Source organism: Arthrobacter sp. MMS24-S77 (genome assembly GCF_054888235.1).
Genome location: NZ_JBTZRN010000001.1, coordinates 338,739 through 452,258 on the forward strand (window position 1 = coordinate 338,739; position 113,520 = coordinate 452,258).

Below are 113,520 nucleotides of genomic sequence, written 5' to 3' on the forward strand. Positions count from 1 at the left end.
CCGGTGAGCCAGTCGCCGCGTCCGTTGCCTCGACCCGGCATCGCGGCGCTTCCGAGCTACTCCCGGGCCTCAGGTCTGGGCAGCGTCACCTGGGTGGCGTCTTCCAACGAGTCTTCCGTGCCGCCGTCGTCCGCTGTCCAGGACGCCATCGCGGCCGCCGCCGCCGGGGCTGAACCGCTACCCGAGCCTCTTTGGCGACGAGCTGGTGGCAGCGATCGCACGGCGCTTGGGGCTCGCGGATGATCAGGTGGTGGTGGGGGCAGGCTCGTTGTCCTTGCTCCAGCAGTTGCTTACGGCATACACCGGGCCCGGCACCGAGGTGGTTCATGCCTGGCGCAGCTACGAGGCATATCCCATTCTGGTGACCGTGGCAGGGGCGTCAAGCGTTCGGGTGGCGCTCGACGCCGGGTTCCGGCATGGGCTGGACGCCATGGCGGACGCGATCACGGAGCGCACGAAAGCTGTGATTGTCTGCAACCCGAACAACCCCACGGGGACCGTGATCCAGCATGATGAACTGGTTCGTTTCCTCAGCCAGGTGCCCGGAAACGTGCTGGTGGTGCTCGATGAGGCCTACCGCGAATTCACCCAGCCGGAAGAGGACGAAGTAGCCCTGCTGGCGATGTTCCCCAATGTGGTGGTCCTTCGGACCTTCTCCAAGGCCTACGGGCTCGCCGGAGCGCGGGTTGGATACCTGGCCGCCGCTCCGGACATTGTTGGCAACCTGCGGAGGTCGGCGCCGCCGTTCGGCCTGAGCAGGGTGGCCGAGGCAGGAGCTGTTGCAGCTTGGGCCGAAGAAGCGCTCCTGCACGCGACCGTCTCGGCAATCGTGGCGGAGCGGGAGTTCCTTGCCGGGAAACTGCGGAACCGCGGCTTTCAGGTGCCGGAAAGTGGCGCGAACTTCCTGTGGATTCCGGTGGAGCGGGCAGGGGAGCTGGAGCAAGCCTGTGTGCGCCACGGCGTTTCGGTCCGGGCGTTCGACGGCGAGGGGGTGCGTGTGACCATCGGCGGACGTGATGCGTCGCGGGCCGTGCTGGCAGCGGTGGACTCGCTCGGAGGGGGCGCGTGAGTAATTTTCCAACATTCCGTCCGTAAGTTACCCTGCGTTAGCCTTTTGTCTGGTTGGATTGGGTTTATTGGGGCAGACACTGGAGGCGCCGTCTCCTACCGACCCGAAGGTAGTAATGGAGCTCATCGAGGCCGAATATCCTCGGCCAGGACACGTCCTTCTGCACCTGAGCGACTCCCATCTGGTGGGAGGGTCGGAACCCCTGTACGGCGCGGTTGATAGCGAAGCCCATCTCAGGCAACTCTTTTCGGAAGTCCATGCGTCCAAGGTCCGCCCCGACGCCGTGATCTTCACCGGTGACCTGGCCGATCAAGGCGAACCGGACGCTTACGCCAAACTCCGGGCGATCGTCGAGCCCGCCTGCCACGAGATGGGCGCACGCGTGATCTGGGCGATGGGAAACCATGATGACCGTGCCAATTTCCGGGCGGGGCTGTTCGACCAGAGCGGCAATGACGCCCCGGTGGATCACAGCTACTTCGTCAACGGGCTGCGGATCATCACGCTGGATACTTCCGTGCCGGGCTTCCATCACGGCGAACTGAGCCAGAGCCAGCTCGACTGGTTGTCGTCGGAGCTCGCCACCCCTGCCCCCGACGGCACCATCCTTGCCCTTCACCACCCGCCGGTTCCGAGCGTCCTTGACCTAGCCATCCTCGTGGAGTTGCGCGGGCAAGCTGCGCTGGCCGAGGTAGTACGCAATTCCGATGTCCGTTCCATCCTGGGCGGCCACTTGCACTACTCCACCACAGCCACGTTCGCTGGCGTCCCCGTGTCAGTGGCTTCCGCGAGCTGCTACACGCAGGACCTCAACGTTCCGCAGGGCGGCACCCGGGGACGGGATGGCGCCCAAGCCTTCAACCTGGTGCACGTCTACGAGCAGACCATTGTGCATTCGGTGGTGCCGTTGGGGAAGTCACCAACCGTCGGCGAGTACGTCAGCCCGGAAGCCACCAGGCGCCGGCTCGCCGAAGCAGGTGTCCGGATTCCCCAGCGGCCTACCCACGAACGCGCTGTCAGGGTGGACGCGAAGCGCCCGGAGATGACGCGGCGCTAGCGGACTACTTCTCCCACGGAGCTTTGACCGGGAAGTACTTCTCCATGAAGTCCGTCACGAGCCCGGCCCGTTCGTCCGCGGCCACCTCGGGGAAGCTGCCGTCGTTGAGGCAGAAAAAGTCCACATTGCGTTTCGCCAGAAGCGTGGGCAGGTAGTGCAGCCCTGACCACAGGGTGGTGTCCACGTACCGGACTTTGGCGGCAGTTTGCGTCACTGCACGCCCGGTGAGCAGCGAGTAGTAGTGGTAGAACGAGTTGGTCACGGAGATGTTGTCCGCCGCGCGGAACCTGCTGCCTGCCGTCTTGGCGAACTCGGCCGGAAACTCGCGCTCCATCTCGGCGATCACGCTGCGGCGCAACGGAGCGGCGGTGTGCTCCAAGTGGCGCGTGGTGATGCGGCCGAACCGCTCCCAGAGGAGCTTCCTGTTGACACGGGCGGCGTTCTCGAACCCGCTGCGTTCGGCGTCGTTCGCTCCCAGTCCAATCCGGGTGGAGGCTTCGATGAACTTGGTTATTCCGCCGGGGGTGAAGAACATGTCCGGCGCTACGGGGCGGCCGAAGAACATGTCGTCGTTGGAGTAAAGGAAGTGCTCGGAGAGATCCCCAATGTGGTGCAGCTGGGATTCCACGGCCTGCGAGTTGTGGGTGGGCAGCACCGAGGAGTCCTTGAAGAACTCTTCGCTGCGCACGATCCTGACGTCAGGGTGTTCGGCCAGCCACTCCGGCGCGGGTGAGTCCGTGGCGATGTAGATCCGGCGGATCCACGGCGCGTACATGTACACGGAGCGCAGGGCGTATTTGAGCTCGTTGATCTGCCGGAAACGGGCCTCGTGGGCGTCACCCTCGCCGAGGACGACGTCCTTCATCTGCTCGCGGCGGGCCGCGATGTAGGCGGGGTCGTTGCCGTCCACCCATGAAAAGACGATGTCGACGTCGAAGTCGATGTCGCTCGCGTGGTCCGCGAACATGTTCTCGATGGTTGGCCAGCTCAGCCCGTGGCGATTCACCGTGCCCCGAACGGCGTCCTGGCGCAGCATGGTTCGCCGGGTCAGCGAGTTCTCCACGGGCAGCACGAGTTGCTCGCCGTCGAACTCCCACAATTCCAGCTGCACGCCGAGGGAAGGACCGTAGGTCAACCCGCCTCCGGGTTCCACGCGTGGACGGAACAGCCTGAAGATCCGGGCCTTCCGGTTGCTGGAGAGCTCACCGTCCGCCACCAGCAGGGTGGATTTCTTCCGGGCATCCACGGTCATGGAGTAGAACGGTTCGTTCCGGAAAGCGGACACCAACGCCTGGCGCAGCTTCTTCCGGAGGTTCCAATCAACGGCGATCACCGGCCGGTGATCGTTTCCGCGGACCAGGATGAAATCCAGCCCTGCCGCGTCCAACGCCGCGCGAATGAAGAGGAGATCTTCGACCATGACCTGCTGCGGCGTGCGGTTCCGGTTCAGCAAGCTGTATCGGCCACGATGGCGGACGACGTCGGCGCGGTGCTTGAGGCGCGCCTCGACGGCGGGCGACGTCGGTTCTGGAACGACCGCGTCGTCGTCGGAGGCGGGGCTACCGAAGTAAATCGCTTGCTGGTCCATGACTGTGATGGCTTTTCTCCGAAAGGTTGTGGGAAACGCGGGTTTAGCGACTCAGCCCGCCAAGGCTTCACGCCAGCTGCGCAGGAATGCGCCGCCGGCGTCGTCGTGAATGACGTCCTCGCCCAGGCCGAGGTCTGTGGCTGTAAGAACATCGTAGGGCTTGTTGGGCACACCGTCCGCGGGACGGACGTCGATGTGCTTGACGCTGTGGTCATTGTGGTGGAGCCAATCGGCCATCGCGTAGTCCGTGCGCGAATCACCCACTGTCCGCCAAGCCTGCGGGGTGATTCCTTGCGCGGCGAGGAGTTCCACCGCGCGGCTGGCTCCGAGATCCTTGCCGAGCCGGATGGATTCGATGTCCGTGGAGATGATGGTGGGATCCAGGCGGTAGTCGGCAGCGTCGTCGGACCCTGGTGCGTGGTGGTCCAGGAGCGCGGCAGAGAGCCCATGCCGGCCCATGAGCTCCAAGGCATCGGCGTCGAAGAGCTTCTGCTCGGCCAGGTAGTCGTCGCTCGGGACGTCCAGATGCTGCTCCACGGACACCATGGCCCGCTTGGTCTCATCGAAGAACATGTGCGTTGCGTAGTCCTCCGCCACCATCCGGCGGACGTCGTCGCCATACGCTTTCGGAACGGCGAGTTCATGGTCCACATGGATGGGGCCGGGGCCGCCCGAGGTGTAGCTGAACCACACGGCGCCCTTCTCGCAGATCGCGTGGACCACGGTTCCTGCGGGCATTCCGGCGGCGATCATGGGCGCCATGACCTGCTCGCGGATGAAGGCGTCTGAGCGGCCGGTGTTGAAAATGACAGGGATGCCTGCGGACGCCAAACTCACAAGATCGGCGATGATTTCCGGCTTCACGTCGCGCGTCACGGGACTCGCGACGGGGCCGTCGACGTCGAGGAGGAGTGCGAGGGCGGGAGCAGCCGGGTGCGCGGTGCCTGGCATTGGAGCAGTCATGATCCCATTCTGTCAGTCCTGCTTCACGGCGGCTGCGGTGTGACGGCCGACGGCGGCAGGGGGCTCCGCTTGCGGGGGTACCGGCCGCCTACGGTTACCATTTGGCCACAACCTTGGTGGGAGTGTTCCCGTAAGTTCCCTTGGACGTCTTACTTCTTTAGGCTTGCACAGTGATCTTCAAAGCTGTGGGCGAGGGACGCCCGTACCCCGACCATGGTTTTTCCACGCCCAAGGACTGGGCCTCGCTGCCGCCGCGTCCGGTCAGGCTCGATGAACTTGTCACCACCAAGCGCACCCTCGACCTGGAAGCACTGTTGGCCGAGGACTCAACCTTTTTCGGGGACCTTTTCCCGCACGTGGTTCAGTACCAAGGCGTGTTGTACCTCGAAGACGGACTTCACCGTGCCGTCCGTACAGCCCTCCACCAACGCACTGCCATCCACGCCCGGGTGCTGGTGATAGATGGTTAATGAGACACTCCCGGAAGAGCAGGTGGACGTGCCCCAGAATGGTGCTCCGAAGAAGTCCCGGAGACGTCCAAAGGATGCGACACGCCTGCACGGGCATCGCATTGTCAGCGGGCCGGAACTACGAGCCACTTTTGCCGATACTCCCGGGCCTGAAAACCATCCCGGGTGGTTCAGCCGCCGTCTCTTGCACGGCATCGTCCTCGCACTGCTCGTCGGAGTGATCCTTGCCGGGGTGGTGGGCGCCTGGGCAGTCATGAACGGCGTGATCCGCTTTCCCTCGGCCGTCGCCAGCAAGGCTCCGGCGACCCTGTGTCCAACCACCGTCTTCGACTACATGCCCAACAACAAGGTCAAAGTCAATGTCTACAATGCCGCCGGCCGGGCTGGCTTGGCGAAGAGCGTGGCTGACCAGCTGAAAGCCCGGGGATACGACGTTGGCGGCGTCGACAACACCACCACGAGCTACACCGGATCGGCGGTAGTTGTTTCGGGATCCGGAGGCCAAGCGGCAGCGTTCAACATCCAACGGAACATTGCGGGCACCGACTACTTCCAGGACCAGCGCACGGATGCCACAGTGGACCTCATCCTCGCGCCCGGCTTCTCGGCACTGGTGCCGCCCGAGCTCGTAGACAATACGCCGGGCAAACTCAGTTGCCCGCGCGAAGACCAACGGATTGCGGACAATTCGAAGTTGCCGGTGATACCGAAGTCTTGACGTCGGCGCCAGCCCCGGCGGGAGTGTCACGCCAGGCGCGCGGGCCGGCCGTCGTCGTCGAACCTTGCTCCGGCGCCCAACTGGATGAAACGCACGGTCTGGACCAGCCGCCCCTCAAGCTCGTCCGGTTCCGACCCGTTTGCCGCGTTGCCGCGGGCCGCGCTGGACGAGAGGGTTCCGTGGATGAGCCTGGCGAGCTGCTCGACGTCGGTGGGCGGAAGGTAGCCTGCTGCGATTCCGTCGCGCAGGATGTCCTGGAGCAGTAAGTTGAGTTCGCCCACGTGATCCGCCAATTTCGCAAAGGAAGCGGGGGAGAGGACGGCCGCCATCGCGGGGCCCGGCGGGAGGTGCCGGCGGCTCAGGTCTTCCACTTGGGCGCGTACGTACAGGGCCAGCCGGTCCACGGGGTTCGGCAACGCATCGAGGGAATCGCGCAGGTCGCCCAGGAATCGTTCGGTCTCGTGCAAGGCGTACGCGATCAGGAGCTGTTCCATGTCGGCGTAGTAGTTGTACACCGCGGTCCGCCCGACGCCCGCGTGCCGCGCAACGTCGGTCATGGTCAAGCCGGGCAGGCCGTGGGTAAACAGCAGCTCGCCGAAGGCAGTCAGGATCCGGCGTCGGGTTTCAGCGCGTTGCGCCGCATTGTTGGCGGCCGTAATCCTGGGCATACAGACACTTTACAGTGATCTGTCAGCAAAGCTGTGTGTGTGCGAAGCTCGCGCGGATCCTTGAGCGGCGGAGAAGCTAGATCGCGCAGCCGTCCGGACCGCAGGCTTCGGCGTCCGGGCTTCCGACGGCGACCAGCGGATTGGCTTCCTGCCATGCCTGGGTGAGGGCCTGGGTGAAAACCTCGGCGGGCTGTGCGCCGGAGAGGCCATACTTGCGGTCGATGACGAAGAAGGGCACCCCCGTGACGCCGAGCATCCGGGCTTCGGCGATGTCGCCGCGGACGTCCTCGGCGTACTTGTCGGTGCTGAACAACTCCGCGACCTCGGCTTCCGGCAGCCCCAACTGGCTGCCAAGCCGGGTCAGGTATTCCTGGCTTCCGATGTCTTTGCCGTGTTCAAAGTGGCCGCTCAGGAGGAGTTCCTTGGCTTTGTCCTGCTTGCCATGGGCTGCCGCGAGGTGGATCAGGCGGTGCGCAGTGAAGCTGTTTGCCACCACGACGTCGTCGAAGCGATAGTTGAGTCCCTCGCCTTTGCCCTGCAAAGCGACGTGATCGAACATCTGGCTGACCTGCGAAGGATCCATGCCCTTGCGCTTGCTCAGGTAATCGAGCTCGGTGCCGTCGTAGTGCTCGGGGATGCTCGGGTCCAGCTGGTAGCTGCGCCACTGGATCTCAACCGAGTCGCGGTGCGGGAATTCGGCGAGGGCCGTTTCGAACCGGCGCTTTCCGATGTAGCACCACGGGCAAGCGACGTCTGACCAGATCTCAATCTTCATGCCGGCGACAACAGGAAGGCCCGGCCTGTCATTCCCGGATCGGTCTGTTGGACTGGTCACAGCCCGGCGTTCACGATGCGCAAAATGATGTGCGAGGCGGAAACGGGATGGCGCTACGGGAATTCACGCGTCGCTGGGAATTCCGCGCGTCACAGGTTCCTAGACCGCCCGTTCCATGACGAAATCGTGTTCTACGGCATCACCAAGGCGGAACGACTTGGTCCCGACCTTCCTGAATCCGCTCTTCTCGTAGAAACGGACCGCCTTGGCATTCTGGCTGTTGACGCCAAGCCACACCCCCGCCGCGCCAGTGCCAGCAGCGTGGTCCAAGGTGGCCTTCATGAGCTCCGCGGCGGCACCCAGGCCGTGGTGTCCAGGATGGACGTAGCATTTGCTCAGTTCCACGCAAGGCGTCAGGGTCAGGGCCGATGCGACGTCGGCATCGCTCGCTGGGCGGGCGACGAGCATGCTGTAGCCGCGGAGTTCACCGGCGGCATCGATGGCCAGGATGGTGATGTCCGGATCGGCGAGGTACTCCGTGAACTTTTCCGCGCTGAGGGTTTTGCGTAGGTGCGCGGCGATGTCTTCGGGCGAGGATTCCGGCGGGCAGGCGAGCGGAAAGGTGACGGCTGCAAGCTCCGCCAGCCGTCCGGCGTCGTCCGCTGTTGCTTCACGGATTGTCTGGCTCATGCGGTTCCTCTCAGGAATGTGGCGCGGAGATGCCCCTCAAGACTGATCTTAAGGGGCATCCAAGCAGGAATCACGACGGCGATGGCCGCCGAACCATTCCGCCTTCCGTAGCGCTGTGGTGCTTATGCCTGGGCTTCCTGGAGCAGGCGAAGGTCCTCTTCCGGCTGCGGATCCCTGCCCAAGGCGAGGCCGACAATGGTCACGACTGCCGTGGCCAGCAAATACCCGGCGATCAGGAGCCAGTTGCCGGAAGCGGCGTAAAGGGCTGTGAAGATCAACGGGGCCACAGCTCCGCCGACCACTCCCGCTACGGTATAGGCCAGCGAACTGCCGGCGTAGCGGAGCCTGGCCGGGAACTGCTCGGTGATGAAGGCTGCCTGCGGGCCGTACATGAACGCGTGCAGTCCCAGGCCGATCACGACGCCCACGGTCAAGACCAGCACGGAACGCGACTGGATCATGAGGAAGAACAGCGGGATGTACACCGCAGTGGCCGCAGCGGTGATGCCGTAAACAAGCCGGCGGTTGAACCGGTCCGTGACGGCTCCGGCCGCCGGAATCAGGATCAGTTGGAACGCCGAGCCAACCAGCACCGCACCCAGCACGTTGCCGGTGGTCATCCCCAGTTCCTTGGTGGCGTAGACCGCGACGAAGACGGTGAACAGGGAGTACAGAACGTCAGGGCAGATCCGGCACAGGGCCGCAGCAAGCAGGGGGCGGACCTGGGTGCTGAGGACCTCCTTGATGGGAGCCTTGGGCCGTTCGCCCGTGGCCTCGATTGCCTTGAATACCGGGGTTTCCTCAAGCTTGAGCCGGATGACGAGGCCGAAGGCAACAAGGATGGCAGAGCTGAGGAATGCCACGCGCCAGCCCCATGCGATGAAGGCTTCGTTGCTCATCGCCGCCGCCAGGACCGCCAGGGCGCCGTTGGCGAGCAAGTTGCCGGCGGGCGGGCCGATCTGGGCGGCGGAGGACCAGAACCCGCGCTTGTTGGGATTGGCGTATTCGCTGGACAGCAGCACGGCGCCGCCCCATTCGCCGCCGACGCCGATGCCCTGGAGCAGGCGAAGGAGGACCAGGATGATCGTGGCTCCAATGCCGATGGTGTGGTAGTCCGGCAAGGCGCCGATCAGGACCGTGGCCGCGCCGATGAGTACGAGGGTGATGACCAGGACATTCTTGCGTCCGATCTTGTCCCCGAGCCGGCCAAAGACGACGCCGCCGATGGGCCGGGCAAGGTAGCCCACTGCGAAGGCGGAGAAGGAGAGCAGGAGGCCGGTGTATTCATCGTTGCCCGGGAAGAAGATCTTGGGGAAGACGAGCGCTGAGGCAACGGAGTAGATGGCGAAGTCGTAGTACTCCAGGGAGGTGCCTGTGACGCTGGCGATGAAGGCTTTGATGGCGCCTGCCGAGGGTTTGCTGCGCCGTGTTGGGCTTGGCGAAGTGGTCGCGGACATGGTTCCTCCATGGAACGTTGGGCGGGCTTTGTGATCCCGATCTCAATCGGGGCCTACACCCAATGATGCATCACATGTGGGAATTGTTCAACAATTTTTTGCCTCGATGTCTGTCATGAGCCCCCTTCTGGGAGATTGCTTGGATAGGCGACAAACGCGAAGCGGGTGGAGTCGGGTGACCAGCTGTTGACGTTGAGCGTCCCCTGGCCTCCGAAAAGGGGCCACGTGTGGAGCGGCGTCGCCCAGTCGTTGGTGGAAACAATGACGACGTCGACCGGCAAGTCCGCGGGGTGGCCTACCGTGCCGCCGGGGAAGCGGATGTAACTGGCCAGCCGCCCGTCGGGCGAGAGGTGCGGGAACCAGTCGACGCTGTCGCTGTCGAGCAAGCGCTCAAAGCCCGTACCGTCAACCCGTGCGCGCGCAATTTGCGCATGCCCGGCCTGCGTGGTGAATGACTCCGTATTGAAGTAGAGCCACTTCCCGTCCGGAGAGTACTCGGGTCCGTCGCAGTGGCCAGGGCCGGTGTCCACGAGCGCCGCTGGGCCGCCGGCCGCGGGCATCGTCATGAGTTGGCCCGGCTTGCTGAAATCGCCGCCGTCGATGCCGACGTAGGCGAGTTCAAGCCCGTCAGGACTGACGCCGTGCAGGAAATGGAAGGACCCGTCGTCGGCGGTGAGACGGTCCGCCTCGCCGCCCCGAAGATCTGCGCGGTAGATGTGGCCGTCATTCGCCGAGAGGTAGATGGTGGCGCCGTCGGGCGCGAGGACGTGGTCGTTATTGAGGTCCGGGACGCCGGTGATGGCAATCTTTTCGAGTCCTCCGGACAGATCTAGCCGCCAAAGTGCCCCGTCCCCGTTGAGGATGAGGGCCTGGCCATCGAGCGTCCAGTTCGGTGCCTCAAGCAGCAGATCGTCCGTGGCAAAAACGAGCTCGGAAGTGCCGGTGGTAGAGGCGATCCATACCTCGCAGCGCTGGCCCGGTTGGAGGGTTCGTATCACAGTGCTTCCTTGGGGTATTTCGGGGCGCGAGTTGGCAGCAGATGCCCGCAAAATCGGATTTTGGGGTCATCTGCTGCCCGTTCGCGCTAACCGGAGGGTCAGTCCTGGTTGAAGGCGGCGTCGAAGCTGGTTTGCGAGGGCGGGAAGTCGAACTTCTTGAGGGCGGCGAGGGCTTCGGGGGCGCCGTGGAGGCGGTCCATGCCGGCGTCTTCCCATTCCACGGAAATTGGCCCGTTGTAGCCGATCGCGGTGAGAGCCCGGAAGGAGGATTCCCAGGGCACGTCGCCGCGTCCGGCGGAGACGAAGTCCCAGCCGCGGCGGGGATCGCCCCAGGGCAGGTGGGAGCCCAGGACGGTGTTGCGGCCGGTGGGGCGGAGCTTGGTGTCCTTGCAGTCCACGTGGTAGATCCGGTCCTTGAAGTCCCAGATGAAGGAGACGGGATCGATGCCTTGCCACATGAAGTGGGAGGGGTCCCAGTTCAGCCCGAACGCTTCCCGATGCCCGATGGCTTCGAGGGTCCGGACGGTGGTCCAGTAGTCGTAGGCGATTTCGCTCGGGTGGACTTCGTGGGCGAAGCGGACACCGCATTCGTCGAAGACGTCCAGGATGGGGTTCCAGCGGTCGGCGAAGTCCTGGTAGCCGGCCTCGATGACTTTCTCGGGGACGGGCGGGAACATGGCGACGTATTGCCAGATGGAGGAGCCGGTGAATCCGACCACGGTGTCCACCCCGAGCGCGCGGGCGAGGCGGGCGGTGTGCTTCATTTCCTCGGCGGCGCGTTGACGGACGCCTTCGGGGTCCCCGTCGCCCCAGACCTTGGCGCCGACGATTCCCTGGTGGCGGAAGTCGATGGGGTCATCGCACACGGCCTGGCCTTTGAGGTGGTTGGAGATGGCCCAGACCTTGAGGTTGTACTTGTCCAGGATGGCGAGCTTGTTCTCGACGTAGCCGGGTTCGTCCCAGCGCCAGGCGTCCAGGTGGTCCCCGGAGACAGCGATTTCCAGGCCGTCGTAGCCCCAACCGGAGGCCAGGCGCGCGACTTCCTCGAAGGGCAGGTCGGCCCACTGGCCGGTGAACAGGGTATACGGGCGGGGCATTGGTTCTCCTTGCAAAAGGGTTTTCGGGGCTGCTTCGGGCCGTGGCGGTCAGTGGCCGGCGACCTGGATGATGGCGGACTTGGCGTCGGCGGATTCCTCGATGGCGGCCAGCACCCGCTGGACGGCGAGACCGTCGTCGAACGACGGCGACGGCGGGGTCCCGGCGTCGATGGCGGTGAGGAAGTCGCGGATCTCGTGGGTGAAGGTGTGTTCCCAGCCGATGACGTGGCCCTGCGGCCACCAGGCGTCCATGTAGGGGTGCTCCGGTTCGTTGACCAGGATCCGGCGGAAGCCCTGTTCCCGGACAGGGAGTGTGGCGTCGAGGAAGCCGAGCTCATTGATGGCTTCCAAGTCGAACAGGATGGACCCCTTGTCGCCGTAGACCTCGAGCTTGAGCGAGTTCTTCTGGCCCGTGGCCATGCGGGAGACTTCCACGGAGGCGAGGGCCCCGGAGGCGAGGGTCAACGTGGCCCAGGCGGCGTCGTCGACCGTTACTTGTTCCGGACCGTCCGCACCGGGGCGGCTGTTCACGAAGGTGTGCAGCCGGCCGGAGACCTCGGTGACGGTGTCCCCGAGCAGGAACAGGACCTGGTCGATGGCGTGGGAAGCGATGTCGCCCAGCGCCCCGGAGCCGGCGGTTTCCTTATTGAGCCGCCAGGTCATGGGGGAGTCCGCGTCCACGAGCCAGTCCTGCAAGTAGCTGGCCCGGACGTGCCGGACGGCGCCCAGCCTGCCCTCGGCGATGAGCTCCTTCGCCAGGGCCAGGGCGGGCACCCGGCGGTAGTTGAAACCGATCATGGACTGGATGCCGCGCGCACGGGCGGCACGCGCGGCATCCGTCATGGCTTCGGCCTCGGCCAGGGTGTTCGCGAGGGGCTTTTCCACGAGCACGTGCTTGCCCGCTTCCAGCGCCGCGATGGCGATTTCGGCGTGCATCCAGCCCGGGGCGCAGATGTCCACGATGTGGATGTCGTCGCGTTCCAGGACCGAACGCCAGTCCGTGGCGGACTCGCTCCACCCGTACTTCGCCGCGGCCTCTGCAACCTGTTCCGGGTCCCGGCCCACGAGCACTTTCTGCTCGAAGGCCGGAACGTCGAAGAAGCTAGCCACATTCCGCCACGCGTTGGAATGGGCTTTGCCCATGAACGCGTAGCCGATGGCGGCAACACCGAGGGTTGTTTTCTCCGGGTGGGTGCCGGCTGGCGCCGGCGTTGGCGTTTGCGCCGTCGTCATAGTGGTGCTCCTCAAAAGGGGATGGGACATGGTCCGGTTGGTGATGCTGGCCGCTACTTCACGGCGCCGGCCGACAGGCCCGCCACCAAGTGTTTCTGGACCAGGATGAAGCCGATGAGCACCGGAAGGCTGACCACCACGGAGGCTGCCATCAGCTGGTTCCAGAACACGTCGGATTCACTCGCGTAGGATTTGAGGCCCAGCGACAGGGTTTTAGTGGCCTCGTTCGTGAGAACGGAGGCAAAGAGGACTTCTCCCCAGGCGGATATGAACGAGTACACTGCCACCGCGATGATGCCCGGCTTGGCAACGGGCAGAATGACGCGGAAGAGTGCGCCCATCCGGCCTGTGCCGTCGATCATCGAGGCTTCTTCGAGTTCCTTCGGGATGGACGCGAAGTAGCCGGTGAGCATCCAGATGGCGAAGGGTAGGGTGAAGGTCATGTAGGTGATGATCAGTCCCAGGTAGGAGCCCTGAAGCTGGAGCCCGGTGATGTTGCGGATCTGCGTGAAGATTAGGTAAAGCGGCAGCAGGAACAGGATCCCGGGAAACATCTGGGTGGACAGCACTGTCAGGCTGAAGGCACGGCGGCCTTTGAACTGCAGCCGGGCGACGGCGTAGGCGGCCAGCACGGCGACCGTCACGGAGCAGGCGGTGGCGGACACCGTGATGATCAGGCTGTTCTGGAAGTACTTCGACAGCGGAACCGTTCTCCAGATATCGAAGTAGGGCGACGCAGTGATCTGGTCCGGGATCCACTGGAACAACCCGGAAACATCCTTGAGCGGCTTGAGCGAGGTGGACACCACGACATAGAGCGGGATGGCCACCCACAGGGAGAGGGCGGTCAGGACGATGTTCCTCAGGATGCGGAAGTTGCGGGTCTCAATCATTGTCGGCTCCCTTGGGCAGCACCATGCGGATGTAGAAGAAGGAGGCGATGAACAGGGCGATCAGGAGCAGGACACTCATGGCGCCGCCCAGGCCGAAGTTCCAGCTGCCGAAGGAGTTCTGGTAGATCAGCGGTGACACAAGCGTGGCTTCCTTGGGCGATGCTGCGCCGAAGAGCACAAACGGGATATTGAACTGGTTGAAGGTCCAGAGCGACATCACCAGTAGCAGCACACCGTTCGCGGGGCGCACCATGGGGAGCGTAATGGTGCGGAACTGCTGCCAGAGTGAGGCGCCGTCGATAGCTGCCGCTTCGTAGACGTCGTTGGGTACGTTTTGCAGCGCCGCCATCAGCATCAGGAATGCGAAGGGCCACAGTTGCCAGATGTTCACGATAATCATCGCCCCGAAGGAGTTCTGGCCCAGCAGCCAGAAAGGGCGTTCGTCGCCGAACAGGTGAAGCGTGTCCACGAGGATCTGGTTCACGGCACCGTCGCGTTGGTTGAACATGAACGCCCAGGCGATGGTACCCACGTAGGCCGGAAGCGCGTATGGAACAAGGAAGAACGTGCGGAGGATGGCCCTTCCCTTGAAATTGGAGGACAGGAACACGGCCCCGGCCATGCCCAGTATCCACGCGAAGCCAACCACCGTGACGGTGTAGAGCAGGGTCCGGCCCACGGTGCCGAAGAACGCCTGGCCGATAGTGCTTTCGGGGTTCAGCCCATTGATGAAGTTCTGCAGGCCCACAAACGGGGCGTTGAGCCAGTTGGTGAGATTTAGTTGCGTGAGGGAGATGAAGGCAATCCAAACGCCCAGCAGCATGGGGCCGATGTGGATCAGCAGTTCGAGCAGGGCTGCAGGAAGGACCAGGCCATACGGGAGGAAGGAGTGTTTCTTCTTCCGGGCCGGCGGGGCCTTGATGTCGCTTGGCGGGACGTTTAGGTGTTTCGGGGCGGACTCGCCGCCGGGAGCGGCGGTGCCGCTGTCCAGTGCTGGTTGGGTCATGATACTCCTTGGCCAAGGGTGCGGGGGATGCCCCCGCACCCTCATGGCACTGTTACTGGGCCGCAGCCATCTGGTTGTTGGCGTCCTTCAGGGCCGACTGGATGTCTGCCTCTGAGACGGTTCCGGTGGCAGCCTTGGCAAAGAGGTTCTTGATGGCAGTACCCGTAAGTGTTTCCATCTGGCCCTCCTTGGCGATCAGCGGCATCGGCAGCGCGTGGTTGGCCAGCGCGTCGTTCTTCAGCTTGACTTCTTCAGTCTGGAAGGCAGCGTCCGACGAAGCCCCGGTAACCACCGGCAGGGAACGGAATGCCTTGTTCAGCGCGACCTGCTCGGCGTCGCTGGTAAGCCAGCCCGCCAGTTTGATGGCGTTTTCCTTGTTCTTGCTGTTTTTGAAGACGCTCAGGTTGATACCGGCCACGTGGCTCTGGGTGCCCTCAGATCCGCTGGCTCCGGCCGTCAGCATGGGCATGGGGGCAACAGCCCAATTCTTGTAGCCACGGGCTTCGAAGTTCTTGACCGGGCTCTGGTCGAACATCATGGCGGCCTTGCCGTTGATCAGGTTGTCCACCTTTTGGGCGCCGTCCGATATTTCGGCGTCCGACGGCGACATCACCTTGTCGACGGCCATCAGGTCGATGAACTGCTTAACGCCCTCCACCTGCTGTGAGCTGTCGAAGGTGGGCTTTCCGTCCTTGTCGAAAAGGGTGCCGCCGTTCTGGAGGCCCCGGATGAATGCCTGGTGGGAGTTGGCGGACACTGAAGCGCCGGCGGCCGTGAAGCCCCACTGGTCAGGTTTGCCGTCACCGTTGGTGTCCTTGGTGAGCTTCTTCGCGTCCGCGACGAACTCGTCCCAAGTGACCGGCGGCTTTTCAATCCCGGCCTCCTTGAACATAGTGGGGTTGTAGTACATGTTGTAGGCGAGCCCGTACAGGGGAACCGAGGTGGGGGTCTTGCCGCCAGCGCCGCCGGTGGACCAGCTGGTCTTGAGGAAGCGGTCCTTGCCGCCGACGGCGTCCAGCATGGCGCCTTCCACCGGCTCGAATGCACCGGTTTCCTGCAGCGTCACGGCCCAGGTGTTGCCGATGTTAAGGACGTCGGGGCCGTCGCCGCTTGTGACGGCGGTCAGGATGCGGTTGTAGAGGTCGTTCCACCCGATTACTTCGAGTTTGACCTTGACGCCGGTTTTCTCCGTGAAACGGTCCAGCGAGGGCTTTAGCTTGGCTGCGGTGTCGTCGAGGCTGTTGCCCTGGTTGGATGCCCAGTAGGTGATGGTATCGCTGGAGGCCGCTGTGCTGCCGCCGCCGCATGCGCTCATGCTCAGGGCCAGTGCCGCCGTGGCCGCCAAGGCAGAGAGGACTTTCAGGGGTTTCTTCATGATTGCTCCGGTTTTTCTCGTCGTCGAGCTGGTGCTTGGGTGAAATGAAGTCGTGCTTGAAACAAGGGCCCTGACCGGCCGAAGTCACGCACAGTGACGCGCGCCGGTACACGCGCATGTCGCTGCTGCGGGGCTACGCGGACAGCGTTGCTGCGGTGGGATCCCAGTCCTCCGGCAGTGCCGGTACGGCGGCGGCGGAACTTTCGACGTCCACAAAGGCCCGGTTGTCGATGGACTCCGAAATCGAGGCCATGGTGTCGAGGATGTGGAAAGCCAGCTCACCCTGGGCGCGGTGCGGACGCCCTTCGCGGATGGCACGGGCCATTTCCAGTACTCCGGCGCCGCGGCTGGCAGTGGAGCCGACGGACGGAACGGTTGTCCAGTCATCGGAGCCGATCGCGCAGATCCGGATGTCGCCGTCGAAGTTGTTCGGATCCGGCAACGCAATCGTCGCGTCCGAGCCCGTAATCTCGACAAATCCGGCGCGCTTGAACGGGGAATCGAAGCTGAAGATGCTCTGGGCCGATTCGCCGCCCTCAAACTCCAGGATCGAGCTGACGTGGGTGGGGACCGTGACGTCGAATTCCTCGCCGGCCTTGGGGCCGGAGCCGATCACGCGCGTTTCACGGGACTTCGAACCAAACGCTGCCACGCGGCGGACACTGCCAAAGGTCTGCACCAGGGTGGTCAGGTAGTACGGGCCGATATCGAAGAGCGGACCGGCGCCGTCCTGGAACAGGAATGCGGGATTGGGGTGCCAGGACTCGGGGCCGGGGGACTGCATCAGGGTCAGGGCGGTCAGCGGCGTGCCGATGTCGCCGCGTTCGATCATCCGTCGTGCCGTCTGCAGGCCGGCACCAAGGAAAGTGTCCGGGGCACAGCCCAGCCGGACGCCGGCCGCGTCAGCGACTTTGAGCAGGCCCAGACCGCTTTCCCGGTCCAGGGAGAACGGCTTTTCGCTCCAGACATGCTTGCCGGCATTCACCGCCTGGGTGGCCACCTCGACGTGCGCCGCCGGGATGGTCAGGTTGATGACAATCTCGACGTCGGGATTGCCGAGGACGGCGTCGATGCCACCATGGTTGGCAATTCCGTACTCTGCGGCGCGCGCTGCCGCGGCCTCTTCGAAGAGGTCTCCGATGGCGATGACCCGGACGTCCGGGAAGCTGGTGAGGTTGTCCAGGTATTGCTTGCTGATGACGCCCGCGCCGATGATGCCGACGCCGACCGGGCCGGAACCCAGCGGGCTAAAGGCGGTTCCTGCGTGTTTCATGCGGAGACCTTCCCGGCGCTGAGGTAGTTGTAGCTGTCCTGAACGGCGTCGAACATGTCGCCCTGGAAGTCGTCGAGTTCCACGACGGCGGCTTCGAGCGAGCGGGCGGCGTCCAGCACGTCCCAGATCGGCATCTTGCCGTCGCCGACGGCGAGCTGGCTGGACGGATCGGAGGTGACGGGGCCGTCCTTGATGTGAATGAACTTGACCCGGTCGCCGAGCCGAGCGAGCAGCTCGGCCGGGTTCTGGCCTCCCACGGCCGCCCAGTACGTGTCGAGTTCCAGGACGACCTCCGGGTTGAGGTGGTCGGCGAGGTGTTCAATTGCCGTCTTGCCGTCGATCACCGACTCCACTTCCCACCAGTGGTTGTGGTATCCAACGCGTACGCCGTAGCCGGCGCCCTTGGCCGCGGCCGCATTCAATTCTTCAGCGGTGGCCTTGATGTCTTCAAGGGTGTTCCAGCGCTCAATGGGAACGTGCGGGTCAATAACGGTGCCAATCCCCAACTGCTGTGCGGCGGAGAAGATGGCGTCCTGGTCGTCGCTGAGCAAGGGCGCGTGGCCGGACGGCGCGGTGAGGTTGTTTTCTGTCAGGGCCTGCTTGAGCTCAGCGGCTTTGGCGACAAATCGGTACGGCTCAACCATGGTGAAGCCGATTTCAGCCAGGTGCTGGATGGTTCCTGCGAGATCCTCTTCAAGGGCCTTGCGGACCGTGTAGAGCTGGATCGAGTACGACACTGTCTCTCCTCGTCATTGTTTGGTGGAGGCGGATCGACGACGGTGATGTTCGGAATCACTCATCGGAATGTGCTGCTCATCACAACCTATGGGGACTTTTGTTGATCGTCAAGCAAAAGTTGAAAATCAATCGACAATCTTTTGCTGCGTGACACCCATAAGCAATCGTGCTATCACTGATGCATGAGCTCAGCACCCGAAAAAGCGCCCGGCAAGGATGGCTCCATTCAGGACGCCGGGAGCCTTTCGCGTGCGGGAGATCTGTTTCAACTTCTTCGTGACGGCCAGGCACGGACCCGGGCCGAACTCGCCATCACCACCGGGCTGGCCCGCTCCACCGTGGCCTCGCGCATCGACGCCCTCATGCACTCCGGACTGGTAGGCCCGGCCGGTGAGGCGAGTTCCAGCGGCGGCAGGCCGCCGTCGCGCTTTGCCTTCAACCCTGCGGCCCGCGTTGTCCTGGCGGTCGACGTCGGAGCGACGCACGTGATCGTCGCCGTCACCGATCTTGGCGGCACAGTCCTCGCCGAGCGTCGGCTCGCGCAGGAAGTCGCCGACGGTCCCGATGTGGTTCTTGGCAGGATTGTGGCGGAAGGGCGGGAGCTCCTCAGGGAAGCAAACCGCGGCCCCGAAGACCTCGCCGGAATCGGCATCGGACTCCCCGGCCCCGTGGAACATGACACCGGCCGGCCGGTCAAGCCACCCATCATGCCCGGCTGGGACGGATTCGACGTGGTCCGTTACATGCAGCGCTCGCTGCCGGTTCCCGTCCTGGTGGACAACGACGTCAACATCATGGCCTTGGGCGAACGCACTGCGTATTGGCCGGACCACGACAACTTGCTCTTCATCAAAATTGCCACGGGCATCGGCGCGGGCATCGTCAGTAGCGGCGAGCTGCAACGCGGCGCCAACGGCACCGCCGGGGACCTCGGCCACGTCAGGGTTCCCCGCGGCGACGACGTCCTCTGCCGTTGCGGCAACTATGGTTGCCTTGAAGCGCTCGCCTCCGGCCCGGCCGTGGCCCGCCAGCTCAAAGCCCAAGGGCTGGAGGCCACCAACGGCGGCGACGTGCTGCGGCTCGTGGCTGACGGGAACCTCCTGGCCATCCAGGCACTTCGGCAGGCCGGTCGCGACGTCGGCGATGTCCTGGCAACCGTGGTGAACCTCCTCAACCCCTCGATGATCGTCATCGGCGGCAGCGTGGGCGAGGCGGGCGAGCACCTCGTTGCGGGCATCCGTGAAGTGGTCTACCGGCGCTCCCTGCCATTGGCTACGTCGCACCTGCGTATCGGCATCTCGATGGCCGGGGACCAGGCCGCGATCCTCGGTGCGAGCCAAATGGTGACACAGCACGTCCTGTCCCCGGCCGTGATTGAAGCCACGCTCCAAGCGACGGGCTGACGAGGGTCTTATGGCGTTCCGCGGCGGCGCGCCGTGATAGCAATGAAAGTGATGCCTACTTTCCCCTCCCTTCCGTGCACCCCATGACCGGTCAATTCCTTGCCAAGGTGCCACGAGGTTGGCTGATCCTCGCATGCATCGGCCTCATAGCCCTCAATATGCGCGGCCCTTTCGTCGCTGTGGCGCCGGTGGTGGATTCCCTGAAGCGGGACCTCGGATTCTCGCCGGTGGAACTGGGGCTGCTGACCGGCATTCCCGTGCTGTGCTTCTCGCTCGCCGCACCGCTGGCTTCGCTGGCCGGGCGTAGGTTCGGCGCCGAATTCGCCGTGATGCTCACGCTTCTGGGCGTGCTGGCCGGCGTCGTGATCCGCTCCAGCGGCGGCGGGGTTCCGGTCATGGTGGGCACCGTCCTCATCGGCCTTGCCATCACTATCGGGAACATCGCAGTGCCGCTCATCATCCGCCGCGACTTCGCGCCGCGGCGCCAAGCAACCGCGATGGGCGTGTACACGGCGGCGCTGAACATCGGTTCCTTCCTGACCTCGGTGGCCACGGCCCCGCTTGCGGAACTTGTGGGCTGGCGTCTTGCCCTCGCGGCGAGTGCGCTCCTCGCGCTGGCCGCCATTCTGTTCTGGATCCCCACGGTCGGTGCCCGGCAAGCTTTCGTTCCGGCTCCCGTTCCGGCCGCCGACCGGTCGCGGGCCGGCAGAGCCTCCGGCGTTGGCTGGCTGACTCTGGGCCTGACCCTGGGATTCGCCGGCCAGGCCTTCTCCTACTACGGAGTGACCGCATGGCTTCCGAGCTTCCTGTCCGATGAACTCGGCATGGGCACCGCACAAGCCGGCGCGGGGTCATCGCTCTTCCAGATCTTCGCGATTGTGGGCGGGCTCGGCGTGCCGCTCATCGCCCGTTTCGCCAGTACGACGGCGGTTGCGGTCACCTTGAGTGCCTTGTGGCTCACGGTGCCTTTGGGCTTGTTGCTGGCTCCGGGTTGGTGGTGGCTGTGGTCATCCCTGGGCGGAGTCGCCCAGGGTGGTGGTATCACAGTCATCTTCATCGCCATCATCAAATTCGCCCGAGACCAAGCCTCGGCAGGCAAGATGTCCGCCGTCGTGCAGGGGGTCGGTTACTGCTTCGCGGCCTTGGCTCCCACCATCGTCGGCTACGTGCACGGCATCTCCGACGGCTGGACCGCGCCGCTCCTGGTGATCCTTGGTTCGGTCGCCGCGTTCTGCGTCTGCACCACCCTCTCCGTGCGCTGGGTGGCAAGGCAACGCTAGGCGGGTTCACATCGCTAGGCGGGTTCGATTGCGGCAGGAGAGTCCCGCCGTCGTACACCCAAGTAGCTCGCAGTTGTTGTCGTTATGAGGCTTCAAAACGACAACAACTGCGAGCTAGTTGGGTGGTGAGGGGTTCCGTCGCTGGGCTGCCTCCCCGGCCATCGGGGTCACTTGTTGCGAAGAGTGCAGGCAGCCCAGCGGGCGGAGGGCCCACGCCGGCGAGGGACCCGAGCCGAGCGGAGCGAGGTTCGGGAGCCGGTGGGGACTAGGCGGCTACGAGTTCTTCCTTGGTCGCTTCTTCGCGGGCTTCGGTGAGGTAGCGGGCGTATGCCGGGATGGTCAGGAAGGTGGGGAACTCCTCGGCGAGCGTGACTTCTTCGAAGATGCTGCGGGCGTCGTTGAAGCGGTCGTCGTCGAAGCGTTCGAGGCGTGCGAACTCTTCGTCCAGGAGGTCGTTGATCCACTCGCGGGTGATGACTTCACCGGTGTCGGTGATGGCGTGGGAGTAGATCCATTGCCACAGCTGTGAACGGGAGATCTCCGCGGTGGCCGCGTCTTCCATGAGGTTGTGGATGGCCACGGCGCCGTTGCCGCGCAGCCAGGACTCGATGTAGCGGATGCCCACCTCGATGTTGTTCCGGATGCCGGTCTCAGTGATGGTGCCCTCGGTGGAGGCGATGTCGATCAGGGCACGGTCGTCGGGGGTCACGTCCTCGCGTGAGCGGTCCAGTTGGTTCGGACGGTCCCCGAGTACGCCGTCGAACACTTCCCGGCAGACCGGAACGAGGTCCGGGTGGGCAACCCAGGAACCGTCGAAACCGTCGCCGGCCTCGCGGGTTTTGTCCGCGCGGACCTTTTCGAACGCTGCCGTGTTGGCGGCCTCGTCCTTCCGGTTGGGAACGGCTGCAGCCATGCCGCCGATAGCCATGGCGCCACGGCGGTGGCAGGCCCGGACCAGCTGCTCGGTGTAGGAGCGCATGAAAGGCTGCGTCATGGACACCTGGCCGCGGTCCGGCAACACGAAGCGGGGACCACGGGTGCGGAAGTTCTTGATCACCGAAAAGATGTAGTCCCAGCGGCCGGCGTTCAGGCCGGAGGCATGATCGCGCAGCTCGTACAGGATCTCCTCCATCTCGAACGCCGCGGTGATGGTCTCGATCAGCACCGTGGCGCGGATGGTGCCCTGCGGGATGCCGAGCAGGTCCTGGGCCAGGATGAAGATGTCGTTCCAGAGGCGGGCCTCAAGGTGGTTCTCGATCTTCGGCAGGTAGAAGTACGGGCCCTTGCCCTGTGCGAGCAGGCGGCGGGCGTTGTGGAAGAAGAACAGGCCGAAGTCGACCACTCCACCGGCAACGGGCTTCCCGTCGATGAGCATGTGCTTCTCCGGCAGGTGCCAGCCACGCGGACGGACCACGATGGTCGGCAGCTCCTCGGCGGCGCGGAGCTTGTATTCCTTGCCCTCCGGGGAGGTGAAGTCGATCCGGCGCTCCAGGGCATCGGTGAGGTTCAACTGGCCCTGGATGACGTTCCGCCACGTGGGCGTGGACGAGTCTTCCATGTCTGCCAGCCACACCTTGGCGCCCGAGTTCAGCGCGTTGATGGTCATTTTCCGGTCAACGGGCCCGGTGATTTCCACGCGGCGGTCTTCTAGGCCAGGGGCCGGGGGAGCGACGCGCCAGTTCGGATCGTTGCGGATTTCCGCCGTCTCCGGGAGGAACCGCGGATCCTGGCCCCCGGAAATCTGCCCGCGGCGGGTGTGCCGCGCCTGCATCAGCTCCTGACGGCGCTCCGCCGTAGCCCGGTGCAGCTTTGCCACGAACTCCAAGGCATCCGGAGTGAGAACCTCGTTCTGCCGGTGAATGGGCTGGGCGGTCAGCGTGATGCCGTTGATCGTGTAATTGTCAGTGAAGCTGTTCATTTCAATCTCCTTAGAGAAGAAGCAAGTTCGACGGCGGGTGGTGACGTGCATGCGAGGCCGGAGGGCCGGTATTGCGGCAGCCTGCGTAAAAGGGGCCCTGTGTCCGGGGCCGTCCTCGCTCAGCGAGGTCGGACCCGGACGTGGGGAATAGCAGGCAGAGCATTGCCGGTCCGTAGGCCGTAGGCGAGTGCCGCCGTGGGAAAGTTTTTAGTGGAACTGGCCTTCTTCGGTGGATCCCACCAGGGCCAGGGTTGATGCGTTCGGGTTGAGCGCAGTTGCGATGTCGTCGAAGTAGCCGGTGCCGACTTCGCGCTGGTGCTTGGTTGCGGTGTAGCCGCGGGACTCGGAGGCGAATTCCTTTTCCTGGAGTTCGACGTAGGCGCTCATGCCTTCGCGGGCGTAGCCGTGGGCGAGGTCGAACATCGAGTAGTTCAGGGCGTGGAAGCCGGCCAGGGTGATGAACTGGAACGTGAAGCCCATGGCGCCGAGTTCGCGCTGGAACTTGGCGATGGTGGCGTCGTCCAGGTGCTTGCGCCAGTTGAACGACGGGGAGCAGTTGTAGGAGAGCATCTGGTCCGGGAACTCGGACTTGACGGACTCGGCGAACTTGCGGGCGAGCTCGAGGTCCGGGGTGCCCGTTTCCATCCAGATAAGGTCCGAGTACGGGGCGTAGGCCTTGGCGCGGGCGATGCAGGGTTCGATGCCGTTGCGGACCTTGTAGAAGCCCTCCGCGGTACGTTCACCGGTGATGAATTCCTGGTCGCGCTCGTCGACGTCGGAGGTGATCAGGGTGGCTGCCTCGGCGTCGGTGCGGGCGATGATCACCGACGGGGTGCCCGCGACGTCGGCCGCGAGGCGGGCGGCGTTGAGGGTCCGGACGTGCTGTTGGGTGGGGATGAGCACCTTGCCGCCGAGGTGGCCGCACTTCTTTTCGGACGCGAGCTGGTCTTCCCAGTGCACGCCGGCGGCGCCGGCCTGGATCATGGATTTCATGAGTTCGTAGGCGTTCAGCGGGCCGCCGAAACCGGCTTCGGCGTCGGCCACGATCGGGACCAGCCAGTCTTCAACGGTCTGGATGCCCTCGGAGAATTCGATCTGGTCGGCGCGGAGCAGGGCGTTGTTGATGCGGCGGACCACGGTGGGGACCGAGTTGGCCGGATACAGCGACTGGTCCGGGTACGTGTGGCCCGAGTTGTTGGCGTCGGCGGCGACCTGCCAGCCGGAAAGGTAGATGGCACGCAGCCCGGCCTTGACCTGCTGCACGGCCTGGTTGCCGGTCAGCGCGCCGAGGGCGTTGGTGTACTTGCCTTCCTTGTGCTCCTCCGTGAGCTGCTTCCACAGCTTCTCGGAGCCGCGCTTGGCCAGGGTGTGTTCTTCGGAGACGCGGCCGCGGAGGCGGACGACGTCGGTGGCCGAGTAATCGCGGGTGACGCCTTCCCAACGCGGGTTGGCAGCCCATTCGAGCTCCAGTGCGGCGGCCTGCTGCTGAGCGGAGGTGGGCTGCTCTGGTTCAAATGCTGCGGTCATTGTTCTGTCTCCTTTGACGCTACTTTGGCGTGTTGCTGTGTATGTCACCCCGGCCGATCTTTGCTGCGCCGTTGCAGTTCAGGTCGACCGGGGTTTCCGTAGTTCTTACTTTTCAGCACTTCCAAGGGACTTGCCAGAGAAAAACCATGGAAAGAAATGCACTTCTTCGCGTATCCTCAAGAAATGTCACCTGTGAGCTGGAACCGCGAAGTAGCGCCGCCGTCGTCGTCCGCCTCTGACGCCGAACTGGACGTCATCAGCCTGGGCCGCCGCATGCGGTATCTGCGCAAGCAGGCCGGACTGACCCTCGACGACGTGAGCGCCGCCGTCGGGACCGCCCCTAGCCAGCTGAGCCTCATTGAGAACGGCAAGCGGGAACCGAAACTGGGCTTGCTGAAGCAGCTCGCGGGTGCATTGAACGTGGGCATCGACCAGTTGCTCGGGGCAGAACCGCCCAGCCGCCGGGCCGCCCTGGAAATCGAGTTGGAGCGGTACCAGCGCGGGCCCCTCTATGAGTCCCTGAACTTGCCGAAAATCCGCGTCAGTGCGCGGCTTCCGCTCGATGTGCTGGAGTCACAGATAGGTCTCCTGCAGGAGCTTGAGCGCAGGCTCAACGAGCAAATTGCGACGCCGGAAGAAGCCCGCCGCGCGAACGGTGAGCTACGTGCCATGATGCGTGAGCGCGGCAACTATTTTCCGGAGTACGAGGCCGAGGCGCAGAAGGTGCTCAAAGGCGTGGGATACACCTCCGGGCCGCTGAGCCAGCACGTCATCGCGGACATCGCCGACCACCTCGGATTCACGCTCCACCACGTAAGTGATTTGCCGCATTCCACCCGCTCAGTGACAGATCTAAAGAATCACCGAATTTATCTCACGCAGAGCCAGCGGCAGGACCATGATCCCCGTTCGGTCCTCCTGCAGGCCTTGGGCCACTACGTTCTTGGCCACGAGACACCCAAGAACTACGGAGACTTCCTGGCGCAGCGCGTCGCCACCAACTACTTCGCCGCGGCGCTCCTCCTGCCCGAACATGCCACCCTGGAGTTCCTCCAAAAGGCGAAAGCCGCCAAGGAGATCGCCGTCGAAGACATCCGCGACGCCTTCGCCGTCTCCTACGAAACCGCTGCACACCGCTTCACCAACCTCGCAACGAAACATCTGGGCATCACGACGCATTTCCAGAAGACCCACCAAAGCGGGATCATCTACAAGGCCTACGAGAACGACGGCGTGGCCTTTCCCCAGGACCACACGGGCGCTATCGAGGGCCAACCGGCGTGCAAGGCGTGGACTTCGCGGGCCGTGTTCGATGTTCCGGACAAGTTCAGCGCCTACAGCCAGTACACCGACACCGTCTCCGGCACGTATTGGTGCACGGCGCGCACCGAGCGTTCGGCGGCCGGGGAGTTCTCACTCAGCATCGGCGTGCCGTACCAGCACGTGAAGTGGTTCCGCGGGAGGGAGACCACGGCGCGGGCTACTTCGACGTGTCCGGACCCGAACTGCTGCAAGCGCCCGCCGGCGTCGTTGGCGTCTTCCTGGGCAGGCAACGCCTGGCCGTCCGCCCGGGCCCACTCGCACTTGCTGGCCGCCATGCCGCCGGGCGCGTTCCCGGGCGTCGACGAGACCGAGGTGTACGCGTTCCTGGAGGCGCACTCGGGGTAGCTGCCCTACTTGAGGACCGGGTAGTTCAGGTGGGTGACGCCGACCCCCTCGACGACGGTCGGGTTGCCCAAAGTGACCGGCGCGTTCTCAACGCGATCGAACAACCGGATACCCGATCCGAGCAGCAGCGGAACCAGGTCGACGCGGATTTCGTCGAGCAGGCCGGCGTCGAGGCACTGCCGAATGGTGTCCGGCCCGTGCATGCCGACGATCTTGTCCCCCGCCGCTGCTTTTGCCTGCGCGACGGCGCTTTCCAGCCCGTCGGTGACGAAATGCACCGTCGAGTCGGATCGGGGCCACCCTTCGGGCATCTGATGTGTCACGACGAACGCAGGCACGCCGAACGGGTGCTGCCCGCCCCAGGCATCGGCGCGATCGGACGTGCGTCGCCCGGTGAGCATCGCGCCTACTTCGCCCATGAGGGCACGCACGTGTTCGGCGCTCGCGGCGGAAACGTGGAAGGTGAACTCCGGCTTGACGGTCGGAACGTCAACGTCACCTGAGAAGTACCAGTCGAAGACCTCGTCGACGCCGTCCTCGAGATCCGCTACGTAGCCGTCGAGGGACATCGACATGAGCGCTACTACCTTGGTCATTTATCTCGCTCCTTCGGGTCAAACCGACATGGCCCAGGACAAAGCCGCGTCGCGGCGAGGCTCGGAGGGGTCTATTAGCCTGATTCTGTCCACGAGTGGGACGCGGTCGATGAGGGACGCTTCGATAAGCGCCAGAACGAACGCGTGATCCTTGGGCCGTGCTGCAATGAGTTTGGCCGCGCAGAGATCGTAGGGATCCAGGCAAAGCCCGGTGCTGTTCCGGGTCGCCTCGTTGCGCACACCAACAAGGCGGTACTCCCAGTCTGCCGGGAGCACCGCGGTCTCCCTTTCGACCGCCTGGACGTAGAACCCGAATTCGTTATGGAAAGGCGACCACTCACCGAGGACGGAGTCGATGCTATCCGCAAGAGTGCCGGCGTCGTCATCGGAAAACGGGGCGATGTCGACCGCGTCGGACATGGTGATCGCCGCAGGTAGTTGGTCCTCGCTGAAGGATCCCAGAATTGACTGACTGCCGATCACGATCACCCGGTCGCCGTGAATGATATCGGTAGCAGCCCGGATGGCATGCTCAAGCTCATCGCGGCGCAACGGCGGAAGCTTTCTTGATGCCCTGCATGGCCGCATGCTACCCCTGTGAGGGTCAATTGTCAGTGCCTCCTGCTGCCCCGCGGTTTCCCGCTCAAAGTCCTCGTCGCCGTCGGGCACTGGATAGACGGAAATGTGGTGCTTCCAGGCATGACCAATATGACCAAAACGCGGGCCCGTAAGTTACCCGGCGGTAAGGTGGCGGCGGCGTGGCCGGTGGCTGCGTCATCCCCAGGAAGGTTCATTGATGAGCACCCAGCAAGCAGCGCCCCAGAGCGAGGCCGCCCGGACACGCAAGGCCGTCGGCAACATACTCAAAGGCTCCGCAGGCAACCTTGTGGAGTGGTACGACGTGTACATCTACACCGCGTTCTCCGCCTATTTCGCATCCCATTTCTTCAGTTCCAAGGACCCGCTGCAGAGCAATCTGGAGGCCATGGCTGTTTTCGCCGTGACGTTCCTGATGCGGCCGATCGGCAGTTGGTTCTTCGGCCGCTACGCGGACCGCAAAGGCCGCAAGGCCGCCCTGACCCTCAGCGTGACCATGATGTCCGCGGGGTCGTTCGCCATCGCCATCCTGCCCACCAAGGATGTGATCGGAGTGTGGGCCCTAGTGCTCCTGATCCTGATCCGGCTGATCCAAGGGTTCTCCGTGGGCGGCGAATACGGCACCAGCGCCACCTACATGTCCGAGGCTGCGACATCCAAGCGTCGCGGATTCTTTTCCTCCTTCCAGTACGTCACGCTGATCGGCGGCCAGATGCTGGCCCTGCTGGTCCTCGTGGTCCTGGAACAGGCTCTCGGCAAGGAGGCCTTGGGCGGATGGGGCTGGCGCATTCCGTTTGTCATTGGCGGTGTTGCCGCGTTGGTTGTCCTCTGGCTCCGACGCTCCATGGAAGAGACCATTTCCGCCGAGCAGGCCGCCGCTGCCACTGCCAGGCCAGCCGATGGCGAAGCCCAACCCGGCACCCTGAAGTTGCTTCTCACCAAGCACTGGCGTGCATTGTTGATCTGCATCGGCGTGACCCTCGGCGGCACGGTGGCCTTCTACACGTACACCAACTTCATCCTGTCCTTCATGCAGAACACCAGCGGCATCGCCAAGGAAACCAGTAGCCAGATCAACTTCTGGGCGCTCCTGATCTTCATGTGCTTGCAGCCGGTTTACGGCATGATCTCGGACAAGGTGGGCCGCAAGCCGCTTCTTTTGTGGTTCGGCATCCTCGGTGTGCTGTGCACATGGCCGCTGTTGTCTGCGCTGAGCGGAACGAAGGACCCGTTCCTGGCGTTCCTTCTCATGATGGGCGGCCTGTTGATTGTGGGAGGCTACACCTCCATCAATGCCTTGGTGAAGGCCGAGCTCTTCCCCTCGTCCATCCGAGCGCTCGGCGTGGGCCTTGGGTATGCCATCGCCAACTCCCTGTTCGGCGGGACGGTTCCGCTGGTGGGCGCTGCCTTCCAAAAGGCCGGCCAGGTGGAGGTCTTCTTCACGTACGTCACCGCGGCGATCGGCATTTCGCTGTTGGTCTACATCTTCGCCCTGAAGAACAAGAAGCCCACCCATCTGGACAAGGAGCAAGGAAGCGCCTTCAGCTCGCCACACGCTGACGACTCGCACACTGACGACTCGCGGGCTGACGGCTCGCGGGCTGACGACCAGGACGCCGTCAACGCCTAAACCCCGAGCCCGCCGAGCCCGACGGCGGGTGGCTGGCCTTCGAAAGCCGGCCGCCCGCCGTCGTCGTTCCTTTCCGGTTGCGACGCTCGCTCACTTATGTCGGGTTTTGGCGCGACGCTCGCTCACTTATGTCGGGTTTTGGCGCGACGCTCGCTCAGGCCCAGTAACTAGGCTCGCGCTTCTTGATCCAGCCGATGACCAAAGACGTCACAGGGACGAGGATGTATTGGACGGCAACCTTGTAGACGAAGCCAACCAGCACGTAATTGACGAAGCTTCCGAAATCCGTGATGCCGATGACGGAGGCCGCGATGCTGCAGAAGATCAGCGTGTCCACGAATTCCCCCACGCCGGATGAACCCATGAGCCGGGCCCAGAGGGTCCTCTCACCGGTACGGGCTTTCATCTTGACCAGGATCAGGGAGTTGATGGTCTGGCCGGCGAGGAAGGCCAGAAGCGAAGCCAGGACGATCTGCGGGACCGGTCCAAGTGCGCCCTCGATGGCAGACTGCTTGGCAACGCCGTAGTCGTCATTGAAACCGGGCAGGGCGATGATGATCCAGTAGCAGAGCGATGCGAACGCCGACAGGGCGAACGATGTGATGATTGCTTTGCGGGCCACCCTGAACCCGTAGATCTCGCTCATCACGTCGCCAAGAATGTAGGCGAGTGGGAAGAGGAAGAACCCGCCATCAGTGATGATCGGACCGAAGGCCACGCCTTTGGCAGCGCCGATGTTGGACAGAATCAGCACCACGGCCATGCATGCCAGCATGATGCCAAAGTATGGGGAGCCTATCGATGCGAATCGCGGCGCGGGTTTGCTCAGTGTCTGGGGTTCTGAAGCTGACGTCATCGTTTGTCCGTTCGTAGTGGTTCGCGCAGGCGGCCGGAGTGAGCACGGCGCCCCGCTGTATTAGCACTGGTGGTGGACCCGCCTGTAAACCGCGGAGCCTCCCCATTCTCGCATCGAGGATTCCGCCCTGCACTCGGCACAGTCCACAACGCTCCTGCAGATAATCGCTCCAATCCGCAAACGATCCCTCACAACTTGTGAGCGAGCGTTGGGCCGGAAGGCGATATAGGTGAGCGAGCGTTGGGGCTCAGGGGAGCCGCAGAAAAGTCCGGTGGGTTCAGAGGATGAAGCCCGGGAACGCCGTGTTGACGGCAGCGAATCTTGTTGCAGGCTATGGCGACCATCCAGTGTGCGGGCCGCTCGACGTCGAGCTTTTCTCTGCGCCGGAGCTTTTGGTGACACCCGCCGTCGTACTCAACGCGGTGCTCTTGGTGATCGGCGTGACGACAGCGGACCGCCCCTGAGCGGCTCCGCGGTGCGGGCCCGGCGGGGAGCCGAGAAGCGGCCGAGAGCCTACGAGTAGTACTGCCCCAGGGTCTCGGCCTTGAACTCGAAGAAGTCGCCGGATTCGATGGCTAGCCGGGCGTCGTCCACCATCTTCACCACGAAGCGCTCGTTGTGGATGGAGATGAGCGTCGCCGAAACCATCTCGTGGGCCTTGTACAAGTGGTGGATGTACGCCCGGGAATAGTTCGCGCAGGTGTAGCAGTCGCAACCATCCTGCAGCGGCCCGAAATCCGCCTTGTAGCGTGCCCCGGAGAGGTTGAACCGGCCGGTCGGAGTGTAAAAGGCCGAGTTGCGGGCCACCCGGGTGGGTGAGACGCAATCGAAGGTGTCGGCGCCGTTTTCGATGGCCGTGAAGATGTCGTCCGGCTCGGAGATCCCCAGGAGGTGCCGGGGCTTGTTCTCGGGAAGTTCCTCGTTGCACCAACGCACAATGGTGCCCAGGTTCTCCTTCTCAAGCGCGCCACCGATGCCGAAACCATCAAAGGGCATGCCGCCAAGGTCCCGGCAGGCCTTGCGGCGGAGGTCCTCATATTGAGCGCCCTGGATGACGCCGAACAGGGCTTGGTAAGGTTTGTCCACGCGGGAAGCAGTCAGGCGCTCATGCTCGACGACGCAGCGTTCGGCCCAGCGACGCGTCCGCTCCAGGGATTCCTCCTGATAGGCGCGGGAGTTCTGCAGGGTGGTCAGCTCATCGAAGGCGAACATGATGTCGGCGCCGATCTGGTGCTGCACCCGCATGGAGATCTCGGGGGAGAAGCGGTGCCGGTCCCCGTTCAGGTGCGACTTGAACCAGACACCGTCCTCGTCCACATGCGCCAGCCGCTCCTTGCCCGGCGCCACGGCATCGTCAGGCCCGGACGTGTCCACCGAGGTCATGTCGATGACCTTCTTGAACCCCGAGCCGAGGCTCATCACCTGGAAGCCGCCCGAGTCCGTGAACGTGGGTCCATCCCAGTTCATGAACGCGCCGAGCCCGCCCGCCGCGTCCAGGATCTCCGGTCCCGGCTGCAGATACAGGTGGTAGGCGTTCGCCAGCAAAGCCTGCGCGCCGAGCTCCTTCATGGATTCGGGCAGCACGGCTTTGACTGTGGCTTTGGTCCCGACGGCGATGAACGCGGGCGTCTGGATCTGGCCGTGCGGTGTGGTGATGGTTCCGGTGCGGCCCAGGAAATCGCCGTGGCTACCGTCGCCGCGGCTACCGTCGCCGCGCGTGCCGTCGCCGTGACGCAGGGCCGACGACGGCGGGCGCGTTTCGCTGAGCCGCGCGCCCACCTCGAAGGAAAATGCGGACTGCTGGGCAGCCCCGAGCGCGGAAGGATCGGGCTCGGAGCTAGACCCGGGGCTAGGCAGGGAAGAATCGGCTGGCACCGTTACAGTCTGCCAGCCTGCGAGCGTGAACCGTCAGTGTGAGTGCACTTCTGTGGGGTAGTTCTCAGCCTTCCAACTGTCCCAGCGGGAGCGGATCGAGTCCAGGCTGGCCGCACCCAAGTCGTAGGTCGAAGCGATCACGATCGTGCCGCCGTCGGGCCTTTTCTCCGGAATCACCGGTTGGTCAGCCACAATCAGCAGCCCGTCCCCGTGCTCCGCATAGCTGTGCACGGTGAGGCCCACTTGGTGGTTGCTCCTGAACCAGACCTTGCCGGAGAGGGCCTCGCCCGTGGGCAACGTCAGCGAGTATTCCTCACCAGGAGCCGGAACGTCGGCCAGGCCCAGTTTCTGGATCCCGGAGCCGCTGCCGCCCGGCAGGGAAACAAAGTGCGTGCGCCGGTGCCCGTGGGGGTGGTGTTCCAGGGCGAAGCGAAGTTGGTGCAGGAAGGTCAGCCAACCCTGGGTGATGTCCTCGTCCCACGCGGCCCATTCGGAATCATGGTCCAAGGCGGCCCGCGTGACCCGAACCTGGGTGCCGCCGCTGACCGGAGTGAGTTCGAAGACGTCCCCGCCGTTCACCGTCAGGCTTGTGTGGTCGGAATTTTCAACCACGTTGGGAGTGAAATAGATCTGGTCGATTTCGTCGCCAAGCTCGTCGGCCTCCCAGCCGTGCCATTGAGCCACGAGCGACGGTTCGCGCAGCGAAGTCCAAACTTGCTGCGCGTCGGCATTAACCACAACGCTCAGATTGTTCGTCATGGCCCGAATCTACCGCCGATGGAGCGAACGCGACAGGTCTTGCGGAATCCTCCGACAGCGCCTAGGCGCGCACGGCCTCGAGTTCGTTCGCGATCCGGTGATCGAGCTCGCCTACGCCGATAGTGTTGGAGCCGCCGTGCGAGCGCAGGAACAGCAGGGTTTCGAGGCGGAGCAGGCGCCATTCGCGCTCGGCATCGCGGTTGCCGTTGTCGATGGAGCGGAAGATTTCCTTGTCGTACAAGTTCGGTTCGTTGAGCCCGCGCTGCCGGACTTTGGCGGCGATCCGGGCCTTGAACGGGTCTGTCTCCACGGTGTCCGGAGCTTGCAGGAGTTGGTCGTAGGCTTCCGCGCGTTCCGTCTGGCCGAGCTCGCGGCAAATGAAGCTGGAAAGTGCGAGCGAACGCTCCACGGACATCCACCGGTCGCGGTTTCCGTCGTAGGGAAGCACGTTGAGGATGTCGGCCACCGCGAGGGCGTGGTCGGGATCCCGCAGTTCGATGAAGAGATCGTGGGCAAGGTCGCTCAGATCCCGCAGGCAGCTTCCCGACTTCGTATTGATGCCCTTCACGAGGCGTTCGCTCAGCACCGCGACGCCGTTCCTGCCCGGGTGCGCCTCGGCAGCGGCCGCCACGACGTCCTCGGGGGAGTCCGTCGGTTCCGGGATCAGCGACAGTTGGGGACCCGGCCCGCTGACAGTCGGTGCCACCGCGGGCAAAGGCGGTACGACGGCGGCGGGAACCGCCTCCGCGGGGGCATCACCGCCGTCGGGGGTACTGCCGTCGGAGGTAACGCCGTCGGGCGCGTCGTCCGGGATCGGATCCGTCAGCGGAGTGACAGGGACCGGCTCCGCCAGCGCGTCGCCGTCGTCGGGAGTGGCAGCCGCCTCGCCCACCGGCACGCTGGACCCGAAAGCGATCCGCGCGTTTCCGCCGTCGAGGGTGGTGACGAGGACGAGGGCGGGCACGCCAAAATCGTCGTGCTCGAGTTCGATGTGCGTGATTTCCTCCGCGGGACCATCCCCGGGGAGGAACAGGTAGTCCCCGATTTGCAGGGCCCCAGCCTGCTTTTCACGGTACTGCTGGTCGGCCGGGCTGTGAGTCATCGGAAGTCCTTTGGTTCTCTCGGGGTCCGCCCAACAGTCTATAAAACCCCAGCGAACAAATCGGGGAGGTGGCTACTACCCGCAGCTGCTGCTACTGTCCGACGCCGGCAAAGGCCAAAGCCTGGCGCACCAGATTACCGCGGCCGCCGCTGAATTCCTGCTGCACGTCGTCGCTGAGGATCTCCTGGGGGGTCATCCACGTCAGCTCAAGGGCGTCCTGGCGCGGTTCGCATTCGCCCGTCACTGGGATGACGTAGACGAGGGACACGGCGTGTTGGCGGTCGTCCGTGAAACCGGTCTGCGACGGGGCCGGGAAGTACTCGGCCACCGTGAACGGCACGGGACTGACGGGCAGCTGCGGGAAGGCCAGCGGCCCGAGGTCCTTTTCCATGTGCCGCAACAGCGCGGCCCGGATGGTTTCACGGTAGAGCACGCGGCCGGAAACGAAGGAACGGACCATGGTGCCGTCGGCATCGCCCTGGAGCAGGGTACCCACCTCGTTGACGAATCCGAGTGGATCCAGACGCACGGGAACCGCCTCCACGTAAACCATGGGGAGGCGGCCGCGGGCTTCGAAGAGGTCTTCATCGGAAAGCCAGCCGGAGTAGGGATCAGGGGTACGAACACTCATGGTTAAGTTCTACCCCATCCCGTGCCGTTCCACGCCGTACGAATCAGACAGCCAGGATTGCGTCGAGAGACTCGCCGGAGGCGATGCGTGCCAGGATTGCTGGTTCTGCAGCATCCGAGGTCAGCCTGTTGCTGGACTTGCGCAGTGCCGATGAATCCGTCCTCGCCCAGGCCGATGCCCTGCTGCACAAGCGCATCGCGGAAATCGAGGCGCTGGCCAACGTTTCGGTGGAGAAACACCACTCGCACTCATGGCCGGTCACTCCGTACCAGCCCGAGGGCGTGGAACTCGCCGCCAAGGTTGCCGCTGACCTGGGGCTGTCCAACAAGGAAGTCATGACCCTGGCCGGACACGATTCCACCAACATGAAGGACATCGTTCCCACCGTGATGCTCTTTGTTCCCAGCGTGGACGGCATCTCCCACAACGAGCACGAATACACCAAGGACGAGGACATCGTCGCTGGCCTGGCCATGCTCACCGAAGTGGTCAACCGGCTCTGCAACGGGGCGCTGGAGGACTAGCCCAAACGCTCGCTCACCTATGTCGGATAATCGGGCGACGCTCGCTCACGTATGTGGCCAAATCGGGCAACCCTCCTGCAGATGATCTGAGCGAGCGTTGGGGAAAAGACCGATATAGGTGAGCGAGCGTCGGGGAAAAGACCGATATAGGTGAGCGAGGGTTTGGCTATGCAGGCCCGGCTACACTGATCGTCCCGCCGCGCGGGGTGGCGATCGTGAGGACAGAGCCGGCCCGGGCTGCCTCGATACCGGCGGCGGTGAGCCGGGCCAGCAGTGCTGTGAGGTCGCCGTCGTACTCGAAAGCGAGGTCTCCCGAGGCAGTTTCGGGAGACTCCCGGACCAAAAGGATGCCGCCGTTCTTCGTGCTGAAATCCGCGAAGTCCGGAGACGCCCGCCGCGGCCGCGCGCCGATGTTGCGCACCTCCTGTGCGGCCCCCTGCACGTCCGGCGTGAGCCAGGTCCCGACGACGGCGAGCCCCGGGTCCGCTTCCGGGCTGGTGGTGCGGCTGGCCGCCTTGTCCGCGAGGAAGGTGAAGCCGTCCCGGGCGGTGACGCGGACGGCCTGCCCGTGATCGGCGTCGAAGAGTTCGGCGCGGGTTCCGTCCGCGGCGGTGCGTCGGGCGAACTCGGCCAGGTCCCCGACCTCGACGCCGAAAACGGTAGCGCCGCCGTCTGCGGAAGCCCGGTGCAAGGCAACGCGACCTGAACCGGCGTCGAACTCCACCCAATCGCCGTGATCCTCGACGCACACGAGGCCCAGCGCCACAAGAAGGTGCTTCCAAGCGGCGACGTCGGACGTGAACTGGACGGGTCGGACACGCAGCATGGATCCTCCGGGAAGTGAGTCGGGACGTGAGCGGTGGGCTTTCGTCTCAGCCTAGCTGGCACCAGAATGGGGCCATGGCTGTTGAACTTGAAGAACTGATCGTCAAAGACGCTGCCGAATGGCGGTCCTGGCTCGAAAAGAACGGCGCCGATAGCCCGGGCGTGTGGCTCGTGCTGCACAAGAAGGGCGGCAATGTCACAGAACTTGATTACGCCGCTGCCTTGGATGAGTGCCTCTGTTTCGGTTGGATCGACGGCCAAGGCAGAAGGCGCGACAGCGAAAGCGTCTTCCAGCGCATGACCCGTCGCGGCCCCAAGAGTCCATGGTCCAAACGGAACGTTGGGCACATTGCCCGCTTGGAAGCCGAAGGGAAAATGACCCCCGCCGGATGGGCCGCGGTCGACAGCGCCAAGGCGGACGGGCGCTGGGAGGCTGCCTACGTGGGCCAAGCGGACGCGGAAGTCCCGGGAGACCTCGCTGCCGCCATCGCCGCCGTTCCAGAAGCCCAGGCGATGTTCGATGTGCTGACGTCGGTCAATCGCTTCGCCCTGATCTACCGCACCAATGCGGTGAAGAAGGCGGAGACGCGGGCCAGGAAGATCGCGGGTTTCGTGGAGATGTTGGCGCGGCAGGAGACCCCGTATCCGCAGAAGAAAAAGCCTGCCGTGGCAGAGTAGCGAGGACTTACGCGGGTTTCTCGGGATTCTCGGCGGACAGCGCAACGATCCACCCAGGGGTGTCCTCACCGAGCCGCCGGTCCAACGTGACCCTGGCCTTGGCGGCGGCGATCTGGACCTTGCGGTCCTCGGGGCTCACCGAGGCGGGACGCTGCGAAGGGGCGACGGCGCGGGTTTGGGATGCTGTGGCGGCTGCCAGGAGCGCGTCTTCAGTGCCGACCTTAAGGAGCGCGAGTTCCTCCCGCGACGCGAGGTCGCTTTGGCCCAGAATCTCGATGGCCTTCTGGCCCATTTCGGCCTCGGAGCGACTGCGGGACAGGGACGCATCCAGCGCCCATTGAGCCCGGCGCCACCACTCCGACCTGTTATCCGCCCGCGCCTTCTGCCGGAGGGACACGAGCCCCACGATCGCGGCGACGATCGCCGCCACAAGGACAGCGAGCGGGCTGAGTGCTCCAAGGATCTGCCACCATTCCGCAGGCGGAGCGACCACGGCGACAGGGAACGGACTCGGGATCGGGTTCACAGCTCCAGACTAGGCCCCGGCACTGACAATCACCGGACACGCGCGGCGGCTTCCAGCACCATCCACGCCTGCAGTTGGGTGGAGAGTTCGACGGCGGTGCCCGCCGGATACGTCTCGGCGGCCGGACGCTGTGGTTCCGTCGAGAAGATGAGCCAGCCGTCGTCGTCGTACTTTCCGGAATTTCCGTTGGCGGCGTCGGCGCGGGTAGTCCGCCCTGCCCACAGCGCTTCCGCCGTGTCGAGCACCATCTGGCGGGCCGTGGCCCGGGTGGCGGCAGGCAAACGTGCGTCCCCGACGGCGAGCGCCAGGTAGCGGACGAGGATCCCTGTGAAGAGTCCGCGGTCGCCGGCTCCTTCGCCGCGCAGGACCAATTTTCCCGTGCCCTCAGGCCCGGGGACGGTCAGGTGTTCGGCCACGGAGCCCACCAGCGCGGCCGCGCGGGCCAGGTTCGCATCCCCACCCAGTTCCAGCAAGGAGCCGAGTACGGGGCCTTGGTTGTAGGTGTAGATCTCCTCCGCCAGGACCAACGTGCCTTCCTGGATCCGGGCACCGTCACGGTACAGGCCCCGGGCGGGTTCGAAGAGCGTGGCGTCGAGCCAGTCCAGGAGCCCTTGGGCCCGCTCCGGCTTGCCGGTCCGAGCGAAATGCAGGGCCACCGGCGCCGTGGCGGGAGTGTTCTTGAAATCGCGTTTGGTGCTCCAGAAGGTGCCGCCGCCCATGTCGTCCGTGGAGGCTGACTCGAACTGCCGGGACAGGCTCTTCTGTAGCCGGGCGTTACGTCGTTGGCCCGGCTGGTGCGCTTTCTCGGCCAGGCCATCCAAGCGCAGGGTGGCGAGGGCCAGCCATGCCATGTCGTCGTAGTAGTCGTTCACGTAGCGCAGGAAATTGCGCAGCCGGATGGTGGTGACCAGACGTGAAGCCAGCCGGCCAGCGCTGGGCCGGTCACCGCCGTCGAACCTTGATCCCGAGGCCAGTTCGCGCAACCCGGTGTCCACGAGGCAATCGACGTAGTGCGCCTGCCACCAGTAGTTCCACGGCTGACCCGGAAAACGGCTGGACGGCCGGATCGACGCAGCGAGATGCGTTCCGGGAAGAAAGAGGAGGCGCCGTCCGAAATGCCGGGTGACCAAACGCGCAGCGTGGTCGGCCCGGGCGGCCCAGTCCGGAGTTCCGGCCGTCCCATCCGGAGTTCCGGAGGCGCCGGGCGGGTCATCGGAGGCGAACATGGTGACAGCCTAACGCGGGCCCGCTTGGCCGTCAGGGCCTCCGCAGTGCACAATCAAGGTGATTCAGTTAACATTCATTAACGGATTTTGGTTCTGCATCGAGGAGGATGGATGGACATCAAAGGCGCGGTTGCGTTGATAACCGGCGGGGCTTCGGGACTCGGAGCCGCCACCGCCAGGCGATTGCTCGCCGCCGGAGCATCGGTAGTGCTGCTTGACCTCCACTCCTCTCCTGGTGAGGCGTTCGCAGCCGAACTCAACGCCTCAGGCGCCGACGGCAGGGCACTGTTCGTCCCTGCTGACGTCACCAATGAAGGGCAAGTGCAGGCCGCCGTCGACGCTGCCGTCGCCCTGGGCCCGCTCCGGATCCTGGTGAACTGTGCTGGTGTGGCGACCCCGGGCAAGGTGCTCGGCAAGGACGGCGTGCTGCCGTTGGAGAACTTCAACAGGGTCATCCAGATCAACCTCGTGGGCACCTTCAACGTCATCCGGCTTGCCGCTGCCGCGATGGCCCAGAACGAGCCTGCCTCTACTGAGCTCGGCGGTGAGGAACGCGGCGTCATCGTCAACACGGCCTCCGTGGCGGCATTCGACGGCCAGATCGGGCAGCCAGCGTATGCCGCGTCCAAGGGAGCCGTGGCCGCGATGACGCTTCCCCTGGCCCGTGAATTTGCGCGTTCGCTGGTCCGGGTGGTGGCCATTGCGCCGGGAATTTTCGAAACCCCCATGCTGGCCGGCCTGCCCCAAGACGCGCAACTCTCCCTGGGCCAGCAGGTGCCGCACCCTGCCCGTCTTGGCCGCCCTGCTGAGTACGCCAACCTTGTGGCGCACATCGTGGAAAACGCCATGCTCAACGGCGAAACCATCCGTCTCGACGGCGCTATCCGGATGGCACCGAAGTGAGCCAGACGCACAAGCTGGCGGCCGCCGTCGGGCCTTCAGCCGGGTCCCTGCCTGTTTCCCTGCCTGCGGCGGACTTTTTCGATTTCGAATCGCTCCTCAGCGTCCAGGAACAGCGCAAACTCAACGAGCTCCGGGAATTCCTGGCCACGGAAATCGCACCGTATGCCAAGGACTGGTGGGACAAAGCCGAGTTCCCGGCGCACATCCTGCCCAAGCTCGCCGCCCTTCGCCTGAGCACTCCGACGCACCGCGGCTACAGCAACCTGTTCGCCGGGCTGGTGATCGCGGAAATGACCCGCGTGGACACCTCCATTGCCACGTTCTTCATGGTCCACCACGACCTCTTCATCGAGGCTCTCTACGAGTTCGGTTCCAAGGACCAGCAGGACCGCTACCTCGACGATGCTTCAAACCTCCGGACCACCGGGGCTTTCGCGCTTACCGAGCCGGACCACGGATCCGATGTGGCCGGCGGCATGCAGACGGTGGCCCGTCGGGTCGCCGGGGGAGCCGACGACGGCGGTGACTACTGGGTGCTGAACGGCGCCAAGCGCTGGATCGGTAACGGGACGTTCTGCGATCACATGCTGGTCTGGGCCCGGGATGAGGCCGACGGCGCCGTTCGAGGCTTCATCGTGGACGCCACCCTTCCTGGCGTAACGCGCACCAAGATCGAGAACAAGATCGCCCTGCGCACCGTGCAAAACGCCGACATTGTCCTCAAGGACGTCCGGATTGCCGAGGCGGACCGCTTCGCGGGGATCAACAGTTTCGCCGACACCAACCACCTTCTGCGCGGATCCAGGCTCATGGTGGCCTGGCAGGCCGTGGGGCAGCAGTTGGCGGCGTTCGACGTCGCCCGGCAGTACGCACTTGAACGCCAGCAGTTCGGACGTCCGCTGGCAAAGTTCCAGCTCATCCAGCAGCAACTGGTGGACATGCTCGGCAATGCCGTGGCCAGCATGGGCATGATGGTGCGGATCGCCCAGCTGCAGGAGGACATCTACACGGACAGCAAGGGCGTGCGGCACGGGGGCGCCCACATGGCTCAAGTGGCGCTGGCAAAGTCGTACTGCAGCGCCCGCATGCGTGAAACCGTGGCGATGGGCCGGTCCATTCTGGGCGGAAACGGCATAGTGACCGATTACCGGATGGCCAAGATCTTCGCCGACGCCGAAGCGATCTACACCTACGAGGGCTCGTTCGAGATCAACTCGCTTATTGTGGGCCGTGCTGTCACTGGGGTTTCTGCGATCGTTTGACGGTCTCGGTTTTCGGGGCTTCGGTGGTCGGTTTTCGATCCGCGGGCCTGGACTCGCAATTCCGGGGCTTGTTTTCCAGACCGAGGATTGTAGCGCGGCGACGGGAAACAAGCCCCGGTCTGTGCCGAGGCCTAACCCGTGGACAACTGGTGCTCCAGCGCGGACAACTGGTCCTCGAGATTGAAGATTTCCGTGAGTTGGAGGAAGCCTTGGTCTGGCGCCCGTGCGTCGTCTTCGAACAGGAGAGCCATTTCCGCTTGCCAGCGGGCATTCACATCGGTCAGGGCCATGCGAGCACGTGCCGCGTCGAAATCGTCGCATTCCACGTATCCCACCAGCAGCCCGTCGTCGGCGAGGAACAGGGAGTAGTTGTTCCAGCCTGCCGCCTTGAGTTCACGGAGCATCTCCGGCCACACGGCCGCATGACGGCGCCGGTATTCGGGAATCTGGCTGGGTTTGACCGAAGAGCGGAAGCAGACGCGCATGTGGATTCTTCAACTTTCCTGAATCGTTTCATTCAATGGACGCAAACATCGTTGGTTTGGGCGCCCAGGCTACCGGGTGCCACTCCGGAGCCGGCGGTACTCCTCGCGGGGAACCGGCGTCGCGTTCGGCGTGCCCAGTTGGTTGAGGGGGATACGGTACGTTTCCCGGGCGGACCAGGCGGCGACCGCTCCGATGATCGTGATTCCGAAGCAGATGGAACCGATGACGAACGGTACATTCGCGGACCCTGGTGGGGCGATCGCCGTGAAGATGCTCGGAAGGAATGCGGTGATGACAAGGCCGATGTTCTGCGAGATAGCGAATCCCGTGACGCGGGTGCGGGCGGGGAAGAGCTCCTGGAAGAAGCTGGCGAATGTTGCATTCCAGACCTGGTAGAGGGTTCCCCACATGAGGATCGAGAGGACGATGGTGAGCAGTACATTGTTCTGGCTGACCGCGTACAGGTAGGCGTAGGCCAGCACGCCGGAGCTCAGTGAGCCGAAGATCATCAACGGCCGGCGGCCGAAGCGGTCCGACAGGTCTCCAAACAGGGGGATAAGGGCCAGTGCGACGACGTTGGCGAGGACCGGGATCCAGAGATAGACGCTCGTGCTCATGCCGACGCCGTAACCGGGCTGGGTGGCGTACGCCGCCCCGAAGACTGCCACGGTAACGCCGACGACGTTGACCAGGGTCATGCAGACTGCCCGCACAACGTTGAGACCGCTTTCCCGCAATACGCGGACGATTGGTGCCTTCGCGATCTCTTGGTGAGCCTTTTCCTCGACGAAGACGGGGGTTTCTTCGACCCGGCGGCGGATCATATACCCGGCGAACACCACGAGTGCGCTGAGGAGGAACGGAATGCGCCAGCCCCAGGATTTGAACGATTCATCAGAGAGCATGGCAGAGAGTGGAAGGAAGACCGCGGCCGCGATAATCTGGCCGGCCTGGGTGCCCTGGAGCGCGAAGCTCGCGTAGAAGCCCCGGCGACCGAAGGGTGCGTGCTCCACGATCATGGCGCTGGCGCCGCTCAGTTCGCCCGCCACGGCAAAGCCCTGGATGAGCCGGACAGCAACCAATAGGACGGGTGCAAGGAGGCCGACCTGGCCATACGTGGGTAGCAGTGCAACGGCGAAGGTCGACGCGCCCATCATCAACATGGCGAGGACCAGAACATTCTTGCGGCCGTGCTTGTCGCCCCACTGCCCAAGGACGAATGCGCCAATCGGGCGGGCAACGTAGCCCACGGCATAGGTGCCCAGGGAGGCGATCAGGGCAACGGTCGGATTTCCCGCGGGGAAGAAAACACCGGGAAACACCAATGCAGCGGCCTGCGCATAAATGAACCAGTCGTAGTACTCGAGGGCGCTCCCGATCCAGCCGCTGGCCGCGGCTTTCTTCGAGGTGCTGGACTGGCGAGGTCCGGCTGAACTTCGCTGTGTACTCGCGTCGATCTTCATATTGTCCTCCTTTGGACAAGTCGTTTGGGCCACTGGATGCCCTTCCCGTCTTTGGGTTTGGCTTCAAGCAGGAGGGCGGCGCCATCGCCAGAGTCGGCCTGAGCTGCCGCTTGGTATGCGCTTTCCCATCTGGTAAGCGCTTTCCATGAGACACCCGCGCGGCTCCGCTGTCAAGGCTGAATTGTTGCGCCGGTCACAATCGTGGGGGCTCTCAGCCTGGTGTGGACCCATCCAGCGCCGGGATGGCCGCGAACCCGGGGAACTAGGGCGAACTCGTGCTCCGGCGGAGGGTGACGCTGCCCGCGACGGCGGCTGGACCGCCGTCGTCGTCGGAAAGGGTGGCAACGGTGGCCAGACGTCCGATTTCCTCCAGTGGCAGGCTCACGGTGGAGAGCGCCGGCCGGAAGTCCCGGAGCCATTCGATGTCGTCGAATCCTGCGAGGCTGGCGTCATGGGGGATTCTGAGTCCCTGATCCCTCAATGCGGCTGCCACCCCGATGGCCATGACATCGTTCGTCGCGAAAATGCACAAGCGCTGTTCCGGTGCCGACTGGCCGGAGGCCTTGATCCGCCAGGCAAGCTCAATGCCGGCGTCGAAGCCACCGTTCCGGTTGAACGGGACGTGCACAACATCCGCGGCGGGCTGGCCTGCGTCGGACAAGCCACGTTGGAATCCCATGACGCGCTCATCCGAAGTTGTCAGGCCCTCTGGACCGGCCACAATCACGAACGGCCCTTTGTGGGTCCGAGCCAATTCCCGCGCGAGATCCTGCGCAAGTTGTTCGTTCGGGACGGCGATCGTGCGGTAGCTGTCCGTTTCGGCGACACCCAGAATCGCTTGCCCGACGACGCCCACCCGCCCGCCGTTGCGGCAGTAGCGGTCCAGTTCGGCGGCTAGCTCGCTGTTCGCACGGGCGTCTTCGGAGCGTGTTGAACGCGATCCTGCGATGACGATCGACTCGGCCCGCCGTGCAGCGAAAGCGGCGACGGCTTCCTTCTCTTCAGCGGGTGTGCCGTTGGTGGTGGCGAGCAGCACCATGCGGCGCTCCTGCCGTGCTGCGGCCTGGACGCCTTGCGCTATGGCGGAAAAATAGGGATCCGCGATGTCGTGCACAATCAGGCCAATGAGCCCCGTGCTGGACTTCGCCAGCGCCTGGGCCTGGGCGTTCGCGATGTAGCCCAGGGTGTCGGCCGCCTGCCGGACGCGCTCGGCGATTTCCGGGGCGGGCGTCCTCGCGGAACCATTGAGCACCCGGGAGGCGGTGGCGGGGGAGACGCCGGCCAGTTTGGCCACTTCGGACAGCGTGCTTGCAGTCACGGACAACTCCTCTTCAAAGCCTCAGTCTCGGGCACTTCCAGCGACATCCGATTATTGCAGTCCTCACTGGCCTTGGGAAAGCGATTGCCAGACCCGTGGTGGCGTGTCATCATGAATGCATTGGGAATGCGCTTTCCCATCTCATCACTTTCCATTGAAGAGGACTCATGGGCTACGAAACAAAGACGATCCGCATCGCCATGAACGGCATCACCGGCCGGATGGGCTACCGCCAGCATTTGCTGCGTTCCATCCTCCCCATCCGCGACGCCGGGGGCTTCACCTTGGCGGACGGCACCCGCGTCCAGGTCGAACCGATCCTGGTGGGCCGCAACGAGGCCAAGATCCGCGAACTAGCCGAACTCCACAAGGTGTCGGAGTGGTCCACCGACCTGGACGCCGTCATCAACGACCCCACGGTCGACGTCGTTTTCGATGCCTCGATGACGAGCCTCCGCGCCGCGACGCTGAAGAAGGCCATGCGCGCCGGAAAGCACATCTTCACCGAGAAGCCGACGGCGGAGACGCTGGAGGAAGCCATCGAACTGGCCCGCATCGGCAAGGAATCCGGCGTCACAGCGGGCGTGGTGCACGACAAGCTGTACCTGCCGGGCCTGGTCAAGCTGCGCCGCCTCGTTGACGAAGGCTTCTTCGGCCGCATCCTCTCGATCCGCGGCGAATTCGGCTACTGGGTGTTCGAAGGCGACATCCAGGCAGCGCAGCGCCCGTCCTGGAACTACCGCAAGGAAGACGGCGGCGGAATGACCACGGACATGTTCTGCCACTGGAACTACGTCCTGGAAGGGATCATCGGCAAGGTCAAGAGCGTCAACGCCAAGACCGCCACCCACATCCCCACCCGCTGGGACGAGGCCGGCAAGGAATACAAGGCCACGGCCGACGACGCCTCCTACGGCATCTTCGAGCTCGAGACCCCGGGCGGAGACGAAGTCATCGGCCAGATCAACTCCTCCTGGGCCGTCCGGGTCTACCGGGACGAACTCGTGGAATTCCAGATCGACGGCACCCACGGCTCCGCCGTCGCCGGCTTGAACAAGTGCGTCGCGCAGCAGCGCGCCCACACGCCCAAGCCCGTGTGGAACCCGGACCTGCCCGTCACAGAATCGTTCCGCAGCCAGTGGCAGGAAGTCCCGGCGAACGCCGATCTGGACAACGGCTTCAAGCTGCAGTGGGAAGAATTCCTGCGTGACGTCGTCGCCGGCCGCGAGCACCGCTTCGGCCTGCTCTCCGCCGCCCGCGGCGTGCAGCTCGCCGAACTCGGGCTGCAGTCCAACGACGAGCGCCGCACCATCGACATCCCGGAGATCGTGCTCTGATGGCCTCCCTTCTCCTCCCAAACCACGACGGCGGGACCCGCCACTACACGCTCCAGCCGGCCGCGTCCTGGGCCAAGCCGACCGCCCCGCTGACGTCCCGGCGCGCCTACGCCGCGGCGCACGTCATCCCCGAAGCGACCGCCGACAACACTCCCGGCGCACCTGCCCGGCTGGACTGGGATGCCACCATGGCGTACCGGCACGAGCTGTGGTCCTACGGATTGGGTGTTGCCGATGCCATGGACACCGCCCAGCGCGGCATGGGACTGGACTGGGCAGCCACGCAGCAGCTCATCAAGCGAACCGGCGTCGAAGCGGCTTCCGTGGTGGCGTCCGGCAACGCGGCCACCGCAGGCAAGACCGTCCGGGACCTCGTCTCCTGCGGCGCCGGAACAGACCAGCTTGACCTGGGCTCTCTTCCCGAGGGGCCGGCCGGAATAAAGGCGGTACTGGACGCATACCGCGAGCAGATCGCCGTCGTGAGCGAAGCCGGCCCGAAGGTCATCATCATGGCGTCCAGGGCGCTGGCAAAAGTGGCAACGAGCCCGGATGACTACCTGCACGTCTACTCCACCCTGCTGCAGGAAGTGGACCAGCCCGTCATCCTGCATTGGCTTGGGACCATGTTCGACCCCGCACTGGCCGGCTATTGGGGCTCGGACAACGTCGCCGAAGCAACAGAAACCTTCCTTGGCCTGATCCGGGATCACGCCGACAAAGTGGACGGAGTGAAGGTCTCGCTGCTCGACGCTTCCCATGAAGTTGCCCTACGCGCAGCCCTGCCGGAGGGCGTTCGGCTCTACACGGGCGACGATTTCAACTACCCGGAACTGATCGACGGCGACGGTGCCCACCACTCGGACGCGCTGCTGGGGATCTTTGCCGCGATCTACCCTGCCGCCTCGGTGGCGCTGCAGAAGTACGACGCCGGAAACGCCGCGGACGGGCGCGCCATCCTCGACTCCACCCGCGAACTCGGCAAGCACATCTTCAGCGCCCCCACGTTCTACTACAAGACCGGCATCGCGTTCATGTCCTGGCTCAACGGCAAGCAGCCGGGGTTCCAGATGGTCGGAGGGCTGCATTCCGGCCGCTCCGTGGTTCACCTGGCACGCACCTTCGAACTCGCCGACCAGGCCGGGCTCCTGCGGGACCCCGCGCTGGCCGCCTTCCGGATGTCCGACTACCTCCGCATCAATGGAGTGGGAGCATGAGCGATCTTTCACGGCTGTCGCTGAACAGTGCCACCACCAAGAGATGGACCCTCGCCGAAGCCGTGGACGGTTGCGTCCGTGCCGGGATCCCGGCGATCGGGCCATGGCGAGACATCGTCGCCGACACCGGCCTGGACAAGGCCGCCAAGCTGATGAAGGATGCCGGGCTCCGCGTCTCATCCCTTTGCCGGGGCGGTTTCCTCACAGCGGCTGACGCCGAGGGGCAGGCGGCCGCGCTGGCGGACAACAGGGCGGCCATCCTGGAAGCCGTGGCGCTCGATACGCAGGAGCTCTTCCTGGTGGTCGGGGGCCTCGCGCCGGGCGAGAAGGACGTCGTCGCGGCCCGTCAGCGCGTGACCGATCGCCTGGAGGACCTGGTGCCCTTCGCCGTCGAGCACGGGGTCCGGCTGGTGCTTGAGCCGCTGCACCCGATGTACGCGGCGGACCGGGCCCTCATCTCGACGCTGGGTCAAGCGCTCGACCTCGCGGCACCCTACGACGCCAGGACCGTCGGCGTCGCCGTCGACACCTTCCATGTTTGGTGGGATCCGGAACTGAAGCAGCAGATCCAGCGGGCCGGCCGGGAGAACCGGATCGCTTCCTACCAGGTGTGCGATTTCAACCTCCCCATCGCCGCCGACGCCCTGCTTTCCCGCGGCATGATGGGCGACGGTGTGATCGACTTCGCGACGATCGGCACCTGGGTGAGGGACGCCGGCTACACGGGCGACATCGAAGTGGAAATCTTCAACCAGGACATCTGGGATGCCGACGGCGACGCGGTCCTGGAAACCATGAAGCAGCGCTACACGGAGCTCGTGCTCCCACACGCATAACGGCGCGGGTCTGGGAAAGGCGGGGCACATTGGGTGCCCCGCCTTTCTGCGTCCTTATCCTGCGGCGGAAGCCCGGGCGGCTGTCAGCTCGGCAACCTCGGCCCGAGACAGCTTGGCATCGACGATCCAAACGGTCCAGGAGCGGCCCAGGGATTCGCCGGCTGCAAGCTCAACCGGCCGGTCCCAGGCCAGGGCCGAACCCACTGCTGGGTAATCCGCCATCCGGACGAACCAGGGATCCTGCGCCTCAGCCGGGGCGGCGAACACCAGAGTGGCGGGGCCTTCAGGGAAGTCCGCTGTCCATGCCAGCCACGGCGACGCGGAGCCGTGGACTTCCGGTTCGCCGGCCCTCTCCGCTGTGAAGACTTCTGCCCCGGAGCAGGCAGGCAATCGCCAGAAGAAGCCGCCGTAGCCGCTTCCGAGGGCGCCGTTTGAGCCCGGGCCGCCCAGCGAGGAGTCGACGACGGCGGTCAGTTCTGTTCTTAGCTCCAGTTGCCACGTGCGGCGGTCAACCCGCCGCGACCGGGTGGTGCGGCGTTCCCGGAGCACTTCGCTGCCGTCGGGTGCTTGCCAGCTGAGTTCCTGGTCCACCAGCCCCGGACCGGACGTTGCTGACAGTTCGATGATGCGGCCATGGTCCTGCCGCTCTTCGTATCGGCCCGCAGCGCGGGTGTACGTCTTGCCGCCCCAGAAATTGGTGCCGTTCACATCCTGCAGGGCGATTCCCGCGCCAAGATGCCAAGGGTGGTCCGCCGGCAGATGGTCGGTGACCTTGACTCCGGCGAGTGAGCGGACCGGGTGCAGATAGGGCCGCGGGGAGAGCCGCACGGCAAGGCCGGCGCCGCTCTGTACCGTTGCCAACACGACGGCGGCGCCCGGCGCGCCGCCGCCGGGCAGGCTCAAAACCGGCCGCTCGGCGTCGATGGCTGGTCGCGCCCAAGGCAAGCCAAGCTCGCTGAAGGTGGCGTGCGCCGCCGTCGCGCATTCCAGCGCATCTTCGATACCGACGATCACCGCTCGGGCGGCATCACCCTCGCCTTCCCAAGTCACGTACTGCTCCGGGATCATTGCGGGAGATTCCGCGGTGCGGATGGCTTCCAGCACTTGCATGAAGGCGCCGCTGTCCGCGAGCGGGCTGATCAGCGGCGCGCCGGTTGCGGGGCCCGGCGTCGAGCGCTGCTGGCGACGATGCTCCAGCAGGTCCTCCGTGAGGTCCACCCGGCTGTATACGGTTTCGCGCTCTCCGGCGGCCGAGCTGACGCTGAGGCGGTCTTCGGTGTAGTGGAACACCGCCGTGCCCTCGCTGCCTTGTAGGGTGATGTACGGTTCCACGGATTCGGCGGCGCACAGGGTGAGCGCGCACGTGATGGGCAGGCCCGCGGCGGTGCGGATCCGGATCGCGGAGGTGTCGTCGGATTCGATGTCGTTGGCGCGGTACAGGTCCGTCTCCACGGAGGCAAGATCGTCCACGGTGCGCGCCCCGGCGATCCTCAGTGCGGTGGCGATGGCGTGTGCCAGCGGGTTTGTTGCTACCCCGTCCACGACGTCGACGCCGTCCAGGCTGCGTTTGCCCGCCCAGCGTGAGCGCTTGTAGTAGGAGCGGTCCCGTACCCAGCGCCCAGTGGCCGAGATGCCGAGGAGGGTGCCGATCTCTCCCGCCGCGAGCAGCTCCTCGATCGCCTGGAGGCCGCGGGATCCGAGGCTTTGGAAGCCCACCTGGACACTTCTGCCGGCCGCGGTGGCGGCTTCCTGCAGGCGATCGAAGTCGGCGAGGGAAGCGACTGGAGGCTTCTCCAGGTACAAGTCGGCGTGGGGGAGTGTTGTGAGGGCGAGCTGTGCGTGCGTCTGGATGGGGGTGGCCACAATGACCAGGTCCAGCGCGGGTGTTCCCGCCAGGAGTTCGTCCAAGGCGCTGAACACAGCAGTTCCAGGCGGGAGGGCGCCGGGCGTAGGCGGATTCGGGTCGGCTACGGCAACGAGGCGCACGACGCCGTTGGCCTGGAGCCTTTCGAGGTTCTGCAGGTGGTGCGCGCCGAAGCCGTGGACCCCCACAAGGGCCACCCTGCTGGGCTCATGGCGGGGCTGTTCGTGTTCTGCCGGGACGGGCGTGGACAGGGTGCCCATGGCTCTCCTCATCTGTCCCCGGGAGCGGGGTTGCTGACGTCGGTGTCGTTTCGGGAGCGCTTGGTAAGCGCTTTCCAAGAAGAGTGTACCGTGCCTTTAGGGGAGATGTAACGCCCTCGATTTGGACGATCGGTTTAGACGACTGCCTTTAGACGATCCGCCCCGCCGGCAGTTTCTCCCCGGCCTCGACCTCCACGTCGATTGAGTTTCCAGCCACCGGCATGGGGCATGTTCCGTACGGCGTAAAGGCGCTGGGGTAGTTGATGGCGCGGTTGAAGTCCAGCACCACGGAACCATCGTGCCGGGGGCGTGAGACGGCCAGCTTGCGCCATTCGTCCGTGGTGTTGCCGTTCGTCTCGTCGTGGAACGTCACGTTGAGGGCGCCGAGCTTCTCGGCTTCCGCGTGTAGGCGGATCTCGTGGGGAAGGCTCGGCACCCGGAAAACGACCTCGCCCACGGATCGGTGCACCCCGTCCACCAAAGGGTTGGCGGTCCCGATCGGAACATCCACCGGCTCCGGGTAGGCCTCGAAACGGCCCTCAAGCACCCAGTCCGGGTTGTAGTCGTAGGCGGGAACGGCGTCGAACTCTGTCAGCACGGGTGAGGAGTCGTCCCTGGTGCGGATAGCGTACTTGTCCGCGCGCATGGCGAGTTCCACCACCACCTGGGTGCCGTCCGAGCCGCCAAACTGCACCCACATGAGTGATTCTTCGTCCTGGAGGGTGGCCGAAATCGTGCCGTCCACCGGAGCTCCCGTTTCCACGAGCGTGAGTCCATCGGCCGCGCTCGCGGTAAGGGTCGCCGTCGTACCGTCCGTTGACCAGAGTCCCGGGACGAGTTCGACGGCGGCGGGTGCGGATTCGAGCCACTGGAAGGACGTGAGCGTCAGCCAGCCGTGTTCCGCCGCGAGGGCAGCATTGCGGCCGTTGCGGAAACGCTGCCAGCGTTCCAGCTGGGCATCGGTTGCGGGGGCTGTTGTGCTCATGGTTCCTCCAGCGATTCAGGCGGTGTGTCGTTGGCTTAACCATGCACCTGCCGACGCCATTCCCGGAACCCAACTACCCCGCATTAGATGTCGTTTACAGCCCTGAAAACGACAACAACTGCTGGTCAGTTGGGCGCGGGCGGGGGACGCGGGCGATCGCAAGCGCAGGATCAGTGGACCCGACGCTTCGCTGATCTCCTCATCCCAAGCAAGGCAAGCACCGTTCCGGCCGCCAGGAGCAGGACCGCCAGCGGGATGACGGCTGTGCCGCCAGCGCCGGTGTATGCCAGGGGCGCGGCCGTTGGCTGCGGCTGGGCTGGTGTTTCGGGCGGCAGGCCAGCCGCCGGAGCCGTGCTCGGAACAGTAGCTCCGGTAGCCGGTGTGCTGGTGGCCAGGGGAGTCGCGGGCCCGGTGGAACCGTCGGGGGTGGGTGTGGGGCTTGGAACGGTGGGCGTCGGCGAGGGCAAGGCAGATCCATTTCCCGTTCCACTGCCGCTGGTTCGGCGGACTTCAACCATCACGGGCGTGTCCTTCCCCGCGACGGTGACGTGGCCCGAGTTTGTGTAAGTATCAAGGGTTCCGTCGGTGACCTTTGTGACGACAAAGAGTTGCACCAGTTCACCCTTCGGCAGGCCCGTCCAGGTGGCGGTCAACAGCGAGGGCGTGCACGCGATCACGGCAGGATAGGTGCCCTCATCGCTCGGAGTTGCAATGTTGCCGTCCTGGTCCAAGGACGTGCCCACACGCGGAACGATCTGGCTGCAATCGATCTGGGTGCCCGGCCCAGGCGTGTCGGTGATGGTGACGTCGCTCGTTGGCAAGGTAGTCGCTGGCAAGTGGAAGACGGACTTCAATTCCGTCTGGGCCGTATCCGACCACCACATGCCCTTTTCCGGGGTGGCGGGCGGTTTGGGAGCGCAATCTTGTTGACACGGTTGGTCGATGGTCACGGGAACGCGGATCACCGTGGAGCCAACCTGGAAATCAAGCTGCGTTGTCCCTCCCGAAGTCGGCTGCTCCGCGTAGAGGGTGCTGAAGCTACACGTGCCCCCGATTCCCTGGTGCGAAGCGACGAAGCTGCCCAGGGTGAAGACAACCAGCCCGGAGTCGGATGCATGGGCCGTGGCTACGGTCTCCCCTGATGGGTTCGTCAGGGCAAAATCGGCTGGCCCGAACCAACGCAGTTGGGGTGGAAGCTGCAGGGTGAAGGTGTCGCCCGGCTGGGACCCATCGGGGACCGCCCACTGGCACGTGAAATCCACTTGCGACCATTGGCCGTCAACGGTCGAAGTGGTGCTGACGGACGTTATCGCGTTCGGAACGACGGCGGCTTCGGCCGCTTGGACCGGCCAAAAGAGCCCGACGGCGGTGAGCAAGGCTCCGAGCAAAGCCGCCAACGTCGCCGCCGGCAAAGTCCAAGGCAGCTCCGTCGTCTTGGCTGGGTTCTTGTGGTGGATATGCTTCCTCATGCGAGTCCTTTCGATTCCCCCTGGATTGGGTCGCTGAAAGTTCAGTGCAGGGGCTTACCCTTTCGTGACGCCGGCGAGGAGTCCTTTCGCGTCTTCCGGGGAGGTGGGCAGGGGAAAGTACTCCAGGCGCGTGGGCATGAGCGCGCCATCTGCCAGCACATCAAGGTGGACCTTGCATTCCACCAGCCGGGCAAGGTTTGCCTCGGAACGACGAAACGCCAGATGGACAGCGCTGTTGCGGTACATGGCGACCGCTCCGGTACCCCGGAGGTCCCTTGAAACGGTCTCGCCCACCATGGCCAGCACCGGCCATGGGTGGCATCTGAGTTCGTGCGGCTGCCGGAGCGCGATGACGGCCAGGACGTGCGCCTGGACATGTTCCGGACCCGAGGCGAACAACTCATGGATGAAGCCCTGAAAATGGGCTGGCGTGGCCAAACCGGTATAGACATCGGTGCAGGAAATGACGGACTCGGGGTCCGCCCCTTCCGCCCAACCTTCGGCCAAGGACTGCAGGGCATCAAGATCGAGACGGCGGTCCGCGGCTGCGAAAAGTGCACGGAAGTCCGTCATTGTTTCGCTGATGCCCACTCCGCTTCTGGCTCGGGCCGCGCCCAGTGACCTGGCGGTCCCGGCAGGCACGACGGAGCCGGTCTCCAGCGATGTAACGGTCAACTCGACCTCTGGCTGGAGCCAGTCGGTCCTGACGCGCCAGCCTCGTTTGAAGCTGACCGCTTGCCATTTGTTCAAGAGCCGATACATATCGGACTGACGCTCAGAGCAGATTTTTGGCGGGAACGGATTCATAATCAAGCAGTGTTTCCGGGTCTGGAATCATGACGGATCCCGCGTGGACCGGAAATCTCCCGGAAGAATAGATTCCGAATCCGCGTCATGACTGGCGGACTCCGGCCACTGTGTGTATATGGTCAGGAATTTCTACGCTTTCGGGGAAGCCGTTGATGGCTCCTAGTACTACCTCTTCAACAGCCGACGCTGTCAGCGACGGCCAACTCATCGCCATGGTCCGTAGTGGGGACCTGAGTGCCTATGACGGGCTGTACGCTCGGCACGTCTCCATCGCCTCCACTGTGGCTCGCAAAAACGTTGACAACCTCAGTGACGCCGACGACGTTGTTGCTGAAGCATTCCAGTCCGTTCTGCAGAGCCTGGTGTCAGGCAAGGGGCCCGAACACTTCTTCCGTGCCTACTTGTTGTCGGCGGTGACCCGGCTTTCCCACCACAAGAACCGGAAAGCCGGCCGCACGTTGCCGACCAGCGATGAGACTGTCCTTGACCACAAAATCACGCCGGACGATCCCGCCATCCGGGCCTTCGAATCACAAACGGTGGCCCGCGCCTTCCGCTCGTTACCGGAACGTTGGCAGTCGGCATTGTGGTACTTGGACGTGGAACGGATGAAACCCGCCGCGGTCGCTCCGATCCTGGGGCTCTCGCCCAACGCCGTCTCCGCGCTCGGCGTGCGGGCGCGGGAAGGGCTGCGGAGGCAGTATCTGCAGATGCACGTCAGCGAGACTCCGCAGGGCGCCTGCACAGAGTTCGTCTCCCAATTGGGATCCTATGTCCGCGGTGGCCTGTCCAAATCGGCCGAGGCGAAAGTGCGGGACCACCTTGATGGCTGCGCCAAATGCACGGCCATGCTACTGGACCTCAAGGACGTCCAGGGAGCCATGCGGGCCGTGCTCCTGCCCCTGATCACAGGTGTCCCCTTGGCCGCCTGGGGAGGGAAGGCCTCAGGACTGGGCGTCGTGGGACAGCTACCTGGGGTATCGGCCGCTTCCGGGGTGGCCGGCATCTCGCAGCCCTTGTTGATGTCGATTTTGGCCGCGCTCGCGGTGGGGCTGGTGGTGGGCGCAGTCGGCATCGTCGAGGTCCTGACGGGCCAGCCCGCACCAAAGGCGTACCAGGATGCCGAGATACGGACCACCCCGCCGCCCCAGCCGACGTCGACGCCGGCACAGCCCCAGGCGCCCGCGCCCGTCGTCTCTGCATCGCCAGCGCCGCCATCGCTTCCCGCGTCGCCGAGCGAGCCGGAGCCACCGCTGATAGCTGAGCCCCTCTTTGCGATACCGATACCGGCCCCAGCGCCGGCGCCTACTGTGACTCGCGTGCCGACGTCGACGTCGACGTCGACCCCGACCCCGACGACGTCGCCGACTCCCACGCCGTCGCGAACCCCCACCCCAACCCCGACGCCAACCCCGACGCCGTCGCCGACTCCCACGCCCTCGCCTAACCGTGCGAAAGTCAGCGGTACCGCGAGTCGGACGGATTCGGGTGCGGATCCCACGACGGCAACGCTGGAACCAGTCTTTACCCTGTCGCCAGGGAGTGGACTCGGGAGGGCCACTGCCGACTTCTCGGTCAATAAGCGTGGCTCGATTTCGGGCAGTTCCATTACGCCGCCCGCGGGCTGGAGTTGCTCGCCGAAGCCGCTCGATCCTTCCAGCATCAGCTGCGCCACGAATTCGGTGCAGCCCGGCGAATTGAAGTTCACGCTCAAGGTCACCATCCCGCATTACTGGCATGGACACACCCTGACGTATGGCTTGAGTGGAACAGGGATTGAGACGAACACCTTCTACTACGACTTCTGAAGAACGTACCGGTCGGGAAATTCCCCACACCCGCGGCGTCACGAAGTACCGATCCGGCTCACTCATTCATCGGCAGTGCCCGGAGGCGGGTAATAGGCACTAAGCATGTTTTAGGGGAGAAATGAAGGCAACGATGTTCGCCGTTGCTGGCTTTGTCGGCGCGGCCGCGGTGTATTGGGCAATGGTCCCGGCGGGCCAGCAGTGGTTCATCCGCAAGTTCAGGACACCTCACCGTTTGAGGAGAACGACGGCGGCTCTCGGCGTCGGGATGATCGCGGCCTTGGCGTCGTGCTCTCTTTTCCCGGACCAGCAGACGTGGCTGCAGGTGGTGGTTGTCCTGGCCGGAACCGGGGTGGTCATTGGAGCGCTGGTTGCCCCGACCCTGCGGATCGACCACACCTTGGCAACGCAGCGCAGGAAGGTCCTTGCGATCGGTGCACATCCGGATGACCTGGAATTGGCATGCGGAGCCACCTTGGCGAAGCTGGTGGACGCGGGCCATGAAGTGCGGACCGTGGTCATGAGCGCCGGGGGCAGGGGTGGCGACAGTGCGGTCCGCGTGGCGGAGGCGGCCACGGGCTCGGATTTCATGGGGGCGTCCGAGGTTCAGGTCCATGACTTCCGGGACACGAGCTTGTCCGATCACGGGCAGGAAATGGTCCAGGTCATTGAAACCCTGATCAACTCCTTCGGGCCGGACGTTGTCATCACCCACTCCGGCCACGATTACCACCAGGACCACCAGGCCGTCCACGCGGCCACCATGCGGGCGGCCCGCCAGCATTCATCGATCCTGTGTTTTGAAAGCCCGTCATCCACCCGGCATTTCAACCCGAGCGTGTTCGTGGATATCGAAGGGTACGTGGACGTCAAGATCCACGCGGTGGCCATGCACCGGAACCAGAAGGGCAAACCGTATATGAGCGCAGAACGGGTCCGCAGTCTCGCGGCCTTCCGCGGCTCCCAGGTCAAGACCTCCTATGCAGAGGGCTTTGAGCCCGTGCGCCTGCTCGGCTCAGCGGTGGGGGAATTCTGATGGCCAGGATTCTGGTGACCGGCGTAGGCGGGCCGGCCGGGTCCTCGCTGGCAAGGCAATTGATGGCACGTGGACACTACGTCCTGGGTGTGGACATGGAAGCGGTCCGCCCGGGTCTGGCGAGCGACACGCTGGTAGTGCCCCCGGCCAGCTCCCCGGACTACGTGCAGACCCTGTGCCATGTGGCGGTGAAACGGGGCGTGGACCTCGTGGTGCCTACGGTAAGTGACGAACTTCCGCAGGTATCCGAAGCCCGGCCCTTGTTCGGCGCCGGGGTGGAGGTGTTGATCGCTCCGCGCTTGGCGGTCCACACCGCGAATGACAAATACCTGACCATGACGGCGCTCAAGGCTGCCGGAATTAGCGTTCCCGAATTCGGGCTCCCTGTGGATTTCGCATCGGCACGGGACGCCCTGGAGTGCCTGGGCGGTCCAATAGTGATCAAGCCGCGCGTTTCGCGCGGCGGAAGGGGAGTGCAGCTTATTGAACACGCACCCGACGCCGGACCTTGGGACGAGCTGGACCGCTCACTGATCGTTCAGCGTTTTGCGCCCGGTACCGAGTACGCGCCGGTGGTTTTGCGGCACGGACCGGACAGCGACCCGGACGACGTCGTGGTGGTTCTCGAAAAGACGGAGCTCAAGGAGGGACGCGTTGGCAACGCCGTCTCGGTCAAAAGGGTGGAGCCGCCGGCAGCCGGGGACGTTGCTGCCCTCGCTATTGCCGCGGTCGGGGTCCTGGGAGTGACAGGACCCGCCGACATCGACATCCGGCGGATGCCGGACGGCAGCCCGGTGATCCTTGAGGTGAACGCCAGATTCGGAGCCAACAGCGCGCAGGCCCCCGAACTGGTTGATGGAGTCCTGCGCAAGTTGCGCGATAGCGTGATCGCAGGGATGGTCTGAGTGACCTTCCTTGAGTTTTTGCTGGAGTTCGTCCGGATCAGCGGCCTCATCATCCTGGGCTTCGGGGCAGTCAAGATCGCCTATGTTCCACTGGCCCTGTTTTTCAATTGGCGCTACCGCGATCGGTCTTCCAAGGACCGGCTGACCATCCTCGACCAGAAACCGCTCGTGTCTGTGATCGTCCCCGGCTATAACGAGGCCGTGGTGATCACCAAGTGCGTGGAATCCATCCTGGCCAGCCGGTACCGCAGGTTTGAAGTGATTCTGGTGGATGACGGTTCCACCGACGGGACGGCCGCCATCATGGCCGCTCTCGCTGCCGAGCATGACAGGGTCCGTTCCGTCACGCAGGCCAACGCCGGAAAGGGCGCGGCATTGAACCGCGGGATTGCCTCCTCCAACGGAGACATCCTGATGTTTGTCGATGCCGACGGGATCTTCGCACCAGACACCCTGGTGCACATGCTCCAGGCGTTCGACCACCCGGATGTCGGTGCCGTGTGCGGCGACGACAGGCCGGTCAACCTGGACCGTGTACAAACCCGCATGCTGGCCGTCCTGAGTCACGTAGGCACGGGTCTTGTGCGCCGGGCTTTGTCCCTCCTGCATTGCCTTCCGATCGTGTCCGGCAACATGGGTGCCTTCCGCCGGGAACTGGTCCACAACGTGGGCGGGTTCCACGAGGACTCCCTAGGCGAGGATCTTGAGCTGACGTGGCGTGTCTACAAGGCCGGGTACCGGGTCCGTTTCCAGCCCAAGGCCTTGGTCTATGCCGAATCTCCATCCACCGTTCGCGGGTTGTGGCGGCAAAGGGTCCGATGGTCCCGGGGACTCCTGCAGACCCTCCGGATCCACTTCGGCATGGTAGGAAACCTCCGCTATGGGTCCTTCGGCGCGTTCCTGGTGTTCAACACCATCACCATGGTGATCATCCCCATCCTGCAGCTCCTGGTACTGACGGTGCTGCCCTTCTTGTATCTGGTTGGTTACGGTCCGGTTCCCGGCGAGGTGCTCGCCATCCTGGGCTGGTTGGGACTCTTCGTTTCCTTGGCGCTCATCGTCATTTCCCTTGGTCTGAACCGTTCATGGCGCGATCTGCGCTATGTGTGGACCTTGCCGTTGTGGCCGCTCTACTCGGTCTTTGTGGGGCTGGCGTTAGCCAGCGCCGTGGGCAAGGAACTCAGGGGAAGCCCTGCACGGTGGAACAAGCTTCAACGCACCGGCGTGGTTTCGGTGCCTGCCGCCGGCCTCAGCCCTCCCGAAATGTCCCGCGCGTGAGCGGCATTCCGGCGGAACTCGCGCGGCCCGCGGCGCTTGCCGGCCTCCTTGCCACAACCGTCCTCCTGAGCGCTTGCGCCACGGAAGAGCAGCCCCGGCCCGCCGAACGCATGGTCAACCTCGGGTTCGAAGACGTAGTTGTAGAGGATCCGGCCCACCTGAAACAGTTGGGTAGGCGGCTCGACGAGGTTCAGGCCACGGCCGTGTCCATCGCCGTGGGACGGACCGATTGGACCGCTTTTCCTTGGGAGGCGCATCCGGAATCCGTGTCCGCCGAGGTCAAACGGACCGGCCGCGATTTTGTAGCCGAATCGATCGCGGCGCTGCAGCAGCCCGGCACGCTGCAGCAGCCCGGCACGGGGCAGCAGCCCGGCACGCTCCAGCAATCCGGCACGGGGCAGCAGAGGGACGTCATCCTCACCATCGACGTCCTGCTGGACAAAGCCATCACCGCCGATCCTTCCTTGGCTGGTCGCAACCCCGTGGGCAAGGCTTCGGGCAGCTTCGCCAGTCTTTCTTCACTTCGGACCGGAGCAGCAGGTACCCGGCTCGCGGAGTTCGCGGCGGCCGTGGCCAAGCGGTATCTGCCCACCGCCGTCAACCTGACCGAGCTCATGTTCGACGAATACACCTTCGGCCCGGACGATCTGCAGGACTTCACATCAGCCATGCACCGGAGCGATTGGCCCCGCCGCGCGGACGGAACCATAGACACTGCCGCCGCGGAGGTGACCACCTGGCGGACCCACGCCATGGCGGACATCGTGCGCAAGGTCCGCTCCGCCGTCGAACCTTTTGGAGTGGACCTGGACATGGATGTCCGCTCGCCGAGCGTGTCCGCCAGCGCGGACCGCGCGGACAGTGGCCAGGACTATGGCCTCCTGTTGGAGCAACTGGACCGGATCCATGTGTGGGAGTACGTGGGCCTCAACAACGAGCGGTCGCCGGGGACGGAAGAGCTCGTCAAGGCGCTGCGGCAGCGTGCCGGGACGCGGTATTCCTTGTCTATCGGACTGTGGTCCGGGGATGGCTCCATTTCTCCGGACGAGCTGGAACGGGCCTTGCGGCTCGCGGCCGATGGGGGTGCGGCATCGGTTTCGGTCACGCCGGCCAGCCTCATGGGTGACGGGCATTGGGACGCGCTCCGCCGGGTGTGGGCACGGTGAGGTCGTGGCGCCTGTTGCCCTCGCCGATTTTAAGCGACAACATTTGAGACGGATTGCCTCCGCCGGAACGGCTGCGGGTAGGATTCCCTAGGAAATATCAGTAATCCGGCTCACAGTATCCAGCGCAGTGTACGGGCCACACCCAACGCCAGAAGGTATTTTTCATGGTTGACACTGCACCTCTCAGCACCGACCTTGCCGCGGAACTCCGGGCCGACGTCCGCCGCGTCTCCACGCTTCTCGGAGAGTCGCTGGTCCGCCAGCACGGCCCGGAGCTGCTGCAACTCGTCGAGCAGGTGCGCCTGCTCACCAAGGAATCCAAGGAAGCCGCCCGGGGCGGTGCTGACGCCACCGGTCCGTGGAGCGCGCACGACGTCGTCGCCCAGGTCCGGGAGCTGCTCGCCTCATTGCCGCTTGAGGAAGCCACTGAGCTGGTCCGCGCCTTCGCCTTCTATTTCCACCTCGCCAACGCAGCCGAGCAAGTGCACCGCGTCCGCGGACTGCGCACCCGTCAGGAAAAGGACGGCTGGTTGGCCAAAGCCGTGGCCGAGATCGCCGATGAGGCCGGGACCCAGGCCCTGCAGGACGTCGTCAACGAGCTGGACGTTCGGCCTATTTTCACAGCGCACCCCACCGAGGCTTCGCGCCGTTCCGTGCTGGACAAGATCCGCAAGCTCTCGGACGTGCTGGCCGAATCCACCCTTGACTGCACGGCCGCCCGCCGTCGCCAGGACCGCCAGCTCGCCGAGATCATCGACCAAATGTGGCAGACGGACGAACTACGCCAAGTCCGTCCCACTCCGGTGGACGAGGCTCGCAATGCCATCTACTACCTGAGCAGCATCCTGACCGACGCGATGCCGGAAATGCTCACGGACCTTACTGAACTGCTGGGGGAGCACGGTGTTGTCCTGCCCGCGCAGAACGCCCCCATCCGCTTCGGCTCCTGGATCGGCGGAGACCGCGACGGCAACCCGAACGTCACCGCCTCCGTCACCCGCGAAATCCTGCAGCTTCAGAACCAGCATGCCGTGCGGATCAGCATCTCCATGATCGACGAACTGATTTCAGTCCTCTCAAACTCCACGGCATTGGTAGATGCGGAAGAGGACCTCCTGGACTCGATCGCCGTCGACCTCAAGAACCTGCCCGGCCTGGACAAACGCATCCTTGAGCTGAACGCGCAGGAGCCGTATCGCCTCAAACTGACGTGCATCAAGGCCAAGCTCATCAACACCGGCCGCCGCGTAGCTGCGTCGAAATACCACGAAGCCGGCCGCGACTACGCGTCCACCTCGGAACTGCTGGCAGAGCTCGAGCTGCTGGAAGCCTCGCTCCGCAAGCACTCGGCCGTGCTCGTGGCCGACGGCGCTTTGGCCCGCGTCCGCCGCGCGATCGCCTCCTTCGGGCTGCACCTGGCGACCCTCGACATCCGTGAGCATGCCGACTACCACCACGACGCCGTCGGGCAGCTGGTTGACCGGCTCGGCGTCGGGACTCCCTACGGGGAGTTGAGCCGCGCGGAACGCTTTGAGCGGCTGAGTGCGGAGCTGGCCTCCCGCCGGCCGTTGTCCGGCCACCCCATCAAGCTCGACGGCGACGGCGACCGCACGTACGACGTCTTCCGCAGCATCCGCCACGCCCTCCAGACCTATGGGCCGGACGTCGTCGAAACCTACATCATCTCCATGACGCGCGGCGCGGACGACGTCCTGGCCGCGGCGGTCCTGGCCCGCGAAGCCGGGCTGATCGACCTCTTCGGCGCGGCTCCCTACGCCAAAATCGGCTTCGCCCCGCTCCTGGAAACCGTGGAAGAGCTGCGTGCCTCGGCCGAAATCGTGGACCTGCTGCTCTCGGATCCCTCTTACCGTGAACTCGTCCGGCTGCGTGGGGATGTCCAGGAGATCATGCTCGGCTACTCGGACTCCAACAAGGAGTCCGGCGTGATGACCAGCCAGTGGGAGATCCACAAAACCCAGCGCAAGTTGCGCGACGTCGCCGCCAAACACGGCGTCAACGTCCGTTTGTTCCATGGCCGCGGCGGCTCCGTAGGCCGTGGCGGCGGACCCACCTACGACGCCATCATGGCCCAGCCCAACGGGGTGCTCGAAGGCGCCATCAAGTTCACCGAGCAAGGCGAAGTCATCTCGGACAAGTATTCCCTGCCGGAGCTCGCCCGCGAAAACCTCGAACTCTCCCTGGCCGCCGTCATGCAGGGCTCCGCGCTGCACCGCACCCCGCGCACTTCCGACGACGAGCGCGAACGCTACGGACACGTTATGGAGATCATTTCCGACGCCGCGTTTGCCCAGTACCGCGCGCTGATCGACGATCCGGACCTGCCCGCGTATTTCCTGGCCTCGACCCCGGTGGAGCAGCTCGGATCCTTGAACATCGGCTCACGGCCCTCCAAGCGCCCTGATTCCGGCGCGGGGCTGGGCGGTCTTCGTGCCATCCCGTGGGTCTTCGGTTGGACGCAGTCGCGGCAGATCGTTCCGGGCTGGTTCGGCGTGGGATCGGGCCTCAAGGCCGCCCGCCTGGCAGGCAACACCGCCGAGCTGGCGGAGATGATGAAGCGCTGGCACTTCTTCCAGTCGGTGATTTCCAACGTGGAGATGACCTTGGCCAAGACGGACATGGACATCGCCGGGCACTATGTGTCCTCCTTGGTTCCGGAAGAGCTGCACCACCTCTTCAAGGCAATCCGGGCTGAGTACGATCTCACCGTTGCCGAAGTGGAGCTCCTGAGCGGCGAAACCGAGCTCCTGGAAGCCCAGCCGACGCTCAAGCGCTCCCTCGAAATCCGCGACCAATACCTCGACCCCATCAGCTACCTGCAGGTGGAGCTCCTGCGCCGCGTCCGCGAAGCCTCCATCTCCGGCGCCGAGATCGACGAACGGCTCCAGCGGGCCATGCTCATCACCGTCAACGGAGTAGCCGCCGGCCTCCGCAACACGGGCTAGCCTTTACTCCCTTCCCGACGCTCGCTCACATATGTGGGTCTTTTGGCGCACGCTCGCTCACTTATGTGGGCGTTTCCGGGCACCCTCCTGCAGATCATCTGCAGGAGGGTGCCGCCGTTTGGGCTCATAGGTGAGCGAGCGTTTCCGGTGGGAGCGTCATAGGTGAGCGAGCGTTTAGGGTTGAGGGATGCCTTCGTTCCAGACCAAGTTGAAGATCACCGGGCTCAAGCCAGGCAATCCACCGGAATCGGTGATGGCCGCTGCGCTCGAGGCCTTGGAGACGCGGCACCACGTCGAATCCAAGCAGCTGGACGTCGTGGGTGGGGTCGCGCAGATCAGTCTTCGTTTCCTCGTGGAGCCGCGCGACTATCCGGGTGAGAACAGCGAGGCCCGAGCGTCGGCAGCCATGATGCGCGACGCCGTCGAACGCGTAGCGCTCACAGGGAACCTTTATGTGCTGCGCCGCAAACGGGGGAAATGGTCGCCGATCTAAAGGCAACGCCTAGAGATGCGGCGGCTCGCCCGGCTCGTCGACCGGCGAGCGGTCGCCCCGGCGGCGCGTGACGATCACGCCCACCACGACGCCGATCAGCAAACCCACGCCGACGCCAATCAGTGAGCTGGCCCAGAACGGTAGCTTCGTCGTCGAGCCGGCAAAGTAACCCAGTCCGGCTTGCCACGTGGCCCACAACAGCCCGCCCAAGCCAGCACACAGACTGAAACCGCGGGTGGAAACCTCGGCGATCCCGGCAGCGGCCGAGGCAGCAAGCCGCCCACCCGGGATGAATCTGGCGCCGATGATCGCGCCGTAGGTCGACGAGCGGCCGGCTTTGGCGATGGCTCGGTGGATGCCCTGATGGATTTTGCGGCCCCACGCCCAACGGTCCAAGACATGGCCCAAGCGGCGCTTGAAGAGCTGGAAAACAATCATGTCCCCCAACCAAGATGCGCCGGCGGCCAACAAACCCACGAGCCACAGGTTGACTCGGCCCTCGGCAGCCAGCGCGCCACCCGTGATCACCAGCATCTCGGAGGGGATGGGCGGGAAGAAGGCGTCGCCCACCACCATGGGGATGATCCAAACATAGATCGCGGCTCCCCAGCCATCGGCGTTGGTGATGTCCATGGGCACAAATTACCCCACTTTTGGTGTAGCAGACGGGGTGCCGTGCAAGACTGGCGCCATGCGGCTTGAAATCCTGCAAGGTGACATCACCACGCGCGACGTCGACGCGATCGTCAACGCGGCTAACTCATCTTTGATGGGCGGCGGCGGAGTCGACGGCGCCATCCACCGCGCGGCCGGCCGGGAGCTTCTCGCGGCGTGCATGGAGGTGCGAGAACGGTATCCGAATGGCTTGCCGGTAGGCCAGGCCGTGGCCACTCCCGGGTTCAAATTGCCTGCCCGATGGGTGATCCACACCGTTGGCCCCAACCGGCACGCCGGCCAGAACGATCCGGAACTTTTGGCTTCGTGTTTCCGCGAGAGCTTAGGGGTGGCAGTGTCCCTCGGAGCGCGTTCCGTTGCCTTCCCGGCGATCAGCGCGGGGGTCTACGGCTGGGACGCGCGCGAGGTCGCCTCTGTAGCGCTCGACGCCGTCCGTCGCTTCGGCGCCGAAGGCCCCAGTGGACTGGAACTCGTGGAATTTGTGCTGTTCAGCGCCGAGACGGCAGACGTGTTCCGGAACGTGTTCGGGGCCCCGGAAGGGTAAGGGGAGCGGGCGCTTTCGCTACCGCGCTTTCGCGGGCGGCGCCAGGCGGGCTGAGCCTGGAGCGTGGTGCCTCGGCCCGACGCTCGCTCAGATATGTGGGTGTTTGGCCGGACGCTCGCTCACTTATGCCACCCAGATGGTCAACGCTCCTGCAGATATGACCCCGAGGTGGACATGTTCCTCAATTTAGGTGAGCGAGGGTTTGGGGAAAGCCCGTCATTGGTGAGCGAGCGTTCCGGGAAAGCCCGTCATAGGTGAGCGAGGGTTTGGGGAAAGCCCGTCATTGGTGAGCGAGCGTTCCGGGAAAAGCCGTCATTGGTGAGCGAGCGTTCCGGGAAAAGCCGTCATTGGTGAGCGAGCGTCAGACCGGGCGGGCCTCGCTTAACTCGAGGCGGCTCCGGTATTCGACGGGTTGCTTGCTGATGGGGTCCACGAAGCGGATGCCGCGGGCCAGCAACTGCAGGGGCCTTGAGTAGTCGTCCGGGGCCTTGTCCAGCAGCTCGGGGTAGAACGCGTCGTTTACGATTCCCAGCCCGAGCGATGCCATGTGCACGCGAAGCTGGTGGGTCTTGCCGGTGTGGGGCTCGAGCCGGTACAGCGCTCGGCGAGCGGTTCCGCCGTCGTCCCCGCCGTCGTCGAACGTTTTTAGCCGCTCAATGCGGGTCTCCGCGTTGGGTTCGCCGTCGATCACCTCGGCGAGAAGGTAGCTGCGGGATTTGGTCATGCGGTTGCGCACGACGGCCGGGAACTCGACGCCGGGAAAGCCTGCGGCGGGTGCCGCGGCAGAGACGCATTCGTACTCCTTTTGCACCTGCCGTTTTTCGAAGAGCACCTGGTATTTGCCGCGGGTCTCCGGATTGGTGGAGAGCAGCAGTACACCGGCGGTCATGCGGTCGAGGCGGTGCATCGGGATGAGGTCCGGCAGGTCCAGCTGGTTCCGGAGCCGGACGAGCGCCGATTCCTGGATGTAGGTTCCGCCCGGGGTGGTGGGCAGGAAGTGCGGTTTGTCCACCACCAGGAGATGCTCGTCCTGGTGCAGGATGTTGATCTCCACCGGCATTCGAGTCTCCGGCGGGAGGGTGCGGTAGTACCAAATGAAAGTGTGCTCTTCGAGGGGGGTCTGGCGGTCAAGGGGTGCGCCACCCTCGCCGACGATCTCGCCGGCGTCGAACCTGTCCTCAATGCCCTGGGGGTCGATATGGCCCCAGCGGTGCATCATGTAGTCCATCGCGGTGTCCCAGGGCCCCTCGTCCGGGAGGCGCAGACGGGTGGCATTGACGCCGTCGCGCACTGGGAGGGGGGATTGCATCACCGGTCCATTCTACCGGGGCTGCCACCAGGCCGCCGACGATAAAAAAATTCTTGACAAGAAAAGTTGTCGGTAGGCACAATGGAAGCATGTTGGACATAGAAGTGATCGAGGATCCCGCCGCGGCGGAAGCGTCGCTGGACCCGATCCGCACCCGCATTCTGCAGGAGCTGGCCGAGCCCGGTTCCGCCACTCAGCTGGCGGTCAAGGTAGGCCTGCCGCGGCAGAAGGTCAACTACCATCTCAAGGCCCTCGAGCGGCATGGGCTCGTCGAGCTTGTGGAGGAACGGAAGAAGGGCAACGTCACCGAACGCGTTTTGCGCGCGACGGCGGCGTCGTACCTGATCTCGCCGGTGGCGCTCGCGTCTGTGGCGCCGGATCCCCGACGCTTCTCGGATCGCTTTTCAGCCTTCTGGCTCCTGGCCCTCGCGGCCCGGACGGTCCAGGAGATGGGCAAGCTGATAGCAGGGGCGGCCGCCGCCAAGAAGAAGCTTGCGAGCTTCGCGATCGACGGCGAAATCACCTTCCGCTCGGCGTCGGACCGCGCCGCTTTTGCCGAGGAACTCGGTGTCGCGGTGACCCGGCTCGTGGACAAATACCACGACGGCGGAGCTGCCGCAGCGGCGAGCGGCGCACGCAAGCACCGACTCGTCGTCGTACTTCATCCCGCACTCAAGACCAACACGCAGCACTCTCCAGAAAAGGAACAGGACAATGACTGACAACCGTGAATTCGAAATAGTGGCCGACACAGAACTGCCCGGCACTCCTGAACGGGTCTGGCAGGCCGTCACTAAGGACACCTCGGCGTGGATGTTCCCCACCGATCAATGGCCGGCCGTGAAAACCGTGGACGAATACCCCAGCCACCTTGTGACCCGGATGGATGGGCCGGATGGCTGGTTCAACCAGTTGGAGCACGTCTTGGAACCGGTCGACGGCGGCCGGGCCAAGCTGCACTATGTCCACAGCGGCATCTTCGCGGATAACTGGGAAGAACAGTACGACGGAGCAAGCAAGCACACCGAGTTTTACCTGCACACCCTGGGCCAGTATCTGCACTACTTCGACGGCAAGCCCGTGGTCTTCACGGACATCCAGGGCCCGGCGGCCTCGCAGACCCCCGACGGTTTCGTGCAACTGAAGAAGGCCCTTGGCGTGGACGGCGTTGCGCAGGGTTCCACTGTTGAGGTGGACGTCGACGGCGTGGGGCGGCTGAGCGGAGAGCTCGACTTCTCCAACCAGCACTTCCTTGGCCTGCGGACGGCCGACACTCTGTACCGCTTCTTCGGCCGCAACTCCTTCGGAGCACCCGTGGGCATGACGGTGCACGATTTCAGCGGCAGCGCCGACTCCGAATTGACTGCCAAGGCGTGGGGCGGGTTCCTGGAGAAGGTGTACGCGTAAAGCTGCGACGCGGGACCCACACAACGGCCCCGGCCCACCAGCGGCCCCGGCCCACCCAACTAATACGAAAGTAGGGGTGGGTCAGGCTGCAGTGACCGGTGTGAGCGTGACGTCGTAGCCGAGGCTGGTGAGTTGCTTGATGGCGTTGTTCTTGGCGCGGGTCGGGTTGATGCGGGTGAAGTGGTCGGCTCCGGGCTCGTTGTAGCACTCTCCGTTGGCGAGCATGTGCCAGGCTGCGGTGAGGATGGAATGTTCGACGGCGACGAGGGCTTTGTTGCGTCCGCTTCGGGCTGTGATGCGGTGGTATCTCGCGGCGAGGTAGGTGTTCTTGGACCGTGCGGCCGACATGGCCGCGGTGCCCAGGGCTGCCTTGAGGTATTTGTTCCCGGGCAGGATGTGCGCGGATTTGATCCGTCCGGCGGACTCGTTGGATCCGGGACTGACGCCGGCCCAGGACGCGAGCCGGGCGGGGGTTTCGAACACGGCCATGTCCGCACCGGTTTCGGCGATGATCACTTCGGCAACTTTGAGGGAGACTCCGGGGATGGTGGCCAGGGCTTCCCTGGCGTCGCGAAAGGGTTCCATCGCCTCCTCGATCCGTGCCGTGAGGGTCTCGATGACCCGGGTGTGGGTGTCGATCTGGTCCAGGTGCAGGCGGGCCATGAACGCGTGGTGGGGTTTGAACCGCCCGGTGAGCGCGTCAACGAGGGCCGGGATCTTCGAGCGCAGCACTCCCCGGGCCATGCCGGCCAGGACATCGGGGTTGCGTTCCCCGTTGATGAGGGCCTCGAGCATGTCCCGGGAGGACACCCCGGTCAGGTCCGAGACCACGGAGGAGAGCTTGATCCCGGAACTCTCCAGGAACTTCTCCAGCCGCTGGATCTCCCGGGCCCGGTCGCGGGTGGCGATCGCACGGGCCCGGGTCAGGTCCCTGAGTTCACGGATCGGTTCCGGCGGCACGAACGAGGCCCGCAACAACCCGAAAGCGGCCAACTGCGCCAGCCAGGCCGCGTCGGAGACGTCCGTCTTGCGCCCGGGGATGTTCCGGGCGGCCTTGGCGTTGACGAGCATCACCGGCAGCGTTTCCTCCATCAGGTAGTAGAAGGGCTTCCAGTAGTCACTGGTCGCTTCCATCACCACCGTGGTCACATGTTCGCGTTCCAGGAACTCCCGCAGTTCCAGGATCTTCTGTGTAGTCGAGCCCCAGGTCGTGACCGTCGACGCATAGGTCCCGGCCCGCGGGCCCGGCACCCGCACGCAGAGTTTCGCGTCGCGTTTGGAGATATCCAACCCCGCGGCCCGCTCGTGAACAATGTCCATTCCTTCTTCCCTCCAACACCCTCAGGCGGCCATCTACTGTGTCCGTCTCGGGGAGGACAGGGAATATGTTCAGGAATCTAATACCCGTGCTTCAAAGCAACAATCCACGGTTCCCGTGGAAGCCCTCCCACACCACGCTGACTCACGGACTCAAGGCACCAACTTGGGTCGGCGTTCACCAAGACGAACACCTCCATGATCACCGAGCCGCCCGGAGAGGGCCAGAGTCCAGGTGCGCCAGACGCATACTTTCCCGGTCCACGGCGCGCTAGCGGCGCTCATCCGCTGACTCGCAGTCAACGTCGTTTTGAGCCCTCTAAACGACAACAACTGCGAGTCAGTTGGGCTTGGTGCGGGCGAAGCCGGGTCAGGCTGCCCAGCCGCGCGCCACCGCATCCAACGCCGCGGCGTAAATCCCTTCCCAATCGGTTCCGGGGTCGTCCATGTTCGCCAGTTCCAGGCTCACGAGTCCGTGGACCTGTCCCCAGATGGACATGGCGATTGTCGCGGCCTCGGCGTCGCGAACAGTCCCCGCATTCTGCGCGGCGGTCACGGCTTCCATTAGGGGAAGCATGGCTTCCGAGGCGACTGCCGGCGTCGGACTGCAGTCCACGTAGGTGGCAAGGGCCCCGCCAAACATGAGCCGGTACAAAGCTGGGTGTTCCAAGGCCCAAGAGCGGTAGGCGAGGCCAAGGCTTCGGAGCCCACCGCTTTCGGCGGCCCGCTGCGAGTCGCCGAACGAGCGGAATCCGTCGTCGACGGCGGCTGTCAGTAGCTGGGCCTTGCCGCCGAAAAGTGAGTAGATCGCGGTGGTTGAGGTTTGGGCTGTTGCAGCTACGTCCCGAAGCGTGACTCGGGCCGGACCGTCGCGGTCTACGAGTTCGGCCGTTACCTGAAGAAGCCGCTCCCGGACGAGTTGGTCATGAACAATGGGTCTTGCCATGCCTTCAAGTGTTTCATAACATTGTTTCATAACAACGTTATGAAACTCGAAGAGTGGAACTTGAATGACGGTTCCCAGACCGAAGGATTGACATGGCACAGGAAGTCTTCCCGGGACGCTTCACGGCGGATGCCGGGCGCGAATCAGTGACCGTTTTCCTCATCGGAATGCGGGCCAACCGTTGGTGGAAAATCGCCAAAGTGGCCCGCGTGGCCTCGGCTATGCCCACCATGCTGCGCCACCTCGCAGCACATCCCGAGTCCGGAATGCTCGGCTGCGAACAGTGGTTCGGGCGCACCACCATGCTGCTCAGCTACTGGGAGAGCCCCGGGCATCTCAGGCGCTTCGCGGCGGACAGGGATTCGCCGCATTTGGGGCCATGGCGGCGTTTCATGAAGGAAGTCGCCGGAAGCGGTGACATAGGCGTGTGGCACGAGACCTATCAAGTGCCAGCCTCGGGAATCGAGGTGGTCTACAACGGTATGCCGCAGTTTGGCCTTGCCAAGGCCACCTCGCATGTCCCGGTCGGCCCGGGCAGCAACACGGCCAAGCAGCGCATGGGTGCCGGGCAACCCAACTGACTCGCAGTTAACGTCGTTTTGAGCCCTGAAAACGACAACAAATGCGAGTTAGTTGGGTGGAGGAAGGGGTGGGGGAACGGGGGAACGGCGAGTTCAGGCGGCCTACGCGACGGCGGCGGCTTGCTTAGGCGCCTTCAAGGTCCTCCGAAGCTGCGGTGAGGCATCGAGCCTGGCCTGGGCATCCCGCAGCGCCAACACGGCCGTCTCAAGCTGGGCCGGCGCCAACGTGTACGGGACGCGCATGAAATGCTCGAAAGCCCCGCCGACCCCAAAGCGAGGCCCTGCCGCCAGTCGCAGACCGAAATCCGGGGCGACGACGGTGAGCGCGGTACTCGACGGCGTGGGCAGCCTGCACCATGCCGTGAGCCCGCCGCGCGGCCGTTCCACGTGCCAATCGGGCAGATGTTCGGCGAGCAGCCCGAGGAGAACTTCCCGGTTCCGTCGCAGCTCCTCGAGCCTGGCATCCAGCGGTTCGGCGAAGGCGCGGACCAGCCGTGCGGCGGCCAATTGCTCGACGACAGGCCCACCCAGATCCATCGTGGTCCGGGTCTGCACGAAGCGGCTGATCAAGTCTTCCTCGGCGCGGATCCATCCGGTCCGGAGCCCGGCCCAATGTGATTTGCTGAGCGACCCGATGGTCACCACCGCCGGACTGAAGGCTGCGAGCGGCGAGGTAGCGACGGCGTCGAGGTTTAGTTCGCGCAGTGTCTCGTCCACCACCAGTACAGTGCCTGTTCCTGCCGCCTCGCGGACCAGGCGGCGGCGCTGGAGATTGGACATGATCCGCCCTGTGGGGTTGTGGAAGTCCGGCACGAGGTAGGCCATGGCGGGGTGTTGGTGGCGCATCGCGGCCACCATCCCCTCGATGTCCCAACCGCCCGACGCCGAACCCGCGCCCGACGCCGAACCCGCGCCCGACGCCGAATCCTTGCCCGACGCCGATGCCGACGCCGGCTCCGGGGCGGGCGGCATCGGCACGGCCACCGTGCGCGAGCCCGAGGCGCGGATGGCATCGAGCGCGTTGGGGTAGCTTGGGTGCTCCACGAGTACCTTTTGTTGCCGCCCGGCGAGGGTCTTCAGGATGATGTTCAGCGCGTGCTGAGCCCCGGAAGTCACTAGAATCTGAGTCGCCTTCGTGGGGATCCCGGCCGCTGTGTAGTGGTCCGCGATGGCTTCCCGGAGGGGCGGAAGGCCGACAGCGTCGTAGCCAAAGCCTGGCAAAAGCGCAGGGAGGTCAATCAACGCATCAGCAAAGGCCCGGTGCACCATCTCGCCGGTTGCCGGAAGGGAGGCATAGGCGAGGTCAAGGATCCCATCGGGAACAGCGAGGCCGGGTCCGCCGACGGGAACGCTTCGGTGCGGAATGCCCGTCCGTCCCCGGCTGCCCTGGCCTCCGCTGAGGAATCCTTGCTCGCGCAGGCTGGCATAGGCAGCGGTGACGGTGGTTCGGCTGACGCCCAAAGTGACGGCGAGTGCGCGTTCGCTGGGCAGCGCGACATCGAGGGGGATGCGCCCGTCCATCACCAAAAGGCGTACGACGTCGGCAAGCTCGCGATAGGCGGGAGCGGCGCCAGTGTTCCACGGGCCTAGGAGACGCACCATGGCTGTGGGGTTCAGGGATCCGGGCATGAGACCAGTATTGCAAACTGGCTATGGAAAGCAATGCCAGTTTTCGGGAGCATGGTTTCATGATGACCCGCAGAATCGCCCAACTCCTGATCGGCCTCGCAATGTACGGGGTTTCCCTGGCCATGTTCATCCGGGCCGGGCTAGGCCTGGATCCCTGGGACGTGTTCCACCAAGGCGTCGCGGGAAAGATCGGGTGGAGCATCGGCACCGTTGTGGTGGTCGTCAGCTTCCTCGTGCTGCTCCTCTGGATCCCGCTGCGGCAGATGCCCGGCTTCGGAACCCTCGCCAACGCCGTGTTGGTGGGCGTCTTTGCGGATATCGGTCTGGCCTTGATCCCCGCCTTCTCGCATTTAGGCGGCCAGATCGCCATGCTCGCCGGTGCCGTGGTCCTCAACGGCATCGCCTCTGCCTGCTACATCGGCGCTCGGCTTGGCCCGGGTGCCCGCGACGGGCTGATGACCGGTCTTGCCCGCCGCGCGGGGTGGTCTGTGCGCTTGTCCCGGACCTTGATCGAGGTTGTTGTGCTCGGTGTGGGTTGGTTGTTGGGTGGATCAGTCGGCGTGGGAACTGTTGTCTACGCCTTGGCCATCGGGCCCCTAGTGCAGTTGTTGTTGCCCCTGTTCACGGTCCCGGTGAAGGCCTCCCAGAGTTCTCGGGAAGAGGTGCTCGCCGCGCCGTGACCCGGATTCTTCCTGGCGACGCGCAAATTCCCTGATGCCCACGGAATTCCCGCATCGGTAGGAAATTCCCGCATCGCCAGGGAATTCCGGCGTCGCCAGGAATTCGAGCGGCGTCAAGGACCGGGCTGGCACTCCGGGCAGAAGTAGATGGTCCGGTCTTCCAACCCCGACGCCGGTCCCAGCACGCCGCGGCGAATGGGCGTACCGCAGCGAAGGCACGGCTTGTGCTCGCGGCCGTACACCCAGTAGCCAGGACGCAGGGCCCGCGGGCCGAGCGTCGTCCGAGGTCCGGGTCCTAGGTTGGCCTCGAGCAGGACCTTGGCTTCCTCGAGCATCGCGGCCAGATTCAGCACGGCCGATACGGGCGTGGCAGGATGCAACCCGGTCAGGAAACACGCTTCGCAGCGGTAGATATTGCCGAGGCCGGCCACGTTCCGTTGGTCGAGGAGCGCCAGCCCGATCGGAGTGTCCGGCGCGGCTCGCAGCCGACGAACAGCCTCTTCAGCGTCCCAGTCCGGCCCCAGGAGATCCGGCCCAAGGTGCCCCACGGCGCGGGCCTCGTCCGGCGTCGGGATCACTTCGAGGACGCCCAGAGAGAAGCCGACGACGTCGGCAATCGCCGTGCGGAGAACGCACCTGGCCGTGTGGCCGGGTTTCCTCCAGCGGCCCCCGGGGGCATAGACCTGCCAGCTTCCGTCCATTTTCAGGTGCGAATGGATGGTCAGGGCGCGGCGGGGTGGCCCGGCCACCGCCGAACCGGCCTCGTCCGGCGAAGCCGCCGCCGAACCGGCCTCGTCCGGCGAAGCCCCCGCCGGTCCCAGCAATCGCATGAGCAAGTGCTTTCCCCTCGGCACCACCTCGGACACGGTCCATCCGGCCAGGTTCAGCGTGGCAAACCTGGGTACCCGGAAGTCGGAGGAGACGAGTGTCTGGCCAGCGAGGGCCTTGTGCAACTCGGCGGCGGCCCGCCAGATCGAGTCGCCCTCAGGCACGGAGTCCCACTTCAGGCACGGATCCTCAGACCCTTCGGCGTGGAGTACGCCCCGGCAGCCGCAAGCGCAAAAGCCACGGGCGTGTCCAGGAGGTCGTGGCCGTTGACCTTTTCCATGATTAATTTGTCCACGGCTCCCCGGCGCACCACGCCTACGAGCGCCGCAGCGGCAGCCGCCAGGACGGCGTCGTCATGGCTGAAGGTGAGGAGGGTCTTCCCTCCCCGCTCAACGTAAAGGACCAACGCGCCGTCGACCATTACCACCAAGGCTCCGGCCTTCCGTCCCGGACGGTGACCCGACCCGGCGTCGACAGCCAGTGCGGGCCAGGGGAGGGCAGCGCCGTATGGATTGGCGGGATCCGTGGCGGCAAGCGCCAAGGCGACAGGCTCGGCTTTGGCTAGCTGGGCATCTTCCGTGAAGGAGCGCAGGCGGTCCACGGTGGCGGGAACGGCAAACTGGGCGGCTCCGAGATGCTCGATGAAGTAGCCACGGCGGCACCGGCCAGCTTCTTCGAGGCGCGCGAGGACCTTGTACATCAGGCCGAATCCGCCCACGATGTTCTCCACCATGACAGACCCGCGGGTTACAACGCCGTATCTGTCGAGGAGGAGTTCGGCGGTGCCACGCGCATGGATAGTGGGGTCGAGCTCAGGAGCCGGCAACGCCGACCAGCGGCCAACGGCCAGCGGGGGAGTCGGAGCTGTTCCGGCGACCGAGCCGTAGCGTCCGCCCGTGAGTCCCGGCGACCCCATCAAGCCCGTGCCATGCGAGCGGCCGAGCCTGCTCATCCGCAGGGACCTGGCACGCGGCGGCCGGGCGGGCTGTTTGTGCGCTGTGCGGCCTCCGGCAATCATCGCGCGGACAGGGGCGAACGTGTCGCCAGTGATGCGGCCAGCCCAGACCAGGTCCCACAGGGCAGCTACCACGGCGTCGTCGCTGAGCACGGCATCCATGCCGCCCGCAACCTCGGTGAGCTGCCGGAAGAAGTAGGCACCGCCGCCGGACTGCAGATGCTCCAGAAGGCGAAGTTGGGCGTCGCCGGGCGCGAATTCAGGGTCCGGGTTGAGGGTCAGCTCAGCGGCTTCGGCCACGTGGAGGCTGATCCACCCGTCGTTTCCGGGCAACGATCCAGCACCGGACCACAAGACTTCGCCCGCGGCCATGAGCTCGTCCAACATGGCCGGCTGATAGTCGGAGATCCGGCTGGCCAGCACCAAGGGTTCCCACGCCGACGCCGGAACAGGCACGCCGGAGAGCTGGTCGATGGCGGTCATGATGCCGTCGAGCCCACGCAGTGCCGGGGCGCCACGGGAGCGGCCGGTTGCGGGCACGGATACGTTTTGCCAAGCAGGCAGGAACCGGCCGTACGCTGCAGCATCCACGGGCTCCACTTCGGCTCGCAACGCGGCCAGGGAACGACGCCGGAGCTTGCGGAGCACCTCGGAGTCGCACCACTCGCTGCCCGGGACAACAGTGGGAACCTCCGGCGCTACCGCCGGCTCGGGCGGGATCGTTGCCTCGTCGGAAACCACATCCGGCGCACTGGGGTGCGGGCGGAACTCGCCCTCCACCACGCGGCCGTCCGCCGCCAAGCGTTTCAGGGCAGTGCTGACGACGGCGACACCCAGTCCCAGCCTGGCCGCAGCTTCCTCAGCGGTGAAGGGCCCGTGGGTCCGTGCGTAACGGGAGACCAGATCGCCGAGCGGATCGTGGACGGGCTCGATGAAGGCGAGCGGCACACCCATGGGCAGCGGAACCCCAATGGCGTCCCGAAGCCGGGCTGCGTCTTCGATGGCTGCGAATCGTTCCACGCCGCTGAGGGTCACGGTGAGGGCGCGGTTGGCCTTCCGTAACGCCGCCAAATGCGAGGCGGCGGCGACGTGCGACGCCGCCGGATCCGGGGAACTACCCGCTCCTTCTTCGGGCTGCAACCGGGCAGCCACTTCTTCCACGCTCAAAGGGCCCAGCAGGCGCAGCAAGTCGGCGACGCCTTCCATGCCACGGACTTGCCGGTCCGGTGCCAGCCGCTGGAGCTCGAGTTCGGTGGCCTCAATGACTTTCGCGTCCAGGAGTTCGCGCAGTTCCACCCTGCCAAGAAGCTCGTTCAGGAGCGTGGAATCGAGGGCCAGGGCCGCGGCCCTGCGTTCGGCGAGCGGTGAATCGCCTTCGTACAAGTACTGGGCCACGTAGCCAAACAGCAGCGACTTGGCGAAGGGGGAGGGCTGCTGGGTGGTGGTCTGAACCAAGCGCAGTTCCCGGCGCTCGATCGAAGCGGCAATGTCTTTCAACGCCGGGAGGTCGTAGACATCCTGCAAGCATTCGCGCACGGTTTCGAGAACGATGGGGAAGGAAGGGTATTTCTTGGCGACGTCCAACAATTGGGCTGAACGTTGCCGCTGCTGCCACAGCGGTTGCCTTTTCGCTGGATTCTGCCGCGGCAACAAGAGAGCACGGGCAGCGCACTCACGGAAGCGCGAGGCAAACAGGGCGCTGCCCCCTACCTCCGCCGTCACGATCTGCTCGAGTTCCTCCGGGTCAAAGAGGAACAACTCAGCTCCGGGAGGTTCGTCTTCCATCATCGGCACCCGAAGTACGATCCCGTCGTCGGCGGCCATCGCGGAGCCGTCCAGCCCGTAGCGCTGCTGGAGCCGCTGCCCGACCGCGAGGGCCCACGGTGCATGGACAGGCATACCGAAGGGGCTGTGCAGCACCACCCGCCAGTCGCCGAGTTCGTCGTGGAACCGTTCGACCACGAGCGTCCGGTCGTTGGGGACCACTTCCGTGGCCTGCTTTTGCTCGTTCAGATACTGGAGAAGGTTGCGGGCGGCGAAGTCGTCCAGGCCGCTGGCCTTGCAGCGTTCCAGGGCGGGCCCTTGGTCCGAAGCGGAGAGTTCCCGCACGAATGCTCCCAGCGCACGGCCCAAGTCAACCGGACGGCCGAGGGAATCGCCCTTCCAGAAAGGAAGTTTTCCGGGCTGGCCGAAGGCGGGCGAGACGAGGACACGGTCATGCGTGATGTCCTCGATCTTCCAGCTGGTGGCACCCAAAGCGAAGATGTCCCCGACTCGTGATTCGTAAACCATTTCTTCGTCGAGCTCGCCGACGCGTCGGCCGCCTTTGGCAGCGCGCGACGCCGGACTGGGCTCCTGCGCGGACGGTTCTGGAGCGCCGCCAGCTGAAGGAGCACTGCCGGAGCCAGAGCTTTCGGTTCCGATGATGTAGACGCCGAAGAGTCCGCGGTCCGGGATGGTTCCTCCCGAGGTCACGGCAAGGCGCTGTGCTCCTGGCCGGCCCTCGATGGTGCCGGCGTTGCGGTCCCATACGATGCGCGGCCGGAGTTCTGCGAATTCGTCCGATGGATACCGTCCGGCCAGGAGGTCCAATGTGGCTTCGAAAGCGGAGCGGGGCAGGGTAGCGAACGGTGCGGAACGGCGCACTGTGGCGAACCATTCCTCAACATCGATGCTTCCCAGCGCGGTGGCGGCGACGGTTTGTTGGGCCAGGATGTCCAGGGGGTTGGCGGGTACATGCAGGCGTTCGATCTGGCCGCCCAGCATGCGTTCCACGGTGATGGCGGTGTGGACGAGGTCTGCCCGGTGCTTGGGGAAGAGCACGCCTTCGGAGATCTCACCCACTTGGTGGCCGGCGCGGCCCACACGTTGCAGTCCGCTGGCCACCGACGGCGGCGACTCGACTTGGACTACCAGGTCCACCGCACCCATATCGATGCCGAGTTCCAGCGATGACGTGGCCACAACACAGCGCAGCCGGCCGGATTTGAGGTCGTCCTCGATGAGTGCCCGCTGGTCCTTGGACACGGAGCCGTGGTGGGCCCGGGCCAGGACCGGATCGGCGCCACTGGTGCTTCCGGCCTGGGCCATCATGTGCGCGGGAGTCGCCGTCGAGGCCGGAAGCCCCGGGGACGGCGCCCCAAAATCAGCCGGCACCGAGGCCGCCACGGCATCCGCCGCAGCAGAAAATACGTCAACCGCCATGAGTTGGCGTTCCGCGTAGATCTCGTTGAGCCGGGCCGTAAGGCGCTCCGCGAGGCGCCGGGAGTTCGCGAAGACAATGGTTGACTGCTTGGACAGGACAAGATCAACGATCTTCTCCTCTACATGCGGCCAAATGGACGCTTGCGGTTGCAGTCCGGAGGCGGGTCCCGAGTCGAAGGCGCCGGCCGCTCCCGCCAGGTCTGACATGTCTTCCACAGGGACGCTGACGCTGAGGTTCCAGTTCTTGCGCGACGGCGGTGCGACGATTTCCACAGGAGCCGAGCCCGCGAGGAACTGCGCCACGAGTTCGCGTGGCTCCACGGTGGCCGAGAGTCCGATCCGCTGGGCAGGCTTGGGCAGCAGTGCATCGAGCCGCTCCAATGACACCGCGAGGTGCGCGCCGCGCTTGGTGCCGGCAACTGCATGGACCTCGTCCACGATCACGGTGTCCACCTCGCTGAGCGTCTCCCGGGCCTTGGATGTCAGCATCAGGAACAAGGACTCGGGCGTGGTGATGAGGATGTCCGGCGGGTGGCTGAGCAGCGCGCGGCGGTCCGCCGTCGTCGTATCCCCGGAGCGGACGCCGACGCTGACCAGTGGGGCCGGCAACCCGAGCCGTTTGGCGGTTTGCGTGATGCCGATCAGCGGCGAGCGGAGGTTGCGTTCGACGTCGACGCCGAGTGCTTTGAGCGGAGAGATGTACAGGACGCGGGTCTTGCGCTTGGGGGCTTTGGCACGGGCGCGGCCGCTTGTTTCCTCAAGACCCGGAAGGGCGTCCGCCGAGGCAACAGGAGAGACTGACAAGAGCCGGTCCAGGGCCCACAGGAAGGCGGCGAGCGTCTTACCCGAACCGGTGGGTGCCACCACCAGGGCGTGCGAGCCGGACGAAATGGCTTTCCACGCGCCGTCCTGGGCCGGTGTGGGCGCGGTGAAAGCACCAAGGAACCACTCCCGCGTGGCACGGCTGAAGCGGTCCATGGCTGTGTGGCGTGAACCGTCCGGTAGCTCCCGCTCCTGCATTCCTCCATCATGCCTCACGGCACCGACAAGATAAGGAACAGCGCAGGCAGGAACAGCGCAGGATAAGGCTCAGCGGCTAAACCGCCTTATCCCGCCTGGAAGGCTTGGACGCTCAAGAGATTGATATTGGTGTTGCTGCAGGCCGTGCGTTGCTGCGGGATGAACAGTGAGGCAGTGTCCTCGGGTGGGTAGACCCGGAAGCCGGCGGCAGGAACTTGGGTGCATTCGGTGTAGTTGCCGGCTTGGGTGTAACGGAGTTGGGCGAAGCCGGCCTTCCCAGGAGCGAGGACCACTTCTGTCACCGGCTGCGTGTCATCGCGCGAGGCGGCGGCCCCGATCGGATCGCCCGTGGGCGTGGACGTGAGTGAGACGCCCGGGAAGCCATTGAGGACACATGGTTCCGTGCCCGAGTTGGTGAGGATGAGCTTCATGTAGACGCTGCCTGCCGCGCCGCCGCCAGTCGAGTCGACAGAAGCGGTCAGCGAGGCTGCCTTGCAGAGTCCGACGCCGGATGCCGTCGTCCCGGTGCTCGATGGTGTGGCGCTACCGCTTGAAGTCGGAGTGCTCGAGGCCGAGGCGGATGCCGAAGACGAGGCCGAAGCCGTTCCGCTTGGCGTGCCGGTGCCGGTGCCCTGGCCTTGGGCCTGGCCCTGGAAACAGCCAGAGAGCAGGAATACCGAGGCTGCTGCCATGGTGAGCAGGAGACCGTTCTTGACTCGCATATTCGTCATGCGCACAGCATTTCGTCGTCATATGCTCGAGTCAACTGCGGCGCGGCAACGGCGCCGGATTGGCGCCCGGATCGTAATGTTCCCGGGCGCCAACCAGCGGAGTTGTTACTTGGTGGCTGAAGCCTTGGTGGAACGGCTGCGGAAGAAGGCCGCGCCGCCCAACCCGAGGCCTGCCACGCCAGCGATCAGACCGGCCCAGCTGCGCGCCTGCGGTCCGTCGTCGCTCACGGAAGCGGCCTGCTCTGCGGACATTGAAGCGGCCGTGTGGGCGCTGTGGCCATCACCCGCAGCGGCATCCGCAGCGGTGACGGCCACCGACGGCGCCGGAGCCTTCAGGGAGTGCGGATCCTGGCCGTCCTTGGGGATTTCAGCCCAGTTTGTCTGCCCTTGCTCGCAGTTCTGGAGCGTGGGGAAGTAGAGGGTCTTGCCGGCAGTGTCGGGCAGCTTGACGGACAAGACCAGGGCATCGCGCTGGTGCGGGTCCAGCGGGGCCTTGGCCGTGTAGACGATCTGGCTGGTCCGCTTGGTGATGGAGGTGCCGTCGGCCAGCTTCTTTGGCTCGGCCAGGGTCTGTGTGACCTTCTCGATGGTCCAGTTGGGGTTCACCGTGGGCGTGGCGTCCGTCAGTTCCTCCGGCAGGTTGATGGTCACCTTGGTGGTGCCTGACGTGTCGCAGCCGTGGGGTACCCCGAAGGTCAGCAAGGCGTAGGAGTTTGCCGTGGTCTTGTCCGGATTGATGGATACGTGTGCCGAGGCGCCTGCGAGGCCGGCCATCATCAATGCGGCGGTGCCGCCGGCGATTGCCGTGGCAGAGAGGGCACGGCGGAAGGAGGACTTTTTCATGGTTGTTGCCTTTCAATGGGCGCGCGAAAGCACGCCAAAGTACGGGGATGTGCCCGTCACCAGTTGAAGGCGGTGCCGGGCGGAGTCAGGAGAGTACGACGACGGCGGGCGGGCCGCGTCTGCTGTCTTGCCTGAGGTTCCGCCACGGGCGGGGGATGAAAACGGTAGGTGCGCTGAACGCAACAGCCGAGCTGCCGGCGTCGGGCCTGAAGACCCGGCAAATGAGCCGCAGGAGGGGCCGGAGCCACGCCGCGAGCTGCCACAGAGCTTGCTCGCCCTTGGCCAAAAGCAAAGCCGAGGCGGCAGTCGCGAGGGCGTGGCCGGTCAGCATCAACCAGCTGAGGGGAGTGTCGGCCTCGTGAAAATGTACTGTTTCGGCACCTAGAGGCGGGGAAAGGTGCTCGGCTGCCAAGTGGTGCGCCAGTGAGCCCGGAGCCGGGGCGGTGAGCGGGGCAAATGCCGTGAACGCTTCGTGCAGGGCAAGCTGGCCGGCTCCCAGGAGTGCGGCTATAGCCGGGAGTCCAAGTTTGAACCGGGTGGCCAAGGTGGTGATAAGACCGGTCAAGGCAAGGACGGCCAGCAAGACCGGCGCGACGGGAAGCGCACCGCCGGCGAGGACGTGGGCCCCTGCCGCAAGGGCAACAATGGCGACGGCAAGAGCGCCGGAACGCATGGCATGGAAGGGTGTCCGGGCATGCGATGCGCGCACGGGTTCCTCCCTCGGTAGCGGTCAAGCGCGTGGCTGACCGGCCGGTTCCGGCTGGTCAACCTGGATATTCTATCGGTGGTTCGTGGCTGGGCTGCCGTCGGATGGGTCGTGTGACGGGGTTCTGCTAGCCAGGGTGGACCGGGCCCGGCTCGAAATTGTCTTCCATGGCAAGAACCAGGGCGAGCGCCGGGATCACACACTGGATGACCACCGGGGTAACTGTGTAGTGGGTGTCCACGGTGACGAGGCCAAGATCGGCGAGCCTGGCCAGTTCGCGGCGTGCCCGCATCGCCTCGAACGCGGGCAAGACCTCGTCCGCCGAATCGTTCTCTGCCGCCCTGTTGACTTCGTCCACACTGACGGGCTCTTCAATGGTTCCCTTCAATAGGACCCTGGCTAGAGTTTCGTTTTCCCGGGGACCTTCCTCCCGCATGCTGCCGGACTCCATCACGGCACTGGCAAGGAGTACCGCCAGGAACTCTCGCCGGATCTGAAGCCTCGAATCGAGGTCCTGGGAGTGCCACGATTCGGCGCCAGCGCCAGGCACCGCGCGCGTCGACCCAATCGACAGGATACGGGTGCCGACCATGGCAGCCCAGATATCGCTTAGTACGGGAACTTCGTGCATGGAGCCGACTTCAAATGACTCAGGATCGCCTCCGCCCTGGACTTCACCCTCCGGGAGAGGCTGTTTCCCCGTCCTTTTCCCTCTGGCCTTCACCCCTACTGCTCCGGCAGCACCTTCAATGTCCTTCAGCCGGAGCACGCCAGTGCTCGTGACATCCTTTCCGGCTCCCAGCCACTCCAGCAATCGTCCGGTCAACTGGAGAACGGGGAGTTCCTGGAACGCCCGGTCCTGCTCCTCGTCGGAGAGGTCCGGAATGTCGCCGGGAAGATCCATTTCCCCGGCAGCTTCTTCGCTAAGGAGCATATGGACGACGAAGTAGTCCTCCTCGGTCCCTGACCAGCGGCCCGTTTCAAAGAGGAATTCAACGTAAAGGTGGAGGTAATCGAAGATCTCGACAAGCGCCTCATCGCTGTCAGGCTCGTCAAGCATGTCGGCAAGGGCAAGTGCCGCATCGTCCAAGCTGTCAGCGTCGATCTTGGTGGCGGAGCTTTCTTCGCTGATCGCGTGCCATGCCGTGATGAAGAGTTTGACGATCTGCAAGCACCTCAGGGCGTCTTCGGCGTCACTGAATCTTTCGTACCAGTGAACGAAATCCGGGGTGAAGGAGTCGACTACACGATGGTTGAGGACCAACTGCAAAGGCATTTTCGGGGCCGAAGGCACTGCCTTGAGGTGCCCGCCGCGGGCCTTTGGTTTTTTCGTTTTCCGGCTCATGGCCACTCCTTCATTTCCCCGGCGCTTAGCTACCGCAATGACTGACGTTACCCGACGCAGTATGCAGGTTTCGGGAATCAGGCAGTTATTGCCGGACCACCTTCCGACGGCTTTCCGGCTTGTCCTTTGCCAGATTGGCCTTTGTCGGTCGGCCCCTCGCTCTTTGGCCCGTCGCCCGCGCTTTCCGATGCGGTCTCCGAAAATGTGCGGGCCGCCCGCGAGCCGGCGATGGTGCTTGCCGCGATGCTGATGAGGGCTCCCAGGATCATGGCCGCGGCTTCTCCCGGTTCCAGCAAATGCAGTTGCGAGCCGATGGTGGCGGCGGCAACCGGCACTCCCAATTGGGACGCCGCCAGCACCGCGAGCGGCAGGGGCTGGCCGAGGAACCGGAGGCTTCCATGCACCAACAGGGTTCCCAGGCCAAGGCAGACCCCGAGGAGAATCATCCGCGGACTCCCAGCGAGGGTACGCAGGTCAAGCGATGCGCCTAGCCAGACGAAGAACACGGGCCCCAGGAAGCCGTCGCTGACGGCGAAGAGTTGGTGCGCCAGGCGCCGGGGTTCGCCTACGGCCGACACCACCAGGCCGAAGGAGAACCCGGCCAGCATGATGGATACGTGGCCCAGGACCGCCAGCCCGGAAAGTGCGAAGAGCAAGGCCAGCTGGATCCGCAGCTCCAGCGCGAATTTCCGGTCTTCGGACATGTCATGTAGCCGTCCGCGGTTGCCGCTGCTCTCAAGCCAGCGAAGCACGAAGAACAAGACCAGCGCGCAACCCGCGACGACGGCTGCCCCCACGGCCGCCCGGGCAGCGTTGGGCGGGTCAACAGCCAGCGGAAGCGCCACAATGCAGGCGATGTCCGCTACCGCAACCTGCGCCGTCGTCGTCAGGACCTTAGGCCCTGTCAGCCGCAGCGAGTCGACGATCGGCAAGACCAGGGCGGCAGAGGAGGAAGCGAGCAGAACGACATAAAGGGGGGCATGTCCGGTGCTGAAGGCAAAAGCGATGACGATTCCGACGACGGCGGCCAGCACCGCGGCGATCCCGGCACGCAAGGCGCCGCCACCGAGTGCGGGACGGATGGCTTTGTCCCGTACGGGGACATGGGTCCCGGCGACGAACATGATGAGGGCGAACCCGACGTCGGCCACGAAAGTGAAGGTGGGGTCCGAGGAGTCCACCAGCCCGAGCCCGGTCCGCCCAATGGCGATCCCTGCCAGCAACTGTCCCAGCACCACGGGAAGGTGCCATTTCCGAGGCAGGGCCAGCAGCGGTCCGAGGAGCGCGACTGCGGCGATCAGCGCAAGCTGAAAGAACGACACGTTCCTCCTTTTACCGGCCTTGCCGTTGTTCTGCGGTGGTTACCGGGGTGCATCAGCCAGTTTGAGGGGAATATCGGTGTTCTCGTCCGTGTAGTAGCTTGCGCACACCCGGTGGTATCCATCGGCCACCTGCGCGGGAATGCCCCGGGCCAAATCGCCCCTGACCATGAGGATGGGCGAGAGCCTCTTGCCCTCCTTGATCTTCTTCAGGTCCGAGGCCACGTGGGCGTTGTCCTCGGGCAGCAGCACCAGCCGGGCGGCCCGGAGGATGTCCTTGGCCTTGCGGTGCTGGATGGGAGCGACCATGAGCGACGCGACAATGGTGGCAACGACGTCGTCGGACTCAAGCAGGGACAGATAGTTCGCCGCCCCCGGATAGTCTTGCTCCTCAGGCTGCGGCAACCAGCGGACATCGCCCTTGTAATCGTCAGGCATGGGTTGTACTCCTTGGCCAGCGGTATCGGCTTGCAAACGTGGGCGGCGCCGGACGGGGGATCTTGGAAAGGTCCGTGCCGGGACGTCGTCGTCGTAATTCCAGGGCGAGGCTTTCTTGACCGCGGGCCATCGCCCAAAGGTGGTTCGCGGAAAAGGCGGGCTTGAGCAGCCAGCTTAGCCGCCGGAGGAGGGGTTTCGATGCGCTGACCCGCCAGTCATAAGTGACCACCGTTTCTGGCCCGTCCTGTTCAAAGGTCCAGCGCCCGGTGCCGTTCAAGTCACCGCTCGCGGATATCGCGAAACCTTGCTCCGTGATGGGCTCGGTGACCGTGAACCTCCAGCGCAGGGTGTACGGCAGCCAACCCTTCGTATGTAAGGTGAAGGCCTTTCCCGTGCCGTCGGCGTTCCCCGGATCCAGCGGAACAACCCTCAAATACACCGAGGGCCACCAACGGGCCAACGTCCCGGCATCGCCCAAAATATCCATGACCTCACGAGGGGTCCCCGCGACGCGCCAGACGGTAAGGAATTCGTAGTCGGTGCTGCTCTTGGAAGTGCCGCCCATTGCTGCCTCCACGGCGCGGATGGATAGTGGACTCACAGTACTCACGCCGTTGCACGCGGTCAACGGCCCGGTTCGGCATGTTCGCGGGCCCCTACGCCCGGACTGATTCTTCCCGGATCGTTTATTCCCGGACCGTCACGGTCAGGCGCTGGATGTCATTGTTTCCCATGCCTTGGTAGTTCCACTCGGGCGCCTCAGGCTGCGTCTGCCCGGTGGAGTCCGTTGCACGGCATGCCAGGTCGTGGGAACCGGGTGTTGCGATCCACGTGAAGGTCCATCCGCGCCATGCATACCGGCCGGCGGGCGCTTGGAGCTGCGCCTTCTCCCATATGCCGTCCACGCAGACTTCCACGCTGTCCACGGTTCCGTTCCCGGACCAGGCCCGGCCGCTGAGCTGGACCGGCCCCGCGTCCACGGTGCGTTGGCGCGTGAAGAAATCGGGAACGCCAGGTGGAACCATGAGGGCCCGGACCTTGATCCGCTGGACGGGTTCGCCGGGATCGTCCGCGTTGTGGGTGTACCGGTAGGAGCCGAGCTGTTGGTAGCCGTCGAAGCTGTGGTCAATTGCCTCGATGGATTGCAGCCATTTGACGCTCGTCATCCCGTACCAACCCGGAACCAGCAACCGGACAGGGTAGCCATGCTGTGGCGGCAATGGTTGGCCGTTGACCTCATAGGCGAGCAGAACGTCGTCGGACATTGCTTCCGCGAGCGTCAGGCTGCGCGCGTACTGATGCTCCACGCCGCCCTGGATCCCGCGGTCCGCCCCCGTGAAGCCGAGCTCGACGGCGTCGGGTGAGACTCCGGCGTCGAGCAGCAACGGTGCGAGCGGGGTACCGGTCCACTCAGCCGTGCCGATCCCACCCTGGTCCCACGGCTGGCTCACAGGCCGCGGTTCCAGCCGCGAGCGGCCGTTGCCGGCGCACTCCATTGTGACGGCCTGGGTGCGGCGCTCGCGGTGTTGGAGGTCAGGCAGGGTGTACTCGTGCGGATGGTCCACGAGTCCGCCAATATTCAAGCGCCAAGAAACGGGATCGATCCGGGGGACGTCGAAATGGACCAGGAGATAGTGCATGCCCAGCGGTGTGACGGGCCATCGGAGCATCTCCAACGGCATGGCGTGGTTGCGCGAAGCCAGTTGCAGTTCTTCGCGGGTGATGGGACCGGTTGTTGGAGTGGCCGGTGTGGTTGGTTCTGTCGGAGCAGCAGGGGCGGTGGGGGCCGGGGTGGCAACAGCGGCGCCTTCCGCTGTGCGGCGGGTGTTGACGCTCATGCTCCCAGTATGGGCGTCGTCCGTCGAGGTGTCATTACTCGAGTTGCTTCCATCGTCTGCGCGCCTCGCAGGCTCCCGGGTGCTGCGACGGTAGAAATAGGGAGGCTGGCCAGGAACCTCTCATTTCGTGCCGGCGCCGCGCTCCCAATTCGTGCAACCACAGGAAAAATGATCTTTTCACGCAAAACCCATGTCCTTCTCGCTGCCATCCTCATCGGGTTCATTGTGGTCGGAGGGCTCTGGTACGTGGGCCAGCAACAGGCCCACGCGACGGCGGCCTCCCGTGATGCCACAGCGTCGCCGACTGTCGCCGCAGACGCAGGGGACGACGTCGAGCCCGTCCAGCCGGGCGAGACAGCACCTGCCGCCGCCCCCAACACCGCAGTGGAGCAGGAAGCCGCGCCAAAAGCCATCCATTCACCGGACAAAGTCAGCCGGGATATCGCGCTCTCTCCCAATCAGTGCAAAGTGCGGACACTGAACGCCGCCAAAGGCGAGGTTCTTCCTGACCCATCGTGCACACCCGGTGCCATTGATCCGGCGGTGAGCGAAGAAAACATCGGCAGCACGATCTGCCGGTCCGGTTACACTGCCACTGTCCGCGCCCCTGCCTCGGACACGGACAAGGTCAAGAAGCTCAGCCTCCAGCAATACGGCCTGGTTCCGGCTTCTTCCACAGAATTCGACCACCTGATCAGCCTCCAACTCGGTGGCACCAACGCGGTCTCCAATCTGTGGCCCGAGCCGAACCGCGAGGGCGCCCCGGGCACCACCAACCCGAAGGATGCCATTGAAACGCGGCTCAACAAGGCCGTTTGCTCCCACCGGATTGCCCTCGCGGACGCCCAGAAAGCCATCGCCCATAATTGGGTCACCGCAGAGAAAGAACTGGGTTTGTAGGGACGTTCCCCCGGCCCCGCACGGCCCGGCTGACCCGGCCCCGCACGCCCTGCTGGGGAGGGCTGCCCGCGCGGCCCGGCTGGTAGCTTGGTGCTACCCCTTCCCAAGGAGACCTGACCATGGCACGCCCGCTCAAACCCCTGATCTCCATCGACGCCGTGGTCACGGCCGCTTTGGAACTCATCGACGAGACGGGCGATTTCAGCCTCCCCAAACTGGCCGCGCGGATTGGCGTCAGCCAGTCCTCCATCTACAACCATGTATCCGGCCGGGAAGAGATCCTGGAACTGGTACGGGGCCGCATTACTGAGGGCGATTCCTCACCCCTCGACCTGCCCCTTGACGGCGATGCCACGTGGGAGGACGTGCTGCGGTCTGAGATCCGTACATATAGGGAGAACTTTGCCCGGCATCCCCGCACGGCGCCGTTGCTGGTGATGCAGACTGTCCGGAACGCCCACGTCATTGCCCTCTACGAGCGAATGGCTTCCGTCCTGGAGGAAGCCGGATTTAGGGGCGCCGACGTTGCCTCAGCCCTTGCCATGATCGACAGTTTCGCCATCGGAGCGGCATTGGACCTGGCCGCCCCCGGCAATGTTTGGGACGTGGCGCCGGGGACCGACTCGGCGCTGGGACGCGCTGTCGAAGGGGCCTCGGAACTCGCCGACAGGGCCGGAACGGCTTTCGAGTTCGGCCTTGAGGTCCTGATTGACGGCCTGCGCTTGCGGCAGGGCCGCGTCACCCGCACATAGGGGCTGTTTCCGACCGGGCTTGTGCCCGAAGAGATTGCTCGCCATACTAAACGAAAGTCTTTCGTTTAGTAATTGAGGAACCCACGTGAGCGCCAAGCAACGCACCCTGTACCGAAACGCCAAGATCTTCACTGCGAACGGGCCTGCTACGGCAGAAGCCATGCTTGTTGAGGGAGAGGGACTTGCCTACGTGGGGAGCGAAGCCGAGGCGATTCGGCTGGCCGCCGCCGTCTCCGGCGCGCACAACGGCGGTGCTCGCCACTCCGGCGCTCAGGCACCGGCGGCCCCCGCCGCCGTCGTGGATCTGGGTGGTGCATTTGTGCTCCCTGGTTTCATCGACGCGCACACGCATATCGTGATGATGGGCCAGACCATGCAGAAGGTTGCCTTGCGCGACGCCGCCAACCTTGAGGAGATCCAGCTCCGCCTCAAGGAAACCGCCGCTGCGAATCCGGAGGCCCCGCGCATCCTGGGCACCAGTTGGCTCTTCTCGGCTATCCCGGGCGGTGCGCCGACCGCGGCGATGATCGACGCCGTCGTGCCTGACCGCCCGGTGTACCTGGACGCGAACGATCTCCACTCCATGTGGGTCAACACCGCCGCGCTGGCCGAAATGGGCATCGACAAGGACACGCCGGACACGCTGGGTGGCAGGATCCTGCGCGATCCGGAAACGGGCGAGGCAACCGGGTTGTTGGAGGAAACCGCGATGCACGAGTACGCGTGGCCAAAGCTGGCTTCATTGACCACCGATGAGCAGCGCGACGAGCACTTGGCCACGGCATTCGAGCACTACTTGTCCACAGGAGTCACCAGCGGAATCGACATGGCGCTGGTGGAGGACGAGCTTGCCTCAATGCGCCGTGCGGTGGTCAAGGGAGGGGGCACGCTGCCCCTGCGTGTCAACGCCCACTGGCTGGTGGCTCCCACCGGAAACCATGAAGAGAACCTTGCCCAGGTGGCCCGCGCGGCGGAATTGAGCCGCGAGGTGAATACGCCGTGGTTGCGGGTGATTGGCATCAAGATCATCGCGGATGGGGTGATTGACGGCTGTACAGCTGCCATGAAGGAACCGTATGCGGATGGCAGCAACGCGGAGCTGATTTGGCAGCCCGAGTTCCTCAATCCGGTGGTTGCCGCCGCGGATGCCGAGGGCCTCCAGGTCGCCATCCACGCGATCGGCGACCTCGCGTCCGAGGCGGCCCTTGACGCCTTCGAGTACGCCAACCGAGTGAACGGCCCCAGGGATCGGCGGCACCGGATTGAGCACATGGAGACCGTGACCAAGGAAAGTATCGAACGCCTTGCGCGGTTGGGTGTGGTTGCTTCCATGCAGCCCGTCCACGCGGATCCGGCCGTCCAGGAGAACTGGCGTGCCATGCTGGGCGACGATCGCATTGACCGCGCCTACCCGTGGACGGAGTTCACCGACGCCGGCGCCACCCTGGCGTTGGGATCGGACGCTCCCACCGCCCCGCATCAACCCTTGCCCAACATGTTCGTCGCGACCACGCGGAAATCGGCCTTGGACGCGAGCCTGCCGGCCAACCTGCCGAAGTACGCCCTGGAGCTGGCCGACGCGCTCAGCCATGCCACCCGCGATGCCGCCTACTCATGCCGCCGGGAGGCCGAACTGGGCACGCTCGCCAGCGGGATGCTCGCGGACTTTGTGGTGCTGGATACCAACCCGTTCGACGCCGGATTGGACTCGCTGCTGACGGCGTCAGTCGCGCTCACCGTGGTGGGCGGGGAGGTGCGGTACCGGGGGTAGGGGACTGGGGTTACATCGGATCTACCGGCGTCATAAATCGACTGGTTGTTGCACCTATTGCGCGTTTATCCAGCCGACATGTAGTTTGCTCTCAGATATCCGTGCTTTGGGGGAACGGTCTATTTTGGGGATCCCACGCACTTCCTTCTGGTGAAAGTGGTCCCGTGGGTTCTCGGTCTTCGTTCCTCTTGCGTGCTTTGTGTGGTTTGTCGGTAGTTGCGGGCCTTTTGGCGGCTCCCGGGCCGGCCTGGGCTGGACCTTCCCCTGCCGGCCTCGGCACCGGAATGATTGGTCCTGTCACGGAAAGTGTCGCCAAGACCCAGGCAGCCCAAAGCGGGACCGACGTTGTGGTTGACTCATTGACCACTCCCACAGAGCAGACGGTGGCCCACCCGGACGGGACGTTCACGCGGACGGTGAACACAGAGCCTGTCCGGATGCAGACCGGCGGTGGCTGGCAGGATATTTCGACCGATCTGGTCCAGGCCACTGAAAACGGGCAGCCGGTCCTCAAGCCCAGAATGGCGCCCGTTGACGTTACGCTCGGACGTGGCCGAACCTCGCAAATGGCGAGTGTGGACGACAAGCACGGGCACTCGATCCGCCAGTCCTGGCCTTTCGGGATTCTGCCCGAACCTGTGGTTCAAGGCAACACGGCAACCTACTCATCGGTGCTGCCGGGGGTGGACCTTATTCAGGTCACTCACAAAACCGGCGTCTCCCAAGTCCTGAAGATCGCCACGGCCGCGGCCGCCAAGGACCCCCGCGTATCGCAGATGCGCATCCTCCTGGACGCGCAGAACGCCAGCGTCCAAACCGAGGCCGGCGGTGGGCTGGAAGCTAAAGGGAAGGACACCGGCAGCACGGAACTCCGCACAGCCGCGGGCCAGTGGTGGGATTCCTCGCAGACCGGAGCTTCCGCCACGGACCCCGGGGGTCCCGGAATCACAAGGTCGTTCTCTCTGCGACTCGGCAGTGAGAATGGCAAGCAGACCCAGGTCTTCGGCATGAACGAGATCCTGAACACCCCGAACCTGCAATACCCGTTGTATGTAGATCCGGACTGGTCGGTGACCAGGGCGTCGTACCTGTACGTCGACAGCGCCTACCCAAACACGCCCTACTGGAACGGCCAGTACACGGACTCCACGGTGCACGTCGGATACCTGCCGGCGTCCTGGGCCCCGGATGGGGTGCAGCATGTGACCCGCGGGTACTACCAGTTCGCGACCCAGCCCATGGTAGGCAAAGTCATTCTCGCCGCCCGGATGAATGCGTGGGAAAGCTGGGCCTCCTCGTGCACCGCCACCCCGGTGGACGCGTGGGTCACCGGCGGAGTCAGCCCGGGGACCACGTGGAACGCCCAGCCCGGGCTCGTCGGAAAAGTTGACTCGAAAACGGTGGCCATGGGCTACCCGGGATGCGCGGCTGGGACCGTCGGGTTCGACTTGATGGCGCTGAAGAGCACGCTCGCACAGGTGGGCCAGTGGACGGTGTCGCTGCGGGCCGGCAACGAGGGCGACCCGTTGGGTTGGAAGCGGTTCAACAACGACGCCTCGGTCATCGTCACCTACGACACACCACCTACAACACCGAATATCTGGACGATATCCCATGCGCTGTGGACCGGAGCGCCCTTCGCGTCCACGTATGTGACGAGGGACCGTCAACCGATCTACACGGTTGGTGCCAGTGATCCCGACGGCAACGCGGGCGGGCCAATCCAAGTGTGGTTCAGCGTGTTCAACAGCTCCGGACAAGTCATGTTCAGCACAACGACCCCCGTGACAGTGCCCGGATCAGGTGGATACCCGAGCTGGCAAGGCGGAGTGCTTCCCGACGGGAAGTACCAGCTCCAGGCCCAATCCAACGATTCGCAAGGACAGGTGTCCGGCGTGATGCAGTTCTACTTCACCGTGGATACGACCCCGCCTGCGCCGCCGGTGATCACGCCGCCGTCGTCCATTACGACTGTCTCCGGCACCAACACGGGCACGGACAAAACCCCTGCCCCAAACGAAGGCACGGTCGGTGTCACATCGTACGGTTTCACGTTGAGCAACAACGGCCCGTATTCCGCGAAGGGTTTCGTGTACGCGGTCACGAGTGCGGACGCCACTCCGGCCTTCCCGGGGACCGTCAGCTGCGAGACGCGGCTCAGTGAGTTCGTGGTGAAATGCCCCGACGGCGGCCGCACCCAGCCGATCACGATCGGGGCGATCGACAAGCAAACCAAGCTGACCGTGTGGTCCTTCGACTACGCCGGCAACGTCAACCAACAGGTGAACAGCACCCCGGTCTCGTACACGTTCACTGTACCCAAGACGGCCACTGACCCGTCGACCATACTGGCGGCGACGCCGCGGGGCGGCGCGTCGTGGGTGGATATCGAGACCAACGCCCACTCGCCTGCCCCGACCGGGTCCTGCCAGGGAAGCGTGGACCCGGCCAGCGTGCCCGAAACCAGCAAAGCCCTCCAGCTCAACGCCGCTGGACAGTACGCCGATACGGTCTCGGCCGCGGTGGACACCGCCCGAAGCTTCAGCGTGTCCGGCTGGTTCTGCCCCACGACACCGACCGGCGGCAGTTTCCAGTCCCTGATCACGCAGATGGCCGGCACGGGTTCCCCGGGCGGGGCGCTGCGGCTCAGCAGCGGGGGGTACGCCGAGTTCGATACCTGGTCCGCGGCCAACAGCGGCGGCCAGGACTCGGTCCAGCGCACAGAGGGGCTTTCACCCAATATCTGGTATTTCGTTTCCGCGGTCTACGACAAGATCAACCAGCAGTTGCGCATCTCTATGACTTCGGACGGGTCCACCACCACCTGGACCACGGCCACCTCAACGCCGGCCCACCTGACGGCACCGGCCACCCAGCCCGTGCTCCTCGGGGCAGCCGGAACAGGAGGGCTGGGCCAATTCACCGGCCAGATCCTGAACCCCGTGATGACCCAGGCCGTCCTGATCCCAACCCAGTTCGCCAATGCGCAAAACAACTTCACCAGCACGGATACGGGAGTCCTCAAATGAGCAAAGTCCGGTTCAGACAGGCCCACGGGTCTGTTGTTCTTGCGGTAGCCGCCGCTGTGGTCACTGCCACCGCGGGACTGTTCGCAATCAACGTAGACCACTCGGTTGGGTGGTCGCCCCACCTGCCCGAGCCCGTAGCCGCCGTCCAAGTGATCCCCTGGACTGAAACACCCCAGACTGCCGGGGCTGGCCGTCCGTTCCTGGATGGGGCCGACCCGGCCGCCACCCACGGGACCGTGACGGGTACGGGTCCGGCTACCGGTACAGGCACCCCTGCCAGGGCCTCAATGGTCGGCACCGAGCTGAGTGTGAAGACCGCTAGCTTCACTGGCAGGGCGCCCCTGGCCGCTCCGGTCCAAGGCAATGACAAGGGCTCCGGTGACTTCACCGGGCTGCCCGGGGCTTCCTCCGGGGCGTGGGGTGTCAAAGGCCAAACCGGTGGGTTCACCTGGAGCTACCCCTTCACTGCGCGGAAGGCTCCCGCCGGTCCGACGCCTTCGCTTGCCCTGGCTTATGATTCCTCCACGATCGACGGGCTGACGAGCTCGACGAACAACCAGGCTTCGGTTGTCGGCGACGGCTGGTCTCTCGCCGGTGCCGGGTCAATCCGGCAAAAGTTCGCTCCCTGCATGGACCAGGGCGTATCCGGTTCCTATGATCTGTGCGGGGCCGTCGGTGGCCAGCAGTTCAGCATCTCGTTCGGGGGGCGTTCCGGGCAGGTCATCAAGGACGCCGCCACCGGGACGTACCGGCTGCAGAACGATGACAACACCCGCATCGAATATTTGACCGCGGCGGGTGCCAATGGCACCTTTGACGGTGGCTACTGGAAACTGACTGACACGTCCGGGACGCAGTATTTCTTCGGCCGGAACCATCTGCCCGGCTGGGCAACAGGGAAGGCCTCGACGAACTCCGCCGACACGGTCCCGGTGGGGGCCGCGAACGCGTCCCAGCCCTGCGCGGCCGGGAGTTTCGGGGCGTCGCTGTGCCAGCAGGCCTATGCCTGGAACCTGGACTACGTTGTTGACATTCAAGGGAACTCCCAAGCGTTCTACTACGCCCAGGACGCCAACAACTACTCTTCCCAGGCCGGCACTGGCGCCCTGAAGAGCTATATCCGTTCCAGCCGCCTGGTCCGCGTGGACTACGGCATGCGCACCGGGTCCGAATTGGACACCCCGTCCCCGCTGCGCATCGAACTGGGCTACACGCCCCGCTGCACAGGGGTCGATTGCAGCAAGGGCAGCGACGTTCCCACCAGCTTCGCTTGCGCCCCGACTGGGGGGTGCACAGTCTACTCGCCCACCTTCTACGGTGACCAGCGTCTCCTGACCGTCACCACCAGGACCAATACCGGCCCCACGACGTACCAGGACGTGGACGTTTGGAACCTGCACCATTCCATGCCGGACCCCGGCGACACGACCAAACCGGCCCTGTGGCTGGGCTCGGTGGATCATCAGGGAGCCAACACGGCCACCGGAGTGGGCGGGGTTATTTCGGATCCGGGTGTGGTCTTCGGTGGCCAGACCTTGCAGAACCGGGTCTGGGTCGTCGACGGACTCGCACCCCTTGACCGGTACAGGATCTCCTCGATCAAAACCGTCACCGGTGCCACGATCGCGGTTACCTACCAGGCACCCGAATGCACTCCCTCAAACCTTCCGGCTTCGCCCGAGACGAACACCAAGCGCTGCTTTCCGCAGTGGTGGGCGCCCACCACTCCTCTTCCGCAACCGGCACGAATGGACTACTTCCACGTCTACCCGGTCGCGTCCGTGTCCACAAACGCTGGCCCGGGCGGTTCCGGAAGTCCGGACATGCTCACCCGCTATGAATACCAGGGCACGCCGGCCTGGAAATACGCCGGTCCAGCTTTCGTGACCGGTGTCGGCGGCTCCCAGCTGACCTGGTCTGTGCTGGCCGGATGGGGCAAGGTCAAGACCATCACCGGCAACGCCCCCGTTGCCGGGCAGAACCCCACCAGCATCACCACGTACCTGCGTGGGCTGGACGGAACACCGTCGAACGGAAGCGGCGGGACAGTCTCGGCGTCCGTGACCGCCTCGGATGGCACCACCATCACCGACTCACCATGGCTGGCAGGCTCTGCGGTCGAAACCCAGAAATTCCTGGGCGAGAGCGGCGCGCAGCTGAGCACCGCGATCAGCATTCCCTGGTCCTCGGCCCCGACCGCGACCGGGGCTGCGGGCACCGGTGCCGCACAGGCACGCCACACCGGCACCGGGACGGTGAAGAGGATCATCGCCAGCAGCACCGGGGCCGGCACCCGCACCACCACGACCACCAACACCTTCGATGCCCTGGGCCGGAGCACGTCCGTGTCCGATTCCGGGGAAACCGGCGGAACCCCCGGCAGCTGCACCGTCACGGTATTCGCGGACAACACCGGCGTGAACCTCCTGGCCCTGCCCGCGACCGTCTCCACCTACGCCGGACCCTGCACCGGGGCCGGGGCGCCGGCCGGGAACCTCCTCAGCGCCGTGCAGACCCTCTACGACACCTCCACAGCCGCCACCCCCGGAGCCCCCGGTTTCCAGGCACCGACCCTGGGCAACCCGGTCCGCACCGATACGGCTACTGCCGTCACCGGCACGACCGTCACGACCTGGAAGACCGGTCCGACGCTGGCCTATGACGGCCTGGGCCGGACCGTCAGCTCCACGGATAACACCACCGGCACCGCCCGCACCAGCGCCATCGCCTACACCCCTGCCACCGGGCTGCCTGCCACGGTGACCACCACCAACCCTCTGGGCTGGACCACCACTACGGCCTTCGAAACCATCCGGGGCAACAAGACCACCGGCACGGACGAGAACGGAAACGTCACCAGCTACCAGTACGATGCCTCCGGCCGGGTCACCGGAGTCTGGGACCCTATGCGCCCTCAGGCAACCAATCCTGCCCCGACCCAGGCAACGGCGTATACCATCTCCCAAACCGCACCGTCATCGATCATGCGCACCAACATCAACGGCATCGGTGAAGCGGTCATCAGCTACGACATCTACGACGGACTGGGGCGGATCCGGCAAACCCAGAAATCCTCCCCGGGCGGCGGAACCATCGCCACCGACACTTACTACAACACCACCGGCGCCAAACGGCTGGTCAACAACGACTACTACTACGCCACCAACCCGGGATCCACCCTCATGGTCCCCAACATGGCCCTGCCGTCCTCGGACCAATATGACTACGACGGCGCCGGTCGTCTCATTACCGAGACAGCCCTGGCCAACGATAATCAGGTGCTCTGGGCAACGAACATCAGCTACACGGGCGCGGACACCACCACGACCACGGGTCCCGGGAACGAATCCGCCGCCCGCACCATCGTCAACGCCGCCGGCAAAGTAGCGTCACGCCTGCTCTATCACGGCACCACCCCCACGGGCACCCCCGACACCACCAGCTACGCCTACGACGCCCTGGGCCGGATGACCACCATGACGGACACCGCCGGCAACCAATGGTCCTGGGCCCTGGACGCCGCCGGACGGCAGATATCCGCCACCGATCCGGATACCGGGACCGCGGCCACCGGCTACGACGCGTCAGGGCGGGTCGCGACGAGAACGGACGCCGCCGGGACCGTCACGAGCTACAGTTACGACACGCTGGACCGGGCCATAAGCACCAGTGTCACCCCGCAGGGCGGCACAGCCCACACCCTCTCGACAAGCACGTTCGACGGCGAGAAGAAGGGCCGGCTCAGTACCGCGACCCGGTACAACGGCCCCAACTACGATCAGGCCGTCACCACGGCCGTGTCCGGCTACAACGCCGCCTATCTGCCCAAAACCAGCACGGTGACCCTGCCGGCAGCGTTGACCGGGTACGCCGGAAGCTACACGACCTCCAGTTTCTACACGAAGACTGGTAACCTCAGCGCCCAGACCAGCCCGGCGATCGGTGGCTTCGCTGCGGAAACCGTCTATTCCTTCTACGACTCGTTCGAGAATCCCATTACGGTCAAAGACCAGGCCGGGAACTTCCTGGTCGGTTCGACCCAGTACGGTCATCTGAACCAGATCGCCACCTACCAGCAGTTCGACCGGAACAACAACAGCATGACCCTGGACACCACCGGCGTGAACCAGGTCTACTATTCCTGGGATGCGACCACGGGGCGTCTGGCGAACCAGTCCGCGACGAACATCGCCAAGGGCGTCACCGCGGACCTGGGGACCATCAATTACACCTACACCCCGTCGGGGAAGCTGAGCGCCCGGGAACAGTGGTTCCCGTCCCGGGCCGGGCAACCGGATGATTACCAGTGCTACGGCTATGACTATGCTTCCCGTCTTGCGGCGGTCTGGACGGCGGGCGCGAAGAACTGCAGCACCGCCCCCACCCCGGCGTCGACGTCGGTCACGGGGCTGGGTGGTCCGGCACCGTATGCGCAGACGTTTGCGTACACGCCGTCGGGGGACCGGTCCCAGGTCAAGCGTTTCGATGCCGCGGGGAATCTTGCGGTCACGGAGAGTTACGCGTATCCGGCGGCGGGTCAGCCGGGTCCGCACCGGGTGCAGTCGATGACGTCCACCCCGGCCACCGGGTCACCGACGACCAGCACGTTCTCCTGGGATGCGGCGGGGCGGATGACGGGCCGGGCGGGGGAGACCCTGTCCTATACCCCGGACGGGAAACTCGCCGCCACCACGGGCACCAGCACGCTGCCGGCGAATCCGAATCCTTCCGCTGCGGCGGGGACCCCGCCGGGTCCGGTGGCCGGGTCTGCCGGGAGTGCCGGGGCCAGGTATTACGACGCCGGTGGGAACCTTGTCGGGCTCACGGACGGGACCGGCACCACGGTCACCCTCGGGGGTGTCACCGCGCATTCGACCCCGGGCGGGGTGAAGACCGTCACGAAGGCCTACACCTTCGCGGGCAAGACGATCGCGCAGCGCACCGCGGTCGGGGGAACGGTGAAGCTGGCCTTCATCCTCGGTGACCGCCTGAACACCGCCCAGACGATTGTGCAGCCCACGAAGGGGGCGACGCTGGCCACGGCGCAGACCCGGTACACGGACCCGCTGGGCCTGGCCCGGGGCGCGACCCAGGCCGCGACCGGTTCCGGGGCGTACGCGACCGCGCCGGCCGGAACCACCGGTGTGGGATCCAACGCGGCCAACCCCGGCGGGTACGGCGCCATCAACGGGTACATCGGCGGGCTCGCCGACACGGTCAGCACCCTGACCCACCTCGGCGCCCGCGACCTGGACCCCGTCCTCGGGGCCTTCACCAGCCCGGACCCGATCCTGAAACGCGACGAGGCGAACAACTTCTCCCCCTACGTCTACGGCGAGGCCGACGCCATCAACAACTCCGACCCCTCCGGACTCATGATCCTCGGACCCGCCATCGAAGACGGAGGATCCTGGTTCGGAGCAGGAGCCACACCAGGCGTGGCCGCGCCTTACGTTCCAGCTGGGCCATATGCTCCCGGCTACACGGCTCCAGCACCTGGATCGTGGAAGTTCTACATCGCACCCTCCTGGACCAGAACAACCCCCGCCTCGCCGGCGTCGCCCACAGATGCCATAGACGGCGTAAAAGGTCCATTGAGCCTCACCCAAACGGTAGATGCGATGAACGGAGGCCCGGCACCCGATGGCACCAGCCGCTGGCAAAACCTCGCAGCGATCGCCGGAATGTTCGTCCCGGGCGGCATAGGCAAGATAGGCGCCGCGGAAGCGTCTGCGGCGGAAGTCGCAGGAACCGTAAGGATCCCTGCTGGCTCGACGGCTGATGCGGCGACCTCCGGTAGCCGAATCACGTCGTCTGTGCGTGGACGATACTTCCAGAGTGGTGCAGAGCCGCCGACTTGCGCCTACTGCCAGCAGAATCCGGCTGAACATCTTGATCACGTGATTCCGCGTGTCCAAGGCGGAGACTTGACGCCTGAGAATCTGGCCCCGGCGTGCGCGTGGTGCAATTTGTCGAAGGGCTCCAGAGTGGCGCCGGCGAACCCCCCTCCGGGCTATGTCGGCGAATGGCCACCACCGTTCTGGCCTTCGCGGATGTCTGACTGGTGGACTTCGACCTACGGCGGCCCGTGATGACCAAGATCGCGACTCATCCGAACCCGGTGCGCCGACCAACGCCGAGTTTCATGCTGCGCGCCGTGGTCGATGGCGTCGGGGGCGGCGATAGTTTCGAGCAACTCTGGACCGAGCGAGTGGGGGACGATCGCTTCGAGCTTTCTTGCATCCCGTTCTTCGCCTATGACATGGCTCTCGGCGATGTTGTGCGCGCCGAGGCTGCGAACGGCTATGTGATCCAGTCTGTCGTGCAGCGATCGGGCAACGGCGTCGTGAGGGTCGCCGTCAAGCGACCCGAGGACGTCAACGCGGTGCACCTGCGGCTACATGACCTACTCGGCCGGTTGGAGTACTTGTGCGAGTGGTTTTCGCCGGGCTATGTGGCCATCAGTCTTGAGCCGGGGCGGTCACACGAGGAGTTTTTCGCCGGACTCGCCGAGTTAGGCGAGAGTGTGGAGATCGAACAGATTCTGATCTAAAGCCTAAACTTGCCGACCGCGGAATACGCGGCGACGTGGCATGCGCAGAATCCCAGGCGTCGCTCGAGTGTCGAAGCCGACGCCCGTGGTGTTTCAACCTGGTGCGGGTAAGTCTGCGGGCCTGGTGGCACAGCAGGACGGACTTGATTAGGTTGACAATGGCGGCGGGGTCGTCGTCGGGCTGGTTGAGGGCTTCGAGGTGCAGGCGCAGATCGGGGCTGTCGGGACCGCACTCATCCCCATCGAAGACAAGAGCATCGATGCTGACGAGAGCCCGACAGTGAGTCCCCTTAGGACGTCGAGGGTGGGGCTGGCTGGTGCCAGCCTCATAGCGGCAGATCTGGGTAATGTGGATGCCGACTTGATCGGCGAGTCCTGCTGGATGAAGCTGCATTCCTTGCAGCCACCCAGCGAGGCGAGGTGCGAAGTCCATGTCTCCCAGCCGGTCGAAACGGGCCTGTTGCCGCTATGTCCTGTTGACCCGATAGTACATATCCTGTACTTCTGATAGCGAAAGATTTCGTCTTGACGGATTCTGGCTATCAGAAGGGTTTCAGGTAATGGAGCATGTCCGAGACGCTGAATTGGCACGGTTGAAGGCTAAGGGGTCGGTTCAGCGGCTGGTGGAGGGTTGCGGTTCGGACTGGTGGACTTCGACCTACGGCGGCCCGTGATGACCAAGATCGCGACTCATCCGAACCCGGTGCGCCGACCAACGCCGAGTTTCATGCTGCGCGCCGTGGTCGATGGCATCGGGGGCGGCGATAGTTTCGAGCAACTCTGGACCGAGCGAGTGGGGGACGATCGCTTCGAGCTTTCTTGCATCCCGTTCTTCGCCTATGACATGGCTCTCGGCGATGTTGTGCGCGCCGAGGCTGCGAACGGCTATGTGATCCAGTCTGTCGTGCAGCGATCGGGCAACGGCGTCGTGAGGGTCGCCGTCAAGCGACCCGAGGACGTCAACGCGGTGCACCTGCGGCTACATGACCTACTCGGCCGGTTGGAGTACTTGTGCGAGTGGTTTTCGCCGGGCTATGTGGCCATCAGTCTTGAGCCGGGGCGGTCACACGAGGAGTTTTTCGCCGGACTCGCCGAGTTAGGCGAGAGTGTGGAGATCGAACAGATTCTGATCTAAAGCCTAAACTTGCCGACCGCGGAATACGCGGCGACGTGGCATGCGCAGAATCCCAGGCGTCGCTGGTCCGATACTCCTGTCGGTGTCCATACCCGACAAGTAAATGTTGGGGGCTTGTGCTGCGGACCCCCGGAAGGGGTCCTGCGAGTATGTTCTTTCCCCGGTCGCCGCAGGGGCGGGCCGGAAGCGGTTAAGGCGAAAGAGCCGGCGCAAGACTTAGGTTGGGGTCTGAGTAGTAACGGAACAGGATTGCGCGTTTAGCCTCCGGTGTCAGTCTGGGGTATACCCCAAACAGACGTAAACCCCGCGTGAAACGATGCCAATGGATATGTGTCAGGCTGGGGTTGAAATTGACATTTCTTGACACGTGGGTGGCGGGCTCTTAGAGTTGCCCTGACACTACAGGGCGGGGAACAATGACTGGCCAGACTTTCGGCTACGTACGGGTCAGCTCGCTGGACCAGAACACGATCCGGCAACTCGACGGCGAGCAGCTCGACCGGGTTTTCATAGACCGGGCGTCGGGGAAGGACCAAAACCGCCCGCAGCTGGACGCGTTGATCGATTTCGCTCGCGACGGCGACACCGTCCTGGTGCACTCAATGGACCGCCTGGCCAGGAACCTCGAGGACCTGCGCGCCATCGTCCGCCGGCTGACCGACAAGAAGGTGCAGGTCCGGTTCGTGAAGGAGAACCTGACCTTCACTGGAGAGGACACCGCGATGTCGACGTTCCTGCTTTCCGTGATCGGGGCGTTCGCCGAGTTCGAACGGGCCCTCATCCGGGAACGACAACGTGAAGGGATCACCCTGGCCAAAAAGGCCGGCGTCTACAAAGGCAGGGGCAAGGCGCTGAACGCCCGGCAGGCGGCCGACCTGGTACGACGTGCCGCCACCGGCGAAGCGAAAGCCGCACTCGCCCGGGAATTCGGGGTCAGCCGCCAGACCGTCTACCAATACCTTCAACCAGGGCCCAGCAGGATGCCATAGACGAATCGTGCAGACGTGAACTGAGCAAATTGACGCATTGTGCAGACGAGTACGGAAATTCCGCCGCTCAGCAGTCCCTGCACAACCCCTGAAAATCAGCTAACCCGTGCAAAAGACTTGGGCATGACACCCTGCCCACAAAACCAAAACTGGCGGCTCCCGACCCCTTCAAGAGGAACCGGGCCTAGATTGCCCCTGACGACACTCTCAGGAGTACCGGGCCCACAAGCCCGGGCCGTCGCAGATCAACAGATCCAACAGTGTGATGCGAACATGTCCAAGCAGGAGGCTGCCCAGGGATCGGCCGAAGCTTCGGCAAGAGCAAAGGCTTCCCAATCCGCCGCGGAGGTACAGGCATCGGCGCAGGCGGTCCAGGACCGGGCCGCTCTTCTCGCGGCCGAACAGAAAGCCTGCTCGGCCACGCTCGGCGGACGGGTGCGTGATGGTGGCAACTTCGCAGACCTGTGCGTCTCGAGCAACCAAGGAAACACCACCGATGGGAGCAACACTTCCTGCGGCTATGCGGAGATCGCATTCCAACCCGGCGGAACGCTAACGAGCGCGGATATCGCCAGCATCAAGAGCGGCTATCCGGGATGCTTCTCCTAAAGCCAGCTGGGAGTCTCTAGGCACTTGAAGAGCCGGAGTCGGCAGTATCATGTCTTGGACCGTGGGAAAGACGCCGTCTGGGTTGTACACGCCGTACCGCTGTGCGCCGGAAAGCGCTGGCGAGTATAAGTTGGGGTGCAGATCAAGTCGGGATGAGGACGTACGTAACGATGAAACAGCACTTCAAGGGCTACTACAGATCCTCTGACGAGGAGATTCGGGCACTTTGGTCATCGGCCACTATCGTCTTCGATGCCAATGTGCTCTTGGATTTCCACCGCTATGAGCCTGAAACCTCTGCTACATACCTAAGGTTGGCCTCGGCATTTAGCGACAGACTTTGGGTACCCTTTCAAGCGGTACAGGAGTACCACGAAAACCGGGCCAGCGTACGCGCGGCAGCCACCTCCGCTCACGACGAACAGATCGATTCAATCACCAAGCTGGTCAACACGATCCGTCAGGCCCCACGGAAGTCACACCTCGCTGCCGGCGAAAAGCACAAAGCCCTTATGGATACAGCCGAAGAGCTCGTGAAGGAGCTCAAGGATGCTCGCGCAACCGTGGCTATCCGAAACGCGCCCACGGCTGACGACCCCGTTCTAAACCATCTCTCGGAGCTGTTGTCCGATGACAAGATCGGCCCGAAGCCCCCGGAAGAAGAGCTGAAAAAGCTCTTCAAAATTGGCGCCGATCGTTTTGCCAACAAGATTCCGCCTGGATACATGGATCTAGGCAAGAAACCTGGAAACCGCCAGTATGGCGACTTTGTTCTCTGGCAGCAGGTCATGACCCATGCGAAGGAAAACAAGCTGGACATCATCCTCGTCACCGAAGACGCAAAAGAGGACTGGTGGGTTTCTGCCAATGGAAAGCAGATAATGCCACGACCTGAACTTGTCAACGAGTTCAGGGAGTTTACGAACGGCCAATCCATCCATCTGTACAACGGGCTGTCGTTCTTCGATTACGCGGCCAAGGAGGTCGGCGACAAGACGACGCCCGAAGCTATCAAGGCCGCCCGGGAAGATCTGGAGGACGTAGCACAGCAGCGGGCCGACGAGGCCACCCGGTATTCTCGGTGGCTGCAGGAAAGGGTGATGGCGGGCGACCGTTTCGTAGAATCCATGCGCCCGGTTTCTCTGGCCGAGATCGGCCAACCAGCAGGCCTGGGTGAGTCTTTGCCCTACGACGACTATGTACGTTTAAGCGAGCTTCAGGCCAGATTGGAGAGGCTGATTAGGCACATTTCCGCAAGAGAAGAAGCTGGAACCGAAGCGAATGATCCGGAACGGTCGAGATTGCGGGAGGGTCTGGAAGTAGTTCGGGCGGAACTCATCGCTCTCCACGTCCGCGCTGGATTCAGCGGCAACGAGGCTCGCGCCAGAATCCAGCTGTTCGAGGAACGCCACTGGCGCCATACCATGCGGGGTGAAGACGACGACTCTGGCTACGGCCCCGACAGCTATTACGCCCGCGCCATGGGCAAGGACGACTGACTCATCCACGTTTGGTTTCTGAGCTCCAGTGTCAATAGCTCTAAAAGGTACTAAAGACCTTTTAGAGCTATTGACACTTAAGTGCCGGAGCATTTAGTGCCAGGCAACGCGTTCGCGCCAGCCAATGGCCGGGGGAATGTACCTCGCGCTTTCGGCGCGCTCTCGGTCCCGCCGCTCTTGGGCAGCCTGGCGTTCGGCTATGCGCTGGGCTTGTTCCGCTGCCTGCCTCTGGCTGGGGGAGCGGTAGAACCCGCCGTCAGGGCGGACCCATTTGCCTAGCCGGTACTTGAGCCAGGCGCCCACGTTCTCGACTCCGTTGGCGCCGTCGTGGTGGTACCTGGCGTCGGTGTTGGGGCGCCAGTCGATGGCATGTTTGAGGTCGTTGATGGTCCACCCTGCCCGGAGGAAGGGCCGGCAGATCGCGGCGACGTGAGCAGTCGAGATGCGTTGCAGTGGAAAGACCTGAATTGAAGTTCTAGCGAGGCTAGACGCTCGGCCTCCCGGCGCACACGTCGGCTCCACCCAGTACGGCCATCTGAACCAGATCGCCACCTACCAGCAGTTCGACCGGAACAACAACAGCATGACCCTGGACACCACCGGCGTGAACCAGGTCTACTTTTCCTGGGATGCGACCACGGGGCGTCTGGCGAACCAGTCCGCGACGAACATCGCCAAGGGCGTCACCGCGGACCTGGGGACCATCAATTACACCTACACCCCGTCGGGGAAGCTGAGCGCCCGGGAACAGTGGTTCCCGTCCCGGGCCGGGCAACCGGATGATTACCAGTGCTACGGCTATGACTATGCTTCCCGTCTTGCGGCGGTCTGGACGGCGGGCGCGAAGAACTGCAGCACCGCCCCCACCCCGGCGTCGACGTCGGTCACGGGGCTGGGTGGTCCGGCACCGTATGCGCAGACGTTTGCGTACACCCCCTCCGGGGACCGGTCCCAGGTCAAGCGTTTCGATGCCGCGGGGAACCTTGCGGTCACGGAGAGTTACGCGTATCCGGCGGCGGGTCAGCCGGGTCCGCACCGGGTGCAGTCGCTGACGTCCACCCCGGCCACCGGGTCACCGACGACCAGCACGTTCTCCTGGGATGCGGCGGGGCGGATGACGGGCCGGGCGGGGGAGACCCTGTCCTATACCCCGGACGGGAAACTCGCCGCCACCACGGGCACCAGCACGCTGCCGGCGAATCCGAATCCTTCCGCTGCGGCGGGGACCCCGCCGGGTCCGGTGGCCGGGTCTGCCGGGAGTGCCGGGGCCAGGTATTACGACGCCGGTGGGAACCTTGTCGGGCTCACGGACGGGACCGGCACCACGGTCACCCTCGGGGGTGTCACCGCGCATTCGACCCCGGGCGGGGTGAAGACCGTCACGAAGGCCTACACCTTCGCGGGCAAGACGATCGCGCAGCGCACCGCGGTCGGGGGAACGGTGAAGCTGGCCTTCATCCTCGGTGACCGCCTGAACACCGCCCAGACGATTGTGCAGCCCACGAACGGGGCGACGCTGGCCACGGCGCAGACCCGGTACACGGACCCGCTGGGCCTGGCCCGGGGCGCGACCCAGGCCGCGACCGGTTCCGGGGCGTACGCGACCGCGCCGGCCGGAACCACCGGTGTGGGATCCAACGCGGCCAACCCCGGCGGGTACGGCGCCATCAACGGGTACATCGGCGGGCTCGCCGACACGGTCAGCACCCTGACCCACCTCGGCGCCCGCGACCTGGACCCCGTCCTGGGGGTATTCACCAGCCCGGACCCGGTCCTGGATCCAACCGAACCGAACAAATACAGCCCCTACGCCTACTCGGGCCAGGACCCCGTCAATCACAGCGACCCCTCAGGACTCGACTACGGCATCGACGACGCCATAGGAATCGGGGTAATCATGGGAGTCGGCCTCATTGGTGAGTGGCTTGCGACACAAGTCCACCTACCGCCGATCCAGTTTCACTGGCCTTGGGAACAGCACAGCTCATCTGGAACGTCATCAGCAGACGCCGGCTCCAGCTTCCCGGCGATACCCGCGTCTGCGGACAGCACCATCTCCTTTGACCGGCCATTGGTCGGCACCACCGGCGCGGACGACGGCTACGTCGCCGACTACCCGCAGGCCACCGGAACGTACTTCCCCGCCATCCCCCAAAGGCCCTCGTCAACCAACGACCATGGTGCCCGGAACGACGGGGCGGCCCTGGCAGCCGCAAACGCCATCATGCACGCAGCAAGCGAAGCCGCCACCGCGGCAATCGGGAACGCGAATCTTGCATCGGCAGCCGCAGACATATCCGTGCCGTATTCACGTCCTTCAAATGCCACAACACGCGGTCAGCGTGCTTCGGTACAGGGTCAGGCATGTGTGGACTGCGGCGAGGTCGATGAGACCCAAGTGGCTGATCACATAGAACCGCTGGTGAAAGAGTATTATCGGACTGGAGCCATCGATCGACTTAAGATGCGCTCGTTGGATGCCGTTCAACCTCAATGCCGAACATGCTCGGCAAAAAGAGAGAGCTGAAATGAGCAGATATTCGCGGGAAATGCGCCGATTGTTGGGACTTATTCCGTGACCACCGGTATTGACGCAGAACAGCTTAAGATCGTCGCTCGATTTGGTTTAGCGCCCCACTTGCCGCTGCCTGGTGAGAAATGCGGAGTCGCGAGAAATGTTCGGGACGGATTATGGCCGTTGAATGGTTTGCGGCATCCTGCGGCAGGCGACACCTGTGGTTGGTACTTCTGGGCAGGAGAAGAGCTTTCGACTTCTGACGACTTCTTCGCGTCGCTGCATGTGGAGCATCTCGCGGATTGGTGCCCGGCCGTGCTTCCGTATCTTGGACTTGGTCCAGGTTGGCGATTTCTTATTGCACCAGGCTACGAGGATGTGTGGTTCGACGAGTCCCTGCTTCTCGAATAGGAAATCCGGGCCCCGTGGAGCCGGTCGGGGAATTAAGCCTTCAGAGTTTCAGGACCATTGACGATGCCGTCAGCACAGGGTGGGGATTGCGCGTATCCCTGAGGGCTGACGGCGACAACGCACTCTGGAAGTTGCCCGGTATTCCGTGCCATCGCCGGTGGGCTGGCTGGAAGGATTGAGCCTGGCCCCTCGGCTAGACCCAAGTGTCATCCGGGTCCGGAGAGCATGCCACCGCCGGCGGCCGGTCCTTGTAGTCGAGACCACCGCGGCAGACCCGGTCGGGTACGGTGCCATCACCGGCCTCGCCGCGGAAACCGTCTACACCTACTACGATTCGTTCGAGAACCCTGAGGCCGTCAAGGACCAGGGCGGGAACTTCCTGGTCGGTTCGACCCAGTACGGCCATCTGAACCAGATCGCCACCTACCAGCAGTTCGACCGGAACAACAACAGCATGACCCTGGACACCACCGGCGTGAACCAGGTCTACTTTTCCTGGGATGCGACCACGGGGCGTCTGGCGAACCAGTCCGCGACGAACATCGCCAAGGGCGTCACCGCGGACCTGGGGACCATCAATTACACCTACACCCCGTCGGGGAAGCTGAGCGCCCGGGAACAGTGGTTCCCGTCCCGGGCCGGGCAACCGGATGATTACCAGTGCTACGGCTATGACTATGCTTCCCGTCTTGCGGCGGTCTGGACGGCGGGCGCGAAGAACTGCAGCACCGCCCCCACGCCGGCGTCGACGTCGGTCACGGGGCTGGGTGGTCCGGCACCGTATGCGCAGACGTTTGCGTACACGCCGTCGGGGGACCGGTCCCAGGTCAAGCGTTTCGATGCCGCGGGGAATCTTGCGGTCACGGAGAGTTACGCGTATCCGGCGGCGGGGCAGGCGGGCCCGCACCGGGTGCAGTCGCTGACGTCCACCCCGGCCACCGGGTCACCGACGACCAGCACGTTCTCCTGGGATGCGGCGGGGCGGATGACGGGCCGGGCGGGGGAGACCCTGTCCTATACCCCGGACGGGAAACTCGCCGCCACCACGGGCACCAGCACGCTGCCGGCGAATCCGAATCCTTCCGCTGCGGCGGGGACCCCGCCGGGTCCGGTGGCCGGGTCTGCCGGGAGTGCCGGGGCCAGGTATTACGACGCCGGTGGGAACCTTGTCGGGCTCACGGACGGGACCGGCACCACGGTCACCCTCGGGGGTGTCACCGCGCATTCGACCCCGGGCGGGGTGAAGACCGTCACGAAGGCCTACACCTTCGCGGGCAAGACGATCGCGCAGCGCACCGCGGTCGGGGGAACGGTGAAGCTGGCCTTCATCCTCGGTGACCGCCTGAACACCGCCCAGACGATTGTGCAGCCCACGAAGGGGGCGACGCTGGCCACGGCGCAGACCCGGTACACGGACCCGCTGGGCCTGGCCCGGGGCGCGACCCAGGCCGCGGTCGGTTCCGGGGCGTACGCGACCGCGCCGGCCGGAACCACCGGTGTGGGATCCAACGCGGCCAACCCCGGCGGGTACGGCGCCATCAACGGGTACATCGGCGGGCTCGCCGACACGGTCAGCACCCTGACCCACCTCGGCGCCCGCGACCTGGACCCCGTCCTCGGGGCCTTCACCAGCCCGGACCCGGTCCTGAAACGGGATGAGGCGAAGAACTTCTCCCCGTTCGTCTACGGCGAGGCCGATGCCATCAACAACGCCGACCCCTCCGGACTCATCGTGTTGGGGCCAGTCCTTGACGACGGCGGATCATGGCACGGAAGGGATGCCGACGTCAGCCCCGGCCAATGGCACCTGCCGACGTCACCGGGCCAGGCCGACAACTACGACGCCAGGGACATAGCCGGGCTGGCCCCCGTGTTCCAACCGGCCCCGGCCCCGGCCGGCCCGTCAGCCAGTGATGCTTCCGCGTGGGCTACGGGCGTTGGTGATAACGACGAAACGATGGCATACATACGCGAACACGGCGTCAATGCCTCCGCTGCAACAGCGCTGAGATAACCTCAGCTTCGATGTAGGGTTCATCCCCCTCGCCGGAGGAGCCGCCTCGGTCGGACTCGACATGTGGGCCAACACCATCGAAGGCAAACCCGCCCTCAGCGAAGACGACGCCCCCTACCTCGCAATGAGCGCGCTACCCGGCATCGGATCAATCGGAAAACTCGGCAAACTTGGCAAAGCTGCCAAGAATGTCATAGGTGCGGAGAAATTGATTGGAGGGTCACGTACTTACGTGGACTTGACCAGAGGAGGGTCCATCCGAAACATTGGGACCAATGCAACACATACAGAGTTTGGCGAAACGCTGACAAGCGGCGGCTGGTCGTCTCGTGTTTCGAAGGACGGGGCAGTCCAGATCTTTGAGAAGGACGGGGCCAAATACGTTCTCCGCGAGAAGGCAGACAGTTACACAGGCTGGACCGGTGAATTCACCCCCGCCGAGTCGCCGGGGTCAACGCTCAAAATACGTCTGGGGTACGGCAATGACTGAGCCGGTCAACTTCTTTCGGAGCGACGAGGATTTCCGGGCGGGCCTTCAACGTCTGAGTCAAACTCTTGACTGCCGGGCCCGACTGCCGCATTGGCCATTCGTAACTCCCTCGGGATGGATCCGGATCTACGAATACGACCGCGTGCTGGGGTCGGACTTCGGTACAGTGCTTGAGGCACTAGCCCTGGAATACCGAGATCAACACATAACGGTAATGGCGCTGGATCCGGAAATGCCCTATTACCGAGATGAGTATGAGTTCTACCCAGGTTTTCAGGTCCCTGAGGACGATATAAGGGAAAGTTACGGTATTGGGCTGCGCCATGAGCCGGGTGGGGATCCGACTGGCGCACTTGCTTATACCGCCAACGTTCTTGCCGTCGCTGGGTCATCGGGGGCGTGGGCCATCTGGGCGCAGCGGGACTGGGAGATCGGGCTTCTCTTGACTCGTGACGACGTTGGTCCTTGGTCTGAAAAGACGGTCCCGGGCTTCGGCCGAGATGTGGACCTCGCGTCAATCCGCTCACCGAAAGGCTGGGGCATGCCTCTGAGTGAACGCGACCTAGCGACGTTTTGGGGGAACGTTCGCGAGAGAGGCTCCGGACGATAGTCGACGCTAGAACTCGCCGAACCGACGGCCTTCGACTTGACCGTAGCAGTTCAGGTTGCGATCGTCGTCGGCGAGTTCCTAGGCGATCTCGAACTCCTGATTGTGGCTGACGGCGGGACAGGGGTGCTCGTTGTCCTTCCCCTGGACCCCCGTGGTGACTGGTATCGGGCTGCGCCGACTTTGGCTGCTTTTCTACTCCGATGTCGAAAGTCACTGGGCGACAAGAACGGGGAAAGCGGATGTCATCGGCCGATGGATCACCTTATCTCCAAACGTAGAGGCACTCCTTCGTGCGTTGAAGGTGTATCTAACACTCGATTTTCCACAACGCCCCTCCGGGAAGCTGAGCGCCCGGGAACAGTGGTTCCCGTCCCGGCCCGGGCAACCGGATGATTACCAGTGCTACGGCTATGACTATGCTTCCCGTCTTGCGGCGGCGAAGAACTGCGCCTTGTCGGGCTCACTGACGGGACCGGCACCACGGTGACCGTGGGCCCGGTCACTGCCCATTCGACCCCGGGCGGGGTGAAGACCGTCACGAAGGCCTACACCTTCGCGGGCAAGACGATCGCGCAACGCACCGCGGTCGGGGGAACGGTGAAGCGGCCTTCATCCTCGGTGACCGCCTGAACACCGCCCAGACGATTGTCCAGCCGACCGCCGGGGCGACGCTGGCCACGGCGCAGACCCGGTACACGGACCCGCTGGGCCTGGCCCGCGGCGCGACCCAGGCGGCGGCGGGTTCCGGGGCGTACGCGACCGCGCCGGCCGGAACCACCGGTGTGGGGTCCAACGCGGCGAACCCGGCCGGGTACGGCGCCGTCAACGGGTACATCGGCGGGCTCGCGGACACGGTCAGCACTCTGACGCACCTCGGGGCCCGCGACCTGGACCCCGTCCTAGGGGTGTTCACGAGTCCGGACCCGGTCCTCAAGTTGGCCGAGGCCAGGAACTTCTCCCCGTACGTCTACGGGGAAGCCGACGCGGTCAACAACGCCGACCCCTCCGGGCTGGCGATCTTCGGGCCTGCCCTTGACGACGGCGGATCATGGCACGGAAGGGACGCCGACGTCAGCCCCGGCCAATGGCACCTGCCGACGTCACCGGGCCAGGCCGACAACTACGACGCCAGGGACATAGCCGGGCTGGCCCCCGTGTTCCAACCGGCCCCGGCTCCGGCCGGCCCGTCGGCGAGGGACACCTCGGCTTGGCCAGCGGGAGGTGGCGATAACGACGAAACGATGGCATACATACGCGAACACGGCGTCAATGCCTCCGCTGCAACAGCGCTGAGATACCTCAGCTTCGATGTAGGGTTCATCCCCTCGCCGGAGGAGCCGCCTCGGTCGGACTCGACATGTGGGCCAACACCATCGAGGGCAAACCCGCCCTTGGCGAAGACGACGCCCCCTACATCGCAATGACGTTGGGCGCCGGATCAATCGGCAAACTCGGTAAGCTCGGTAAAGTTGCCAAGGGTGCGAGAGGGGCAGAGTCGGCAATTGCCGGGCGTAACCTTGGGCGGCAGCTCGCCAGCGAGCAACAGATGGGCGAAGCAGGTACGGCATTGGCTGGGGCGGGGTCTTCCGGGAAGTTGAGAGTCGCCGATCGACTTGCGATAGAGTATGGCGGAACTGCTGCCGACTGGGCCAAGATGGGTAGTTCGTCCTACAAGGGAACAGACGGTTTTCGCATGGAGACTCACTGGTATGAGAACGTGCTCACCGGAGAGCGCTTCGAGTTCAAGACCGAGATGATGTGGCTGCCATGAGGTCCGATCTCGCATTCGAGGCCGCGAGCTTAGTTGCTCGTCGAAGCATGGACCTTGTCGGTCGTAGTGAGGTCGTCGCTTGGGCCGAGCGAAAGGTCGCCGCCGGAGAACAGGAGCCGCTCATCTTGGAGTTGGCTGCTTTGTCCTCAGCTGAATACGACCAAGCTGACGACCTAGTGACGGCGCTGGCGCGCAGTTTGGGCTGCGGCGAGTTGTCTGAATACCGGGCCGCGATGCTCGCTGCGGCCTACGTCGCTCGGCGGCTGCTAGAGGGACACCTGGAACCCATCGAAGCCGCACGGCGCATCTGGCGCATCGCCGCCGAGGCTCCAGAAAGCGCCCGCGAGCTGAGGCCTTTCATCGGACTTGCGAGTGAATGGGATGACGACCCAGAAGCGAGAAGTTACTACGAGGAGGAGATTCGTTCCCGTGCCCTTGCCCTCCAAAATTGGGCGAGGGTTCCGAGGCAGCCCTCGCGACCGGACTGAGATACCTCAGCTTCGATGTAGGGTTCATTCCCTTCATCGGGATCGGCTCGGTCGGACTGGACATGTGGGCCAACGCCATCGAGGGCAAACCCGCCCTCAGCGAAGACGATGCCCCCTACCTCGCCATGAGCGCGCTACCCGGCATCGGTCCAATCGGAAAACTCGGCAAGCTCGGTAAAGCGGGGGCAGCGGTCGCAAAGGGGGTGGACGACGGCGTGGACCTCTACCGCCACGTCAGTCCAGGCGAACTCGCCGATATTGGGAAGCACGGCTTCGGACCAAGCTCCAACTCGCTCAGCGGCAAGTGGTTCGCTGAATCAGGAGATGCATCAAAATGGGACATTCGACGAATTCGGCAAGTCGCTCGGCGGATCCAAGAAATCCGGCTCTTGGTATGTCACCGGACCCGACGCCATCGCGGTGCTGAATTTCCAGAAATCTCAATACGGTCCCCGTTATTACCTCAACATCGGCTTCTGGTTCTTGGGCGTCGGCGTCGCAACAACCCCCAAACCGAGTCACTGCCACGTTCAGGGCCGTCTTGAGACATTGGTCCCAGCCGCTCACCGCGCGCATTTGGAGGATTTGCTCAACCTCGATCAAGCAGCCGACGACGAAGAGCGACGGACAGGCCTGCTGGCCGTCCTTACGAGCCAGCTGGAACCATTGCTTGAGGCGGGGATGACCAATAGTGGTCTCGCAACCGAGGCGGGTCAACACCTTCTAAAAAAGTCGCTGATTGACGGCGATGGACAACGATTTCTCGCGGCCCAGGCCGCAGGTTGATGAGCATTCGAAGCCGGCAGCATCCAGGGGCGACCGAGCCCTCCTCGCAGCTGTTTGGTCGATATGGTTGAGGGCTGAGGTGTCGGTTCAGCGGCTGGTGGAGGGTTGCGGTTCGGGTTGGTTGGCTCGACCTACGGCGGTCCGAAATGACGAAGATCGCGACTCATCCGAACCCGGTGCGCCGACCAACGCCGAGTTTCATGCTGCGCGCCGTGGTCGATGACGTCGGGGGCGGCGATAGTTTTGAGCAACTCTGGACCGAGCGAGTGGGCGACGATCGCTTCGAGCTTTCTTGCATCCCGTTCTTCGCCTATGACATGGCTCTCGGCGATGTTGTGCGCGCCGAGGCTGCAACCGGATATGTGATCCAGTCTGTCGTGCAGCGATCGGGCAACGGTGTTGTGAGGGTCGCCGTCAAGCGACCCGAGGACGTCAGCGCGGTGCACCTGCGGCTACATGACCTACTCGGCCGGTTGGAGTATTTGTGCGGGTGGTTCTCGCCCGGCTATGCGACCATCAGTCTTGAGCCGGGGCGGTCACACGACGAGTCTTTCGCCGGAATCGCTGAGTTAGCCGAGAGTGTGGAGACCGAACAGATTCTGATCTAGAGCCCAAACTTGCCTCGTCTCCAACTTCCTGATTGCTCCGATGCACTCCGGGAAGGGCGTAGACAACTAGTATGTCTCTTTCCAATTTGGGTCCGATTCTGGCAATGTGACGGCCCGGGCTATCTGGTCATGGGCAGCTCTCCTCTCCGGCCTCGTGGCACTAGTGGCCGCGGGGGCGCCGGATGATTACCAGTGCTACGGCTATGCCGGCGCCCCTGCTGAAACCCGGTTCGATGATTGCGCGGGCGGCGCCGTGGTAGCGGGCGAGGAACCATTCGTAGCCGACTTGGAGGTCGCCGATCAAGGCACGGAGCTCGACCACGTCGGTGTCGCCTCGACGAAGGGAGTCGATGACTCCGTCGTGGACGTGGTGTCGAGTAGCAGTTGGGCGCCGGAGTGCAGCCACGGCGGGATTGAGCGACAGACCTCGGACCACTGCCGCGATCGCTCGTCTTCTTCCTCCTCGGAGAGACCCCCCGTGAGCGCATCCCGGGTCAACCATCGCATTGGCAGCCTGAAAGTATATTGCCGGTCCGGAGGCAAGGGTCGAGCAGCAGCTTCGCGATTGTTACCGCTGGCCGCAGCGTCAAGTAGGGTTCTTCCCAAGGCAGTCGCCGGGCAGTTCCGATCGTTTTGGGGGAGAGATGAAGATCCAGTCAAGGCTACTGGTGGCAGTTGGTGGAGTGCTAATCATTGGGCTTACAGCCTGCACCGCATCAGCCGTGACAATAGAACCAACACCGAGTAGCGTCACGCCCACACCATCCATGGCCGCGACCAGAGCCTACTCTGAGTCAGAACTGGCCAAGTTGGTCATGTTTGGCCCTAAGGGCGGGGAGAAGTTCACCGCGGTCCCGTCCGAACAGATCCGAAAGGCACGGGACAAGATCACGACCGCCATGTCGCAGTGGGAGTCAGAGCCGTCGGACTGCGCCAACATGGCCATGACCAGTGTCCTAGACCTCCCAGAAAACGCAGCCGTCATGGCAGGGACCAATGGGACCTCAACGTCCGCCGGACCGATCTCCATCAGTCTTCTCTCGGGGTTGGACGCGACGGGATTGGGAAAGGCCCTCCACGCGAAATCTGCCCTTGTGGACCGGTGCCCGAACGTCTCGATCGGTTCGGGCGCAGGCCCGATCCACACAATAGGAAAGCACGCGACAGTCGAGACCCGGACGCCTGGCTCGATTGCTGTGCAGAGATACGTTGAATTCCCCACGGGAGAGAAATCAACCACGGTATTCATCTCTGCCTTGAAGGGTGGTGTAGTGCTGACCGTGCAGGTCCATGGCCGCACTCTCTCCGAGGCGGACATCCGGGACGCCGCAGAGATGCTGGATCGGGTTGCCGCGCACATCGAATGATGGAGGCAAGGCCCACTCCGCCACCGGATGCGCGCCCATACGGCCCAACGCATCGACGGAACGTCGATGTTGCGAATTACAAGACGGCTTCTAGACCACCCAGCCCACCCCCAACCCCCAATCCCGCCCGGACCTACAATGGAGAGATGCCGGACATTGAGCGTTGGCCTACGGGGCGCTTGTTGTCTACAGCGGCCCGGTTGGTGGAACACGCCTGGGATGAAAACCTCAGGTCGATCGGCCTTACCCATGCTGGCGTTATAGCTATGGAAGTTCTTGCAGCCACCGGTCCCATCACCCAGACCATGCTGGCTCAGATTGTGCGCGTGCAGGCCCAGACCATGGGCCAGACCCTGAATAGACTCGAAGCCCACGGCCACATCACGCGCCAACGCAGTTCCCAAGACCGCAGGGTGCATGTCGTGTCACTGACCGAGGCCGGCACGGATGCGCTGGAGCGGGCTGTCGAATCGGAGCAGCAAGTCCTCGCCCAGGTGTCCATCGATACTTCGATGTTCAGGCAGGAGTTAAAGTACCTCGTGCGCGAACTCGCAGGCCGAGAAGCACCGGCGGACCTCACGGCCGGCGTCCCCTACGCCCCCGCGCCGCGCGAAGACTAATCGCGCAGAGAGCGGGAAACGACGACGGCGGCACGCCCGACGAGCGCTGTCCCCTCACCGCGGGCGGCCAATTCGTCCAAGACCGCGTCGTACCAGGACTTGACCCCGAACGCTGGCTCCCCGTCATCGAGATGCTTGAAGAGAGCGTCAGCCAAAAAGGCGAGCTCCGCGTTTGATAGCCTGGCAAGCCCCTCGACCGGATCCAGCTGCCCTTCGAGGCAGGAGGACAAGAGCGCGTTCACAGCGAAGCTCCCGGCTTGGCCGGAACGGGGCGGGAGGCCTTGGAAAGTGAATTCAAAGCAGCGGGTGCGTCAGGGATCATGGTCACTCCATGGAAGAGTTCCGAGGGCCGGCTGCATAACCCACCATGATGCTATCGACGTTGCGAGGCGCGCGGCAACACCGCCGGGACGGGGGTGAGTTCCCTGCAACTCATCGACGTATGTGCTCAGAATTCCCCTTGACAACCTTCTCAAGAACCACGTAGTTTGAATCGTATCAATGAAACGATTCAAACAATCCAAAACACATTGATCTGAGGCCCGAGACTCCCGGGCTTCACGCTGGACACCACGGAATGCGAGAACCAACCATCATGAAAGACGTAGCAACGGCGCTGGGCCGGTTGGAAGAGCTGGCCATCGAAGTTCCTTCGTGGGCCTACGGCAACTCGGGCACCCGCTTCAAGGTGTTCGGCACGCCCGGCACGCCGCGGACTATCCAGGAGAAGCTCGCCGACGCCG

At 64.6% G+C, this 113,520-nt stretch carries 105 protein-coding genes (2 of these 105 running past the window's edge); 53 read left to right on the forward strand and 52 right to left on the reverse strand.

Annotated elements, in window-relative coordinates:
- From ACX5I4_RS01625 to ACX5I4_RS01635, 3 genes are all read left to right on the forward strand, one after another.
- Positions 1 to 243, forward strand: partial view of an FAD-binding oxidoreductase gene (locus ACX5I4_RS01625; RefSeq protein WP_461835117.1) — the final stretch only. It extends 1,470 nt beyond the left edge of the window; 243 of the gene's 1,713 nt are visible here — the last part of the coding sequence; the start codon falls outside the window, past its left edge; it ends in the stop codon at positions 241 to 243.
- Positions 206 to 1,069, forward strand: coding sequence for an aminotransferase class I/II-fold pyridoxal phosphate-dependent enzyme (locus ACX5I4_RS01630; RefSeq protein ID WP_461835118.1), 864 nt, complete (start codon positions 206 to 208; stop codon positions 1,067 to 1,069). The genes ACX5I4_RS01625 and ACX5I4_RS01630 overlap by 38 nt, the downstream gene beginning before the upstream one ends.
- A 115-nt stretch (positions 1,070 to 1,184) precedes the next feature.
- Positions 1,185 to 2,126 carry a phosphodiesterase gene (locus ACX5I4_RS01635; RefSeq protein ID WP_461835119.1) on the forward strand — a complete coding sequence of 314 codons (942 nt, stop codon included), beginning with the start codon at positions 1,185 to 1,187 and terminating at the stop codon, positions 2,124 to 2,126.
- A 4-nt stretch (positions 2,127 to 2,130) separates the two neighbouring features.
- Here ACX5I4_RS01635 and ACX5I4_RS01640 read toward each other — a convergent pair whose 3' ends face one another.
- On the reverse strand, positions 2,131 to 3,714 hold the full coding sequence (locus ACX5I4_RS01640) for a stealth family protein (RefSeq protein WP_461835120.1): 1,584 nt from the start codon (positions 3,712 to 3,714) through the stop codon (positions 2,131 to 2,133).
- A 51-nt stretch (positions 3,715 to 3,765) separates the two neighbouring features.
- A complete protein-coding gene (locus ACX5I4_RS01645; protein ID WP_461835121.1) occupies positions 3,766 to 4,677 on the reverse strand; it encodes a Cof-type HAD-IIB family hydrolase in 912 nt (303 codons plus the stop codon).
- A 170-nt stretch (positions 4,678 to 4,847) separates the two neighbouring features.
- On the opposite strand from ACX5I4_RS01645, the gene ACX5I4_RS01650 reads away from it, so the two are divergent.
- Together ACX5I4_RS01650 and ACX5I4_RS01655 are read left to right on the forward strand one after the other, a co-directional pair.
- Positions 4,848 to 5,147, forward strand: a complete 300-nt coding sequence (locus ACX5I4_RS01650; RefSeq protein ID WP_184741705.1) for a type II toxin-antitoxin system VapB family antitoxin — start codon at positions 4,848 to 4,850, stop codon at positions 5,145 to 5,147.
- Positions 5,140 to 5,865, forward strand: coding sequence for a LytR C-terminal domain-containing protein (locus ACX5I4_RS01655; RefSeq protein ID WP_461835122.1), 726 nt, complete (start codon positions 5,140 to 5,142; stop codon positions 5,863 to 5,865). The genes ACX5I4_RS01650 and ACX5I4_RS01655 overlap by 8 nt, the downstream gene beginning before the upstream one ends.
- 26 nt (positions 5,866 to 5,891) lie before the next feature.
- On the opposite strand, the gene ACX5I4_RS01660 is transcribed toward ACX5I4_RS01655, so the two are convergent.
- The 12 genes from ACX5I4_RS01660 to ACX5I4_RS01715 all read right to left on the reverse strand — a co-directional run bounded on the left by ACX5I4_RS01660 (position 5,892) and on the right by ACX5I4_RS01715 (position 18,067).
- Positions 5,892 to 6,533: a TetR/AcrR family transcriptional regulator gene (locus ACX5I4_RS01660; RefSeq protein ID WP_461835123.1), complete on the reverse strand. Its 642-nt coding sequence runs from the start codon at positions 6,531 to 6,533 to the stop codon at positions 5,892 to 5,894.
- 76 nt (positions 6,534 to 6,609) lie between these two features.
- Positions 6,610 to 7,308, reverse strand: coding sequence for a DsbA family oxidoreductase (locus tag ACX5I4_RS01665; RefSeq protein ID WP_461835124.1), 699 nt, complete (start codon positions 7,306 to 7,308; stop codon positions 6,610 to 6,612).
- A 159-nt stretch (positions 7,309 to 7,467) separates the two neighbouring features.
- Positions 7,468 to 7,998, reverse strand: a complete 531-nt coding sequence (locus tag ACX5I4_RS01670; protein WP_461835125.1) for a GNAT family N-acetyltransferase — start codon at positions 7,996 to 7,998, stop codon at positions 7,468 to 7,470.
- Between the two features lie 122 nt (positions 7,999 to 8,120).
- Positions 8,121 to 9,455 (reverse strand): MFS transporter, encoded by a 1,335-nt coding sequence (locus ACX5I4_RS01675; protein WP_461835126.1) that lies wholly within the window; start codon positions 9,453 to 9,455, stop codon positions 8,121 to 8,123.
- Between the two features lie 113 nt (positions 9,456 to 9,568).
- Positions 9,569 to 10,453 carry a TolB family protein gene (locus ACX5I4_RS01680; RefSeq protein ID WP_461835127.1) on the reverse strand — a complete coding sequence of 295 codons (885 nt, stop codon included), beginning with the start codon at positions 10,451 to 10,453 and terminating at the stop codon, positions 9,569 to 9,571.
- 98 nt (positions 10,454 to 10,551) lie between these two features.
- Entirely contained in the window at positions 10,552 to 11,550 is a 999-nt protein-coding gene (locus ACX5I4_RS01685; protein WP_461835128.1) for a sugar phosphate isomerase/epimerase family protein, read from the reverse strand.
- Positions 11,551 to 11,598: 48 nt separating this feature from the next.
- The gene (locus ACX5I4_RS01690; RefSeq protein ID WP_461835129.1) at positions 11,599 to 12,783 is read right to left on the reverse strand and encodes a Gfo/Idh/MocA family protein; all 1,185 of its coding nucleotides are present in this window, start codon (positions 12,781 to 12,783) and stop codon (positions 11,599 to 11,601) included.
- 53 nt (positions 12,784 to 12,836) lie between these two features.
- Positions 12,837 to 13,676 carry a carbohydrate ABC transporter permease gene (locus ACX5I4_RS01695; RefSeq protein WP_461835130.1) on the reverse strand — a complete coding sequence of 280 codons (840 nt, stop codon included), beginning with the start codon at positions 13,674 to 13,676 and terminating at the stop codon, positions 12,837 to 12,839.
- Positions 13,669 to 14,682 (reverse strand): carbohydrate ABC transporter permease, encoded by a 1,014-nt coding sequence (locus ACX5I4_RS01700; protein ID WP_461835131.1) that lies wholly within the window; start codon positions 14,680 to 14,682, stop codon positions 13,669 to 13,671. The genes ACX5I4_RS01695 and ACX5I4_RS01700 overlap by 8 nt, the downstream gene beginning before the upstream one ends.
- A gap of 52 nt (positions 14,683 to 14,734) precedes the next feature.
- Positions 14,735 to 16,057, reverse strand: coding sequence for an ABC transporter substrate-binding protein (locus ACX5I4_RS01705; protein WP_461835132.1), 1,323 nt, complete (start codon positions 16,055 to 16,057; stop codon positions 14,735 to 14,737).
- 133 nt (positions 16,058 to 16,190) lie between these two features.
- Positions 16,191 to 17,330: a Gfo/Idh/MocA family protein gene (locus ACX5I4_RS01710; RefSeq protein WP_461835133.1), complete on the reverse strand. Its 1,140-nt coding sequence runs from the start codon at positions 17,328 to 17,330 to the stop codon at positions 16,191 to 16,193.
- Complete coding sequence (locus tag ACX5I4_RS01715) at positions 17,327 to 18,067, reverse strand: sugar phosphate isomerase/epimerase family protein (protein ID WP_461835134.1); 741 nt, start codon at positions 18,065 to 18,067, stop codon at positions 17,327 to 17,329. Before ACX5I4_RS01715 ends, ACX5I4_RS01710 begins: the two co-directional genes overlap by 4 nt.
- Before the next feature lie 183 nt (positions 18,068 to 18,250).
- On the opposite strand from ACX5I4_RS01715, the gene ACX5I4_RS01720 reads away from it, so the two are divergent.
- Entirely contained in the window at positions 18,251 to 19,471 is a 1,221-nt protein-coding gene (locus tag ACX5I4_RS01720) for an ROK family protein (RefSeq protein ID WP_461835135.1), read from the forward strand.
- Positions 19,472 to 19,554: 83 nt separating this feature from the next.
- On the forward strand, positions 19,555 to 20,751 hold the full coding sequence (locus ACX5I4_RS01725) for an MFS transporter (RefSeq protein WP_461835136.1): 1,197 nt from the start codon (positions 19,555 to 19,557) through the stop codon (positions 20,749 to 20,751).
- Positions 20,752 to 21,016: 265 nt separating this feature from the next.
- Here ACX5I4_RS01725 and aceB read toward each other — a convergent pair whose 3' ends face one another.
- Both aceB and aceA read right to left on the reverse strand, forming a co-directional pair.
- Complete coding sequence (aceB, locus tag ACX5I4_RS01730) at positions 21,017 to 22,669, reverse strand: malate synthase A (protein ID WP_461835137.1); 1,653 nt, start codon at positions 22,667 to 22,669, stop codon at positions 21,017 to 21,019.
- 207 nt (positions 22,670 to 22,876) lie between these two features.
- Positions 22,877 to 24,196 (reverse strand): isocitrate lyase, encoded by a 1,320-nt coding sequence (aceA, locus tag ACX5I4_RS01735; RefSeq protein ID WP_461835138.1) that lies wholly within the window; start codon positions 24,194 to 24,196, stop codon positions 22,877 to 22,879.
- A gap of 156 nt (positions 24,197 to 24,352) precedes the next feature.
- Between aceA and ACX5I4_RS01740 the strand changes: the two genes are divergently transcribed.
- Positions 24,353 to 25,864, forward strand: coding sequence for a helix-turn-helix domain-containing protein (locus tag ACX5I4_RS01740; protein ID WP_461835139.1), 1,512 nt, complete (start codon positions 24,353 to 24,355; stop codon positions 25,862 to 25,864).
- 5 nt (positions 25,865 to 25,869) lie between these two features.
- Here ACX5I4_RS01740 and ACX5I4_RS01745 read toward each other — a convergent pair whose 3' ends face one another.
- Positions 25,870 to 26,460, reverse strand: a complete 591-nt coding sequence (locus ACX5I4_RS01745) for a dihydrofolate reductase family protein (protein ID WP_461835140.1) — start codon at positions 26,458 to 26,460, stop codon at positions 25,870 to 25,872.
- Positions 26,461 to 26,478: 18 nt separating this feature from the next.
- Complete coding sequence (locus ACX5I4_RS01750) at positions 26,479 to 27,012, reverse strand: DUF6036 family nucleotidyltransferase (RefSeq protein WP_461835141.1); 534 nt, start codon at positions 27,010 to 27,012, stop codon at positions 26,479 to 26,481.
- Positions 27,013 to 27,256: 244 nt separating this feature from the next.
- On the opposite strand from ACX5I4_RS01750, the gene ACX5I4_RS01755 reads away from it, so the two are divergent.
- Complete coding sequence (locus ACX5I4_RS01755; RefSeq protein WP_461835142.1) at positions 27,257 to 28,687, forward strand: MFS transporter; 1,431 nt, start codon at positions 27,257 to 27,259, stop codon at positions 28,685 to 28,687.
- A gap of 154 nt (positions 28,688 to 28,841) precedes the next feature.
- On the opposite strand, the gene ACX5I4_RS01760 is transcribed toward ACX5I4_RS01755, so the two are convergent.
- Positions 28,842 to 29,543, reverse strand: a complete 702-nt coding sequence (locus tag ACX5I4_RS01760; protein ID WP_461835143.1) for a queuosine precursor transporter — start codon at positions 29,541 to 29,543, stop codon at positions 28,842 to 28,844.
- Positions 29,544 to 29,827: 284 nt separating this feature from the next.
- Between ACX5I4_RS01760 and ACX5I4_RS01765 the strand changes: the two genes are divergently transcribed.
- Complete coding sequence (locus tag ACX5I4_RS01765; RefSeq protein ID WP_461835144.1) at positions 29,828 to 30,007, forward strand: hypothetical protein; 180 nt, start codon at positions 29,828 to 29,830, stop codon at positions 30,005 to 30,007.
- 49 nt (positions 30,008 to 30,056) lie between these two features.
- On the opposite strand, the gene tgt is transcribed toward ACX5I4_RS01765, so the two are convergent.
- The 4 genes from tgt to ACX5I4_RS01785 form a co-directional block, all read right to left on the reverse strand.
- On the reverse strand, positions 30,057 to 31,400 hold the full coding sequence (gene tgt / locus ACX5I4_RS01770) for a tRNA guanosine(34) transglycosylase Tgt (RefSeq protein WP_461838624.1): 1,344 nt from the start codon (positions 31,398 to 31,400) through the stop codon (positions 30,057 to 30,059).
- A 51-nt stretch (positions 31,401 to 31,451) separates the two neighbouring features.
- On the reverse strand, positions 31,452 to 32,177 hold the full coding sequence (locus tag ACX5I4_RS01775; RefSeq protein WP_461835145.1) for an SRPBCC family protein: 726 nt from the start codon (positions 32,175 to 32,177) through the stop codon (positions 31,452 to 31,454).
- 61 nt (positions 32,178 to 32,238) lie between these two features.
- The gene (locus ACX5I4_RS01780) at positions 32,239 to 33,279 is read right to left on the reverse strand and encodes a DUF6707 family protein (RefSeq protein WP_461835146.1); all 1,041 of its coding nucleotides are present in this window, start codon (positions 33,277 to 33,279) and stop codon (positions 32,239 to 32,241) included.
- A gap of 91 nt (positions 33,280 to 33,370) precedes the next feature.
- A complete protein-coding gene (locus ACX5I4_RS01785) occupies positions 33,371 to 33,910 on the reverse strand; it encodes an NUDIX hydrolase family protein (protein WP_059388553.1) in 540 nt (179 codons plus the stop codon).
- 83 nt (positions 33,911 to 33,993) lie between these two features.
- On the opposite strand from ACX5I4_RS01785, the gene ACX5I4_RS01790 reads away from it, so the two are divergent.
- Positions 33,994 to 34,434: a M20/M25/M40 family metallo-hydrolase gene (locus ACX5I4_RS01790; RefSeq protein ID WP_461835147.1), complete on the forward strand. Its 441-nt coding sequence runs from the start codon at positions 33,994 to 33,996 to the stop codon at positions 34,432 to 34,434.
- A 166-nt stretch (positions 34,435 to 34,600) separates the two neighbouring features.
- Here ACX5I4_RS01790 and ACX5I4_RS01795 read toward each other — a convergent pair whose 3' ends face one another.
- A complete protein-coding gene (locus ACX5I4_RS01795) occupies positions 34,601 to 35,260 on the reverse strand; it encodes a hypothetical protein (RefSeq protein WP_461835148.1) in 660 nt (219 codons plus the stop codon).
- Positions 35,261 to 35,334: 74 nt separating this feature from the next.
- Here ACX5I4_RS01795 and ACX5I4_RS01800 point away from each other — a divergent pair, with 74 nt between their 5' ends.
- Positions 35,335 to 35,937, forward strand: coding sequence for a YdeI/OmpD-associated family protein (locus ACX5I4_RS01800; RefSeq protein WP_461835149.1), 603 nt, complete (start codon positions 35,335 to 35,337; stop codon positions 35,935 to 35,937).
- A 7-nt stretch (positions 35,938 to 35,944) separates the two neighbouring features.
- On the opposite strand, the gene ACX5I4_RS01805 is transcribed toward ACX5I4_RS01800, so the two are convergent.
- Both ACX5I4_RS01805 and ACX5I4_RS01810 read right to left on the reverse strand, forming a co-directional pair.
- On the reverse strand, positions 35,945 to 36,463 hold the full coding sequence (locus tag ACX5I4_RS01805; RefSeq protein WP_461835150.1) for a hypothetical protein: 519 nt from the start codon (positions 36,461 to 36,463) through the stop codon (positions 35,945 to 35,947).
- 29 nt (positions 36,464 to 36,492) lie between these two features.
- Complete coding sequence (locus ACX5I4_RS01810) at positions 36,493 to 37,689, reverse strand: glycoside hydrolase family 76 protein (RefSeq protein WP_461835151.1); 1,197 nt, start codon at positions 37,687 to 37,689, stop codon at positions 36,493 to 36,495.
- Positions 37,690 to 37,800: 111 nt separating this feature from the next.
- On the opposite strand from ACX5I4_RS01810, the gene ACX5I4_RS01815 reads away from it, so the two are divergent.
- Together ACX5I4_RS01815 and ACX5I4_RS01820 are read left to right on the forward strand one after the other, a co-directional pair.
- Positions 37,801 to 38,592, forward strand: a complete 792-nt coding sequence (locus ACX5I4_RS01815) for an SDR family NAD(P)-dependent oxidoreductase (protein ID WP_461835152.1) — start codon at positions 37,801 to 37,803, stop codon at positions 38,590 to 38,592.
- Positions 38,593 to 38,606: 14 nt separating this feature from the next.
- Complete coding sequence (locus tag ACX5I4_RS01820; protein ID WP_461838625.1) at positions 38,607 to 39,854, forward strand: acyl-CoA dehydrogenase family protein; 1,248 nt, start codon at positions 38,607 to 38,609, stop codon at positions 39,852 to 39,854.
- Positions 39,855 to 39,985: 131 nt separating this feature from the next.
- Here the strand turns inward: ACX5I4_RS01820 and ACX5I4_RS01825 are convergent, their stop codons facing one another.
- The 3 genes from ACX5I4_RS01825 to ACX5I4_RS01835 all read right to left on the reverse strand — a co-directional run bounded on the left by ACX5I4_RS01825 (position 39,986) and on the right by ACX5I4_RS01835 (position 43,121).
- Complete coding sequence (locus ACX5I4_RS01825) at positions 39,986 to 40,339, reverse strand: L-rhamnose mutarotase (RefSeq protein ID WP_461835153.1); 354 nt, start codon at positions 40,337 to 40,339, stop codon at positions 39,986 to 39,988.
- Positions 40,340 to 40,408: 69 nt separating this feature from the next.
- Positions 40,409 to 41,803, reverse strand: a complete 1,395-nt coding sequence (locus ACX5I4_RS01830) for an MFS transporter (protein WP_461835154.1) — start codon at positions 41,801 to 41,803, stop codon at positions 40,409 to 40,411.
- A 262-nt stretch (positions 41,804 to 42,065) separates the two neighbouring features.
- Positions 42,066 to 43,121 (reverse strand): LacI family DNA-binding transcriptional regulator, encoded by a 1,056-nt coding sequence (locus ACX5I4_RS01835; RefSeq protein WP_461835155.1) that lies wholly within the window; start codon positions 43,119 to 43,121, stop codon positions 42,066 to 42,068.
- Between the two features lie 167 nt (positions 43,122 to 43,288).
- On the opposite strand from ACX5I4_RS01835, the gene ACX5I4_RS01840 reads away from it, so the two are divergent.
- Genes ACX5I4_RS01840 through ACX5I4_RS01850 form a run of 3 tightly spaced genes read left to right on the forward strand, consistent with a single transcriptional unit; the run spans position 43,289 to position 46,508 of the window.
- A complete protein-coding gene (locus ACX5I4_RS01840) occupies positions 43,289 to 44,458 on the forward strand; it encodes a Gfo/Idh/MocA family protein (protein ID WP_461835156.1) in 1,170 nt (389 codons plus the stop codon).
- Positions 44,458 to 45,672 (forward strand): dihydrodipicolinate synthase family protein, encoded by a 1,215-nt coding sequence (locus tag ACX5I4_RS01845; protein WP_461835157.1) that lies wholly within the window; start codon positions 44,458 to 44,460, stop codon positions 45,670 to 45,672. The genes ACX5I4_RS01840 and ACX5I4_RS01845 overlap by 1 nt, the downstream gene beginning before the upstream one ends.
- Complete coding sequence (locus tag ACX5I4_RS01850; protein WP_461835158.1) at positions 45,669 to 46,508, forward strand: sugar phosphate isomerase/epimerase family protein; 840 nt, start codon at positions 45,669 to 45,671, stop codon at positions 46,506 to 46,508. The genes ACX5I4_RS01845 and ACX5I4_RS01850 overlap by 4 nt, the downstream gene beginning before the upstream one ends.
- A 54-nt stretch (positions 46,509 to 46,562) precedes the next feature.
- Here the strand turns inward: ACX5I4_RS01850 and ACX5I4_RS01855 are convergent, their stop codons facing one another.
- The 4 genes from ACX5I4_RS01855 to ACX5I4_RS01870 form a co-directional block, all read right to left on the reverse strand.
- Entirely contained in the window at positions 46,563 to 48,632 is a 2,070-nt protein-coding gene (locus ACX5I4_RS01855) for a DUF6807 family protein (RefSeq protein WP_461835159.1), read from the reverse strand.
- 148 nt (positions 48,633 to 48,780) lie between these two features.
- Positions 48,781 to 49,617: a DUF1684 domain-containing protein gene (locus ACX5I4_RS01860; RefSeq protein ID WP_461835160.1), complete on the reverse strand. Its 837-nt coding sequence runs from the start codon at positions 49,615 to 49,617 to the stop codon at positions 48,781 to 48,783.
- A 170-nt stretch (positions 49,618 to 49,787) separates the two neighbouring features.
- The gene (locus ACX5I4_RS01865) at positions 49,788 to 51,086 is read right to left on the reverse strand and encodes an Ig-like domain-containing protein (protein WP_461835161.1); all 1,299 of its coding nucleotides are present in this window, start codon (positions 51,084 to 51,086) and stop codon (positions 49,788 to 49,790) included.
- A 54-nt stretch (positions 51,087 to 51,140) separates the two neighbouring features.
- The gene (locus ACX5I4_RS01870) at positions 51,141 to 51,836 is read right to left on the reverse strand and encodes a hypothetical protein (RefSeq protein ID WP_461835162.1); all 696 of its coding nucleotides are present in this window, start codon (positions 51,834 to 51,836) and stop codon (positions 51,141 to 51,143) included.
- Positions 51,837 to 52,048: 212 nt separating this feature from the next.
- On the opposite strand from ACX5I4_RS01870, the gene ACX5I4_RS01875 reads away from it, so the two are divergent.
- From ACX5I4_RS01875 to ACX5I4_RS01905, 7 genes are all read left to right on the forward strand, one after another.
- Positions 52,049 to 53,704, forward strand: coding sequence for a zf-HC2 domain-containing protein (locus ACX5I4_RS01875; protein ID WP_461835163.1), 1,656 nt, complete (start codon positions 52,049 to 52,051; stop codon positions 53,702 to 53,704).
- A gap of 121 nt (positions 53,705 to 53,825) precedes the next feature.
- The gene (locus ACX5I4_RS01880) at positions 53,826 to 54,740 is read left to right on the forward strand and encodes a PIG-L deacetylase family protein (protein ID WP_461835164.1); all 915 of its coding nucleotides are present in this window, start codon (positions 53,826 to 53,828) and stop codon (positions 54,738 to 54,740) included.
- A complete protein-coding gene (locus ACX5I4_RS01885; RefSeq protein WP_461835165.1) occupies positions 54,740 to 55,645 on the forward strand; it encodes an ATP-grasp domain-containing protein in 906 nt (301 codons plus the stop codon). Before ACX5I4_RS01880 ends, ACX5I4_RS01885 begins: the two co-directional genes overlap by 1 nt.
- Complete coding sequence (locus tag ACX5I4_RS01890; protein ID WP_461835166.1) at positions 55,646 to 56,923, forward strand: glycosyltransferase family 2 protein; 1,278 nt, start codon at positions 55,646 to 55,648, stop codon at positions 56,921 to 56,923.
- Positions 56,920 to 58,089: a hypothetical protein gene (locus tag ACX5I4_RS01895; protein WP_461835167.1), complete on the forward strand. Its 1,170-nt coding sequence runs from the start codon at positions 56,920 to 56,922 to the stop codon at positions 58,087 to 58,089. Before ACX5I4_RS01890 ends, ACX5I4_RS01895 begins: the two co-directional genes overlap by 4 nt.
- Positions 58,090 to 58,253: 164 nt before the next feature.
- Positions 58,254 to 61,052 carry a phosphoenolpyruvate carboxylase gene (gene ppc / locus ACX5I4_RS01900; protein WP_461835168.1) on the forward strand — a complete coding sequence of 933 codons (2,799 nt, stop codon included), beginning with the start codon at positions 58,254 to 58,256 and terminating at the stop codon, positions 61,050 to 61,052.
- Positions 61,053 to 61,239: 187 nt separating this feature from the next.
- A complete protein-coding gene (locus ACX5I4_RS01905; RefSeq protein WP_461835169.1) occupies positions 61,240 to 61,545 on the forward strand; it encodes a hypothetical protein in 306 nt (101 codons plus the stop codon).
- A gap of 9 nt (positions 61,546 to 61,554) precedes the next feature.
- On the opposite strand, the gene ACX5I4_RS01910 is transcribed toward ACX5I4_RS01905, so the two are convergent.
- A complete protein-coding gene (locus ACX5I4_RS01910) occupies positions 61,555 to 62,178 on the reverse strand; it encodes a DedA family protein (RefSeq protein WP_461835170.1) in 624 nt (207 codons plus the stop codon).
- A 58-nt stretch (positions 62,179 to 62,236) separates the two neighbouring features.
- Here ACX5I4_RS01910 and ACX5I4_RS01915 point away from each other — a divergent pair, with 58 nt between their 5' ends.
- Complete coding sequence (locus tag ACX5I4_RS01915) at positions 62,237 to 62,764, forward strand: O-acetyl-ADP-ribose deacetylase (RefSeq protein ID WP_461835171.1); 528 nt, start codon at positions 62,237 to 62,239, stop codon at positions 62,762 to 62,764.
- A gap of 361 nt (positions 62,765 to 63,125) precedes the next feature.
- Here the strand turns inward: ACX5I4_RS01915 and ACX5I4_RS01920 are convergent, their stop codons facing one another.
- Positions 63,126 to 64,073, reverse strand: a complete 948-nt coding sequence (locus ACX5I4_RS01920; RefSeq protein ID WP_461838626.1) for an RluA family pseudouridine synthase — start codon at positions 64,071 to 64,073, stop codon at positions 63,126 to 63,128.
- An 89-nt stretch (positions 64,074 to 64,162) separates the two neighbouring features.
- Here ACX5I4_RS01920 and ACX5I4_RS01925 point away from each other — a divergent pair, with 89 nt between their 5' ends.
- Positions 64,163 to 64,795 (forward strand): ArsR/SmtB family transcription factor, encoded by a 633-nt coding sequence (locus tag ACX5I4_RS01925; RefSeq protein WP_461835172.1) that lies wholly within the window; start codon positions 64,163 to 64,165, stop codon positions 64,793 to 64,795.
- Positions 64,788 to 65,480 carry an SRPBCC family protein gene (locus tag ACX5I4_RS01930; RefSeq protein WP_461835173.1) on the forward strand — a complete coding sequence of 231 codons (693 nt, stop codon included), beginning with the start codon at positions 64,788 to 64,790 and terminating at the stop codon, positions 65,478 to 65,480. The genes ACX5I4_RS01925 and ACX5I4_RS01930 overlap by 8 nt, the downstream gene beginning before the upstream one ends.
- 81 nt (positions 65,481 to 65,561) lie before the next feature.
- Here the strand turns inward: ACX5I4_RS01930 and ACX5I4_RS01935 are convergent, their stop codons facing one another.
- Together ACX5I4_RS01935 and ACX5I4_RS01940 are read right to left on the reverse strand one after the other, a co-directional pair.
- Positions 65,562 to 66,800 carry an IS110 family RNA-guided transposase gene (locus ACX5I4_RS01935; protein ID WP_461835174.1) on the reverse strand — a complete coding sequence of 413 codons (1,239 nt, stop codon included), beginning with the start codon at positions 66,798 to 66,800 and terminating at the stop codon, positions 65,562 to 65,564.
- A gap of 367 nt (positions 66,801 to 67,167) precedes the next feature.
- Positions 67,168 to 67,743, reverse strand: a complete 576-nt coding sequence (locus ACX5I4_RS01940) for a TetR-like C-terminal domain-containing protein (RefSeq protein WP_461835175.1) — start codon at positions 67,741 to 67,743, stop codon at positions 67,168 to 67,170.
- 92 nt (positions 67,744 to 67,835) lie between these two features.
- On the opposite strand from ACX5I4_RS01940, the gene ACX5I4_RS01945 reads away from it, so the two are divergent.
- Positions 67,836 to 68,324, forward strand: a complete 489-nt coding sequence (locus tag ACX5I4_RS01945; protein ID WP_461835176.1) for a DUF4188 domain-containing protein — start codon at positions 67,836 to 67,838, stop codon at positions 68,322 to 68,324.
- Between the two features lie 102 nt (positions 68,325 to 68,426).
- Here ACX5I4_RS01945 and yczR read toward each other — a convergent pair whose 3' ends face one another.
- A complete protein-coding gene (gene yczR, locus ACX5I4_RS01950) occupies positions 68,427 to 69,953 on the reverse strand; it encodes a MocR-like transcription factor YczR (protein WP_461835177.1) in 1,527 nt (508 codons plus the stop codon).
- 59 nt (positions 69,954 to 70,012) lie between these two features.
- Here yczR and yczE point away from each other — a divergent pair, with 59 nt between their 5' ends.
- Positions 70,013 to 70,633 carry a membrane protein YczE gene (gene yczE / locus ACX5I4_RS01955; protein WP_461835178.1) on the forward strand — a complete coding sequence of 207 codons (621 nt, stop codon included), beginning with the start codon at positions 70,013 to 70,015 and terminating at the stop codon, positions 70,631 to 70,633.
- Positions 70,634 to 70,746: 113 nt separating this feature from the next.
- Here the strand turns inward: yczE and ACX5I4_RS01960 are convergent, their stop codons facing one another.
- The 10 genes from ACX5I4_RS01960 to ACX5I4_RS02005 all read right to left on the reverse strand — a co-directional run bounded on the left by ACX5I4_RS01960 (position 70,747) and on the right by ACX5I4_RS02005 (position 83,860).
- Positions 70,747 to 71,625, reverse strand: coding sequence for an Fpg/Nei family DNA glycosylase (locus ACX5I4_RS01960; RefSeq protein WP_461835179.1), 879 nt, complete (start codon positions 71,623 to 71,625; stop codon positions 70,747 to 70,749).
- Positions 71,626 to 71,636: 11 nt separating this feature from the next.
- Positions 71,637 to 76,640, reverse strand: coding sequence for a DNA glycosylase AlkZ-like family protein (locus tag ACX5I4_RS01965; RefSeq protein ID WP_461835180.1), 5,004 nt, complete (start codon positions 76,638 to 76,640; stop codon positions 71,637 to 71,639).
- Positions 76,641 to 76,726: 86 nt separating this feature from the next.
- Positions 76,727 to 77,371 carry a DUF4232 domain-containing protein gene (locus ACX5I4_RS01970; RefSeq protein ID WP_461835181.1) on the reverse strand — a complete coding sequence of 215 codons (645 nt, stop codon included), beginning with the start codon at positions 77,369 to 77,371 and terminating at the stop codon, positions 76,727 to 76,729.
- A 105-nt stretch (positions 77,372 to 77,476) separates the two neighbouring features.
- Positions 77,477 to 78,214: a YcnI family copper-binding membrane protein gene (locus ACX5I4_RS01975; RefSeq protein WP_461835182.1), complete on the reverse strand. Its 738-nt coding sequence runs from the start codon at positions 78,212 to 78,214 to the stop codon at positions 77,477 to 77,479.
- 85 nt (positions 78,215 to 78,299) lie between these two features.
- Positions 78,300 to 78,923: a hypothetical protein gene (locus tag ACX5I4_RS01980; RefSeq protein WP_461835183.1), complete on the reverse strand. Its 624-nt coding sequence runs from the start codon at positions 78,921 to 78,923 to the stop codon at positions 78,300 to 78,302.
- A gap of 124 nt (positions 78,924 to 79,047) precedes the next feature.
- A complete protein-coding gene (locus tag ACX5I4_RS01985) occupies positions 79,048 to 80,265 on the reverse strand; it encodes a hypothetical protein (protein ID WP_461835184.1) in 1,218 nt (405 codons plus the stop codon).
- A 77-nt stretch (positions 80,266 to 80,342) separates the two neighbouring features.
- A complete protein-coding gene (locus ACX5I4_RS01990) occupies positions 80,343 to 81,587 on the reverse strand; it encodes a cation:proton antiporter (protein ID WP_461835185.1) in 1,245 nt (414 codons plus the stop codon).
- Between the two features lie 39 nt (positions 81,588 to 81,626).
- Positions 81,627 to 82,022, reverse strand: a complete 396-nt coding sequence (locus tag ACX5I4_RS01995) for a hypothetical protein (RefSeq protein WP_461835186.1) — start codon at positions 82,020 to 82,022, stop codon at positions 81,627 to 81,629.
- Entirely contained in the window at positions 82,015 to 82,587 is a 573-nt protein-coding gene (locus ACX5I4_RS02000) for an SRPBCC family protein (protein WP_461835187.1), read from the reverse strand. Before ACX5I4_RS02000 ends, ACX5I4_RS01995 begins: the two co-directional genes overlap by 8 nt.
- Before the next feature lie 121 nt (positions 82,588 to 82,708).
- Positions 82,709 to 83,860, reverse strand: a complete 1,152-nt coding sequence (locus ACX5I4_RS02005) for a sulfite oxidase (protein WP_461835188.1) — start codon at positions 83,858 to 83,860, stop codon at positions 82,709 to 82,711.
- Positions 83,861 to 84,028: 168 nt separating this feature from the next.
- On the opposite strand from ACX5I4_RS02005, the gene ACX5I4_RS02010 reads away from it, so the two are divergent.
- The 11 genes from ACX5I4_RS02010 (at position 84,029) to ACX5I4_RS02060 (ending at position 101,097) form a co-directional block, all read left to right on the forward strand.
- Entirely contained in the window at positions 84,029 to 84,760 is a 732-nt protein-coding gene (locus ACX5I4_RS02010; RefSeq protein ID WP_461835189.1) for a hypothetical protein, read from the forward strand.
- 119 nt (positions 84,761 to 84,879) lie between these two features.
- Positions 84,880 to 85,512, forward strand: a complete 633-nt coding sequence (locus ACX5I4_RS02015) for a TetR/AcrR family transcriptional regulator C-terminal domain-containing protein (RefSeq protein ID WP_461835190.1) — start codon at positions 84,880 to 84,882, stop codon at positions 85,510 to 85,512.
- Between the two features lie 85 nt (positions 85,513 to 85,597).
- Entirely contained in the window at positions 85,598 to 87,283 is a 1,686-nt protein-coding gene (locus ACX5I4_RS02020; protein ID WP_461835191.1) for an amidohydrolase, read from the forward strand.
- A 164-nt stretch (positions 87,284 to 87,447) separates the two neighbouring features.
- Complete coding sequence (locus ACX5I4_RS02025; protein WP_461835192.1) at positions 87,448 to 90,312, forward strand: hypothetical protein; 2,865 nt, start codon at positions 87,448 to 87,450, stop codon at positions 90,310 to 90,312.
- Complete coding sequence (locus tag ACX5I4_RS02030; protein ID WP_461835193.1) at positions 90,309 to 96,404, forward strand: RHS repeat-associated core domain-containing protein; 6,096 nt, start codon at positions 90,309 to 90,311, stop codon at positions 96,402 to 96,404. Before ACX5I4_RS02025 ends, ACX5I4_RS02030 begins: the two co-directional genes overlap by 4 nt.
- Positions 96,404 to 96,865 (forward strand): DUF4265 domain-containing protein, encoded by a 462-nt coding sequence (locus ACX5I4_RS02035; protein ID WP_461835194.1) that lies wholly within the window; start codon positions 96,404 to 96,406, stop codon positions 96,863 to 96,865. Before ACX5I4_RS02030 ends, ACX5I4_RS02035 begins: the two co-directional genes overlap by 1 nt.
- Before the next feature lie 199 nt (positions 96,866 to 97,064).
- On the forward strand, positions 97,065 to 97,373 hold the full coding sequence (locus ACX5I4_RS02040) for a hypothetical protein (protein ID WP_461835195.1): 309 nt from the start codon (positions 97,065 to 97,067) through the stop codon (positions 97,371 to 97,373).
- Positions 97,374 to 97,538: 165 nt separating this feature from the next.
- Positions 97,539 to 98,000, forward strand: coding sequence for a DUF4265 domain-containing protein (locus ACX5I4_RS02045; protein ID WP_461835196.1), 462 nt, complete (start codon positions 97,539 to 97,541; stop codon positions 97,998 to 98,000).
- A 416-nt stretch (positions 98,001 to 98,416) separates the two neighbouring features.
- Positions 98,417 to 98,989, forward strand: coding sequence for a recombinase family protein (locus ACX5I4_RS02050; RefSeq protein ID WP_461835197.1), 573 nt, complete (start codon positions 98,417 to 98,419; stop codon positions 98,987 to 98,989).
- A 273-nt stretch (positions 98,990 to 99,262) separates the two neighbouring features.
- Entirely contained in the window at positions 99,263 to 99,598 is a 336-nt protein-coding gene (locus ACX5I4_RS02055; protein ID WP_461835198.1) for a hypothetical protein, read from the forward strand.
- 170 nt (positions 99,599 to 99,768) lie between these two features.
- Entirely contained in the window at positions 99,769 to 101,097 is a 1,329-nt protein-coding gene (locus ACX5I4_RS02060; protein WP_461835199.1) for a PIN domain-containing protein, read from the forward strand.
- 93 nt (positions 101,098 to 101,190) lie between these two features.
- Here ACX5I4_RS02060 and ACX5I4_RS02065 read toward each other — a convergent pair whose 3' ends face one another.
- Positions 101,191 to 101,649 carry a hypothetical protein gene (locus tag ACX5I4_RS02065; RefSeq protein WP_461835200.1) on the reverse strand — a complete coding sequence of 153 codons (459 nt, stop codon included), beginning with the start codon at positions 101,647 to 101,649 and terminating at the stop codon, positions 101,191 to 101,193.
- Between the two features lie 31 nt (positions 101,650 to 101,680).
- On the opposite strand from ACX5I4_RS02065, the gene ACX5I4_RS02070 reads away from it, so the two are divergent.
- The 8 genes from ACX5I4_RS02070 (at position 101,681) to ACX5I4_RS02105 (ending at position 109,396) form a co-directional block, all read left to right on the forward strand.
- The gene (locus ACX5I4_RS02070; RefSeq protein WP_461835201.1) at positions 101,681 to 103,624 is read left to right on the forward strand and encodes an RHS repeat-associated core domain-containing protein; all 1,944 of its coding nucleotides are present in this window, start codon (positions 101,681 to 101,683) and stop codon (positions 103,622 to 103,624) included.
- A gap of 48 nt (positions 103,625 to 103,672) precedes the next feature.
- Complete coding sequence (locus ACX5I4_RS02075) at positions 103,673 to 104,023, forward strand: immunity protein Imm33 domain-containing protein (protein ID WP_461835202.1); 351 nt, start codon at positions 103,673 to 103,675, stop codon at positions 104,021 to 104,023.
- 145 nt (positions 104,024 to 104,168) lie between these two features.
- Positions 104,169 to 106,037 carry an RHS repeat-associated core domain-containing protein gene (locus tag ACX5I4_RS02080; RefSeq protein WP_461835203.1) on the forward strand — a complete coding sequence of 623 codons (1,869 nt, stop codon included), beginning with the start codon at positions 104,169 to 104,171 and terminating at the stop codon, positions 106,035 to 106,037.
- Positions 106,038 to 106,098: 61 nt separating this feature from the next.
- Positions 106,099 to 106,527, forward strand: coding sequence for a hypothetical protein (locus ACX5I4_RS02085; protein ID WP_461835204.1), 429 nt, complete (start codon positions 106,099 to 106,101; stop codon positions 106,525 to 106,527).
- 1,099 nt (positions 106,528 to 107,626) lie between these two features.
- Positions 107,627 to 107,767, forward strand: a complete 141-nt coding sequence (locus tag ACX5I4_RS02090) for a hypothetical protein (RefSeq protein ID WP_461835205.1) — start codon at positions 107,627 to 107,629, stop codon at positions 107,765 to 107,767.
- A gap of 152 nt (positions 107,768 to 107,919) precedes the next feature.
- Positions 107,920 to 108,561, forward strand: a complete 642-nt coding sequence (locus tag ACX5I4_RS02095) for an RHS repeat-associated core domain-containing protein (protein ID WP_461835206.1) — start codon at positions 107,920 to 107,922, stop codon at positions 108,559 to 108,561.
- Entirely contained in the window at positions 108,495 to 108,908 is a 414-nt protein-coding gene (locus ACX5I4_RS02100) for a hypothetical protein (RefSeq protein WP_461835207.1), read from the forward strand. Before ACX5I4_RS02095 ends, ACX5I4_RS02100 begins: the two co-directional genes overlap by 67 nt.
- Before the next feature lie 47 nt (positions 108,909 to 108,955).
- Entirely contained in the window at positions 108,956 to 109,396 is a 441-nt protein-coding gene (locus tag ACX5I4_RS02105; RefSeq protein ID WP_461835208.1) for a hypothetical protein, read from the forward strand.
- A 134-nt stretch (positions 109,397 to 109,530) separates the two neighbouring features.
- Here ACX5I4_RS02105 and ACX5I4_RS02110 read toward each other — a convergent pair whose 3' ends face one another.
- Positions 109,531 to 109,665 (reverse strand): hypothetical protein, encoded by a 135-nt coding sequence (locus tag ACX5I4_RS02110; protein ID WP_461835209.1) that lies wholly within the window; start codon positions 109,663 to 109,665, stop codon positions 109,531 to 109,533.
- 55 nt (positions 109,666 to 109,720) lie between these two features.
- On the opposite strand from ACX5I4_RS02110, the gene ACX5I4_RS02115 reads away from it, so the two are divergent.
- Together ACX5I4_RS02115 and ACX5I4_RS02120 are read left to right on the forward strand one after the other, a co-directional pair.
- Positions 109,721 to 110,182, forward strand: a complete 462-nt coding sequence (locus ACX5I4_RS02115; protein WP_461835210.1) for a DUF4304 domain-containing protein — start codon at positions 109,721 to 109,723, stop codon at positions 110,180 to 110,182.
- A 146-nt stretch (positions 110,183 to 110,328) separates the two neighbouring features.
- Positions 110,329 to 110,790: a DUF4265 domain-containing protein gene (locus tag ACX5I4_RS02120; RefSeq protein WP_461835211.1), complete on the forward strand. Its 462-nt coding sequence runs from the start codon at positions 110,329 to 110,331 to the stop codon at positions 110,788 to 110,790.
- Between the two features lie 160 nt (positions 110,791 to 110,950).
- Here ACX5I4_RS02120 and ACX5I4_RS02125 read toward each other — a convergent pair whose 3' ends face one another.
- Positions 110,951 to 111,196: a hypothetical protein gene (locus tag ACX5I4_RS02125; RefSeq protein ID WP_461835212.1), complete on the reverse strand. Its 246-nt coding sequence runs from the start codon at positions 111,194 to 111,196 to the stop codon at positions 110,951 to 110,953.
- Between the two features lie 238 nt (positions 111,197 to 111,434).
- Here ACX5I4_RS02125 and ACX5I4_RS02130 point away from each other — a divergent pair, with 238 nt between their 5' ends.
- Entirely contained in the window at positions 111,435 to 112,157 is a 723-nt protein-coding gene (locus ACX5I4_RS02130) for a hypothetical protein (RefSeq protein WP_461835213.1), read from the forward strand.
- Between the two features lie 146 nt (positions 112,158 to 112,303).
- Positions 112,304 to 112,777, forward strand: coding sequence for a MarR family winged helix-turn-helix transcriptional regulator (locus ACX5I4_RS02135; RefSeq protein WP_461835214.1), 474 nt, complete (start codon positions 112,304 to 112,306; stop codon positions 112,775 to 112,777).
- On the opposite strand, the gene ACX5I4_RS02140 is transcribed toward ACX5I4_RS02135, so the two are convergent.
- Positions 112,774 to 113,019, reverse strand: coding sequence for a hypothetical protein (locus ACX5I4_RS02140; RefSeq protein WP_461835215.1), 246 nt, complete (start codon positions 113,017 to 113,019; stop codon positions 112,774 to 112,776). The two genes, ACX5I4_RS02135 and ACX5I4_RS02140, sit on opposite strands and share 4 nt — an antisense overlap.
- A 353-nt stretch (positions 113,020 to 113,372) precedes the next feature.
- On the opposite strand from ACX5I4_RS02140, the gene rhaI reads away from it, so the two are divergent.
- A protein-coding gene (rhaI, locus tag ACX5I4_RS02145) for an L-rhamnose isomerase (RefSeq protein ID WP_461835216.1) crosses the window boundary here: on the forward strand, positions 113,373 to 113,520 show its 5' end (the start). It continues 1,019 nt past the right edge of the window; 148 of the gene's 1,167 nt are visible here — the first part of the coding sequence; its start codon is at positions 113,373 to 113,375; its stop codon lies beyond the right edge, outside the window.

Excerpts from the sequence above, each read along its gene's own strand:
- ACX5I4_RS01635 (WP_461835119.1), top strand. The coding sequence starts at position 1,185 with ATGGAGCTCATCGAGGCCGAATATCCTCGGCCAGGACACGTCCTTCTG.
- ACX5I4_RS01640 (WP_461835120.1), bottom strand. The coding sequence starts at position 3,714 with ATGGACCAGCAAGCGATTTACTTCGGTAGCCCCGCCTCCGACGACGAC.
- ACX5I4_RS01645 (WP_461835121.1), bottom strand. The coding sequence starts at position 4,677 with ATGACTGCTCCAATGCCAGGCACCGCGCACCCGGCTGCTCCCGCCCTC.
- ACX5I4_RS01655 (WP_461835122.1), top strand. The coding sequence starts at position 5,140 with ATGGTTAATGAGACACTCCCGGAAGAGCAGGTGGACGTGCCCCAGAAT.
- ACX5I4_RS01660 (WP_461835123.1), bottom strand. The coding sequence starts at position 6,533 with ATGCCCAGGATTACGGCCGCCAACAATGCGGCGCAACGCGCTGAAACC.
- ACX5I4_RS01665 (WP_461835124.1), bottom strand. The coding sequence starts at position 7,308 with ATGAAGATTGAGATCTGGTCAGACGTCGCTTGCCCGTGGTGCTACATC.
- ACX5I4_RS01670 (WP_461835125.1), bottom strand. The coding sequence starts at position 7,998 with ATGAGCCAGACAATCCGTGAAGCAACAGCGGACGACGCCGGACGGCTG.
- ACX5I4_RS01675 (WP_461835126.1), bottom strand. The coding sequence starts at position 9,455 with ATGTCCGCGACCACTTCGCCAAGCCCAACACGGCGCAGCAAACCCTCG.
- ACX5I4_RS01685 (WP_461835128.1), bottom strand. The coding sequence starts at position 11,550 with ATGCCCCGCCCGTATACCCTGTTCACCGGCCAGTGGGCCGACCTGCCC.
- ACX5I4_RS01690 (WP_461835129.1), bottom strand. The coding sequence starts at position 12,783 with ATGACGACGGCGCAAACGCCAACGCCGGCGCCAGCCGGCACCCACCCG.
- ACX5I4_RS01695 (WP_461835130.1), bottom strand. The coding sequence starts at position 13,676 with ATGATTGAGACCCGCAACTTCCGCATCCTGAGGAACATCGTCCTGACC.
- ACX5I4_RS01700 (WP_461835131.1), bottom strand. The coding sequence starts at position 14,682 with ATGACCCAACCAGCACTGGACAGCGGCACCGCCGCTCCCGGCGGCGAG.
- ACX5I4_RS01705 (WP_461835132.1), bottom strand. The coding sequence starts at position 16,057 with ATGAAGAAACCCCTGAAAGTCCTCTCTGCCTTGGCGGCCACGGCGGCA.
- ACX5I4_RS01710 (WP_461835133.1), bottom strand. The coding sequence starts at position 17,330 with ATGAAACACGCAGGAACCGCCTTTAGCCCGCTGGGTTCCGGCCCGGTC.
- ACX5I4_RS01720 (WP_461835135.1), top strand. The coding sequence starts at position 18,251 with ATGAGCTCAGCACCCGAAAAAGCGCCCGGCAAGGATGGCTCCATTCAG.
- ACX5I4_RS01725 (WP_461835136.1), top strand. The coding sequence starts at position 19,555 with ATGACCGGTCAATTCCTTGCCAAGGTGCCACGAGGTTGGCTGATCCTC.
- aceB (WP_461835137.1), bottom strand. The coding sequence starts at position 22,669 with ATGAACAGCTTCACTGACAATTACACGATCAACGGCATCACGCTGACC.
- aceA (WP_461835138.1), bottom strand. The coding sequence starts at position 24,196 with ATGACCGCAGCATTTGAACCAGAGCAGCCCACCTCCGCTCAGCAGCAG.
- ACX5I4_RS01740 (WP_461835139.1), top strand. The coding sequence starts at position 24,353 with ATGCACTTCTTCGCGTATCCTCAAGAAATGTCACCTGTGAGCTGGAAC.
- ACX5I4_RS01745 (WP_461835140.1), bottom strand. The coding sequence starts at position 26,460 with ATGACCAAGGTAGTAGCGCTCATGTCGATGTCCCTCGACGGCTACGTA.
- ACX5I4_RS01755 (WP_461835142.1), top strand. The coding sequence starts at position 27,257 with ATGAGCACCCAGCAAGCAGCGCCCCAGAGCGAGGCCGCCCGGACACGC.
- ACX5I4_RS01760 (WP_461835143.1), bottom strand. The coding sequence starts at position 29,543 with ATGACGTCAGCTTCAGAACCCCAGACACTGAGCAAACCCGCGCCGCGA.
- ACX5I4_RS01765 (WP_461835144.1), top strand. The coding sequence starts at position 29,828 with ATGAAGCCCGGGAACGCCGTGTTGACGGCAGCGAATCTTGTTGCAGGC.
- ACX5I4_RS01775 (WP_461835145.1), bottom strand. The coding sequence starts at position 32,177 with ATGACGAACAATCTGAGCGTTGTGGTTAATGCCGACGCGCAGCAAGTT.
- ACX5I4_RS01780 (WP_461835146.1), bottom strand. The coding sequence starts at position 33,279 with ATGACTCACAGCCCGGCCGACCAGCAGTACCGTGAAAAGCAGGCTGGG.
- ACX5I4_RS01785 (WP_059388553.1), bottom strand. The coding sequence starts at position 33,910 with ATGAGTGTTCGTACCCCTGATCCCTACTCCGGCTGGCTTTCCGATGAA.
- ACX5I4_RS01790 (WP_461835147.1), top strand. The coding sequence starts at position 33,994 with ATGCGTGCCAGGATTGCTGGTTCTGCAGCATCCGAGGTCAGCCTGTTG.
- ACX5I4_RS01795 (WP_461835148.1), bottom strand. The coding sequence starts at position 35,260 with ATGCTGCGTGTCCGACCCGTCCAGTTCACGTCCGACGTCGCCGCTTGG.
- ACX5I4_RS01800 (WP_461835149.1), top strand. The coding sequence starts at position 35,335 with ATGGCTGTTGAACTTGAAGAACTGATCGTCAAAGACGCTGCCGAATGG.
- ACX5I4_RS01810 (WP_461835151.1), bottom strand. The coding sequence starts at position 37,689 with ATGTTCGCCTCCGATGACCCGCCCGGCGCCTCCGGAACTCCGGATGGG.
- ACX5I4_RS01815 (WP_461835152.1), top strand. The coding sequence starts at position 37,801 with ATGGACATCAAAGGCGCGGTTGCGTTGATAACCGGCGGGGCTTCGGGA.
- ACX5I4_RS01825 (WP_461835153.1), bottom strand. The coding sequence starts at position 40,339 with ATGCGCGTCTGCTTCCGCTCTTCGGTCAAACCCAGCCAGATTCCCGAA.
- ACX5I4_RS01830 (WP_461835154.1), bottom strand. The coding sequence starts at position 41,803 with ATGAAGATCGACGCGAGTACACAGCGAAGTTCAGCCGGACCTCGCCAG.
- ACX5I4_RS01840 (WP_461835156.1), top strand. The coding sequence starts at position 43,289 with ATGGGCTACGAAACAAAGACGATCCGCATCGCCATGAACGGCATCACC.
- ACX5I4_RS01845 (WP_461835157.1), top strand. The coding sequence starts at position 44,458 with ATGGCCTCCCTTCTCCTCCCAAACCACGACGGCGGGACCCGCCACTAC.
- ACX5I4_RS01850 (WP_461835158.1), top strand. The coding sequence starts at position 45,669 with ATGAGCGATCTTTCACGGCTGTCGCTGAACAGTGCCACCACCAAGAGA.
- ACX5I4_RS01855 (WP_461835159.1), bottom strand. The coding sequence starts at position 48,632 with ATGGGCACCCTGTCCACGCCCGTCCCGGCAGAACACGAACAGCCCCGC.
- ACX5I4_RS01860 (WP_461835160.1), bottom strand. The coding sequence starts at position 49,617 with ATGAGCACAACAGCCCCCGCAACCGATGCCCAGCTGGAACGCTGGCAG.
- ACX5I4_RS01865 (WP_461835161.1), bottom strand. The coding sequence starts at position 51,086 with ATGAGGAAGCATATCCACCACAAGAACCCAGCCAAGACGACGGAGCTG.
- ACX5I4_RS01875 (WP_461835163.1), top strand. The coding sequence starts at position 52,049 with ATGGCTCCTAGTACTACCTCTTCAACAGCCGACGCTGTCAGCGACGGC.
- ACX5I4_RS01880 (WP_461835164.1), top strand. The coding sequence starts at position 53,826 with ATGAAGGCAACGATGTTCGCCGTTGCTGGCTTTGTCGGCGCGGCCGCG.
- ACX5I4_RS01885 (WP_461835165.1), top strand. The coding sequence starts at position 54,740 with ATGGCCAGGATTCTGGTGACCGGCGTAGGCGGGCCGGCCGGGTCCTCG.
- ppc (WP_461835168.1), top strand. The coding sequence starts at position 58,254 with ATGGTTGACACTGCACCTCTCAGCACCGACCTTGCCGCGGAACTCCGG.
- ACX5I4_RS01905 (WP_461835169.1), top strand. The coding sequence starts at position 61,240 with ATGCCTTCGTTCCAGACCAAGTTGAAGATCACCGGGCTCAAGCCAGGC.
- ACX5I4_RS01910 (WP_461835170.1), bottom strand. The coding sequence starts at position 62,178 with ATGGACATCACCAACGCCGATGGCTGGGGAGCCGCGATCTATGTTTGG.
- ACX5I4_RS01915 (WP_461835171.1), top strand. The coding sequence starts at position 62,237 with ATGCGGCTTGAAATCCTGCAAGGTGACATCACCACGCGCGACGTCGAC.
- ACX5I4_RS01920 (WP_461838626.1), bottom strand. The coding sequence starts at position 64,073 with ATGCAATCCCCCCTCCCAGTGCGCGACGGCGTCAATGCCACCCGTCTG.
- ACX5I4_RS01925 (WP_461835172.1), top strand. The coding sequence starts at position 64,163 with ATGTTGGACATAGAAGTGATCGAGGATCCCGCCGCGGCGGAAGCGTCG.
- ACX5I4_RS01930 (WP_461835173.1), top strand. The coding sequence starts at position 64,788 with ATGACTGACAACCGTGAATTCGAAATAGTGGCCGACACAGAACTGCCC.
- ACX5I4_RS01935 (WP_461835174.1), bottom strand. The coding sequence starts at position 66,800 with ATGGACATTGTTCACGAGCGGGCCGCGGGGTTGGATATCTCCAAACGC.
- ACX5I4_RS01940 (WP_461835175.1), bottom strand. The coding sequence starts at position 67,743 with ATGGCAAGACCCATTGTTCATGACCAACTCGTCCGGGAGCGGCTTCTT.
- ACX5I4_RS01945 (WP_461835176.1), top strand. The coding sequence starts at position 67,836 with ATGGCACAGGAAGTCTTCCCGGGACGCTTCACGGCGGATGCCGGGCGC.
- yczR (WP_461835177.1), bottom strand. The coding sequence starts at position 69,953 with ATGCCCGGATCCCTGAACCCCACAGCCATGGTGCGTCTCCTAGGCCCG.
- yczE (WP_461835178.1), top strand. The coding sequence starts at position 70,013 with ATGATGACCCGCAGAATCGCCCAACTCCTGATCGGCCTCGCAATGTAC.
- ACX5I4_RS01965 (WP_461835180.1), bottom strand. The coding sequence starts at position 76,640 with ATGCAGGAGCGGGAGCTACCGGACGGTTCACGCCACACAGCCATGGAC.
- ACX5I4_RS01970 (WP_461835181.1), bottom strand. The coding sequence starts at position 77,371 with ATGACGAATATGCGAGTCAAGAACGGTCTCCTGCTCACCATGGCAGCA.
- ACX5I4_RS01975 (WP_461835182.1), bottom strand. The coding sequence starts at position 78,214 with ATGAAAAAGTCCTCCTTCCGCCGTGCCCTCTCTGCCACGGCAATCGCC.
- ACX5I4_RS01985 (WP_461835184.1), bottom strand. The coding sequence starts at position 80,265 with ATGAGCCGGAAAACGAAAAAACCAAAGGCCCGCGGCGGGCACCTCAAG.
- ACX5I4_RS01995 (WP_461835186.1), bottom strand. The coding sequence starts at position 82,022 with ATGCCTGACGATTACAAGGGCGATGTCCGCTGGTTGCCGCAGCCTGAG.
- ACX5I4_RS02000 (WP_461835187.1), bottom strand. The coding sequence starts at position 82,587 with ATGGGCGGCACTTCCAAGAGCAGCACCGACTACGAATTCCTTACCGTC.
- ACX5I4_RS02005 (WP_461835188.1), bottom strand. The coding sequence starts at position 83,860 with ATGAGCGTCAACACCCGCCGCACAGCGGAAGGCGCCGCTGTTGCCACC.
- ACX5I4_RS02010 (WP_461835189.1), top strand. The coding sequence starts at position 84,029 with ATGATCTTTTCACGCAAAACCCATGTCCTTCTCGCTGCCATCCTCATC.
- ACX5I4_RS02015 (WP_461835190.1), top strand. The coding sequence starts at position 84,880 with ATGGCACGCCCGCTCAAACCCCTGATCTCCATCGACGCCGTGGTCACG.
- ACX5I4_RS02030 (WP_461835193.1), top strand. The coding sequence starts at position 90,309 with ATGAGCAAAGTCCGGTTCAGACAGGCCCACGGGTCTGTTGTTCTTGCG.
- ACX5I4_RS02035 (WP_461835194.1), top strand. The coding sequence starts at position 96,404 with ATGACCAAGATCGCGACTCATCCGAACCCGGTGCGCCGACCAACGCCG.
- ACX5I4_RS02045 (WP_461835196.1), top strand. The coding sequence starts at position 97,539 with ATGACCAAGATCGCGACTCATCCGAACCCGGTGCGCCGACCAACGCCG.
- ACX5I4_RS02050 (WP_461835197.1), top strand. The coding sequence starts at position 98,417 with ATGACTGGCCAGACTTTCGGCTACGTACGGGTCAGCTCGCTGGACCAG.
- ACX5I4_RS02055 (WP_461835198.1), top strand. The coding sequence starts at position 99,263 with ATGTCCAAGCAGGAGGCTGCCCAGGGATCGGCCGAAGCTTCGGCAAGA.
- ACX5I4_RS02060 (WP_461835199.1), top strand. The coding sequence starts at position 99,769 with ATGAAACAGCACTTCAAGGGCTACTACAGATCCTCTGACGAGGAGATT.
- ACX5I4_RS02070 (WP_461835201.1), top strand. The coding sequence starts at position 101,681 with ATGACCCTGGACACCACCGGCGTGAACCAGGTCTACTTTTCCTGGGAT.
- ACX5I4_RS02085 (WP_461835204.1), top strand. The coding sequence starts at position 106,099 with ATGTGGGCCAACACCATCGAAGGCAAACCCGCCCTCAGCGAAGACGAC.
- ACX5I4_RS02100 (WP_461835207.1), top strand. The coding sequence starts at position 108,495 with ATGTGGGCCAACACCATCGAGGGCAAACCCGCCCTTGGCGAAGACGAC.
- ACX5I4_RS02105 (WP_461835208.1), top strand. The coding sequence starts at position 108,956 with ATGGACCTTGTCGGTCGTAGTGAGGTCGTCGCTTGGGCCGAGCGAAAG.
- ACX5I4_RS02115 (WP_461835210.1), top strand. The coding sequence starts at position 109,721 with ATGCATCAAAATGGGACATTCGACGAATTCGGCAAGTCGCTCGGCGGA.
- ACX5I4_RS02120 (WP_461835211.1), top strand. The coding sequence starts at position 110,329 with ATGACGAAGATCGCGACTCATCCGAACCCGGTGCGCCGACCAACGCCG.
- ACX5I4_RS02130 (WP_461835213.1), top strand. The coding sequence starts at position 111,435 with ATGAAGATCCAGTCAAGGCTACTGGTGGCAGTTGGTGGAGTGCTAATC.
- ACX5I4_RS02135 (WP_461835214.1), top strand. The coding sequence starts at position 112,304 with ATGCCGGACATTGAGCGTTGGCCTACGGGGCGCTTGTTGTCTACAGCG.